Here is a 93,198-nt window from a genome sequence, read left to right on the forward strand (position 1 = left end):
AGCCGATGAGGTAATCGCCGGTGGTGGGCGCGGTCAGCGATCCCGTCCATTGCACACCGACGGACTTCTTGCCTGCGATTTCAGCGGGCGGATTTTGTTGGCTGAGGTCGATATTCTGCTCAACCCGGGAGGTGATGGGCTTGGGTTTCACGCCGGGGCCAAAATCGATGCCGCCCCATGCGGCGTACTCGGCTTGCAGACCGGGCTTGCCGTCTCGAGTTGTGAGCAGGTTGTTCGGCACAGGCTCGCCGTCGTTGCTCAGAAACTGTGTGCCCGGAATGTAGGTGATCGTGGCATTCGGAAATTCCGCTTTGAGGCCCTCGAGCAATGAAACCGTGTGAGTCGGCGTGCCGTTGTAGTTGCCGAGCAAAACCGCTGTCTGGTCGGCAAGCGAGCCAACGACGAGAATGTTTCGAGTGCCCGGTTTGATCGGCAGTATCCCATCATTTTTCAGAAGCACGATCGACTCTTCCGCCAGCTTGCGTGCGAGGATGCGATGTTCGGGGCTATTCAGCTCCTTCTCGTCAATCTTCGCGTAGGGATTGTTATCAGGTGGATCGAACATGCCAAGCTTGATGCGCGCCGTGAACAGACGAACCAGGGCCGTATCCATGGCGGTTTGGCTGAGGTACCCCTGCTGGACTGCTTCAATGTACGGCTTATAGTCGTGGTCATCCTTCACGACCGAGGTGAAGTCGACGCATTCGTTATCCATACCGCGTTCGAGCGAGATGGCGGAGGATTGCGCCTGGGTTGGGCGATAGTGGTGACCGCTGAAGATGTCGCGCACGGCGCCGCAGTCTGAGACCACATATCCCTGAAAGCCCCAGGAGCCGCGCAGCAGATCCTGCAGCAAATATTGACTCGCGCAGGCGGGCTGGCCATTGATGGCGTTGTACGCGCACATAACCGATCCGGCTTTGCCTTCCACAACGGCTGCCCGGAACGCGGGCTCGTAGGTATCGAGCTGATCGTGGCGACTCACATCGACGTCGGCAAAGTGGCGCGTTGGTTCCGGGCCGCTATGCACGGCGAAGTGCTTGGGCGTAGAGATGACGCGGTAGTAGTTTGGGTCGTCGCCCTGCATGCCGGTGACAAACGCGACGCCCATGCGGCCCGTAAGGAATGGATCTTCGCCGTAGGTTTCCTGGCCGCGTCCCCAGCGAGGATCGCGAAAGATGTTGACGTTGGGCGCCCAGAAATCCAGGCCATGGAAGATCGACGAACCGCCGTCATGCAAGGCCTGGGCGTGCACGACTCTGCCTTCAATGCCGATGTCCGTAGCCATGGTGTGAATTGCTGCGACATCAAAGGTCGCCGCAAGCCCGATAGGCTCCGGATACTCCGTCGTGCCGTTCACGGCTACGCCGTGTAAAGATTCACTCCACCAGTCGTAGGCTGGAACCTTTAGGCGCGGGATGGCACGGGATTGATTGACTAACTCCGACGCCTTCTCTTCAAGGGTCATGCGGCCTACCAGGTCACGAGCCCGCACATCAGGCGACAACGCCGTATTGAGGTAGGGAGCTGCCGAAGTGGCCTCCTGCTGTGCTCTCGCCGGCATTATCGCGAGCGTGCCGCAGAGGACAGTCGCGCCGATCGCGAGAAAGGACGACGTGTGGGCTGCGGCGGTAAGCCCGCGGAAAGAGGCGCGAAGAGAATGGGCGATCATGCTACTCCTTTGGCTGAAGCGGCCTGTCGGCAGCTCGTCTGAAAACAAAGATGGTTGCTGAAGAAAGGGATCACGCGCTCGAAGGCTTCGAGTTCGCGGGCGAGCTCTTCATATTTGCGCTCGGCGGCGGCGTCGCGGCGGAAGAGATCGATGGCGCGACCTTTGGCGGTCGCGGTGAGGCGGATAAGGCGTGTGATGCCGCGCGCGGAGTCGATGCGCCAGACGGCTTCGATGCTGCGATGGAAGACCTGATGTGGATCGGTAGCGAACACTGCTACCGATCACACCAGCTTCGATCCATGGATGCAAGTGCGGCTATTTGTTGGCAGTCTGATTTGGCAGCTCAGCTCGTTTCGCAATTTTGTACTGGATCTCCTCTTCGGACAGAAGGGGTGCGAAGTCTTCCATCTCAAAGACCTGACGGATTTCGATTTCAGAGTCGACGTTTTGGGGGGTAGGGCAACGCTTGACCCACTCGATGGCCTCTTCAAGGGACTTGACCTGCCAAAGCCAGAAGCCGGCGACGAGCTCCTTGGCCTCGGTGAAGGGGCCGTCGATGACGGTGCGAGACTTGCCGGAGAATTTGACGCGTGCGCCTTTGGAGCTGGGCTGGAGGCCATCCATGGCGAGCACGATGCCGGCCTTGATAAGTTCTTCGTTGAACTTGCCCATCTCGGCCAAGAGTTGTGGATCGGAGAGGGGGCCTTTCTTTTCTAACTCTGGGGTTGTTTTGACGATGACCATGAATCTCATTGCGAAATCTCCTTTGGGTTGATCGATGGTTCGATGCCTTGAACTCAGATTGAGAGCGCAGTTGGATCGCCTTTGCTCGCGTTCATACCGTCTCTCTGCTGATACGTCGAACGGTGTATAGCCAAATCGACATGAGAACGGAATTTTATTAATTATTTTTCGGGAACACGAAGGATGGTCTAAATTACGGATTTTATTGAGGCCGGTCAAGTATGTGGTTAAGCTCTTCGCGGGTGGGGCCGAGGCGCAGTGAAGTGCGGAAGGCGTGAAAAGGGCAAGAAAAAGCGCGCACCTTGCGGGCACGCGCGAGCTTTTGGTTGCCCCCCAGGGATTCGAACCCCGTGACGGATACCGCATCACAAACATCTCTTGGTTGCCCCCCAGGGATTCGAACCCCGTGACGGATACCGCATCAAAAACATGTCTTGGTTGCCCCCCAGGGATTCGAACCCCGATCGAGCGAGTCAGAGTCGCTAGTCCTACCATTGAACGAGAGGGCAATACAGGTTTTATCGGCAGCTGCAGGCTCGGCGGGAGCCACAATCAGCCGCCTCTGTGAGTGTACGGGGGATGCGCCCACGGGTCAACCTCCTTCGCACCCGCAACCACCCATTGACCGCACTTGCGCTACTCTGAAAGTACAAATTGAAGCGACCTCGAAAACTCTCCCATGTCGAAGACCTCTAGCGCTCCCACCATCGACGAATACCTGCGCCAGCGACTGATGCCCGTAGAAGGTGCGATCCCCCAGATTCCCGGCATCGAGATGTTTGGCGTCTCCGTCCCCGCCGGAACCGTCGGCGGCGACCTCTTCGAGTACATCAACTTTCAGCAGCGTTACGACATCGGCGCACGCATCGAGCGCGCCAAGCGACTCGCCGTTGAATATCTCGAGCCTCTCCCTCCCGGCTCCCCCATCCGCAACTCCGTAGACGATCACGTCGAATGGCTGCAGGCCCGTTCCGACTACAGCCCCGAGATGGAAACCGAGTACCGTTTCGCCCGCAGCTCCGAACAACTGCGCGTCGCCGAAGACCTCAAAGAGCTCTATTCCACTGCAGGTATCCTCATCGTCGACGCCGAGGGCCACGGCATCATCTCAGCCAAGATCGCCTCCACCGTCCACGACACCTTCCAGGCCCTCATGCTCACCGAGCTCGATCGCTACGGAAGAACCACACCCCGGCTGTTCGAGAACCTCAACCTCCGGCTCGCGCAATCCCGCACCGCGCGCAACGCGCTTGGCATGAGCGAGACCGAACAGGCACGTGAGATTGCCACCATGGTGTATGGCGAAGTGCATCCCGATGGAGCCTTCCGCTTCGCCAACTTCGGCCACCCGCCCCCGCTCGTCTTTTCCGCAAAATGCTCCCGCCTGCTTCCCATCCATGACGACCACATGGCGCAATTCCTCTCCCTCGGCCTGCAGCTTCCCGCCGACCATCCCGATCGCCGCCGCTACTTCTCCATGAACCTCCGCAACCGCCGCATCTTCACCGAGGACATCGCCGAAATCACCCTCATCAACCCCGGCGACATCCTCGTCCTTTACACCGACGGCGTGTACGACGGCAGCGATGCCGAAGGCCGCCAGGCCCTCGAAGCCATCCTGCAGAGACACCAGCAGGATTCCGCGCGCACTATCTGCGACGCGATCATGGAGTACGCCCTCCTGCAGGACGAAGGACTCCGCCTCGAAGGCAACGAAGACCTCATCGACGACAAGACCGTCTTCGTCGTCAAGCGCACCTAGTCTTCGTAGGAACCGCTACCAACATCCCCTTTCGAGCGCCTCATCCACTCGGTCTCATCGCCGAGCCGCCTTCGCAACCCTCCAACGAAGCGAAGACCACATCCAATCTGAACTCCCTGCCATCTAACTCCCTGTCGTCCGTTCCACGAGGCCCTCCATCACTTCTGCTACGATTTCTTCAGCCCCTTCTGCAATGTCCACACCCCAGAGCTCACAATCGCGTCCGCAAGCAACGCCCTCCGCGTTGGCCACTTGGCTGATCTTCCTCGCCCTCTTCTTCACCGTCTACTTCGCCTCCCTCTTCACGCCGCCCCTCATGGACGACGTCGACGCCTCCCACGCCCAGACCGCCCAGCACATCATCGACAGCGGCAACTGGATCACCACCCAGACCAATGGCATCCGCTATATCGAGAAGCCGCCGCTACCCTTCTGGCTCGTCACCATCTCCTACAAGCTCTTCGGCGAAAACTCCTTCGCCACCCACCTCCCCAACGCCCTCGCCATCCTCAGCCTCACGTGGCTCGCGTGGCTCTGGGCGCGCCGTGCATGGGACGCGCGCGCCGGCCTCTACGCAGGCCTCGCCGTCCTCACCTCCATCGGCCCCTTCCTCTTCACCCGCTTCATCATCCCCGAATCCATCCTCAGCCTCTTACTCCTCATCGCTCTCTACAGCCTCCTCACCAGCCTCGAAGACAACAAGCCCGCCCGCGTCTACTGGGCGTGGGCGGCCCTCGCGCTCGCCCTCCTCATCAAGGGCCTCATCGCCCCCGTCTTCTTCTTTGGCGGAGTCATCCCCTACCTTTACCTCTCGGGCCAAGCCCGTCGCTGGCGTGACTTAAAACCGCTCACCGGATCACTCCTCTTCCTCGCCATCGCCGCGCCCTGGCACATCCTCGTCGGCCTCGCCAATCGCGGCGAAGGTCATCCCGTCGGCAACATACCCACCCTCGGCAACGTTCACAACTGGTGGTACTTCTACTTCATCAACGAGCACGTCTTCCGTTTCTTCGGCAAGCGCTATCCCCACGACTACAACAAGCTCCCCACCCTCGCCTACTGGCTCCTCCACCTCGTCTGGCTCTTTCCCTGGAGCCTCTTCCTCCCCGCGCTCTTCGCCGTCGCCTGGAAGACCCGTCGCACCTGGCTCCCGCAACTCCGCCACTACGACCAGCCTTTTCCGCTCGACCCTTCCGCTCTCCAGCCGCGCTTCCGCGTCCGCACCATCTGGCTGCTCAGTCTCTTCTCCGCCTTCTCGCTGCTCTTCTTCTCCATCTCCACCAACCAGGAGTACTACACCTTCCCGGTCTGGCCGCCACTCTTCATCCTCATCGCCGGCGTCCTTGCAAACACGGAAGAACACCCCCGCGATCACACCGCCGCTACGATCCCAATCGCCTGGATCACCAACGCGCAAGCCGTCTTCGCCGTCATCGGCATCTTCGTAGCCGCGGCCCTCTCCTGGGGCTTATGGGACAGCCGCGCCCTCCCCTTCGTGCCAGACATCGGCACCCTCCTCGCCCACCGCGCCGTCGGCAACTACACCCTCTCGATGTCGCACTTCTTCGACCTCACCGGCCCCTCCTTCGCCGCGCTGCGCCTCCCCGCCTCGCTCGCCGCCGTCGCCTTCCTCCTCGGCCCTGCTATCGGATGGTGGCTCCGTCGCAAAGGCAAGCACCTCGCCGCGACCATCAGCATCGCGCTCACCTCGGCCGTCTTCCTCATCGCCGCGCACATCGCCTTCGCCCGCTTCTCGCCCATGCTCAGCTCCGAGCGCATGGCCGAAACCATCATGCAGCGTGGCACCCCCGCCGACACCTTCATCATCATGGGCGAGCAATCCGACGCCTCGTCCATCGTCTACTACACCCACAACTTCTTCCACGGCAAACCCGCCGACGTCGTCCTCCCCCGCTGCGGCCAGCATGGCGAAGGCAGCACCCTCCTCTGGGGTTCCTGCTACACCGATGCCCCGGACATCTTCCTCAGCGACCAACAACTCGCGACCACCTGGGGCACCGGCGACCGCAAGTGGCTCTTCGCCCAGGACACCAACCAGCTCAAAGCCCAGCATCTCCTCGCCGGCCGCCTCTACCTGGTCCAAACCGTAGCCGACAAAGATCTCTGGACCGACCGCCCCCTCCCCTAACCTCCAACTCCCCTTGTCGACTTTCCCATTGCTTCCCTTTCCATTCCCCCGAACCCCGTCATCTCGACCGGAGCATCACGCCTTTGTCTTTGTGATGCGGAGCGGAAAGATCCCTGCATTGGCTCTTGCACTTGCCCTCGTTTTTCTGACTGTCATCCCGCAAGGATCTGCTTCTTCCTTTGCTCTCGCCTTTGCTTTTCTTTCTGTCATTCCCTCTGGGAATCTGCTTCTGTCTCTGCTCTTACCGACCTAACACCGCGCGCATAGTCGTCCCAACCCCCGCCATGATATTTTCGTGGAACACCCACCGGCAGCACAGAAGGCGCTTCAAATGACCCGAGCTTTCATCCCCGCAATCCTCCTCACCCTCATCACCTCCGCACCCCAAGCCTTCGCCCAAACACCCGACCTCTCCGCGCCTGCCTTCACCCTCTCCGCCGCCGACCTTCAAACCCTCTCCGCCGCCATCCCCGTCGACAAGCAGTTCCCCGCCCAAATCCTCTATGAGGAGAGCAAATATCAGATCGCCCCCGACGGCACCCTCACCAACACTCACCGCATGGTCTATCGCGTCGACGCCGACGCCGCCGTCAGAGGCTGGGCCGAGGTCTCCGCCCAGTGGGATCCCTGGTACGAGAAGCCCGCCCAAATCCAGGCGCGCGTCCTTCAGCCCGACGGCACCTTCGTCGACCTCGACCAGAAAACCGTCACCGACGCCCCCGTCAAAATCGAAGACGACGTCACCTTCTCCTCCGCCCACATCCGCCGCGCCCCCCTCCCCGGCATGGCCATCGGCTCCATCATCGAAGAGCAGGAGATCACCGAAGAAAAAACTCCCTACTTCTCCGCAGGCGGTCTCTACCGCTTCGCCTTCCGCTCCAACCTACCCGCGGCGCGAACACGCATGATCACCGAAACGCCCGCGTCCCTGCCCTACAAAGACCTCATCCACGATCTCCCCAATCTCTCCGTCACTCGCCAGGAGGCCGACGGCATCCGCCGCGTCATCTACGAGCAGACCAACATCGAAGCCGCCCACAGCTACGACATCGAGCTCGCCACCAACCAGCTAACCCGTCCCTCCGTAGAGTTCGCAACCGGCACATCCTGGTCCTCCGTCGCAAAAGCCTACGCGGCCATGTCCGACCCCCAAACCATCACCGCCGAAGCTCAGGCCATCCTCCCCTCCCCGCTACCCACAGACCGCATGGCCAAAATTCGCGCCATCGTCAAAGAGCTTCACCACCAGGTCCGCTACACCGGCGTAGAATTCGGCGCTGCCCGCCTCACCCCCATGCGCCCCTCCGAGGTCATCCAGCGCCACTACGGCGACTGCAAGGACAAGGCCAACCTGCTCGTCGCCATGCTGCGCGCCGCAGGCATCAAGGCCAACCTCGCCCTGCTCGACGTCGGCCCCGGCCCCGACGTCTCCACCGCCCTCCCCGGCATCAGCCTCTTCGACCATGCCATCGTCTACGTCCCCGCCGACGGTCCCCACACCCAACCCCTCTGGATCGACGCCACCGCCGAGACCTTCGCCGTAGGCTCGCTCCCCTACGAAGACCATGGCCGCATGGCCCTCATCGTCTCTCCGGAAACCACCGCGCTCACCCAGATCCCCGAACCGAAGCCCGAAGACTCCGTCCTCATCGAAACCCGCACCTTCAAGCTCGCCGAGTTTGGACCCTCCCAGGTCGAAGAGCAGTCCGACACCCACGGCACCATCGACGCCACCTACCGCGCCGAGTTCGGTGGCCCCGAAACGCCCAAGGTTCACGAAGGCCTCGAGAGCTACGTCAAGAACGCCTACCTCGCCAAAACCCTCACCAAGTTCGAGCATGGCGATCCCTCCGACTTCGAGCACCCCTTCCTCCTCACCGTCGCCGCCGACAAAGCCACCCGCGGCAACTCCTCCCTCGTCGACGCCATAGTCGTCGTCTTTCCCAACGCCACCATCAACGGCCTCCCGCCGTGGTTCTCCACCCAGCTTCCCGCCGAAGGCCCTGACGTCTCCGCCGATGCCAAACGCGAGCTCGAGCTCGAGCGCCAGTCCCGCCCCGCAACCTTCACCGTCCGCCCCTTCATCTACGAGCAGCGCACCCGCATCCTCATCCCCGACGGCTTCACCGTGCGCTCCCTTCCCGCCAACAAAACCACGCAGCTAGGCCCAGCCACGCTCACCGAAACCTACCTCACCCCTGAACCGAAACCAGGCGAGCCCGGCGTAGTCGAAGTTCGCTTCCGCTTCAACTCCGGCGCCTCCACCATCTCCGCCGATCAAGCCGTCGCCCTGCACGCCGCCGTCCTAGACCTCAACAAGCGCGACTACGTAGGCATCTACTTCGACCAGGCCGGAGCCCGCGAGCTCACCGCCGGCCACATCCGCGAAGCTCTCGCCATCGATCGCAAACTCATCGCCGGCCGCCCCGACGACGCCCTCCACCATCTCCAACTAGCCCGCGCTCTCCTCGACGCCGGCATCGGCAGCGAAGCACAGGCCGAGGCCCTCCGCGCCACCCAACTCGATCCCAAACTCTCCGCCGCCTTCGCCCAATACGCCTGGACCCTCGAGCACAACGCCCTCGGCGAGCGCCTCGGCAAAGGCTTCGACCTCCACGCCGCCATCGCCGCCTACAACCGCGCCATCGAGCTCGATCCCGACGACAACGAGCCCCGCATGGACCTCGCCATCCTCAAAGAATTCGACGCCCGCGGCGAACGCTACGCCGCCGACGCCGACCTCCCCGGCGCCATCGCCGACTACAAGGACCTCATCGCCCGCAACAAGAGCAAGGGCGAGCAGATCCTCGCGCCCTACCGCGAAAACCTGATGTACGCCTACCTCTTCGCGCGCCAATATGCAGAGCTCGACACCATGATCGCGAGCCTTCCCTCCACCAACAGCCATCGCCAGCTCGCCATCGCCTCCATCACCGCGCAGCATGGCGCGCCCGCCGGCATCGCCGAAGCCGAAAGAGGCAATGTCGCACAGAACGAGCGCAACCAGAATCTCCTCGGCGCCGGCAACCTCCTCGCCAACCTCGGCTTCTATCCCGAAGCCGCCGACGTCATGACCGCCGGCATGCAGGGTGCCGCCGACGCAGCCCAGGAAGCTCGCCGCGTCGAGCTCTACAAGAGCCTCAAGAAAGTCTCGCTCACCCCGCTCCCCCCAACCGACCCCGCCCACCCTGTGCAGATCGGCACAGTCGGCATGCTCGCCGGCACCCTCACCCGCCAGCAGGCCATCGACATGACCAGCAAACACGCCTACGTCTCACAGCAATCGCTCGAACGCGACGTCGACAAAGCCCTCGCCAACGTTGGCTTCCTCGCCAAAGTTGCTGAGCGTTCTGAAATGAGCCCCAGCGTTATGCTCGATCTCATCGCCGGCAACATGACCTTCACCACCAAGGGCGACGACGAGCACGGTTACGCGGTCGTCGCCACCATGCCCGGCTCCGAACCCGACCACACTTACGTCGTCAAAGAAGACGGCGCCTACCGCATCGTCGCCGGCGACAAAGATCGCCCCGACGACAACACGCCCCTCGGCATCGAGGTCCTCTACGCCCTCGACCACAACAAGCCCGCCCAGGCCAAGGCAATGCTCGACTGGCGCCGCGACCTCACCCACAAACAAGGTGGCGACGACGCCTTCGGTGGACCGCTCCTCCCGCGCTTCTGGACCATCAACAGTTCCAAGCCCGGCGCCGATTCCCCAGCAGCCATGCGCCTCGCCGCCATCTCGCTCATCGCCGGCTCCATGGAAGCCAAGCCTTACCTCGCCGAAATCTCCGCCGCTCGCGACAAGGCCACCGGCCTCGCCCAAACCGACTTCGACCTCCTCCTCGCGCTAGCCGCCATGTACGCCGAACAGCCCGCCATCGGCATGCCCCCCGCGCAGCGCCTCCTCGACCAGGAGCCCGACTCCGTCACAGCGCTCTCCCTAGTTGGCCAAGGCTACGCGCTGCAGCACAATCCCGCCGCGTGGCAAGCCATGCTCGCTCCCCGATTAGCCCGCAAGCCCGACGACCGCGATCTTCTCGTTCAGCAAGCCCTCGCCTACCAGCTGGCCGGCAACTGGACCTCCGCTCAGGCCACCGAACAAAAAGTTCTCGACACCGGCAAAGCCACGGCGGCCGACTACAACGGGTACGCGTGGATCGGCCTCTTCCACAACGATCTCGGCGACGACATCAGCAAGGCCGCGCAGGAATCCACCCAGCTCTCCAAAAATTCAGGCTTCGCCGAGCTCCACACCCTCGCCTGCATCTACGCCGCGCAAGGCAAGACGACTGAAGCCCGCAAGGTCCTAGAAGAAGCCATGTACGCCAACAACCAGGTCGAACCCAACTCCGCCGTTTGGTACGCCCTCGGCCTCATCTACGAACAGTACGGCGCCAACTCCGCAGCCGTCGACGCCTACAAAAAAGTCCAGGCCCACGAAAACGACAACCACACCTACATCGACCCCGCCGACACCTACAACCTCGCCCAAACCCGCCTCGCCGCGCTATCCCACTAAAGCCTCTCCTCTTCCACCCTCAAAGCAAACAGCCCCACAAACGCGCCTTTCTGTTGCGGTTGCGGTTGCGGTTGCTGTTGCCTTCACTGTTGCTGTTGCCTTCGCTGTTGCTGTTGCCTTTACTGTTGCTGTTGCCTTTACTGTTGCTGTTGCCTTCGCTGTTGCTGTTGCCTTCGCTGTTGCTGTTGCCTCTGCTGTTGCTGTTGCCTTTGCCTTTCTGGCTGTCATTCCGAGCGCAGCGAGGAACCTGCTTCTCGCTTGCGCAGCAAGCGCCCGTTCTAAGATAGGTCCGGGCTTTAGCCCGGACATTCCGAACCCCAAACGCCGCGGGCTTTAGCCCCTGGGACTATCTCCTGCTCTCCCTACTGATTGCCCTCTTCAAACTTGCGCGGTTCCCTGTAATCATTTCGAACTGACCCACCACAGCTACTCCTCGCGCAAAATCTCCAGCGGCTTCTGCCCCAGCACACGATGACTCGCCGCCCATCCCGCCGCCACCGTCAAGCCACCCACCGCCACCCACCCACCAAGATTCAGCCACCACTGAAACGCATACCCGAAGTGCAGCGCATGCAGCAGCAACGTCCGTGCCAGCATATTCGCAAACACCAACCCCACCGCGCCCGCAATCAACCCCAGCACCGCAAACTCAATCGAAAAAATAGACGCAATCCGCACCCGCGTAGCCCCCAGCGTCTTCAACACCACCACCTCGCGAATCCGCCGATACCGCGTCCCCGCAATCGCACTTGCCAAAATCACAATCCCCGCAAAGATACTGAACGCCGCGAGAAATTGAATGACGTAAATCACCTGCAGCATCACCTGCCGAATCACCTCCAGCGTAGCCGCCACATCAATCACGGTCACCGTCGGATAGTGCTCGTACAGCACCCGCCGCAGCGCTGCCGTCTCCTTTGGATCGCAGTGCACGCCGCCATACCAGACCACCGGCAGCCCCGCCAGCGTAGCCTGCGGCATCACAAACTCCGCGCGCGACACCGCATGCTGACTATCCGTCTCGTACACCGCAGCAACCGTAGCCGTAATCGGCTCGTCCTGCGCCGACACCGTCAGTTTGTCGCCGATCTTGATCTTCAGCCGGTCCGCCCGCTCCCGCGCCAGCGCCACCAGCGGATGCTGCGCACCATCGGCCGCCTGCTGCGCCGTCCACCACGTCCCGCGCACCACTGTATCGCCCGGCGGTGGCCCGTCCGTCGACGGCGGCCACGTAAGATTCAGCGTCTGCGCCCCGCGCCCTCCAGGCCCTTGACCAATCTCCTGCCGCCGCTTCTCCAAACTCTCGCCGTTGATCTGCGTCAGCCGCGCACTCACCACCGGAATCATCTCCGGCGTCCCATGCACCATCGGCTGCTGCGACAGCAGCGTGCGTACCCCGCCCACCTCATTCGAACCCATATCCATCAGAAAAATATTCGGCAGATCCCCCGCAGCCGCCACATGCATCTCGTTCACAATCGAGTTCTGCACAAAGTACACCGCCGCAATCTGCATCACGCCCAACCCCAGCGCCGCCAGCAGCGCCGCCGAAGGATTTCCCGGCCGATACAAATTCGCCAGCCCATGCCGCAGAGTCGACGGCAACCGCAATCCCGACCCCCGCAAAAACTTTCGCAACAACCAAAGCGTCAGCGCCGCCATCCCCAGCAACACCAGCAACGACGCAGCCAACCCCAGCGCAAACGTCCACCCCACCCGCGCCGAATCCGATACCCGCGACGCAAGCCCCACCAGCCCCAGCAAAATTAAAACGCTCGCACCAATCTGCGCCACCGACCCCCTCAACTTCCGCACCAGTCGCGCAGTAAACGGATCGTCCGCCGCTTCGACATTCCGCCGCAGAATCAATATCGGTCGCACGTTGCGAATATCCAGCAACGGCGGCAGCGTAAACAGCAGCGTCGTCAGGAGCCCAGCCCCTAGTCCCAATCCAATCGCATGCGGCTCCAGCCGCAGCGTCGGCGTAAGGTGCAAAAGCTTCGCCAGAAAAAACGGAAACGAAAGCTGCACCCCAATCCCCAGCACCACACCCAGCACACCTCCGCCCAATCCCAGCAGCAGAGTCTGCAACAAATAAATCTTCATGATCTGCCGCGACCCCGCGCCCAGCGACTTCATGATGGCAATCGAATCCAGCCGCTGCTGCAGATGCGAACGCATCGCCATCGCGACCCCCACGGCCCCCAGCACCAACGCCACCAGCGACATCAGCGACAGCAATCCCGTAGCTCCATCCAACGCCTTAGTCAGCGCAGGATTCGCCTCGCGATAATCCGAGATCTGCGCCTCCGGCATAAGCGCCTCGAGCTTCGTCTTCAGCTCCGCCACCGCCGCATCCGACAGCGCCTTCCCTCCCGCGGCCGGCGGCAGCTTAAACAAATACCGCCGCGTTACTCGGGACCCCGGCGCCACCAACCCCGTCTTCGCCAACGCGGCTTGCGAGATCAATACCCGAGGCCCCGCCGCAAACGTTCCCGACAACCGATCCGGCTCATCCTCCACCGCCGCCGAAATCCGAAACGTCTCCGTCCCCAGCTTGATCGAATCCCCCACCTTCAAATGCAAACGCAGCAGTAGATCGTCCCCCACCGCCACGGTCGTATCGGTGAGTGCCTCGCTCAAAGGCATCGCCGGCGCCAGCACCACCACCCCATAGAACGGATACTTCCCCGGCTCCACAGCCTTCAACGACACCAGCAGCGGATCCATCGACGTAGCCGCCGAAGCCATCGACAGCATCTCCGTCACCGGCGACATCTGGCTCCCATCCACCTCCAGCGCATCAATCCCCTTCTGCTCCTCAGGTGTCGGAGGCATATACGTCCGCGCCGCAATATCCGCCGCCATAATGCTCCGCGCCCTCAGCAACAGCGTCACCCGGAACGCCGACGAGAACCCCCGCACACCCGTCAGCGCCGCCACCCCAATCGCCACCGACAAAATCACAAACGTAAATCGTCCCCGCGAAGAGTGCAGCTCCCGCGTAGCAATCCGTGCCGCAGTCCCGTAAGAAAGTCCCGCCATCTAAACGCTCACCGAGCTTCCCACCTGGCGTTCATCGCTAACCACCAACCCATCGCTCAATGTAATCCGCCGCCCTGCATGCGCGGCCAGCGACGGATCATGCGTCACCAATACCAGCGTCGTCCCTTCCACGCGATTCAACTGCAGCAGCAGCTCCAAAATGTGTTCCCCGTTCACCGTATCCAGATTCCCCGTAGGCTCGTCCGCCAGCACAATCGGCGGCCGCAAAATAAACGCCCGCGCCAGCGCCACCCGCTGCTGCTCTCCACCCGAAAGCTGCACTGGATAATGATCCACCCGCCCACTCAGCCCAACCGAATCCAGCAGCGCCCGCGCCCGCTCCACGCCCGCCTTCCAACCGCCCGCATCATCATTCAGCTCGTATGGCAGCAGCACATTTTCGAGCGCCGTCAGCGTCGGAATCAGCTGGTAGCTCTGAAACACAAACCCAATCGTCTTCCCCCGCAACTGCGCGAGCTGATCCTCCGGCAAATTGCTGATCACCGTCCCATTCAGCGCCACGCTTCCCGACGTAGGATTATCCAGCCCCGCCAGCAGCCCCAGCAGCGTCGACTTCCCCGACCCCGACGCCCCCATGATCGCCACAAACTCCCCACGCCCCACCGTAAAATCAATGCCCCGCAGAATATCCACCGTCGTCCCGCCGGTCCGCAGCGACTTCCGCAAATCACTCACCACAATCATCCCAGCATCCGTGACCGCAACCGCAGGAGTATTCAAAATCAGCTGACCTCAATTTCAATTGGATTCGCAAACAGGCAAGAAGAATCAATTCGCCGAGCGCGAATGAAAATCAATCCGCAAAGCACGAACTAAAATAGACCGGTGAACCAAACGCGCGTAGCCCCTAGTTTATCCACTATTGCTTTTGTCGCTCTGACCTCCCTCGCCGCCAGCTTCCTCCTCAGCGGCTGCAAGCCTGCCACCACCCACACCGAAACCACAACCTCAACCCTCGCGCCAGCGCCGACCCCGCCCGCGCCCACCACGCAAAGCCCCTCGCCGTCCGCGCAGGACCTCATCATCTGTTTCGGCGACTCCCTCACCGCCGGCTTCGGCACCGACCTCGGCCAGTCCTACCCCGACCACCTCCAGCGCCTCCTCGACGCCCAGGGCTACCACTACCACGTCGTCAACGCCGGTATCAGCGGCAACACCACCAAGGACGGCCTCGACCGCGTCCAGCTCGTCCTCGACCGCCATCCCAAAATCGTCGTCGTAGAGTTCGGTGGCAACGACGGCCTCCGCGGCCTACCCATCGAGCAGACCCAGGCCAACCTCTCCAGCATCCTCGATCAGCTCCAAAAGAGCGGCACCCAGGTAGTCCTCGCCGGCATCACCCTCCCCCCCAGCTACGGCCCCGACTACATCAACAAGTTCAACGCCATGTACCCCGCGCTCGCGAAGCAGCATCACGTCCGCTTCCTACCCTTCCTCCTCAAAGACGTTTACGGCGTTCCCGGCGACATGCAGGAAGACGCCACCCACGCCACCGCGCAAGGCAACAAGCAAGTAGCCCTCAACGTAGAAGACCTCCTCAAACCACTACTCAAAAAATAAACTCAGGCCCATCCGTTCGTGGATAATGGTGCATCCATGAACATCGAGCTCGACAAGAAGCGTACTCATCGAATCCGAGACTACGTCCTCTACTTCGCGATAAGCTTTGCAGTCGTCGGCTTGACCCTATTTGTCGGGTTGTCGCATGGCGACCATGACCATTTCATGAAATGGCTATTATTTTTCTTCTACACGCCTTTCGTATTCGGGTATGTGATTGAACAGAGCCGAGCGCTCTGGAAGGTACGCTCATTCTGGCTACTCTGGGCCTGTTTCTGCTCCTGCATTGCATCGTCCTTGCGGCGATTTTGGCTCACACGCAGCACCTCAAAGCGATTAGCTGGGTTCCTGGTTTTGTCGAGGTAGTGTTCCTACTGCGCTCGACTCAATGGCTACTCCGCCCTACCCCATCACCACCATAGGCTGCACCAGCGTCCCAGCCACCCGCTTCGCCACGCACAACAACTCCCTCGGCCCCGCAAACACCTTCACCAACCCCGCCGCCGAAAACTCCGGCACATTCACCTGCATCCCATTCCGAATCCGCCCCGCCGTCTGCTCATCCACAATGACCGATGGCATCTCGGGCAGCAGCGATCGCGGATGCGGCAACCGCGCCTCCACCTCTGCCGCACTCATCGCCTTCAACTCCGCCACCGTAATCGCCTGCTCCAAACCAAACACTCCCGCCTGCGTCCTCCGCAGCGACGACAAATGCGCCCCGCATCCAGCAAGCCCTCCGAGTTCATGCGCCACCGACCGCACATATCCTCCTGCCGAAACCCTCATCACAAAGGAAGCCGTATCTCCCTCCAACCCCAGCAACTCAAACTTCTGAATCGTAATCCGAGCCGCCTTTACCGGAACATCCTTCCCCGCGCGAGCGAGCTTATGCGCCGGAACCCCACCAATCTTCTTCGCAGAAAACACCGGAGGCATCTGGTCCATCTCGCCATGAAACCGCTTAGCCAGCTCCCTTAAATCATCCAGCGACTTCCCTAACCCAACAGCCTCGCCAACCGCCTCACCCTCCGCATCGAACGTATCGGTAGCAAACCCAAACCGTATCGTCCCGCTATACGACTTCTCCGCCGACCCAAAAAACTGCGCCAGCCGCGTGTACTTCCCCAGCAGCAGCGGCAGCACGCCCGTAGCCATCGGATCCAGCGTCCCCAGGTGCCCCACCGAGCGCTCCCCCGTAGCCCGGCGCACAATCGCCACCACATCATGCGAGGTCATCCCCGCAGGTTTATCGAGTATCAAAAGCCCATTCATGCAACAACCATTGTCGCTCACTTCACCGCGCAGCACGACCCGCCGTTGCACTTGCGTTTGCTCTTGTTGTTCTTTCTGTCATTCCCTCTGGGAATCTGCTTCTGCACTTGCCCTTGCTTCTGAGATAGGTCCGGGCTTTAGCCCGGACATCAACAGGCCGCCACTCATTTGGGCTTTAGCCCCTGGGACATCTCTGCATTCGCTCCCACCCTCGCCTGGCGAAAGCGCACACCCACCACTCGAAACTCCCACCGTCCGCGCAGACCCTCACCTCCGCGCCTGCACCAACTCCAGGAACTCACTCCGCGTCTGCAACTGCGTCTTAAACACCCCGCGCAACGAGCTAGTCACCGTCAGCGAACTCTGCTTCTCCACCCCGCGCATCATCATGCAAAGATGCTGCGCCTCAATCACCACGCCCACGCCCTGCGGTTGGATCGCGTCTTCAACCGCCTCGGCGATCTGCTGCGTCAGCCGCTCCTGCACCTGCAGCCGTCGCGCAAACACATCCACAATCCGAGGCAGCTTGCTCAATCCCACCACCTTGCCATTCGGAACATACGCAATATGCGCCTTGCCAAAGAACGGCAGCAAATGATGCTCGCACAGCGAATAAAACTCAATGTCCCGCACAATCACCATCTCGTCATAATCCACATCGAACAGCGCGCCATGCAGCACACTCTCCACCGTCTGCTGATATCCCTGCGTCAAAAACGCCATGGACTTCTCCATCCGCTTCGGCGTCTCCTGCAGCCCATTCCGCGTCGGATCTTCACCCATCCGCTTCAACAGCTCGGCATAAATCGCCTGCACACTCGCGTCCTGCAAAGTCAGCGCAACATCCGGCGCCGACACCGCGGCGATTCCGTTGCCGTTCTTCGCCGTTCCATTCTTCAACTCTTCGTCGAGCTCAAACTTGGTAGCCATGTCGTCCAGCCTTTCTTCGATTCCCTACCACCAAAACTTCGTCATCTCGACCGAACCCTGAGCATAGTCGAAGGGGTAGTGGAGAGACCCCTGTATTCCGCCTTTGCCTCTGCCTTTGCTCTTGCCCTTCTTTCTGTCATTCCCTCTGGGAATCTGCTTCTTCTCTTGCCGTGGCAGTTACCTTTAGCTAGAAGGTGCTTCACCGCACCGCCGCTCCCTCGCCGAAGTACTCAAAGGAATTATTTCCCGTCTCTTCAATGCGGATACGCTCCAGCCGCACCTGCGGATAATCCTTCGACTCCGCAAAACGCGAGAAGATACTCCACATCTCCACACATACATTCTCCGTCGTCGTCACCCGGTCGCGAAACGCCTCCAGCGTATTCAGATTCGCGTGGTCAAACAAATCCAGTACCTCCCGCTGTGCGAACAAATCCAGGTCGGATAAATTCACAACCATCCCCGTCACCGCATCCACAGGCCCCGAAAGCGTGACTTCCACCACGTAGTTATGCCCATGCCCGAACGGGTTATTGCACTTCCCAAACGTCGCGCGATTCACTTCCTCCGACAACGCCTCCACATGCAGCCGATGCGACGCGCTGAAATGATACCGTCTCGAAAAGTGCGCGATCACCCGGCTCATGCGCCCTCGCCATAGAAATCAGCAAACAGATCCGGCATCTCGTACACCCGCACGCGATGCAGCTTCGCGTGCTCAATCTTTCCCTCCAGCCGCCGCCAGATCGCCACCGCGATATTCTCGGTCGTCGGAATCACATGCTCAAACTCCGGCACCTCGAAATTCAGATGCCGATGGTCATACACCGACACCACCTCGCGCTCAAGAATGTCCTTGAGCTGTTTCAAATCCACAACAAACCCCGACACCGGATCGATCTCGCCCGCCACCGTCACCTCGAGCGTGTAGTTATGCCCATGCCCCTGGCGATTAGCGCACTTGCCAAACACCCGCGCATTCTCCTCCTCGCTCCACGCAGGATTCCAGTAGAAGTGGGCGGCAGAGAAGTCGGCTTTGCGCGTTAGCAGGATCATAGATTTCCGTTTGCAGGATCAGAGATTCTTTCGACCAGGTGAAGACACTTGTTTGGATGCCGTCGACCAGGTGCGGATGCGGGCAGCGTCGCCTGGGCAGGTCCGCGGCCCGGGCAACTTCGCGTGACAATCGCTCCCCAGAATACCCTGTCAAGCTCCCTTGACAAGCCTGTCAAGTATCCTTGACAACCCTGTCAAGCACGCTTGACATTCAGCCCCCTTTTCGTCCATTTGAGACCCCTTTGAACCCCCTTTGCGCTACCCGAAACCGGGCTAAACATGTCGCTGAGTACCCGAAACCGGGCTGTGTCTTACCTGAAACACACGAAATTCACCCTAAATCCGGTAATCCCGCCCCTTCCACGCCACTTCATGCAGCACCCGATGCTTTACCCAGCTCCACACCAGCAACCCAATAAACAACGGCAGCGCGAACACAGAACTTGCACAATCTAAAGGACTAAAGTTCGATCGCCGCACCCGGGTATAGTACCGAAGCAGCGTCCGAGCCCAGATCAGCAGGATCACCCCCTGCTGCCACATAGCCAAATAATGCAATGGAATCAATAAGATAGGCAGCATTAACAATGCGATATCCAGCAGCCGCCAAGCCGCCAGCGTCAACGCATGCGGAAACAGCAGCGCCAGGTTCTTCGTCCACCCCTCCACCATGTCACTGAATCCAAAGTACATACGCGTACTCAAAGCATCGGGCGCATAACGAAACCAAATCCCCTTCCCGGCCCGCTTCACCGCATAAGCCAGATCCACATCCTCCAGCACCGACCGCCCCACCCCCCGATGCCCATCGACAGCAAAATAAGCTTCCCGTTCGACCATCAAGAACTGTCCATTAGCAGCCGCAAGTCGCTTATTTGCATCATTTACGTCGGCCGTTTTGTACACGCTGGCCAGCTCCGAAAACACCAGCGGCATCAACGCCCGCTGCCAGAAGCCCGACACAATCTGCCGCGGCGAATACGACAAAAGCCCCACATTTCGCCCCTGAATCTCCTCCAAAGCCCGCACCAAATCCCCCGGCTGATGCACCGTATCCGCATCCGTAAACAGCAAATACCGCCCCGTCGAAGCCTCCGCGCCGAACCAGCAAGCGTTCGTTTTCCCAGTAAACACGCGGGTTTCCGCGCTCAAATCAAGCGCCGGAGCCTCCAGCACCCGCACCCCGTCAAACCCCGACGCAATCGCCCGCGTCCCATCCACCGACGCGTCATCAACCACGATCAACTCCCAGTCCCGTCCCAGCAGAAACGACCCGTCACTCTGCAAAAGCAACGATTGCAAGCACTTAGGAAGGTTCCGCTCTTCATTCCGGGCCGGCACAATCACCGAAAGCTGAATAACCCCCGAAAAATCAGTCGAACTAGCTGTGTCGTTCACAACTTCGTATTATAGGAACTGATGCGAGGAGTGCGAATTATGCGGCAATTCAAGCGTGCAGGTCTACTGGTCTCAATAATCTGCACTCTCGCGACAGGCTGCGATCGAGGCACTCTTTCCGACCAAATCGGCCGGCAAGCCCCGGTATTTTCCATTAGCGACGGACAGCACGCCGTCGATCTGCAAAGTCTTCAAGGCAAAGTAATCGTGCTCAATTTCTGGGCCAGCTGGTGTGCCCCCTGCGTCGAAGAAATGCCCAGTCTGCAGGCCTTTCAACAGCAAATGCCCCAGGTCCAGGTGGTAGCCATCTCCAGTAACGAGGCCTTCGCAAAGTACCAGCATTACGTCGCCCAGCAGCATCTCACCCTGCTCACCGTCTTCGATGAAAATCAGACGTCCAACAAGCTCTACGGCAGCTTCAAATTCCCTGAAACCTACATCATCGACAAACGCGGCATCATCCGCCGAAAGTTGATTGGTCCGCAGGATTTCACCAGCCCCGGCTTCCTCAAATACATCCAGAAACTGAACTCGTAGGCTGAGCGTTCCAAGCTGTAAAATCAATACCATGACACAGCTTGACGTGATGTATCAGTACGGCGCGGTGCCCAGCGAGGCCGCAATGATGGCGCTGGCACAAGTTCGCAAAGTCTACGGAATACGCCACCTTCAAGTTGACGAAGCGGAGAAAACAATTCGCGTGGAGTATGACGCAACCCGCCTGACCGAGCCCATCGTCCATCAACTCCTGCGCCGCTCCGGTCTGGACATACTTGACCGCGTCTCACTGCTGCCACCACAGCCAGAGCCAGTCGCAGCCGCGCCCGCAGCAAGCTAAACAGCGTCTGCGCAAGCTAAAGTTGATCGCAGCGCTGCCATCGGTTATTCTTACTTAGTTGCATCCTTGCAATGTGCGCCCGTAGCTCAGCTGGATAGAGCGCCTGGCTACGAACCAGTAGGTCGGAGGTTCGAATCCTTCCGGGCGCACCATGACTCTCCCCCCATAATCCCGCTGCCGCCAGTTACACGGCTTGCGAGCCATTAAAGTCCGACGAAAATCCTCTGGATGTCGTATAGTAAAGAGGACCAACTTGGTCGGATATGTGGTTCGATGGATGTTCTGGCTCTGAGTGACGCGAAAGTAGGCAGCGCAGGCGTGGTGGAACGCGTCGATCTGCCAGACGAGGTGAGCCATTACCTTGCCCACCTTGGGTTCCTTCCAGGCACGAGCGTTGAGATTCTGCGGCGCGCTCCGGCAGGCGATCCGCGAGTGTATCGCATTGACGGGGTTGAGGTTGGCCTTCGCAACGAAACCGCCAAGCACATCTTTCTTCGCGTGATTTCAGACACAGCGGATAATCTTCCGACTGAAACAATCGAGGCTGCATGAGCTGCCACGTCACAGCCGTCGCCGAGCCCCTTCAGGAGAAGATCCCTACCCCGCCTGGCGCCACGCCACGCATGCGAACGGTTGCGCTGATTGGCCCACCGAATTGCGGCAAGTCCACCCTGTTCAATCGACTCACTGGCATGCGCCAGAAGGTGGCCAACTATCCGGGCGTCACGGTAGAACATCATTCCGGACGCATGAAGAGCATCGGTCGGAATGACCTGACGCTGATTGATCTCCCGGGAATTTATAGCCTTGCTACATACTCCGAGGACGCTCGCGTTGCCGTTGAAGTCTTGACCGGCAAGATGCCCGGCGTTCCAAAGCCGGATTGCGTGCTGTTGGTGCTCGATGCCACCCATCTGAATCGGCAGCTAATGCTGGCAGCGCCGGTGTTCTCGATTGGGCTTCCTACGCTGGTTTTGCTCAACATGTCGGACCAACTGGAGGCGCGCGGGGGGAAGATCGATACGCTCGCTTTGGCCCGTGAATTGGGGCATCCAGTGGCATTGATCAGTGCCGCACAGGGTAGGGGACTCGAGGCGATTCCTGACTTTCTGCTGCGCGCGGGGAGCAAGCTGGATGATGGTTTACGGCCTGTTCAGCTGCCCGTGTTGCAGAGCGCGGCGTCGTGCCGTAGCTGGGCTACGCAGGTTACTGCGCGCACGAAGTATCAATCGCCAGCGGCTTCGCTTTGGACGCGGCGGCTGGATAGCGTGCTGTTACACCGGGTTTTTGGGCCATTGTTCTTTCTGGTGGTCGTGATTGCGGTGTTTCAGGTGGTGTTTACGCTGGGGCAGCCGCTTAGTGACGGTATGGGGACATTCCTGACAGGTGCTGGCGCCAAGGCTGCTATGTTGTTGCCTGACAACTGGTTGCGAGCTTTGTTGCGCGATGGGTTGTGGAATGGCGTGCAGTCGGTTTTGGTGTTTTTGCCACAGATTTTGTTGCTGTTTCTGTTTATCGGGATCCTGGAAGACTCTGGATATTTGGCTCGCGCGGCGTTGATTGCGGACCGTGTGATGCGGTCGATCGGGTTGAACGGTAAGGCGTTTATTCCTTTGTTATCAGCATATGCGTGCGCTGTGCCGGCAATTATGGCTACCCGGACCATCGAGAATAAGAGGGAGCGGATTGCTACGATTTTGATTGCGCCGTTTATGACTTGTTCGGCGCGTTTGCCGATTTATACGCTGATTATTGCCGCATTTATCCCGAATCAGCGGTTTTTGGGCGGTCTTCTTGGGCTTCGTGCGCTGCTGATGCTGGGGCTTTATGTGATTGGATTCCTGGCGGCGCTGATCACCGCAAAGATGCTTAACTCTTCTGTTATGAAGGCTTCCCACGCACCGTTCATTCTGGAGTTGCCGCAGTATCGGTGGCCTACAGTGACGTCTTTGGGGTTGCGGCTGTATGACCGCGGTAAGTTGTTCTTAAAGAAGGCTGGAACGATCATCCTGGGGGTTACGTTCCTGGTGTGGGTGTTGAGTGTTCTGCCGATCCATGGAGGGCAGTTCTCGGCGCTAAGTACCAGTGTTATTGGGCACTTAGGGCATTGGATTGAGCCGTTGCTTCGGCCGCTGGGATTCAACTGGAAGATTGGGATTGGGTTGTTGAGCTCAATCGTGGCTCGGGAAGTGATCGTGGGGACGCTGGGGACGCTCTATGGGATGGACCCGGCTACGCACTCGCTGGGGCTGCAAGTTGCTCTGCGGCATGACATTACACTCGGTGGGGCGATTGCGCTGGTGGTGTTCTTTGCCTTCGCGATGCAGTGCACGTCGACGCTGATCATTGTGCGGCGCGAGACCAATAGTTGGAAGCTGCCGGCGCTGCAGTTTTGCTACATGACGACGGTGGCGTATGTAGCTGCGCTGGTGGCAAATCAAGTGATTTCCCGATTGTTTTAGTGTTGCTTTAGGTGGGTTTCGTGACCCAAATCGACGTACTCAGCCTGGTCTTGATGAGAAATGCGCGTTGTTTCTTGCACCAAATGGGGTGCAAATGTAAAGGACACTTGACTTCGTTGTCAAGGAAACTTGACTTCGAGTGTCAAGGACGCTTGACTCGTGTTGCGATGGTTTGAAACGGCGCCTCGGCGGGTGGCGTTCCCTAGCCGTGATGGAAGTAGAAGATGTTCCCGTCGAGGTCCTGGACGGTGAACTGGCGGATGCCCCAGGGTTTGAGTTCGAGGGGGTCGACGATGTTGGCGCCGGTCGTCTGGAGGTCCTGGTAGGTGGCATCGATGTCTTCGGCGAAGACCCAGTGGATGGCGGGCTCGAAGGGGGCTTCTCTTCTGCGGAAGAAGATGGTTGCTGTGCCGTTTGTCACGGCGCCGATTTCTTTGCCTGGGGTGAGCCAGGCGATTTCGAAGTTGAAGATGTCGCGGTAGTGTTGTTGGGCGCGTTCGACGTCGGCGACGGGTAGCTCGGGGATGGGTTGACCGGCTATCAGGAGTTTTTGTTGGGTGGGCATGGACGTCTCCTAAGAAAGTCCCAAGGGCTAAAGCCCCAGGCTTTGCGGCCTCGGATTGTCCGGGCTAAAGCCCGGACCTATCTCAGACGCAAAAGCAAAGACAACGACAAGGGCAAAGGAAGAAGCAGATCCCTACGGGATGACAGTCAGAAGAACAACGACAACGGCAATAGCAAAAGAAGAAGCAGATTCCTGCGGGATGACAGCCAGAAGAACAACAGCAAAAGAAGAAGCAGATCCCTACGGGATGACAGCCAGAAAGGCCAGAGCAAACGCAACGGAAAAAGAAGAAGCAGATTCCCAGAGGGAATGACAGAAAGAAAAGCAACGACAAAAGCAACCGCAACTACAGGGGTCCTTCACTACGTTCAGGATGACGGCGTTCGGGGTAAGGACACAGGTTGCGCGTCGTTTGGCAGGAGGTTAGCGCTCGCCCCACTTTAGTTTGCTGCGGAGGACGTTGAAGAAGCCGTTGGGGTGGAGGCGGAGTAGGTGGACGTTGCGGCTGGATTTGCGGCAGAGGATGCGGTCGTTGAGGATCAGCTCGACTGCTTCCTGGCCATCGACGGTTAGGTAGGTTTCGTGGGGGACTACGTCTACGACTACGGCTACTTCCGTGTCTCCGGGGAAGACGATGGGGCGGATGGTGAGTAGGTGGGGACAGATGGCCGTCAGGACCATCGCATCTACGGTCGGCATCAGGATGGGGCCGTTGGCGGCTAGCGTGTAGGCGGTGGAGCCGGTGGGGGTGGAGACGATGACGCCGTCGGCGCGGAAGCGGGCTACGAACTGGCCGTCCATCTCGATGGCGAACTCTCCCATGCGGGCGATGGCGCCTTTGGAGAGGACGACGTCGTTGAGGGCGTCCCATTCGCGGAGGAGTTCGTCGTCGCGGAAGAGACGGGCGTGCATGAAGCTGCGGACGTCGATGACGGCGGTGCCGGCCATCCAGGCGTCGAGGGTGTCGTAGAGCTCGGCGAGGGGAACTTCGGTGAGGAAGCCGAGAGAGCCGAGGTTGACGGCGAGGATTGGGGTGGTGGTGAGGGCGAAGGCGCGCGCGGCGGAGAGCAGGGTGCCATCACCGCCAAGGCAGATGACGAGGACGGGCTCGTGTGCGGCGAGGTCGCATCGGTCAATGGCCTGGTCGGTGAGGCCGATGTAGGCGGCGCTGTCGGGCTCAAGGATGGGGGTTAAGCCGTGGCGGGTAAGCCATTCGAGGAGTTCGGTGAGGATGAACTCCAGTTCAGGCTTCTGCGGCTTGGAGATGATGGCTACCTTGGGCATAGGGCAGAGTGTAGAGCGTAGAGAGTAGAGCGTAGAGGAAGGCCCCGGCTGGGTTGGGGTAGGAGATTCGGGATGGCTGCCTGGGACATGGTGAGATGAGTGTACCGCGAGGGGGTGGTACGGGTGGGCCGGTTAGCCGATTGACCACGGAAGTCCGTGCACAATTCGGGGCAGCTGTTCTAGAGGAAACTTTCTTTTCAAGCCAGATGCGAACGTGGTAACGTTTGGGCACTCCACACGAGGCGGTGTGCATATGAAGGTCAAGCTTTTTGCATTGACTGGATGGGCCCTGTACGTCGGCCTTTCCTCGGGACTTTTGGCGAACGCACAAAGGAAGGCAGCAGTTGTCTCGGAAGTTACCGCGTCCGAATCGGTCACCTTCGAGCTCTATATTCCTCTCGCGCACAAGGCGGCGCTGGAACAACTTCTGGCTGACCAGCAGACGACGGGCTCAGCGCAATACCACCAGTGGCTGACGCCGGCGCAGATCCAGACACGCTTCGGACCTTCCGCAGAGACGGTGGCTGCGGTCACCCAGGAGATGAGCCGCTACGGGCTGACGGTCACGCAGATTTCGCCGCAGCTGCTGCAGGTGAGCGGCTCCGGTGCGTTGGTCACGGAGGCGCTGGGTGCGCCGCTGGTCCACGGAGTTACGGCTAAAGGACGGAGCGTGGTCTTTGCGGCCCGACCTGTTTCACTGCCATCCGTCGCGAGCAGTGCGGGCGCGATGTTGACTGGACTCTCGGGGACGGTGCGGCAGCATACGCATGCGAAGAAGGCAGCGTCGACGGCCAACCGCTACTCGCCCGCAGGTAGCTACTGGTTCGATGATCTGAAGCAGGCGTATACCTTCCCGTCGTACAAAAGCTACTCGGGCAAGGGGAGCAAGATCGGCATTCTTATTCCGAGCGCGATCAATGCGAGCGACATGGCAGCTTACTTCGGCCATGAGGGGCTCGCCGTTCCTAAGATCACCGTCGAGACAGTGCTGGGTGGGGAGCCCTTCGATCCCAACTCCGACTCATCCTTTGAGGCGGAGCTCGACGTGCAGCAGAGTGGCGGCATGGCGCCGGACGCGAAGATCACCGTGTACGACATTCCCGATCTCTCTGACGACTCGATTATTGCCGGGTTGGACAAGATCGTGAGCGACAACAAGGTCGACGTGGTGAGCATATCGTTTGGCGGGCCTGAGCTGGCTTATACGGCGGCTTATAACTCGGGCGAGGACTTCACCTATCTGCTTCGGGCCGAAGACGAGATCATGGCGAAGGGCAATGCGATGGGCATTACGTTCGTGGCGTCGTCGGGCGACCTTGGCGCGCTATCGATACCGTCCGCTGCATGCTTCTCTGAGAATGCGCCTACACCCTGCGGTACCTTTCAGGCGTCGGTCGAGTTCCCTGCTTCCAGCCCACATGTTACCGGCGTTGGCGGCACCAATCTGAAGACGGTCTTCGACGCCAATAATCCCAACGACCTGAACTCCGCGTATGTGTCCGAGGAGGCGTATGCGGACTCGATCTCGGGGGACTATCAGTACGGCACGACGGCGACGGGAGCGTACTTTGGATCGGGCGGCGGCGACAGCGTTGTCTTCGCCAAGCCCTTCTACCAGTTGTTCGTGCCGACGGGTAGAGGGACGCGTACGGTTCCCGATGTCGCGCTGCATATGGGTGGCTGCCCCGGAGTTCCGCCAGGATTTACAGAGACCTGCAGCGCGGATGATAGCTCTGACGTCGAGGCGTTCGCGGGAGGGTTTTACGGCGTGATCGGCACCAGCGCTGCGGCGCCCGCGTTCGCTGGGCTGACAGCGCTGAACATCGAGAAGTCCGGCGGCCGGGTGGGCAATGAAAACGCCTACATCTACACGCTCTCGGCGCTGCAATCGGTTCGGCTGATTAAGAACGTTTATCACTGGGGCATTCCGGGCTTCAATGGCCTGTATAGCTCCGGGAACGAGGGCTATAACCGCGTGCTGGGCAATGGAACGCTGTATGGCAAGGACTTCTTGCTGGCTCCCGAGGTTCCGTCGGCTGGGATCCCGCAGACGCCTAGCAATCCATAGGCTGTTCTGTAGATTGGGCGGCAGATAGTACGCGCAAAAGCCGTTTCCCCCTAAGGAAACGGCTTTCGCGCGTAATGGGCAATTAAGGTCGGCTACTGGGGAGTTGCTGGCGCTGCGGTTGCGGGTGGGGTGGCGGCGGGAGATGCTGCTGCGGTTGGCGCAGGGGATGGTTCTGGCTTGGTTGGTGGTGCGGAGGCTGCGGCGGGGGTTGCTTGCGCGGCGGGCTCGGGCTTGGCGGGTTGGGCGGACTTCTGCAGCGGGGTGGGGAGGGTCACCGTCGCGGTGTTGGTTGGGTCGTCGCGGAGCTTTAGATAGAGGGTGGTGCCGTCGGTGGGGGTGGGGACGTTGAAGGTGGTCTCGGCGAAGCCGGTGGGGACGTCGGTGGGCTTGGCGAAGTCTTTGCCGGCCGCGAAGGATTGCGCGAGGAAGAGGTTGTCGCCGTTGAGGGCGCAGGTGGGGGCGTTGGCGTCGGTGCATTTGATGCCGGTGATCTTCGGCGTGCGGACGAGGGTGCCTAGGCCGATCCATTCACCGGTGGTGCCGTCGGCTTGGACGGGGCGGATGGCCAGGCGGCCGAAGGCGGATTGACCGAAGGCCTTGAGCGGGTCGAGATGGGCTACGGCGGTGTTCGCGTCCTGGAGGACGAGGGTGTTGTCGGCGACTGAAAGCTTGGTGTGGACGGCGTTGTTGGCGGTGGAGACTTCGATGGCTTCGTCGCGGGGAAAGGCGTCCTTGGTCTGGACGACGAAGGTGACGGTGCCGTTGAGGGGGATGTCGGATTTGTTGGTGAGGGTGACGGCGAGGGCGCCGGACTGCTCGGCTGGCGTGGATTTCATGGAGACGAGTTTGAGGCTGGGGCGCGCGGCCGAGGCGGAGATCTTCGCGTTCATGGTGCGGCCGTCTTTTAGCTTCACCACGGCCTCGGAGCCGGCTGCCGGAGAGACGCCGGTCTTGGATTCGAGGTGGAGAATTTCGTCGTTGCTGTCGGCGGCTGGGGTGAAGGTCTGCTTGTCGATTTCGACGGAGGCTACGTTTTTGAGGCCTTCGCCTGAGAGGGTCGCGGTGGTGTCGCCGGCGTGGATTTTTAGGTCGCCTACGGTGATGCCGGCGGTGTAGGCGGTGAGGGGAACCTTGTCGCGGTTAGCGTCGCCGAATTGCTGGATGGCCAGGGCGTAGCCGCCGGGCTCGACGGTCTTGAGCGAGACGGCGAGGGCGAGGGTATCTTTCTTGGATTTGTCGGGGTCGGGCTTGAAGGATACGTCCACATCTTTCGCCTTGTCGCTGGAGAGAGCGATGTGCTGGATGCAGCCAGTGCCCTGGCCGGTGAGGGTCAGCTTGTTGTCCTGTCCGGCGAGGAGTTGCGTGTTGCCGACGATCTTCCAATCTTTGCCGGCGACTTGCTGGACGGTGACGGTGGGGCCTTCGAAGGCATCGAAGCCCCAGTAGCCGCGGACGGTGCCGGTTACGGTGAGGTCGGTTGGATTGCCGGCCTTGGCGGGCGTTTTGCTGGCCGTGGGGGTGGCCTTGAGGGGCTCGTTGGGACGGAGGGGCTCGCGCTTCTTGTCTTTGTCGACGACTAAACCACCTTGGGCGGGGTCGGCGGAGAGAGGGAGCTCGGTGACGCCGCCGGTGCGATTGAGGTGGAGGACGAGGTCGTGGGCGAAGCTGGTGGCGAAGACCAGCGGTGCTCCCTGGAGGGAGAGAACCATTTTGGGCTGCAAGAGGCAGGCTACCTGGTTGGGGTCTGCGGGATGGAGCGGCGGAAGGATTGCCTTCTGGATCGCAGGCAGGCCGATGACGATGACCGAGTCGGGCTTGTGGAAGGAGGGCGGCGCGTTGAGCTTGAGGTTGAGGGTTTGGCCTTCGGGGAAACTGAGGCCGGGGATGTATTGGTATTGCGCGGTGCGCAGGGTGCTGATGAGGTGGACCGCGTCGACGATGGCGCCGACGTAGGCGGAGTAGAGGCCACCACCGGCGGGCGCGGTGTAGGAGGCCTGGTTGATGAAGTCAGAGGCGGGGCCGTTGGAGAGGGCTTCGGCGATGCCGGCACCGTGGCCGTCGTCAAGCAGAATGGGAGCGCTGGACTGGGTGAGGCAGACGACCTGCTGGGCGACGGGCTGCTTGAAGCAGTCGGCGTTGGGCTTGAGGGCGAGGGTCGCGGCTAGCTTGGCGGAGCGCTCCTGGATGGCCTTGGGGTCATCCTGCGGGACGGTCTTCATGGCGGCGAGGTAGCGCTCGATGCGCTGCTGCTGGAAGGAGGCCTCGTTGAGGTCTGCGTCGGCGCGGATGAAGAGGCCGGGGCGGCCTTTGACGGCGGAGCGAAGGGTTTTGAAGTCGCCGCCGACTTGCGGGGCTACGAACATGAGGGCTTGTTCGGCGCCTTCAGGGACAACGACGGTGGTGCCTTCGATGGTCTTCTTGTCCCAGGTGTCGATTTCGGTGAACCAGTTGTCTGGGGGCTCGTTGGTGGTGCCGCGAAGGAAGGCGACGACGATGAGCAGGTGGTTGGATTGGGTGCTGGGAAGGTCGGCCTTGATCCAGATTTTGTCGCCGGCCTGAAGGCTGGGAACCTGGGCGATGGGGAGCGTGGTGCCTCCGCGCGTGATGCGGATGTCGATCTTGGGGCCGACGAGGTCGAAGCGCGCTGCGTCGGCAGCGTGGAGGGCTGGAGTGAGGAATGCCGCTAAGACGAGCGCTGCGACCGAATAAAGTTTCATATCGGCTGGTTTAGACGCCGTGGGGAGCGGGTAGGTTGTGGACCCGACACAGATGGGGGTAAGGGATTGATTTTGATGGGTCTATGAGTGCTTAGCGAGGCCGCTTCATGCTCGAGTTGTGTCCCGGTCAGGCAGCCGTCGATTTCGCGCCCAGATGCTTGGGTCGCCAACTGCCTTCCGAAAAGGCTACAAGAAGCCTCTTGGCGCGACCTGCATCGAGGTCTGTGAAGCAGGAACCGCCGCTGAAAAAGTCGTTGAGCCCAGAGATCTTTCTTAGCTTTTCTGGAGAGACGCTGGCAAACCCCATGGTCCAATCCGCGAATGCACGCTCGGCGATCGGCTCACGGATAAGGATGGTCAAGTGAGAATGGCGCACATCCCGGCTGAGCTTTTGCAGGAGATGGTCGATGGCGGCAGGTTCGCCCTCGAGCACCTGGAAAAAGCTACCGTCGGAGTCGGTGTGCAGGAGCATACCCGTCAGGCCGGCCCGTTCATTCGCGACGCGGGCTTTCTCCAGAAGCTCGGTTAGTTGCGGTGCTCCGAAGTCCTGCGTTGAAACGCTTGCATAGATGACGTGTTCCAGGGATTGCGTTTCCATGACTACCTTCTGATGAGACCTGACTACTGCACCTGTCGAACCTTTACGAACTGTACGAACACTTCATCGGCAGGTTGTGCCGGTTCTTTAGCAGCGCTCGTGGCTGCACCGTTCACGGACAGTCCCCGCCTTCTGCGTGGCGGTGAATCGGAGAGTCGCAGGTTGAAGACGTTGTCAGGCGAAGCGGGCGTGGAGGAGGAACTCGCGATTGCCTTCCATGCCGAGAATGGGCGAGTCGATGAGGGCCAGGGCTTGGCCGCCCAGGGCGCGGACGGCGTCTTCGACGCGGTGGACGGCGAGTTGGTGGGCGGCGGGGTCGCGGACGATGCCGCCTTTGCCTACGTGCTCGCGGCCGGCTTCGAATTGGGGCTTGACGAGGAGGACGGCTTCGCCTTGCCATTTGGTTTCGGGAGGAGCGAGGGCCGCGATGACCGCGGGGAGGACGAGGGTGGCGGAGATGAAGCTGACGTCCATGGCGAAGAAGGTGATCCGGGATGAGAGAGGCAGTGGTTCGTCACCAGCCCAGGTCCGAGAGTCCGGACCCGGGGCACCCGGATTTTGGGTTGGGCCAAGGGTTAGTTGGCCGGGGGTTAGGAGGCGGGCGTTGGTGCGCTCGAGGAGGGTGACGCGGGGGTCGGTGCGGAGCTTGTGGTGGATCTGGCCGTAGCCGGTGTCGACGGCGAGGACGGTGGCGGCGCCGTGTTGGAGCATGCAGTCGGTGAAGCCGCCGGTGGAGGCTCCTATGTCGGCGCAGGCCAGGCCTTCGACGGAGATGTTCCAGGTGGTGAGGGCGGCTTCCAGCTTGAGGCCGCCGCGGGAGACGTAGCGGAGGTCGTCGCCCAGGAGGCGAATGGTCGCGTCGACTGATACGGAGGCGCCGGATTTGTCGACGCGCTGCTCGTTGACGAGGACGCGGCCGGCGATGATCATGGCCTGGGCGCGCTCGCGGGAGGCGGCGAGATTGCGGTCGACGAGGAGTTTGTCTAGACGGAGTTTCATGCGTGCGTGTCAGTGGACAGGATAGCGGAGTGGTGGTGAGGTTTGTGCGGCGGGCAACGGCAAGGGCAAATGCGACTGCAAAAGCAAATGCAAGAGCAAAGGCCAATGCGGGGGTTCTTCCCCTTCGCTACGCTCGGGTCAGGATGACGGCGAAAAACGAGAAACAGCAGGTGCAAATGCAAATGCAGGGATCTCTCCACTGCGCTTCGCTTCGGTCGAGATGACGGAGTTCGCGGTGGATTAGATCGATGCCTTCGGTCGAGATGACGGGGTTTTTGGGCGGGTCGGTTTGATCGAGGTGAGGCGGGAGTTAGTAGAATCGTTTGGGCGTGGGACGGGAGAAGATGCGATGGCACTGGCGGAGTTGAAGGCGGGGATGCGGCATGCGGAGACCATCGTGGTGGAGGATCGGATCACTGTGAATCGCGTGGTGGGAGTGTTTGCGCCGGGGACCGATATGCCGCCGGTGCTGGCTACTGCATACATGATCGGGTTTGTGGAGTGGACGTGTATGCGGCTGCTGGAGCCTTATCTTGAGCCGCAGCATCGGAGCCTGGGGACGCAGGTGAATCTTAGCCATAGCGCGGCGACGCCGGTGGGAATGAAGGTGACGGCGGAGGTCACGCTCGAGAGTGTGGAAAATCGGCGGCTGCGGTTCAGCGTGGTTTGTCGCGATGAGGTGGACGTGATCTCCGAAGGAGAGCATGAGCGGTTCGTGGTGGATATCGACCGGTTCCTGAAGGGCGTGGAGAAGAAGCAAGGGGTGGAGAGGTAGGGGGTATAGATGTCGACACCTCGGTGCGGCGCGTTGGGTGTAAGCCCTGATGCGGGACGTAACGGATGACGTACACTTGGATATCATTGGATATCAATTAGGTCTTCCGTTGGATTATCAGTTGGGTTTTCACGGGCGCGTGACGCTCATCATGATGCTGGAAGGGTGCATGGATTCCAGCCGTAAGCAAAGGTTGCCCGCCTCCACAGCCCCGGCGGCAATCCATTCGACGTGTGAGTGCGTTCTATGAACAGTGGCATGGAAGAGTCGACAGGAGTGGCCCGGCCGTTGCCCGATGAAGACGGCGAGTTGCTCTCACGTGTCCTGCGGGGCGATGAAGGGGCCATGGCTGTATTGTTCGACCGGTACTCGAAGATCGTGTACTCGGTAGCGCTACGTGTGTTACGCGACACGGCATCGGCCGAGGATGTGATGCAAGAGATATTCATGCAGATTTGGAGAAATCCGAGCAGCTTCGTTTCAACCAAGGGAAGTTTGGGGGGATGGCTGGCGGTGGTAGCACGCAATCGGTCGATTGACATGCTGAGAAGGAAGCGGCCGAGCGAACAGGTGGAAGAGATGAACCTGGCGTCGTCGTGCAATCTGGCCGATGAGGCAGAGCGGTCGATCTTGATGGAACGGGCCCGGTCGGCGGTAAAGTTGCTGCCCACCGAACAGCGGAAGACTTTGGAGATGGCATTCTTTGACGGGCTCACGCACTCCGAGATCGCAGAGATGACCGGTGATCCACTGGGGACTGTAAAGACTCGAATTCGCAGCGCGTTGTTGACGCTGAGAAAGGCGTTCCAGGCATGAATACGACGAATCACATCTCGCCCGATGATCTTTATTTATTCGCGATGCAGCTTCTGCCTGACGCCGATATGAAGGATGCTGCGACTCACTTGAAGGATTGCGCGCAGTGCCGCGGCCTGCTGGCGGAGATCCAGGGAGACCTGGCGGCCTATGCGCTGACTGCTGAATTGCATACACCGCCGGCACAGGCGCGCGCGCGGTTGCTGCGGCAGGTTTCGGAAGAGAAGAAAGTTATTCCGGTGGCCGCTCCGGTAGCCGTTCCGGTCGCTGCTCCTGAGGAACAGCCGGAGCATGATGAGCCGCTTCTGCATCCGCGCAATAGCCGGGTGTCCCAGATAGATGCACGGGAAGAGCGGGAGCCGCGGCGGTGGTTTGCACCGACTATGGCCTGGGCTGGGTGGAGCATCGCCGCAGTCATGGCCGTGGTGGCGGGTATGCAGGTGGATCAGCGAAAGCTGGTGGAGCAGGATCTCGCGGTGTCGGAGTCGCAGCTGACACAGAGCGCTGCACAGATCGAACACGCCAAGCAGGTCGCGGATACACTGCGCGATGCGAGCGCCATGCAGGTCGCGCTGCACGTTCCGGTGAATGCGGGTTCGGTGCCGAAGCTCGATCCCGAGGGGCATGCGACGTACGAGCCGAGCACGGGTGCGCTGGTGTTCGTGGCCGATCACCTGGATCCGCTGCAGCCGCAGAAGACCTACCAGCTTTGGCTGCTGCCGGCGACGGCGGGAGAGGCTCCGATCCCGGCAGGGGTGTTCAAGCCGGATGTGAATGGGAATGCGACGGTGGTAATGCCGCCGCTGTCCAAGGGCGTGGCTGCGAGGGGATTCGGCGTGACCGTGGAGAATGAGGGCGGATCAAAGACGCCGACTCTGCCGATCGTCCTGTCGGGAACGTAAGAGCAGGGATTAGGAAGCGCGCTTCGGCGAGCAGAAGGTGCTTGCCAACTTCCTCGGACCGTTAGGCACAAAGTAAAAGGCCAGCCGGCTAAATGATTTCAGCCGGCTGGCCTTTTCTATTTCCTGTGTCCTGCTTTACGGCTGGGTGACGAGTACGCGGAGGCCGTTGCCCTGCAGCGGGATGTGGGTCTGAACGCTGTTGGTGTCGGTGTAGAGGACGCTCAGGTAGGTGCTGTCGGAGGACGTGACGTAGACCTTGCCGGTGGGCTGGGCGCTGGTGGCGGAGACGGAGTTGGGATGGCCGAAGATCACGTTGGAGGTGATGAGGCTGGGAGCGATGGGTGGGGCGCCGGAGACGCCGCAGATGGTGGTGACGACCTGGTTGCTCTGCAGATTGATGACGGTGAGGGTGCCGGAGGTGGGGTCGGCGCAGGTGCCGGTGCTATCCGCCTGGTTGATCACGTAGGCAGCCGGGGGATTGGCGTTCGTACCCTGGAGGACTGAGACCATGGAGGGGTTGATGCCCACGGGGACGGTGGCGAGGATTTGGCCGAAGCCTGCGGCGTCGACTGGGTTCGTGCTGCTGCAGTTGGGATTGGTGGCCTGCGCGGCTGAGTTGCAGAGCGGGATATTGATCACGCTGAGGCTGCCGCCGTGAATGCCATCGCCCTTATTGAGAACCACGAGTCCGGTGTTGACGGTGTTGAGATCAGCCCACACGGGATTGTTATTGGGGCAGGGCGCGTTCCCCGCGACGGGATTGCTGCAGAGCGGAATGGTTCCCGGGCCGGAGCTGGGGGTACCGGTGGGCAGCGTGTCCAGGGCGTTGCTGGGGACGTTGAGGACGGTAATGGTGCCTGAGGCCTGGTTGATGATGAAGGCGCGGCGATCGTCGGTGGTCATGACGCCATAGACGGGGTCGAGGCCGACGGGAATCTGCGCGGAGTCAGAGAGCGAGGTGGAGGAGACGGTCTCGATGGCGTCGACCTGTCCTAACGCGCTGGTGCCGTTCTGGCTGATGGCGTAGACGCGGGGTGTGCCAGTGGATCCGACGACGTAGGCCGGAGTGCCAGTGCCCTGGATTCCCACGGTGTCGTACAGGGCGGCTGTGCCGGCATTAATCGCGGCGACGGTTTTGGTGCCGGCCTGGGGAATGAAGATGGTCAGGAGGGCGCTGGCCGGCGCAAACGAGGAGATGCTCACCGGGTTGGAGCCGACGGGGAGCGTGGTCTGCACGACCTGGCTGGTGAGCAGGCCTACTGGGTTGGAGAGCGGGACAGTGTTGAGGGATCCCTGGGGGTCAATGACAATGCCCTGGGTTCCGTTCGCGTTGAGCTGGAAGTAGCTGGGATTGGCGAGGATCTGCGGCGTGGAGGTCACGGTATCGCCTGAGAAGTCAACGACCGTCATGAGGCCAAGCGAGTTGTCGGCTGTCGGGTTGGAGACGGCGACGGCGAACTTCTCTGGCTGGCCGGCAGGTCCGACGGGACCGATGGCGCTGACCACGGGGCGATACTGGTTACCGCAGCCAACAGTGGAAAGTACGGCGGCGAAGCTGAGCGTGAAAACGGCGATGCCTGCGAGATTGCTACGGCGGAGGCGATTCCCTACTGGCTGGTGCATGTGGCGCAACGTTACGAACAAACAGTACTCCCCGGAAGAGGCCGCTTTGATATGGGATAGACGTACAGTTCCGGCGAAAGAAATCGGAACTGCGAACCAAATCTGCGCTGGACCCTTCGACATCTGATTGTAAACGAATCTGGCCGGTGTATTCCTGAATTGGGCGTCGAGGGCGGGTTATAGCTTTTAGCTGCTGGCTTCTGGTAAAGGCCAATGCAGGGATCTCTCCACTGCGCATCACAAAAGCAAGTGCGTGATGCTCCGGTCGAGATGACGGGGGTTTGGGTTGGAAGGTTTGGCGATAGAGTAGCGATGGGAGGGAACGCGATGAATGAAACGGAGACGATGCTGGAGATGCTGGGCGGACGCGAGCGGGCGCCGCGCACGCTGGCCGTGGTGGGGCTGTCGGATGATCCGGGCAAGGCGAGCTATGGCGTGTCGGCCTACATGCAGGCGCATGGATACAGGATTTTGCCGGTGAATCCGGGGATTGCGAGCGCGTTGGGAGAGAAGAGCTATGCGTCGTTGAGCGAGCTGCCGGTGAAGCCGGACGTGGTGAACGTGTTCCGGCTGCCGAAGTTTATTCCGGCGATTGTGGACGAGATGCTGGCTCTGGGGTTGAAGGATCTGTGGGTGCAGATGGGGATCTGGAACGATGAGGCGGCGGAAAAGGCGGAGGCTGGCGGGATTCGGGTGGTGATGGATCGGTGCATCATGGTGGAGCATCGGCGGCTGGGCATCCGATAGCGGGCTAGCTGGGGATCTTATAGCGGGATAATCGCCGGGCTGGACAAAGGGATGACAATTTTGCGGGGACTGAGCTTCTACAATAGTCGTATGAGGAACGGACGTTTTACGATGGTGGGCGCACGGCTGGCTGTTTTGTCGCTGGCGATGGCCGGGTTGACGTTGTGGGGGACGGGGTCGACGGCGCGGGCGCAGATCCCTGAGGCGGGCGACGGCGGCCCGGGGCCGGTGAAGGCGGAACATCTGACGGCGGAACTGACGACGCTGTCGCCACAGATTGCGGTGGGCGGAACGTTGCAGGCGGGGCTGGTGCTGACGATCGAAGAGCACTGGCATGTGTACTGGATCAATGCGGGCGACTCGGGCGAGCCACCGGCGATTAAATGGACGCTGCCGCCGGGGATCACGGCGGGGCCGATGCAGTTCCCTCCTCCGACGCGGCTGCCGCTGGGGCCGCTGATGGACTTTGGGTATGAGGATGGGGTGGCGTTTCCGGTGACGCTGACGGCTGCGCCGGGAATGAAGCCGGGCAAGGTGCATCTGGATGCGCATGTGACGTGGCTGGTGTGCAGCAGCGTCTGTTTGCCGGGCAAGGCGCACCTGGGCATCGACGTGAATGTGGTGAAGGGACCTGTCGCTGAGCCTCAGCCTGTCGGGGCATTGGGCTCGGCGATGGCTGCGCTGCCGAAGCCGCTGCCAGCGACGATGAGCGCGAGCGCGGTGGGCGATGCGAAGCAGATCCAGGTGACGCTGAAGACCGGGACGCAGGAGACCGATGCGGCGTTTTATCCGTTCGATCAGGAGGTCATCGATAATGCGGCGGAGCAGCCGGTGGCGTCGCAGCCGGATGGAATCAAGATTTGGCTGAAGCGCGCGGCGGATTCGACGGCGTTGCCGAAGACGCTGCATGGGCTGGTGGAGTTGAGCTCGACTGAGGCTTATGACTTTACGGTGCCGGTAACGCAGGGGACGGTGCCGCCGCTGCCGATGACGGCGAATAAAACTCCTGACACGAGCAATGGGCCGGACTTGAATGCGTTTAGCGCGATTGGGCTGGCGTTCCTGGGCGGGCTGCTGCTGAACCTCATGCCTTGCGTGTTTCCCGTGCTGTTTTTGAAGGGGCTGTCGCTGGTGCACTCGTCGAATGAGGAGCGCGGGCGGCAGAGGGCGCATGGGCTGGTGTATACGGCCGGGATTGTCGTCAGCTTCTGGGTGATTGTTGCGGCGCTGCTGATTCTGCGCGCGGGCGGGCGCGAGCTGGGTTGGGGATTCCAGTTGCAGTCGCCGGGATTTGTCGCGGTGCTGGCTTCGCTGGTGTTCTTCCTGGGCTTGAGTTTGGCGGGGCAGTTTGAGATTGGGCTTTCGCTGACGAGCGCGGGCGGCGAACTGGCGCAGAAGCCTGGGCTGACGGGAAGCTTCTTTACGGGCGTTCTGGCGACTGTGGTGGCGACTCCTTGCATGGCTCCGCTGATGGGCGCGGCGGTGGGGTTTGCGCTGGTGCAGGCGGCGTGGGTGACGTTTGTGGTGTTCACCGCGCTGGCGCTGGGGCTGGCGCTTCCCTATCTGCTGCTGACGATGCAGCCGCAGTGGACGAGCATTCTGCCGAAGCCGGGAGCTTGGATGGAGACACTGAAGCAGCTGGTGTCGGTGCCACTGTTTGGGACTGCGATCTGGCTGGTGTGGGTGTACGGGCAGCTGTATTCGCCTGAGGGCGTGGACCGGACCGTGTGGCTGCTGAGCGGATTCCTGGTGCTGGCGATTGCGGGATGGGCGCTGGGTAAGTGGCCTGCGAAGTGGGGGTCGGGGATTGCTGCGGTGGTCTTGATTGTGATTGCGCTGGCGTTGCCGCTGCGTAAGCCGACGGTCGATACGCTGGTGTGGCAGCCGTATACCGAGGCGAATTTCACGGCCGCGCGGGCGACGGGGCAGCCGGTGTTTATCGACTTTACGGCGGCCTGGTGTTTGAGCTGCCAGGTGAATGAACGCGCGGTGCTGAAGTCCAAGGACGTGGAGAAGGCGCTGGAGAAGAACCACGTGCAGCTGCTGAAGGCGGACTGGACGCAGTACGATCCGGTGATTACGCGAGAGCTGGCGGCGGTGGGGCGGAGCGGCGTTCCTACGTATGTGATCTATCCGCCGGGGAAGGTGTCGAATCCGGATGTGCTGCCGGAGTTGCTGACTAAGTCGACTGTGCTGACGGCGATTCAGAAGGATGCGAAGCCGATGGGGCAGTAAGGCAGAGTGTAGAGGATAGAGTGTAGAGCGTAGAGAGTACGGCTTGGCGGCAACATATGCTTCGGGATGGCCGTCTGAATTATGCAGGAGGGTTGCGATGAAGACGATGCGTGGCTTGGCGGTTGCGGCGGGGTTGGCTGTGGTGTGCGCTAGTGCGTTGGCGCTGAAGCCGGGTGAGATGGCTCCGGATTTTAAGGGCACAGATTCAAACGGCAAGGTGCACACGCTGACGCAGTATCGCGGCAAGTATGTGGTGCTGGAGTGGGCGAATAAGGGGTGCCCGTTCGAGCAGAAGCATTACAACAGCGGGAATATGGAGCGTCTGCAGAAGGAGTGGACGGGCAAGGGTGTGGTGTGGCTGAGTGTGTTGTCGTCGGCGCCTGGAGAGCAGGGGAACGTTACGCCGGCCGAGGAGAATGATTATCTGCGCGAGATGAAGGCTGCGCCGACCGCGGCGATTCTTGATCCAAGTGGAACGATTGGGCGGCTGTATAGCGCGAAGACTACGCCGGATATGTTCGTCATCGATCCGCAGGGGAAGATTGTGTATGAGGGCGCGATCGATGACCAGCCTACGCCTGATCCGGCGAGTTTGAAGGATGCGAAGAATTATGTGAGTGCGGCGCTGGAGGCTTCGATGGCGGGGCGGCCGGTGGCGGTGCCGGTGACGCGGAGCTATGGGTGCTCGGTGAAGTATTCCGAGTAAGGGTGTGGGTTGGAAGGAATCAAGCGCATAGGCGTGGAGGGAGCGTCGGGGTCCTTCGGCTGCGCTGCGCTTCGCTCAGGATGACAGAGTTTTCGCTCGGGATGACAGAGTTTGGGTGGGGGTCAGGATTTTGATTCGCGGAGCTTGGTGATTTCGGCCATGCGCTGGGCTAAGAGTTTTTCGCGGCCTTCTTGCGTGGGGTGGTAGTAGCGGCGGTTGGCTAGATTATCGGGGAGGCATTGCATGGCGGCTACTTTGCCTTCTACGTCGTGGGCGTACTGATAATTTTTGCCGTAGTCGAGTTCCTTCATGAACTTGGTGGGGGCGTTGCGGAGGTGGAGGGGGACGGGCTCGGCGGGGTGGGATTCTATGTCTGCGAGGACTTGGCCGTAGGCGGTGTAGACGGCGTTGGATTTTGGCGCTAGGGCCAGGTAGACGACGGCCTGGGCTAGCGCTAGTTCGCCTTCGGGTGAGCCTAGGAAGTGCATCGCGTCGCGGGCGGAGAGGCAGAGGTTGAGGGCTTCGGGGGCGGCGAGGCCTATGTCCTCGACAGCCATGCGGACGATGCGGCGGGCTACGTACATGGCGTCTTCTCCGGCGGCTAGCATGCGGCCTAGCCAGTAGAGGGCGGCATCGGCGTCGGAGTTGCGGACGGATTTGTGCAGCGCCGAAATGATGTCGTAGTGCTGCTCGCCTTTCTTGTCGTAGAGCAGGACGCGCTGCTGGAGGGCTTCGGCGGCGATGGCTGGGGTGATGATTTTTTCGCCGCGGCCTTCGGTTAGTTTCGCCGCGACTTCGAGGGCGTTGAGGGCGTTGCGGGCGTCGCCGGAGGAGTAGCTGGCGATGGTCTCGAGGGTTCCCTCTTCGGCGCTGAGGTTGAGGGCGCCGAGGCCTCGTGCGCTGTCGGTGAGAGCGCGGTTGAGGAGGGCGATGATGTCGGGCTGCTCGAGGGCGCGTAGGGTGTAGACGCGGCAGCGGGAGAGGAGTGCGGCGTTGATTTCGAAGCTGGGGTTTTCGGTGGTGGCGCCGATGAGGCGGATGCTGCCGCGCTCGACGTAGGGGAGGAAGGCGTCCTGCTGGGCCTTGTTGAAGCGATGGATTTCGTCGACGAAAAGGATGGTGCGGGAGCCGTAGGTGGCGGCCTTTTCGGCGTCGACCATGACTTGCTTGATTTCTTTTATGCCGGAGAGGACGGCGGAGAACTCGATGAAGGTCGCCGAGGTGAGGTTGGCGATGATCTTGGCGAGAGTGGTTTTGCCTACGCCGGGAGGTCCCCAGAAGATAAGGCTTGCGGCGTCATCATTTTCGATTTGAAGGCGGAGAGGTTTGCCGGGCGCTAGGAGATGGGACTGGCCGAAGAACTCGTCGAGGGTGCGGGGGCGCATGCGCTCGGCCAGTGGCGCGCGCTGCGCCGAGGGGTTGGTGGCGGGGTCGAGATTGGGGGCGAAGAGGCTCATGGGCGTAGCCCCTGTTTGCGCGCCCAGGCGCGCAGCGTGATCTGTCGCATGGATTCATACATCAGGATCGAACCAGCTACGGCAGCGTTGAGGGATTCAGAGCCGCCGCAGGGGATCTGTACCTGCTCGTCGGCCAGTGAAAGGGCAATCTCCGAGAGGCCAGAACCTTCATTACCGATCAGGATTGCGCAAGGATGCAGGAAATCGGTGTCGTAGGAGAGCGAAGCCGCATAGCCGCCGGTATCCGGGAAGTTGTAACGGTTGCCAGGGGGCGCCTGCGCGTTTGATATACGGCCGGTCAACACTCCGTGTGGTGCGGCCATGTCGGCATTGCCGGTGAAGTGGGCGACGGCTGCAAAGATTCGAACGCCGTCAGCTTTCAATTGAGCGGCAATCTCCTCCAGCGGTGCGCGCAGGACCGGTGTTCGCAGAACCGATCCGGCACCGGAACGAACGACCTTGGGATTCCATTGATTTACCGTACCCGGGGTGACCATGACGCGGGCAAAACCGAAGGCCTCCGCTGATCGCATTAACGTTCCGAGATTGCCGGGATCCTGAAGCTGTTCGAGGATGAGGGCGTTGCGTCCCATCTTCATTCGCGGCGGCAGTTCGGTGATGATCCAGGTTGCGGCAATGCCCTGTGGAGAGTGCGTGGTGACCGCACTGTCGAATACATCGCTGCTCAGGACTACCCAATGTTCACTTCGGACGGTGACGAGTTTATTGGGTAGTGTTGTTCCCTCTCGCAGGTAGATGGTCTCGAAGCTGTAGCCGGCAAGATGGGCTTCCTGGATGAGATTTTCGCCTTCGAGACCCAGCAGGTCTCCGGGCTTGTGGGCTTTGCCGGTTAGGGAGGCCCTGAGCTCCTTTACGCGGGCATTGGCGCGGCTGGTGATGGGTGGTCCGAGTCGCATCCAACCCAGTGTACGCGCAGAGTCGCCGATGATCGCGCGGGGCGGGCTTCGCCTATGGAGGCGGATGAGATAAAGTCATGGCTGGGGAAACTTACGTTGAACGCAGAAGTGCTACGCATTCATCCGGACGAACCCGAACCACACCTGATTGGACAGGTCGTCGAGTCACTGCAGCGCGGTGACGTGGTGGCGCTGCCTACCGATACGTTTTATGGATTGGCGGTGGATCCGGTGAACCTGCGCGCCGTGGAACATATCTACGAATTGAAGACGCGCGCGCGGCACAAGCCGCTGTCGCTGCTGATTGCGGATGTGGCGCAGGCCTATGATCTGGCACGGTCCATCGACAGCACGTTCGACAAGCTGGCGGAGAGGTTTTGGCCGGGACCGTTGACCATCGTCGTGAAGGCTGGGAGCAAGCTGCCGCTGCGCGTTACTGCTAACACGGGCAATGTGGCGCTGCGGGTACCTGAGGCGCAGATTTGCAGGGCCGTGGTGGGCGCGCTGGGGCTGCCGATTACGGCGACGTCGGCGAACCTGAGCGGGCAGCCGGAGTGTACCTATGCCGCGCTGGTGCGAGAACAGTTTGGGGAGAAGATTCCGCTGATTGTGGATGGCGGGCCAACGGCGCGGTCGGTGGCGACGACGATTGTGGATTTAAGTGGCGGCGGCAACTCGTGGATGATTTTGCGCGAGGGAGCGATTCCTACGCACGAGATTGCGCTCGCGCTGCAGCATTAGCGCTCGGCTACAAGCTTCGAGCGAAGAGTTTGCATCAGCGGGCTGGTTTCTGCACGCGGGCTGGATTCTTCACAAGCGATGGCGGCATACTTAGAGCTGGTTCCGAAAACTCATGGCTACAGCACCGACGACAGCGAAAGTTCGCAAGCCGAGGAGCGTCCACTGGATGCGCTGGCTGGTTGCCGTTCTGTTGCTGTTGATCCTGGGATGGTTTGGGTGGGTGTACCGGCAGATTGAGGCTACGGCGGACATCGACAACGCGCAGCCGGCAGACGCGATCGCGGTGTTTGGCGCGGCGGAGTATGCGGGAAGGCCTTCGCCGGTGCTGCACGCGCGGCTGGATAAGGCGGTGTCGTTGTATGACAAGGGGATGGCGCCGGTGATTGTGACGCTGGGCGGCGGTTCGGATAAAGATTCGGGCAAGACCGAGGCGGGCGTGGGGCGGGATTACCTGCTGGCGAACGGTGTGCCGTTTGACAAGATTATTGCCGAGACGAAGTCGTTCGACACGGAAGAACAGGTGAACAGCCTGGCATATATTGCAGGGCGGGAGAACTTCCACCACATCATCGTGGTGAGCGATGGGACGCACCTGTTTCGGATTGCGTTGCTGTGCAGGCGCGCGGGGCTGGATGTTTATACGTCGCCACGAGCGGCGCTGGGGCGGATTGATGATATCGACCGGGTTAAGCGAATGATGCACGAGGTGCTGAGCTACACGGCGCTGCGGATGGATCTGCGCGCGAGCCGGATGCATCTGTGGCTCGAAGGACATCCAGCTGACGATTAACCGGGCTTGCGTGCGATGACGACGCGCAAGGGTGGAAAGGTTGTGAGCCAGTTGGCCCAGCGGAGATCCACGTTGAAACCGAGCTTGCGAAACTCGGCCGCGTACTCGCCGGTGCGCTTGTAGTCCGAGATCAGCGCGATGCCGCCGGGCTTGAGGACACGTGCGATCTGATGGAGGGCCTGGAGGCGCGTGGGCCGGTCATAAATATTGTGCAGGCAAAGGTTGGAGACGATGACATCGAAGCTGGCGTCGGCGAAGGGCATGGCCTGGGCTCCGGCGCTGACGAGGGTGCAGCGAGATTCGATGCCTTCGAGCTTGAGGTTGTGCAGGGTTGCGGCTTCGGAGTTGCTGCCCATGTCGACGTTCGACCAGATGTCGAGGCCTGTGGCGTGGCCCGGTCCATCGAGTGCCGCGATGCGCTTTGCGGCTCCGGCGAGCAGCAGACCGCGGCCGCAGCCTACGTCGAGCACCTGCTCATCGCCGCGCCAGGGGTGCAGCGAGAGCATGAAATCGCGGTGGCGGAACTTGCCGAATTTTACGTAGAGCAAGAAGAGTGCGGCTTCTACGAGAAGGAAGCCACCTGTCCAGGCTAAGGTCTGATGCAGCGTGAAGTCGACATGGCCCAGGTGCCAGACGCGCGGCGTGGCAATGGCGAGCAGCACACAAAGCGCGCCAATGACGAAGAGGTTACGCAGTACGTTGGGAGCGTCGACGCCGTAATCAGGCTTCACGGAAGAAGCGGTTGCCATGAGTTCCCTTTCGAGCGACGTTCGATGCTACGAACGTTGCTGCTACGAGTGTCGGGCAGTTCAATTCATGGAGCCAGTGTTATTTGTCAGGCGGCGACGTGACAGATGTCATGCGATGTCGTCGTCGGTGATGGGAGCGGGGACGCCGCCTTCCCTGCGCATGCGTAAATAGCCGCGGATGAAGGGCTCAAGCGCGCCGTCGAGGACCTTGTCGACGTCGCCGACTTCGACGCGGGTGCGGAGATCTTTGGCCATGCGGTAGGGCTGCAGGACGTAACTGCGAATCTGCGAGCCGAACTTGATGTCGAGCTTGGAGTCTTCGAGCTTGCGGCTAATGGCCTTCTTCTTGTCGAGCTCGTACTCGTAGAGCTTGGAGCGCATCATCTTCATGGCGCGGTCCTTGTTCTTGTGCTGCGAGCGCTCGTTCTGGCAGCCGGTGACGAGGCCGGTGGGAAGATGCGTGATGCGCACGGCGGAGTCGGTGGTGTTGACGTGCTGGCCACCCTTGCCGCCGGAGCGATACGTGTCGATGCGGAGGTCTTCGGGCTTGATGTCGATGACGATGGTGTCGTCGATTTCGGGCGAGACGAAGACGCTGGCGAAGCTGGTGTGGCGGCGCTTGGCGGAGTCGAAGGGGGAGATTCGTACGAGGCGATGAACGCCGGTTTCGCCCGAGAGAAGGCCGAACGCGAAGTCACCGGTGATGGTGAAGGTGGCGGACTTGATGCCAGCCTCGTCACCATCCTGGATCTCGTTGATTTCGACCTTGAAGCGCTGGCGCTCGGCCCAGCGGATATACATGCGCATGAGCATCTCGGCCCAGTCCTGGCTTTCGGTGCCGCCAGCGCCGGGGTGCACGGTGACGATGGCGTTGAGAGGGTCGGTCTCGCCGGAGAGCATGGTCTTGGATTCGAGCGCGTCGGCGAATTCGACGAGCGCGGGGATTTCGCGGGCGATGTCGGGTTCGGTGTTTTCGCCTTCGCGAGCGAGCTCGAAGTAGGCTTCGATGTCGTCGGAGCGGCGAGCCAGTTCGGCGTCGTCGGCGAGGAGGGTTTCGAGGCGCTTGCGCTCGCGCATGAGGGGCTGCGACTTGGCGGCGTCGGCCCAGACGGATGGGTCGGAGATTTGCTGCTCGACCGCGGCTAATTCAGACTTGAGGCGGGAGGAGTCAAAGATACTCCCGCAGCTCGCGCACTTTTTCACGAACCGGGGAGTAGGTAAATTCGAGATCACTCAACATGAATTTAGTTTACTTGGGATTGTGCTGTGGGTGTTTTGCGGGTGAAGCCGAGGAGTAGAAAGAGCGAGGTCACGAGGGCGCAGAGCCAGGCGAACCAGTCGCCGTAGCGGCTGTAGAACGTGAGGTCGGTTTCGTAGCCGAAGGGGACTTGAACGGAGGTGCGGATGTGGCGCGGGATGGTGGCGGTGATGCGGCCTTGGGGATCGATGGCGGCAGTGATGCCGGTGTTGGTGGCGCGGAGGACCCAGCGGTGATTTTCGATGGCGCGCATGCGTGCCATGTCGAGGTGTTCCCAGGGGGCGCTGGTGTCGCCATACCAGCCGTCGTCGGAGATATTGACTAAGACTTGTGCGCCGTTGAGGGCGAAGTGGCGTAACTCGTCTCCGAAGATGGATTCGTAACAGATAAATACACCGTATTTTTTATCGCCAACGGAAAATACGGAGCGGTGGGTGCCGGGAATAAAGAGTAGGTCGTCCAATAGGTCACCTACAAAGAAGAAGAGCGGCTTGTAGGGTGTGTATTCGCCGAAGGGGACGAGGTGCATCTTGTCGTAACGGCCGGCGTAGGTGCCATCGGGTTGAAAAAAGCTGGCGGAATTATAGAGCTTGGGGTGGTTGCCATCGTAGGAAGCCACGGTGACATCGTTGACGATGACAGCGGCGTTGGCCTGGCGGGCGAGGTCGCTGATGGATTGCCGCAAGAGTGGGTCGGTGTCGATGAAGTCGGCAGGGGCTTCGGGCCAAATGATGATTTCGGAGGGCTTGTGGGCGGGGTGGAGTTCGTTGGACGGATGCAGGCTAAGTTGCGAGAAGGCGGCTAGCATGTCTTGCTTGGTTTCTTTGTTGCCGACGGCCTCAGCACCTACGCCTAGATTTTCCTGGAGGAGGGTGGCGACGGCCTCGGTTCCCTCAAGAAAGGCGCGGGGTTGATGCGCTACTGCGACGGTTGCGATGGCGACGAGGAGGGCTGCGAGGACGGGGGGTAGGTACTTCAGGCGCGTGGTTGCTGGACGGATGAGCCAGAGGGCGTTGACTGCGGCGATGACGAAGGAGATTCCCATGACGCCGGTCCAGGGCGCTAGTCGAGTGAGGGTGAGGTTATTGACTTGCGTGTAACCGAGCAGGTCCCAGGGAAAGCCGGTGATGCGGGCTCGAGCTAACTCGACGGCCACCCATAGGAACGGAACGGCAAGCAGAACGAGGTTGCGGGAATATTTCGCATGCAGCGCGGCGACGAGGGTTCCGAAGAGCGCGGGATAAAGACCTAAGTAGAGCGAAAAAAGAATCAGGATGCCAAAGGATGGAATGGAGGGAATATTTCCATAGAGATGCATTGTGCGGTAGATCCAATAACAATTTCCCGCATACCAGAGCACCCCGGAAAAATAGGCGAGAAGCGCTGCATTGCGCACGCGCAATGGTTTGCCTTCGCGATTGAGAGCTAGCAACGCAGATAGAAGTGGGACCAGGCAGAACCAGCAAAATATTCTGCGCCAGAGAGGCAAAGGGCCAGCGATAGAAAACGGAAGGACCTGCAGGATTGCGGATAAAAGAGCTAAAGCCCATAGCCGCAGCGGAATCGATCGCATCGCTACGAGTCTAGCATCGTGATCTCGCCGCGTTGGTTGTCGCGGGCAATAGCCGCGAGAGGAATTCATCTTTATTTCGCATAGGGTTCGAAGGTATCGGGAGAAGCATGCGAAGAAGATAGATTCGATTTATTTGCCGGACACGAAACGCACCTATAGAATTCTCTATGTTGCGGACATATCCTGAGTATTTCCGAGATCTGCAGCGATGGAAAGGAAGTAACCGATGGACGTTCGTAAGATAGTTGCAGAGATTGATGCAAAGATTGCGTCGCTTCAAAAGGCACGCGCGGTGCTGATGGATCTGGATGATAGCGCCGTGGTGGCGAAGCCGCAGCGTGGACGGCCCAAGGGAAGCACCAATGCAGCGAAGGCAGCGGCAGTGAATACCGCAAAGCCTAAGGCTCGTAAGCGCAACCTGAGCCCTGAAGGGCGCAAGCGAATTGCAGACGCGATGAAGCGTCGGTGGGCCGAGCGGCGCAAAGCGGTGAAGAAGGAAGCGGCGCCTAAGAAAGAAGCGCCGGCGAAGAAGTAGCCTTGGGTTCATCGAGTTTGGAGAAAAGAAAAAGGAGCTAGAATCTAGCTCCTTTTTCTCGTTCGCTGGATGGATGCTTTAGCGCACGGCTATGACTTCGCGGACATTATCCTTGCCGAGAAAGAATCGCGTGCTGGTGTAGCCTTCTAGGAAATTTTCTATCTGGCGTGGCTGATAGACCTTGCGAACGGGAAACGACCCACTATCGAGTGCGATCAGTTCGTCGGCGTCAGTCAGCTGAAAACGGGCGAAGGCAGTCTCGGGACCTTCGAGACGTCCGTGGAAGAAGGCCAGGATCATGCCATCGGGGCGAAGCACTTTGCGCAGGCGGTCGAAGAGCGCAGGCACGAACTCGGGTGGAAGAAAGTTCGCCGTATCCCAAAGAAGAATGACGTCGAAGTCACGCCCGGAGAAGTCGAGGTTGGCGGCGATGAATCCCTCGGTGTCGAAGACGGGGTCGGCGTCGGGAGAGTCGGCTGGCGGCTTGATCCACTCGGGGCGGGTCGCATCCTGAACGATGTTGGCCATATAGACGCTATGGCCGCGGGAGGTGAGGTAGTTGATATTCGAGGGTGAAGTGGTACCGAAGTCGAGAACACGGAGCGAGGAAGTCTTGTCGAGATAATTGCGCACCTCGATCCACCCGCGGGAATGACGAGGTGGCCGCACGGAGGGGTGAGCGGAAGAACCGTGCCCTTTCTTCAGAAAGTCAAACATTGCTAAGATCTCCGGCGCAGGGACGCCTCAGGCATTCCCACCGTGTGTTGGGCTGGGCGGGAAGGGTTCGGCAGCGCGGGTGGGATCAACACCGCCGCGCAGGGTGGCTCCGTCTTCGATGGACAGGCTCTTTGCGCAAACATCACCCAGAACGACAGCGCCGTCGCGTAGTTCGACACGGCCGGTAGCGCGGACTTCGCCTTCCACCTTGCCGGCAATGGCGACATCCTGGGCCGAGATGGTGGCCTTGACGCGGCCATCGGGGCGCACGGTGAGCTTGGCGCCAGTGAGCCGGATGGTCCCGTCGACTTCGCCATCGATGATCAGATCAGTAGAGCCCGAAATCTCACCGCGAAATTTGGTTTCGCGGCCAATGACAGTTGCACCTTCGGTTGGAATCATTTGATAAAGGCCTCTCCGCGGCCGAGGGAGCGTGGTTGTGTCGCATCCCGGGTAATAAGCCCGACTATAAACCAAGCAGGGCGCGAGCACACAACTGACGGGGGAGATGAATCTTGCGTCTAACGCCAAAGTGAGGCAGAATCTTGGCTTGGGGCACCCCTTTTGATGGCTCGACCAATGGTTAGTTTGAGGCTCCGCGTTGCGTGGGCGACCGGTGTTTGCGTGCTTGCCGGTGCGGCGGCGGCGAGCGCGCAGACTCCCGCGCAGGTGGAACCGCCGACGATGATGTCAGCCACGGAACTGCCGGCGGGCACGCCGCTATCCTGGGCCCAGGATGCGATCCGCAATGAGATCAAGGTGATTGAGTCGTCGGACAAGCTGCCACTGCGCTATCGACAGCGCAGGGTGGGGGCGAAGGGCGATCTGACGCGCGAGATTATTGCGAGTCGCGACGGGAACGTGGGGCGACTGGTGGAGCGGGACGGCCAGCCGATTACTGCGGCGGAGGACGCGGACGAACGTGAGCGTTTGAATGACCTGATTTCATCGCCGGATGATTTCTACCGGCATCACCGCAAAGATCTGGAGACGCGGGAGTCGGTGATCAAGGTGGTGGGGCTGATGCCGGAGGCGATGCTTTACAGCTATGCGCCGGGCCAGCCGCAGCTCAAGGGTTCACAGGGTGAGGTGGTGCTTGATTTCCGTCCGAATCCGAGCTTTCATCCGCCGACGATGTTTGCTGAATGCCTCACGGGTTTGGAAGGCCGCGTGTGGATTGACCCACGAACTCGTACGCTGTCGCGGATTGAAGCGCGTGTGCTGCGGCCTGTGAACATGGGCTTTGGAATTTTGGCGAAGATCTATCCGGGCGGAACGCTGGCCTTGGATCAGGTAAATGTAGGCGACGACCACTGGGTGTATTCGCACCTGGACGAGCACGTGACGGCGCGGGTGTTGATGGTGAAGAATTATCCGGAGAACACGGTGATCACGTCGTGGGACTTCCGTCCGATGCCGTCGCTGCTCTCGTACCAGGACGGCATACGGATGCTGCTCGCGATGCCGGTGGCTACGAAGTAGTTAGCTCGCGATGGGCTGGCCGCGGTGGAGGGTGCGGCTGCGGACGGTGAGGCGCCCAATGCGATCGGGGCGCACGGTGAATCCATTGCCGGGCGTGGTGGGAACGGTGATGGTGCCAGTGGGGCTGACGGTGACTTCGGGCTCGATGATGTCCTGAGACCAATAGCGTTTGGACGCGGAGACGTCGCCGGGCAGCGAGAAGTTCGGCAGCGACGAGAGAGCAATGTTGTGGGCGCGGCCGATGCCGGTCTCGAGCATACCGCCGCACCAGACGGGGATGCCGAACTCCTGGGCGATGTCGTGGATGGCGAGGGCTTCGGTGAAGCCGCCGACGCGACCTACCTTGATGTTGATGATCTTGCCGCTGCCGAGCTCGAGGGCTGCGTGTGCGTCGCGGCGGTTGCGAATGCACTCGTCGAGACAGATGCGGGTGTTGATGCGGCGCTGGAGTTGAGCGTGGAAGTAGAAATCGTCGTACCAGAGCGGCTGCTCGATCATGAGGAGATTGAACTGATCCCAGCTGGCGATGTGGCCGGCGTCGTCGAGGCGGTAGGCGGAGTTGGCGTCGCAGCTGAGCAGGATGTTCGGCCAGCGCTCGCGGACCATGGCGAAGATCTCTGAATCCCAACCGGGTTTGCACTTTAGCTTGATGCGCTGGTAGCCGGCGGCGACTTCCTTTGCGACGGCGTCCATCAGCTGCTCGGGCGTGGGCTGGATGCCGATGGAGACGCCGCAGGGGATGATGTCGCGGGTGCCCCCGAGGAGCTTTGCGAGGGGGATTCCCTGCTGCTGGGCGTCGAGATCCCAGACGGCGTTTTCGAGCGCGGCCTTGGCCATGCGGTGGCCGCGAACCTGCTCGAAGAGTGCGGGACAGTCGCGACCGGAGGCGATTTCGGCGTTGAGGAGGCGCGGTGCTAGCTCGTGTTCGGTGATGAGCCAGGCGGTGTCGACTTGCTCGTCGGAGAAGTATGGGTGCTCGCCGGCGACGCACTCGCCCCAGGCGGAGAGGCCGTCGGCTTCGATCTCGACGAGCAGGATGCGGCGCCCGGTGGTGACGCCGAAGCTGGTCTCGAAGGGGTGGGCGAGCGGCATCTGGATTTCGCGAAGGTGGATGGCTTCGATCTTCATGAGAGGCTCCGGGGTTTTCAGTTCTTAGTTGTCAGTTCTTAGTTGTCAGTTCTCAGTTTCTAGGTTCTTTGGTGGCTAGTAGGCAAAGGTTTCGTCCCAGCGGCCTAGTTGGAATTGGCCGTCGCCGCGGTCGTTGCGCTGGTAGCCGAGGACGGAGAGGCCGTTGGCGAAGGCGGATTCGAGGGCTTGGGCGTTGCGGGCCTGAAGGTCGCGCGCGGCGGCGCGAGCAGTGGTGTCAGCGGGGGGCGAGGCCTTCCAGGTGTAGATCTCGGAGGGGACGTCGACGCGCTCTACGATGTCGAAGGGTTGGGGCTCACTGCTGAGGGCTCGGGCTACACGGTTGGAGCGCAGCCACCACTCGGCATAGACCCGATCTGTCGGGAGGCCACCCTGCAGCGGCGAGCTGGAGGGACCATAGAAGTTGCGCTGGTATCGGCGAACGATGGCGCCGAGTTTGGCGATGTTAATGTAGGCGTTTTTGATCTCGGTCGGATCGAAGGTCCACTCCATGAGGTCGAAGCCGCGGGCGAGTGCGTCGTCGCGCTGGGCTAGCTTGAGGGCTCGCGCGATGCCCTGATTGCGAACCTCGGGGATGACTCCAACCATGTGCGAATGCAGGTACGCGTGGCCGTTGCGGAAGGCGGGGAGAGCCATGGCGAAGCCGACAGCGGTGGGGCTTTCGCCGAGGAACGCGCCCATGACCTGTCCGCCGATGCGCGAGGCTAGCAGGAACATGCGGCGCGGAATCATGTCGGCGGGATCGTAGCCCCAGACCGCTTCTTCGAGGGCGACGCACTGGTCGAACTGCTCGAGTGAGGTGAAGGACTGGATGCGGATGGGCGCGGAATTTGGGGCTTCGTTCAATCGGTGGTCTCCGCTGGTGGTGCTTCAGATTTGGCTTGCGACCAGAGGCGCTCGAGCTGGTCGGGGGACAGAGCTTTGAGCTGATCGGCGCCCCCACTTGCGCGCTCCATGGAGGCGAAGCGGGCGCGGAATTTGGCGTTGCTGCGGCGCAGTGCAGACTCGGCGTCGACGTTGAGATGGCGCGCGAGGTTCATGGTGGTGAAGAGTAGGTCGCCGAACTCGGCTTCGATCTTGTCGGTGTCAGCTCGGGCGATCTCGGCGTGGAGCTCGGCGGTTTCTTCGGCGAGCTTATCGAAGAGGCCGTCGGCATTGGGCCAATCGAAACCAACCTTCGCGGCGCGGGAGCCTAGCTTGGAGGCTTCGAGGGTCGCGGGCATGGAGCGGGGGATGTCGTCGAGCAGTGAAGTAGCGGCGGGCTTGAATTTTTTCTCTTCGACTTTGATCTGCTCCCAGTTGCGGAGGACTGCGTCGGAGTCCGTGGCGACGGTGCTGGCGAAGATGTGGGGATGGCGGCGAACTAGCTTGGCGCTGAGGTTTTCAGCGACGTCGCGGAGGTCGAAGTAGCCGGCCTCGGCGGCCATTTGCGCGTAAAAGAGGACTTGCAGGAGGAGGTCGCCTAGCTCGTCCTTCAGGTCGGGCCAGGCGCGGCGCTCGATGGCGTCGAAGACCTCGTAAGTCTCTTCGAGGGTGTGGCGCTTGATGGTGTCGAAGGTCTGCTCGCGGTCCCAGGGGCAGCCGCCGGGCGCACGCAGGCGGGCCATGATGGCGGCGGCGCGCTGGAGGGCCTCGGCAGCCGGCGCCTGGGCCTCTTCCCCTTCGATTTTGTGGATGGAATCCATGCACATAAGCTTACCCGAGTCGTGCGGGCGGGGATCAACAGCGAGGATGGCGCGGACGCTCTAAACTGGAAGATGCGGATGGATCTCTCAGAAAAAATCCGGACATTGCCGACCGGCGCGGGTTGCTACCTCTACAAGAATGCAGAGGGCGAGGTGATCTACGTCGGAAAGGCGAAGAACCTGCGCGCTCGGGTCAGATCATACTTTCTGGCCGCGAACCAGCTGGCCAACGCGAAGACGGGATCGTTGATGCGCGAGGCCGTGGACCTGGAATACATTACTGTGGCCAACGAGCGCGAGGCGCTGGCGCTGGAAAATAATCTAATCAAGCAGCGCAAGCCGCGATTCAACATTCTACTGCGCGACGACAAGACCTATCCGTACATCAAGCTGACGCTGGGGGATAAGCATCCAAAGGTGTTTGTGACGCGGCGGCTGCGCAAGGATGGCAGCGCTTATTTCGGGCCTTATTTTCCGGGAAATCTCGCGTGGCGGCTGGTCGATGTGATTCATCGCAGCTTTCTGATTCCGAGCTGCAAGGTGGACTTGAATCGCTATCATCCGCGGGCTTGTTTGCAGTACTACATCAAGCGCTGCCTGGGGCCTTGCGTCGAGGGATTCGTTTCGACTGAGGACTACGCGCAGGCGATTCGGGATGTGCAGTTATTTCTTGAGGGCAAGCCGAGTGAGTTGGAGGCTCGGCTGACTGAGCGCATGGAGCGGGCCGCGGAGAATATGCAGTTTGAGCTGGCGGCAAAGCTGCGGGACCAGCTGATTACGATCAGCCAGGCGCAGGATCGGCAGCGGATTGCCGGGACCGACGATGAGGACGCCGACGTGTTTGGCTTCCACTACGAGAACGACATGCTGGCGGTCAATCTTTTTCATATGCGCGGTGGAAAGATCGTTGATCGGCGCGAGATGTTCTGGGAAGAGTTGCCGGACTTTCGGGCGATGGAGTTTTCCGCGCCGGAGTTGTCGCCTGCAGAGGAGGCGGAAGTTGAGCCGTCGCTGGAGCCGGATCCGCGTGTGGTCGCGCCGCAGATTGATGAGGCCAGCCCAGAGTCGGAGCAGGTTTCGGTGCTGGAGCCGATGGATGAGGTGCAGCCGCCTGTGTTCTCCGCGGCGACGTTTTTCTCTGCCCTGCTGAAGCAGCTGTATCTCGACCAGTCGTATGTGCCGAAACATATTTATGTGCCGGTAGATTTTGCGGATCGGGCGCTGCTCGCGGATGCACTGCGGGAGAAGATTGGGCACAAGATTGAGATTGCGGCACCGCAGCGTGGCGAACGGCGGTCGTTGGTGGATTTGGTTTGTCAGAATGCAAAGCAGTCTTACGACCAGCGGTTCCGCGTGCTGAAGCCGAGCATTCAGAAGATGCAGGAAGCACTGCAGGATGTGTTAATGCTGGCGGAGCCGCCGGAGCGGATTGAGTGCTTCGACATCTCGCATATCCAGGGCGCGGACACGGTGGCGTCGATGGTGGTGTGGGAAAAGGGCGCGATGAAGAAATCGGATTATCGCAAGTTCCAGGTGAAGACGGTGACGGGCGTGGATGACTTTGCGTCGATGCGCGAGATCATTCATCGGCGTTATCTGCGGCTGCAGGAGGACAACAAGCCGATGCCTTCGCTGGTGCTGATCGACGGGGGGATTGGGCAGCTGCATGCTGCTGCGGCGGCGCTGGAGGAGATTGGGCTGATGACGCAGCCGCTGGCTTCGATTGCGAAGCGCGAGGAAATTATTTATGTGCATGGGCAGGAGGATGAGCCGGTTGTGCTCGACCGACGTTCGCCCGTGCTCCATGTGATCCAGAAGATTCGCGATGAGAGTCACCGGTTCGCCGTGACGTATCACCGCAAGCGGCGGCAGATGCGTGATCGGACGAGCGAGCTGGATGAGATTCCGGGAGTGGGCGCTATCACGCGGCAGCGGCTGCTGGAACACTTTGGCAGCGTGCGCGCGTTGAAGCAGACGGCGGAGAAGAATCCTGATGCGCTGACGGCGGTGGTGAATAAGGCGACGGCGGAGAAGATTCGCAAGTTCTTTGCCGAGCAGGATGGGCCGGATTCGCAGGATGATCTGGTCAGGATTACGGTAGCGTAGCTGGAAATTTCGTGCGTGGCAGGAACTTTCCTGTTTTCGGGCGCGTACTCTTAGCGATAACCATGACTACTGCTACCGCACATACCACTGTCATTCGACCTGCGGACTTAACCCTGCGCGATACGCTGCGCCTGGCTGCGATCTTTGCTGCAGCGAAACTCTTGCTGCAGTTTGCGCTGACGCTCTGGACGCTGCATCTTGGCTACGGTTACTTCCGCGACGAGTTCTACTACATTGCGTGCGGGCGACACCTGGCGTGGGGCTACGTGGATCACGGACCGATTGTGGCGCTGCAGGCTCGGCTTGGTGAGTTGCTGTTTGGTGATTCGGTGTTCGGGATTCGAGTGCTGTCGGCAGCCGCGGGTTCGGCGATGGTGTTTCTGACTGGTGTGATTGCCTGGGCGCTGGGTGGGCGGCGGCCAGCACAGGCACTGGCGATGTTTGGCGTGATCGTCTGCCCGCAGTACATCGGCGTGCACGGGTTTCTCTCGATGAACTCGTTCGAGCCGATGTTCTGGATGACCTGCGTGCTTGCGGTCATTCTGATGCTGCGCGGATTTTCGTTGAGGACGTGGTGGGTGGTGTTCGGTGTTGCGGCGGGTGTGGGACTTCTCAACAAGCCGTCGATGACCTTCTTCTTGGTGACGCTTGGATTGGGATTGTTGCTGACGAAGCAGCGGTGGGTGCTGTTCTCGCGATGGACCTTGGTGGCGATTGCACTGATAGGTGCGATTGTCTCGCCGCATGTGCTTTGGCAGATTCACAATCATTGGCCCACGCTGGAGTTTCTCCACAATGGCCAGGTGCGTCACAAGAATATTGTGCTGGGACCGGTGCAGTTTTTTCTGGCGCAGTTTGCGACCATGCAACCGGTGAATGCGCTGATCTGGATTGCGGGCGTGGTGTCGCTGCTGCGTGCGAAGTCGATACGCGATGGGCGCTGGTTGGGGCTGACGTATGTTTTGTTTTATGCGCTGATGTTCGCGATGCACGCGAAGGATTACTACCTTGCGGGGATCTATCCGGCCATGTTTGCCGCTGGTGGGATCGCGTGGGAGCGGCGGTTTGCGGGGTTGCGCTCGGTAAAGGAAAACCGGGTAATTGGGTTTCCTGTGTTCGAGACCGTGTTGCTGGTAACAAGCCTGATCATTCTGCCGATGGCCTCTCCGGTGCTGCGACCGGACGCGTGGGTGCGGTATACGACGGCGCTGCATCTGCATGGCGACAAGATGGAGACTTTCGCGACGGGGCCGCTGCCGCAGTTTTATGCGGACCGTTTTGGCTGGCAGCAGGAGGTTGATATTGTGGCGAGGACGTATCGGTCGCTGACGCCTGAGCAACAGCAGCATGTATGCATCTTCGCAAACAACTATGGTGAGGCCGGGGCGATTGATTTTCTGGGGCAGCGCGAGGGTTTGAATCTGCCGCCGGCTCTGAGTGGACAGAATAATTACTGGCTTTGGGGCACACATGGGTGTGATACGAATGTCGTGATTGCGGTGATCGAGGATACTCCGCAAGAAGTTGCGCAGAAGTATGAGTCGGTTGAGGTCGTGGGTCGAATGGACGAACCGTATGCAATGCCGTTTGAGCATAAGAACATCTATCTCTTGCGCTCGCGAAAGCCGTCGTCGCACTTTGATTGGGCTGATGAGCGGTTTTACTTCTAGGCGGCGACGGCGAAAGCGGTGAGGCTCTGATAGTCTCCCTGCAATGGCCTCCGGGGTTGCACAGGGACGATCGCACGAGGAACTGCCGCGCGTATTGACGGCGACGAACGCGCTGGCGATTGTGGTGGGCATCATTATTGGGTCGGGAATCTTCCTGGTTCCGCGCGAGATGATGGCCGCGGTGGGCAGCTCGCGGATGGTCTACGCGGTGTGGATTACCGGCGGACTGCTTTCGCTGTTTGGTGCGATGAGTTATGCGGAGGTCGCCGCGATGCGGCCGCGGGTGGGCGGCGAATATGCGTTCTTACATGATGCCTACGGTCCGCTGACAGCGTTTCTTTATACGTGGACGTGGACGATGATTGCGAAGCCGGCTTCGATCGCGACGATCGCTGCGGGACTGATGCGGGTGTTGGGAACGTTTCCGGTGTTCGCGTTTCTGGATCGGGCCGCGGTGGGGCACCTGATGTGGAGCCAAGTGATGGCGATTGCTGCGACGTGGCTGATTACCGGGTTGAATATCGTAAGTACGCGGGATTCGGCACAGGTGCAGACACTGCTCACGTGGCTGAAGGTGGTGATGATCGTGGTCATCGCGGGGCTTTGTTTTGCGAGTGTGAAGTATGGCGACTGGCACAACTTTGGTTCGGAGTTTCGTGGCGCGCGGGGAGGGTTTGCGGGGTTCATGATCGCGCTGATTGCCGCGCTGTGGGCCTATGACGGCTGGTCGGATGTGTCGCAGATGGCGGGCGAGGTGCAGAAGCCGCAACGTTCGTTGCCGGTGGCGCTGATTGGCGGCGTGACGATTGTGGGTGCGCTGTACATGTTGACGAACGCGGCGATTCAGTACGTTCTGCCCTCGGCTGCGATTGCTGCGACTGACCGGCCGGCTACCGATGCGTTGCAATTAGTGGCGGGAAATCTTGGGGCGGGATTGGTGGCTGTGGGGATGGCGGTGAGCATCTGCGCAACGTTTGTGGGTAGCTCGCTTTCAGGGGCGAGGGTGCCATTCGCGGCGGCTCGCGACCGACTGTTTCCGTCGGTGCTGGGGCAGATCCATCCACGCTTCAAGACGCCATGGGTGAGCCTGCTGCTGCAGGCGGTGCTCAGTTCCCTGCTGCTGTTGGCGATTGGAAAATTTCAAGCGCTGTTCTCGCTGGCGATCTTTTCGGAATGGTTTTTCTACGCGCTCACGGCGGCGACGGTGTTTGTGTTTCGGGCGCGCGAGCCGGATGCGATCCGGCGTTATCGTGTGACCGGATATCCTGTAGTTCCGGCACTGTTTATTCTGGCGGCGCTGGTGCTGCTGGTGTTCAGCTTCATGGACCGGCCGCGCGAATCGACTGCGGGGGCGCTGGTGATTTTGTGCGGCGTGCCGGTGCATTATCTTTTTCAACGGAGTAAGGCTCCGGGCGATAAGGCTTCTGATTATGTCTTCAAATAAAAAACCGAAGCTGGGACAGAATTTCTTGGTGGACGAGAACGCCTGTTTGCATATCGCCGAGGCGCTTGGAGATGCGAGCGCGCGGACTGTGGTCGAGATCGGGCCTGGGCATGGGGCGATCACGGAGTTGCTTGCGGCGCGTTGCCGGCGGTTGCACTGCATTGAGTTTGATCCAGCGCTGGCGCGGGAGTTGGCGTTCCGGTTTCGCAACGATGACCACGTCACCGTTCACCACGCGGATATTCTGGCGACGGATTTGAAGACAATGCTGGGAGAAGAGGCATCGCTGGACGTGGTGGGAAATCTGCCTTACTACATTACGTCGGATATTTTGCTGCACCTGTTTGGCGCGGCGCGTGAAGGCGTGGTGGGGCGTGCCGTGGTGATGATGCAGCGCGAGGTGGCGGAGAGAATTGCTGCGGGGCCGGGGTCGAGCGAGTACGGGGCGCTGTCGGCGGTGACGCAGATGCACGCGCGGGTGACAAACCTGTTTACGCTGCCGCCGAGCGCGTTTTCGCCGCCGCCGGATGTGTTCTCGACTGTGTTGCGGATGGAGTTTGCGCCACGCTTTGCCGAGCTTGGGGTTGAGTTCGAGGGCTTCAACCGGTTTCTGCGGGCGAGCTTTGCGCAGAAGCGGAAGACGCTGGCGAATAATCTGCGGGCGGCAGGATATTCTCCTGCGGAGCTAACGGCCGCGTGGCCAGAGACGATTGCGCTGCAGGCGCGGTCGGAGGCGGTGTCGCTGGAGGCAATGGCGGGGCTGTATCGAGCGCTGGAAGCGGCCAGGGCGACCGAAGCCCGCTAGCGGCGCATGTGCTCCGCGGTTTGCGCGTGGTGGATGTGGCAGATGGCGATGGCGAGGGCGTCGGCGGCGTCGGCGGGCTTGGGCGCCTCCTCGAGGTCGAGCAGGCGCGCGACCATGAACTGCACCTGCTCCTTGGCGGCGAGGCCATAGCCTACGACGGAGCTTTTGATGGTGAGTGGAGCATATTCGGCAACGAGCAGGCCACAGTTGGCGGCGGCCAGCATGGCGACGCCGCGGACCTGGCCGAGCTTGAGCGCGCTCTTGGCGTTGGCCGAGAAGAAGACTTCTTCGATGGCGACTACCTCAGGCTGCCAGAGTTGGAGTAGGGCGGAGAGTTCGACGTAGACCTGGAGCAGGCGGACGGGGGCGCGGTCCTTCTTGTTCAGGCGAACGGCGCCGGCGCAGAGGGGACGGAGCTTTGGGATACGCGCGGTGTCGTCGACCTCCACCACACCGTAGCCGGTGAACTCCGTTCCGCAGTCGATGCCGAAGACCCGCATGCACACCAGTTTACAGCGTAGAAAGCTTCTCATGACGGCCAGGGCGCGGTGTGGCATCTAACTCGCAAGCTGCTCAGAATATAGAGGCAGGCAATAATGAGATTCGCAACATGACGGCGCGACCGATACAATCGACGCGACGCAGCAAGTAGACAGCGCACGAAGTTTTCCAAAGGCCAAAGACCTCTCTTGAACGTTTTGCGACATATTGCTACTGCCGGCCTGCTCGTCCTGATGACGACGATGGGGCGCGCGCAGGTTGCAGAGCCGGCCGCCGCGCCGCCGGCTCAGAAGTCAGCACCATCACGACCGGCTACAGCGCCATCGAAACCTGCCGCGACACCTGTGCGGCATGCCGCACCGAGTTCCCCGTCCGTTCCGGCGCCCATTCCGATCAACCGCACCGTGATCGTGCTCGATCCGGCGCATGGGGGCGTCGACAGCGGGTCGCAGATCAGCGATACGACGGTGGAGAAGAATGTGACGCTGGCGCTGGCGTTCCGGTTGCGATCGCTACTGACGGCCCGCGGTTTTACCGTGGTCATGACGCGAGAGGCGGACGCGCCGGCGGTTCCAAATGCAGCGGGCTCCGCGATGACGCTGGATGATCGCGCGGGGATCGCGAACCACGCGCATGCGGCGGCATGCCTTGTACTCCACGCAACGCCAAGCGGGAGCGGGGTGCATCTCTACCGGTCGGAGCTGGGGGCGAGCGAGGGCCAGCCTACGGTGGTTCCATGGCTGACCGCGCAGGCGGCGTGGATCCCGCAGAGCCAATTGCTGGCGAATCAGATGGCCGCCGCGTTTTCGCGTTCCGGATTGGCGCTGATCGCGAGCAACGCGTCGGTGCGTCCGATCGATTCGCTGACCTGCCCGGCGCTGGTGGTGGAGCTTGCGCCTTCGGGAGACGACGCCGACAGCATCAATGACACGGACTATCAGCAGCGGGTAGCGCTGACGATTGCCGGGGAGTTGGTGTCCTGGCAGAACCAGGTGCAGCCGCCGGCGCGGCTCGCAGCGGCACCAAGCGCAACCGTTGTACAGGCGACGCCGAGCGACGCTGCGGGGGCACAGCCATGATCCAACGCCATCAACGAATCGTGTTCTGGTGCCTGGTCGTGTGCATTGTGGGCATGGGCGTGCTGCTGGCCGTGGAGCGGCAGCGCGGGCGCCAGCGGATTGCGGCACTCGCTGACGACGATCAGACGCCCCTTGACGCGCCAACCGCGATGGCCGAGACCGTAACGCTGGATCTTGCGAATGATGGGGACGGATCGATCGCGCCGGCCTCACGCCAGATAGCCCTGCCAGAGGATCCCAATGCACGGGCGCGGGCGTTGATCGATCACCTGATCGCGGAGTACGCGCTGCCCGGCTCGGCGCATGCTCTGCCACCGGGCGCGGCGGTCGCGGAAGTGTTCCTGGTACCTTTGCCGTTGGTGGGGTATACGACCGATTCCACGTCGTCGGCGACGAAGGATGGCGGGTTCCGAGCGACCGTACCGGTGGCCCAGAGCGATCCCGATCCGGTGCAGGCGAAGCAGCCGGGCGGAGAACTCGCCGTGATCGATCTGCATAGTACGTTTGTGAATCAGCATCCGTCCGGCGTGGAGGTGGAATCGCTGACGCTGCGCTCAATCCTGGGAACGCTGCATGCCAATCTTCCGCAGATTGAGCAGGTGCGCTTCCTGGTGGACGGGCAGGCTCGCGAGACGCTGGCGGGGCATGCAGACCTGCTGCGGACCTACCCTGCCGTCGATACGACCTCCAGCGGAAGTGCTGCAAGTCAAGGACGATCGAACTGAATGAACCCTGCTGGCGGAAAACAAAATGTTGCGCAGACGACGGCGAATCCAGGTCCGATGGTTGGGGTGTTCGACTCCGGTTTTGGCGGGCTGACGGTGTTGCGCGCGCTGCTGTCGAAGATCCCGTCGGCGAATTACCTCTACCTGGGCGACACGGCGCGGCTGCCCTACGGGGCGAAGTCGCAGGCGACGATTGCGCGCTACGCGGTGGAGAGTGCGCGCTTTCTGGAGCAGCGTGGCTGCGAGTACCTGGTGATCGCCTGCAACACGGCGACGGCGCTAGCGCTCGAAGATATTCGCCGCGCGGTGAGCGTGCCGGTGCTGGGTGTGATTGAGCCTGGAGCCCATGCTGCGAAGAGGGCCGTCGGCGCGGGTGCCGAGGTGCTGGTGCTGGCTACGGCGGCGACCGTGCAATCGCATGCCTACCATGCGGCATGTGAGGCTGTCGGATTGCGGGCGATTGAGGTGGCGTGCCCGCTGCTGGTGCCGTTGGTGGAAGAGGGCTGGACCGATCATGAGGTCACGCGCGAGGTGCTGCGCATCTACTTGTCGGAAGCGTTGGCGAAGTGCAAGCCAGAGGCCGTGCTGCTGGGCTGCACGCATTATCCACTGATCGCGGGAGCCATTGAAACGACGCTGCGGGAGCTGGGATCAGATGCGGTGGTGATTGATTCGGCCGAGGCGACGGCGGAGGCTGCGGCTGCGGCGCTCGACGTGGCTGCCGGGAGGAATTCACCGGAAACCTCTCTCAGTTTTGAATGCTATGCCACGGATTCGGTGGAGAAATTTCAACGACTTGGCAGCTTGTTTCTCCACCAACCGATTGCGCACGTGCATCATCTCGACCTGGGCGGATAGACTGGTTGGAACGATGCACTATCTTCTGAAATCTGAACCCGACAAGTACTCCTTTGACGACCTGCTGCGTGATGGCGAAACGAAGTGGGATGGAATCAAAAACCCGCAGGCGCTGATCACGCTGCGCAACATGAAGCCCGGGGAGCAGTGTGTGATCTACCACTCCAACGTTGGTAAAGCCGCCGTTGGGACAGCGAAGGTTATCTCGGTGACGACCGATCCCGACGACCCCAAGACGCCCATCGTGCGGTTGAAGGCGGGTAAGCGTCTGAAGCGCGAAAAGCCGCTGACCGAAATTCGCCATGCCGGGGTGTTTCTGGGCTCGATATTGTTCCGCCAGTTTCGCTTATCGGTCGTGCCGCTGTCTGAGGAGCAATTCGACTGGCTGGTTCACGGCTGAGAGGGCTCTGCACAGCCAGAGTTCACCTCAAACTGCTATTCTTAGCGTCGGTTGATTTGATTTACCAGCACGGCAGGAGTTTTCAGCATGATCGATATGAAGGGCAAAGTGGCTGTGGTGTTTGGCCTCGCCAACAAGCGCAGCATCGCGTATGCCATCGCAGAAAAGCTGTCCGAGGCGGGGGCCACCCTGGTGCTGTGCTACCAGAGCGAGAGGTTGCGTGAAGAGTCGGAGGAGCTGATTGAAGCTCTTGGACAGAAGGGCACGGCGCGCGCGATTCAGTGCGACGTCTCGGTCGACGAGCAGATTGATGCTGCCTTTGCGCAGATCGCCGAAGCGTTTCCGGTCATCCACACGGTGGTACATTCGGTGGCCTTCGCTCCGCAGGACGCTCTGAAGAACGATTTCCTGATGACCAAGCGCGAAGAGTTCCGCATTGCGCATGATGTCAGCGTTTATTCCCTGATTGCGATCGCGCGCGCGGCCGCTCCGCTGATGACTGAGGGTGGATCGATCATGACGTTGACTTACTACGGCAGCACCAAGGTTTTTCCGAACTACAACGTGATGGGCGTAGCGAAGGCGGCGCTCGAGGCCACGGTGCGATACCTTGCGGCGTCGCTGGGTTCTAAGGGGATTCGCGTGAATGCGATCTCGGCTGGGCCCATCAAGACGCTTGCCGCCCGCGGGGTTAGCGACTTTGCGACCATCCTGGACGCTGTCACAGCGCGCGCCCCACTGCATCGGAATATCGAGCAGCAGGAGGTTGGCAAGGTGGCGCTGTTCCTGGCCAGCGACCTCGCCAGCGGCATGACCGGCGGCGTGACGTTCGTGGATTGCGGGTTCAGCATCACCGGAATTTAATGCATGGATTCAAAGGAGCTCAGAGGTGACCACCGCTGAATTATTGCTCGAAGACTTTGATGTTGAGATCTCTAACACCCGCCGCACGCTGGAGCGTGTGCCCGACGACAAGCCGGACTGGGTGCCGCACGATAAGTCGATGAAGCTGGGCAAGCTGGCCATGCACTGCGCAACTATGCCGTTGTTTGGCTATTACATTCTCGAAGACGAGGGCATGGACATGGCGAACTCCAAGCGCCCGCATGCGCCCCTGGTATTCGAGTCGCGCGAGCTTTGCCTTGAGCGCCTGGATGAGTCTGCGGCCAAATGTCGCGCCGCGGTGGCCGCCGCCAGCGATGAAGACCTGGCGAAGCTTTGGCCCTTCTCCTTTGGTGAGCACATGATCTCCAATGTCTCGCGCTCCAAGACCTACCGGCTGATGTTCTTCAATCACCTGATCCATCACACGGCACAGCTGGGCGTGTATCTGCGGCTCAACGAGATTCCCGTGCCTGCGCTGTATGGGCCGTCGGCGGACGAGCAGTGGGCGCCGAAGTAATGCGTAATCGCTGACCTTCGCGGCGGTTTGCAGTATTCTTCTTGCACCATGAGACTTTCAATTCTGACCGTCGCTCTCGCGGGCTGCACGTTCGCCACGGCGGCGCAGCAGCCTGAAACTCACGTCACTGTTCTACACGCGGCTCGCATTCTCGATGTCGCCGCGGGCAAGGTTCTTTCGCCGGGCGAAGTACTGGTGGAAGGTGAGCGGATTCGCGAGGTAGGTTCCCATGTCACGCGGCCAGTCGGGGCTGTGGTGATCGACCTCGGCGATACGACGCTGATGCCTGGCCTCATCGACGTGCACACTCATCTCTTCCTCCACCCCGGCAACGAAGGTCTGCAGACGGTCGAGGAGTCCGTGCCGCAGCGAACCCTACAGGCTGCGGCTGCCGCGAAGGCCGATGTGATGGCCGGCTTCACCGCGGAGCGCGACATGGGGACAGAGGGAGCTGGGTGCGCCGATGTTGCTGTGCGCGATGCGATCAGCAGCGGCCTGATTCCTGGTCCGCGCATGCGCGTTTCGTGCAACGCGATCGACATCGTGGGCGGGCATGAAGACGCCATTGGATTCAATCCTGCCCAACAAGTGCTCTCGAACGCCGACTATGCGAACTCCGCCGACCAGATTGTTGCGGTGATGCGTGAGCAGCGTAAGGGTGGGGCCGACTTCACCAAAATTTACGAGACGGGGCGAGACCGTCTCGAAGGCGATACCTTCACGACGCCTTATCAATACACTGAAGCGCAGCTTGCCGCGGCGGTCGCAGAGGCCGATCGTACGGGCTCGTTTGTGGGAGTGCATTGCACCGGTGAGCCGGGGGCTTCGTATGCGGCGGAGGCTGGTGTGGCCGCTATCGATCACGCTTACAACCTTTCGCCGGCGACGATGAAGATCATGCGCGAGAAGCAGATTTACGCCGTGCCTACGTTTGCTGTTGTTGAGTATTTCGCTGACCATCCACAGCGCGGGGATGGCTCGGAAGATCGCCGCGAACTTGCTTACCACGCGAAGCAGTTCAAGAAGCAGATGGCGGCGGGCGTGCCGTTTGCGGTGGGATCGGATGTGGGGCCGTTTCCGCATGGAACACAGGCGCGTGAGCTCGAGTTGATGGTGAAGTTTGGCATGCCGCCAGCGGATGTGCTGCGCGCAGACCTGATCAATGGGGCACGACTGCTGCGGTGGGCTGACGAAATTGGGCAGCTAAAGCCGGGCTTTTATGCGGATGTGATCGCAGTTCCCGGCAATCCGCTGGACGATATTGGCGTGTTGAAGAAGGCCGTCTTCGTGATGAAGAACGGCGAGGTGCTGCGCAAGGATTAGGCTAGCCGCGCCTAGCTGCTAGCCAGCCTTCTCCGTCAGTTCGGCCCAGCGCTGGTAGACGGCATCGTGCTCGGCCTGCGCGGCTTCCATTTCGGCGAGTGCCTCGGTGAGCGCGGCAGGGTCGGTGACGACGGCGTTGTCGTCGAGGCGATCGTGCGCGGCGGCCATGCGTGCATCGGCTTTGTCGACGCGTTCTTCGATGCCGTCGAATTCGCGCTGCTCCAGGTAGGAGAGCTTCTTCTTGCCCGGCGTTGGCGGTGCGCTGGATGTAGCCGAGGCGCGCTGCGAGCTGTTGGCTGCAGCCTGCTGGTTCGCCACGTAGCCCTGCTCGACGCCCTTCCACTCTTCCCACTGCGAGTAATCCGCGAAGACGCGCGCGTGGGCGTGGCCGTCGAGGCCAAGCACAATGTTGGAGACACGATCGAGCATATAGCGATCGTGCGTGACTAACACGAGCGCTCCCTTGAACTCGAGCAGCGCCTCTTCGAGGATTTCGAGCGTGGGAATGTCGAGGTCGTTGGTGGGTTCGTCGAGCATGAGGACATCGGCCGGCTGCAACATGAGGCGCGCGATCAGCACACGGCCGCGCTCGCCGCCGCTGAGGCGTTCGACGGGCTGGTTGAGCTGGTCGCCGGTGAAGAGAAACTTTGCGGCATAGCTGGCGACGTGCACTACGCGATCCTGGTAGACGACTGAGTCGGAGTCGGGCGCGAGGGCGCGGCGCAGCGTGAGTGTGGGGTCGATCTCGCGCAGTTGCGAGAAGTACACGATGCGCAGGCCGTTGGCGCGTTTGATCGTGCCCTTGGTCGCAGGGATTTCGCCCGACATGGCGCGCAGAATGGTCGTCTTGCCGCTGCCGTTGGGGCCGACGAGGCCTAGTTTCATGCCGTTGGTGACGTTGAAGCTGACGCCGCCGACGATCTCTCGGCCGCCCAGCGAGATGCTGACATCTTCAAACTCGATGAGCCGCTTGGTCTGGCGCTCGGTTGCGTTGAACTCGATGCCGGCGCTCGATGTACGGGTGCGCGAATCAACATCCGCGAGCTTGCCGATGAGCTCGTGCGCGTTATCAATGCGCGCTTTTGCCTTGGTGGCGCGGGCTTTGGGACCGCGACGCAGCCACTCAATCTCCGTCTTGACGCGGTTGCGCAGGCCTTCCTGCATTTTGCTCTGAGCTTCGACGTAGAGCTCGCGGCCTTCGAGAAATTTTGAGTAGGTTCCGCGCACACGCAGCACGCCCTCGGCGTAAACGCGGCTTAGTTCGACGACCTCGCTGGCGACGTTCTCGAGGAAGTAGCGATCGTGCGAGACCACGACGCAGGCAAACCGTGCGCTGCGGAGTACACCTTCGAGCCATTCAATGCCTTCGAGATCTAGGTGATTGGTCGGCTCGTCGAGCAGGAGCACATCGGGTTCGGTGACCATGGCTTCTGCAATCGCCAGCCGCTTCCTCCAGCCACCCGACAGGCTGGCCGCCTCGGCATCCATACGGATCGAGGTATCGGTTCCGTCATCGGCAAATCCGGCGCGGCCGAGGGTCTCGCGCAGGCGCTGCTCGCGTTCGTTGGCGGGGACGCTGGCGCGCTCGAGGGCGGCTTCCATCACGCTGCGGACGGTCATGCCTGCGGCATACTCGGAGATCTGGCGGACGTAGCCGATGCGCGCGCGGCGGCGCACGGAGACCTCGCCGGAGTCGGGCTCGACTTCGCCGGCCAGCACGGCCAAAAGCGTGGACTTTCCGGCGCCATTGGGGCCGATGAGGCCGATCCGGTCGCCCTCGTTTACTGCAAAGGAAATTTTTTCGAAGAGAGGCGTGGCGCCGAAACGCTTGGACACGCCTTGTGCATTGAGAATTGGTGGCATCACACCCAGTTTACTGGTTTGCGATGGGTGTGCGCTGTGGGGGGTACTGGAGGCTCGGTTTTACGTTCAATCGGAATGTCGGCTTGTTCGTTCGCAGCAATGGCGACTCTACGTTGTAGGCGGCCAGCTTCCACACTCCATCGACATTGTGGAGACAGATGGTTTCGTTCCCTGAACCCTTGTCGAATACGGTGGAATAGTGGAGCGTCAAGAAACTTCCCATCGTCTCGTCCATGGAATCGTCGCTATCGGTCTGGGTTGAAGAGCGAGGGGCACCTAGCCGCGTCCGAACGTTATCAAACATGCCATTGGATGTCTCGGCAGTGATTGTTTCTCTGTAGGTTGCATCGGAGTTGGCGAAGATACCTGCATCGTCCGCGACCATCATCTTTTGATGGAGAGCGGTTACAGCCGCTTCAGCTTTATGCGACTGCGCGTGGGACCATTTAACGAAGGCAACTGACCCTCCAGCCAAGGCCAGGACCAGGATGCTTGCAGCAGCCCACTTCCAGGCTGGGACAGGTTCGAGGACCATGGGTGGAGGAGGAGGAATGAACGGGCGCGGAGGCCAAGCGGGTGCGGCTTCCTTCGGAACGGCTGGTTGCTGCTGCTGCCCGGGATTGATTTCGTTCATTCGCATCCCTCGTGGCACTCAGTCGTCGGATCTCTCAACTCTCGCCGACCGCAAAGGACCTAGTCGAGGTCGAAGTCGCGAATTGGCTTACCTGTGTTCGGCGACTCTTTGGCCTTCTTGACGGCCTCAGCGAACTTCTTGGCCATCACATCGTCCTTGTTTTTTTCCGCCTGGACGGATTGCGCAAAGATGGATTCGCGGCGGGCGTCCTGCTCTTTCAGGGCTTTCGCAGCGGCGCCGAAGTCCTCGAAGGTCTTCTTGCGCGGGGCGGGGGTATGCGCAATCACCGACCGGCTGACCGGGTCCACCTTCAACATCCCGCCACAATCCGGGCACATCACTTCAAATGGCTGGTCGCTCAATCCCATAACAAACCTCGACTAAAACAGCCTCCGGCATTTGCTGGAAACGTCTCTATCGATTGTACGGCGGCGGCGGCACATACCTGTAGACGAAGCGAGGTGTGTCGTTTGCGGCCCATACGAGGGCAAGGACCCAGCCGATCAACGTCCAGCCAAAGAAGAGATTAATCAGGAAGATCCACCAGAAGTTCTCAACGTGGCGGGATCCCGCGACGAAGGTTGGGAGGAAGTGGATGAAGAACGCGACGACGCCGATCAGGACCAACACCAGGATTGGTAATCCCAAAAGAAAGGTCATGCCCGAAAGTATCGCGCACGTAGTTACTTATGTATAGAGGTCAGAGGAATACAACTCGATGCCCCGGGCATTCCTGGGAAGCATGGCTCACCAGGAGCGAGGGCAGCGCGTCGCCGTATCGGGCGAGGAACCATACGCCGCCGAGCAGGCGCTCCTGCAGGTGGCCGTCCGGGTACAGGCTTAGCATGATGGCCGTCGCGTGCTTGTGCAGCGATGCCTGCTTCTGCAGCTCGAAGTTCGCAGCCATGCGGCGCAGGCGGTTCATCTGGTAGCGCATCTTGCTGGCAGAGACGCCGGCAGCGCGGCCGAGGTCGGCGCTCATCGAGGTCATGTATTCGGTGAGCGCAGTGAGCTCGGCGTCCATGGAGCTGCCAACGGCTGCGATTTTGCGCTTGCCTTCGATGGGCATGGCGCGGGCGGCGAGGCGAAGAGCCAGGTTCGCGACCGTCTTCGCCTCGAGCACCTGCGGAAACTGCACCTCGTGCGCGGCCATGGCGGACACGATCGCCGGCTCTACCAGCGTTGCCATCAGCCGTGGCAGCACCGGCGTTACGCGACCGAGGATGCGGCTGTACAGCACCTCCGACTGCGCAAAGTAGGCGATCTCGGCTGGGCCACCGATATAGGCGGCAGTGGGCAGAATGGTGTCCTGGAAGACGGGTCGCAGGAGCGCGTTGGGACTCAGGCGCTCTGGTTCGGCAGCAAGAATCTGCAGCAACTCCGCAGTGGTGTAGCCGTGTGCACCGGCCTTCCACTCACCGTCGGCGGTTCGACGCAACGGCAGGCGTGCGCCGGTCTCGGCATCGATGAGGAAGAGTAGCGAATGGTCGGCGGTGACCAGCACCTGCGCGTGATATCCGGCGGCCTCGAGATCCTGCGAGCGCACAAGCAACGCATCTTCGAGTTCGTCGGCACGCTCGAGCGCGGCTTGCAGAACACTGGAGCCCATGGCGTGGAAGTCGCGTGAGGCAGCGTCCATGACGATCAATCCATACTCGGCAAAAATCTTCGTGAGGAGCCGGCCAAAGGCTGAGGCGAGTGTTGCGCCGGGGGTGTAACACTCGCGCAACACATTGCTGATGGGCGCCCAGGCGAGCAGCTCGCTGGCCTGGTTGAGAGTGGCCTCCAGACGCTTGAGGCCCTCATCGCTGCCGCCATCGACGGGCAGTGTGCCCACCGGAAACGGGCGCGCCGCCTTGAGGCCCAGGCTCAGGGTTTCTACCGCGGTCTTGGAGAGCAGCGCGAGTTGATCGACCTCGGCGAGATCGTGGTCCTCGGTGGCCAGCCAGAAGATGGGAACGTGATCGCGGCCACTGGCTTTCGTTGCATCCTGCGCTTTGCGAATGACGGTGGCGGCCTTGAGAAGCGTTAGCAGCGGGCCTCCAAACAAGACGACCTGCTGGCCAGTGACAACGGCTGCAGCGCCTTGCTTGAGGCGCTCGATATTGGCGAAGACAGCCTCGCCGGCGGAGAAGTTTTCAGCCTGCACACGCAACGCTTCCGCGAGGCGGCTGCGGTGAGAGGTATCAAGGGTGGGTGAAGTGCTGGCCCAGTCCATCGAAAACGGGTTGGACGGATACCAGCGCCGCAGAGCCGCCGGATGCGAAGCGGCGGCGTGATCCGCGAAGTCGCGGAAGAGCGGCGTGGTGCCGGGCAGCGTCGAGATGGGGTAACACTGGGAGTCCATGCAGGTTTTAGTCTCTCATCCTGAGACTCTTTGGATGCTCGAGGCGGGGCTCCGATGCAGCAAATCCTCGCGTGCGCCGGTCCGGGCGCGTCGTGTACTGTACGGTCATGGGAACCAAAAAGACCTCGACTGCTAAAAAGCCTAAGCCCACTTCCCCGTCCCCGGCAAAATCAAGCCCTGCGAAGAAGAGCCCGGCAAAGACGTCTACTACGGTTGTGCCGAAGCCGGTCAAGCTGACGGGCCGTGGCCGAACCGTATCGTCCAAAACCGTGTACCAAGGCAACGTCTTCTGGGTGACGCGGGACGAGGTGGAGGAGCCGGGCGGCGTGAAGGCGACCCGTGATGTGATCCGCCACAACGGTTCCGTGGTTATTCTTGCCGTCGATACGGAGACGAACCCGAAGGACCCGGGCATCCTATTGATCCGGCAGTATCGTCACGCAGCCGGCAAGCTGATGCTGGAGTTGCCGGCTGGCCGGATTGAGCCTGGAGAAAAGCTGGTTCCTGCTGGTAAGCGCGAACTCATCGAGGAGACCGGCTACCGAGCGAAACGCTGGTCACACCATTGCAACTACTACGCGAGCCCGGGCTTCTTGACCGAGACGATGACGATTCTGCTGGCCGAGGGCCTTACCCAGGGCGAAGCCGCGCCCGAGGAAGACGAGAAGATTGAATTGCACATGACGCCGCTGTCCGAGGTTCTACGGCTTATTCGCTCGGGCAAGATCGAGGACGGAAAGACGTTGATCGGCGTGTTGATCTATGACGATCTGTGGCGCTCGAAGTCTGCGCAGCGCTGAGCCTTGCTGTAGCTCCGCCAAAGGCCATTCCCGGTCAAAATATTCATTTTGCCTTTATGTTTGCAAGGCGACATAAGAAAAAAGAGGTCGTACGGTCTGGAATCTGACGATTCCCGAATATCCTCAGGCCGCCTAAGTGCTCGTATTTGCGTCATACCCTGTAACATCTTCCGGCCACGCGGAAGGTATATTTCGAGCACGGTAAGGGACCCATGGCACAGTACAAAGGGACAGTTAAGTGGTTCAACAACGCAAAGGGCTACGGATTTCTGGGGCGTGAGGATGGCCCCGACGTCTTCGTACATTACAGTTCCATCAAGCTGGAGGGCTATAAAACGCTGAAGGAGGGCGACGAGGTGGAGTTCGACGTGATTCAGGGAACGAAAGGTCCGCAAGCGGACCAGGTCACGCGGACGAAGTCGGTTTAGCGCACAAGGCCGCGATTCGCTGGGGAACGGCCAAAACTTTACAATCGAAGCAGATCCGGGCCGCGTTGCACCTTTGGCCCGGACTTCGACTTTTTATGGACAACATTACCCTCGCTCGGCTGCTTGATGAAACAGCGGCACTGCTGGAGATCGACGCGGCTGACACGTTTCGTGTCCGATCGTATCGCCGCGCCGCGGAAGCGGTGGAACAGCAGACCACACAACTTGCCACGCTCGCGACGGAGGATGCAGATCCGAAAGCGTTGCTGGCTATTGCCGGAATCGGCAAAGGGATGGCGGCGAATATCCGTGACCTGGTGGCGACCGGAACGATGCCCCTGCGCGAAGAATTGCTGCAGCGCTACAAGGCGAGCATGCTGGAGTTGTTGCGGCTGCCCGGCATGGGCCCGAAGACGGTGGCGCTCGTCTATTCCGCGCTGGGCGTGAGCGATATCGATGGCCTTGAGGAAGCTGCCAAGCGCGGCGATCTGCTGCCACTGCCGCGCATGGGCCAGAAGTTTACCGACAAGCTGCTCAAGGGGATTGAGGACTATCGCAAGAACTCTTCCCGCTTTCGCATCGACGTGGCGCGCCAACATGCGGAACGTATCAGCGAACTCATTCGACTGTTCCCGGGGATTGAGACGATCACTCCAGCAGGCTCCCTGCGCCGCGGCCGCGAGACGGTCGGCGATCTTGATTTGCTGGTGACCGGCCCAGCGTGCGAACCCGACGTCGTTGCCGCAGCGGTCGAGCATGTGGCGACACTGCCGCTCATTGACAAGCTGTTGGCGCGCGGCCAGAACAAGGTTAGCTTCACCCTGCGCAACAACCTGCAGGTGGACGTGCGACTGCTCCCGCGCGCCAGTTACGGCGCCGCGCTGCAATACTTTACCGGCTCGAAGATGCATAACGTGGCACTGCGTCAGCGGGCGATCAAACGTGGCCTTACCCTGAGTGAATATGCGTTGCTCCGGCTCGAGGACAATGTGGTCGTGGCGGCAGCTACCGAGCAGGAGATTTATAACGCGCTGGATCTCGATTACATTCCTCCTGAGCTGCGCGAGAACTGCGGTGAACTTGAGGCCGCGGCGAAACATACGCTGCCGCAGTTGATCGTCCGCGGCGACATACGCGGCGATCTGCACATGCACACCACTGAGTCCGATGGCAGCAACTCGATCCGCGAGATGGCCGAGGCCGCGATCGATCGCGGGCTGGAATACATTGCGATCACCGACCACTCCAAGAACCTGGCGATGACCAATGGCATGGACGACACACGCGCGCTTGCCCATGCACGCCGCATTCGCGAGGCCTCCGCCGAGCTCGCTGCAGAGTTTGCCGCAGGACGCGGGCCGCAGTGGGAACGCTACGAAGCTCGGTTGAAGAACAACGAAACCGATGTAATCAAGCCGGCGATTCCCTTCCGTATTCTCGCCGGTGTCGAAGTCGACATCCTGCTCGATGGCTCGCTGGATTTAGCCGACGAGACGCTTTCGCAGCTCGACATCGTGGTCGCGAGCGTTCATTCCGGCTTCAACCAGACTGCGGAAGAAGTGACGGCGCGCGTGTTGCGGGCTGCTGAAAACAAGCACGTGCATATCCTCGGCCATCCCACTGGCCGCAAGGTGCTGCAGCGCGAGGGGTACAAGATCGACCTTGCCCAATTGCTACCGGCTGCGGCGCGCCTGGGAGTCGCCGTCGAACACAATGCAGCGCCGGCGCGTGCAGATCTGAACGACTTGAATCTGCGCCTTGCCAAAGAACATGGATGCAAGATCGTGGTGAACACCGACGCGCACGTGACCGACGAGCTCGATCAGATCGACCACGGAATTGTGCAACTGCGTCAGGCGTGGCTGAGTCCGGGCGATGTCCTCAACACGCGTCCTGTTGAGGAGCTGCTGGCAGCGCTGCGAAGAACCTGAGCCAGCGCCGCGAGCTATCCTGAGCTACCGCCGCGCGCTATCCTGTGGAAGATGCCTGAACCCGATCTCACACTCGCACCCCCGCCCGACAATCATCGCCTGATCCCTATGCTCGTCATCGCCGGCATTGTGATGACCGCGGTCGGCGTGGCGGTCTACATGCTAAATCCCCGCAAGACAGCGGAGATTACCGTGCAGAAGACCGAGGTCTTCGCGCCGCACACAGAGTTCAAGCAAACACCCAGCAGCAGTCAGATCGTCGGCGCGGCTGCGGCGTCTGAGGACGATGTCTATGTGGTTGCTACGCTGAGAATTCAGGACAAGCTGCGCCTGCCGATCTTCCTGACCAACACCTCCTCCACGATGACCAACGAGGATGGTTCGACGCTGGAAGCGACGGTGGTCCCGCCGCTCGATCTGCCGCGGTTGGAACAGACGTTTCCACAGATCGTTCCGCTGGTCAGCGCGCCTGCCCCGCCGCCGCTTGAGTTTGAGGATGCGATCGCAGCAGGAACCACCCGCGCCGGCACCGTCGTTCTGCTGTTCCCACAGACAACGGAGAAGCAATGGCGTGCAAAGAAGTCGGCGACGCTGACCGTGCATCTCGCGCACGACGCCGCGCCGATCAACGTCCCTCTGCCGTAACCATCAAAAATAGGGGCTGCACAGTGTCTGTGCAGCCCCTTCAAAGCAAACGTGGTTTGTAAGGTGATTACTGACCAGCGCTGGGAGCGGCCATCGGCTCAGGCGCATTCTTCGGCGTGCTGAGATAACCCGAAACCGTCTTCTTGCCGATGTTGTTTACGACGATCTCAAAGAGAGCCGGCGTCTTTCCAGAGTAGAACTGGATGGGCTCGTCGAGTGTCCGGTCCTTCTTTTCGATGCTCCGGTCATCCGAGCTAACCACCAGCGTGAACTTGGAGCGCTTCACATCAATCTTCTTCAGATCGATCTTGATGGTCCCGACGTTCTTGGCACCCGCACCCTTGTCGAGGGTGAACTCGTAGTAGTTGCGGTCCCCCTTATGCTTCAGTTCCTCCAGCTCAGTGTGATTGGTAGCAATCAGGCCGCTCATCACGCCGGCGTCGCCCATCACACGGTTAAGCTGGGTCTTGGTTGCGTCGAGATCTGCCTTCGTGCTGGCAACATCTGTTTTTACGCCACCAACATCCGTCTTCACGCTCGAAACATCAGTCTGAACCGCGCCAACCTGCTGCGCGGTCGCCTTCTGCTCGCGTGCTAAGCGCTGCGTCTGGATCGCCTCTTTCTGCTCGGCGGCTACGAGTTCATCTGACTTGTCCTGGAGCTGCTTCTGAGTCAGACCAACGCTTTGAGCCAGCGCCTGGCCCTGGGCCTTCATGCGCTCATTCGTGTCGTCTATCTTTTCCGAAAGCGCTGCGTTTTGCGCGGTCGCGGCAGAAAGCTTGGACTCCGCATCCGTCAGATGGCTCTGCAGCCCGAAACTCCAGGCCAGGCCACCCAAGGCGACGATCAACGCCGCAACCGCAACACCTACCAGCCATGTTGCCGGCTTGTGCTCCACGTAGGTGTCATGAGTTGTGCTTCCATTGTCATCTAACAGGCTCATTCGTTGACTTCCTCCTTGCAGGTGCGCTCTTTCAGCGTGAATTCGCTCAGAGTTAACCTGAACGATAAGATGCAGATTCCGCTCGGATGAGGACGTTAAAAGCGGCCAAAACCGAGGGTGACCTTGATTGTACGTTCGCGTCTAACCAATCCCGGTGGATCGTATGACGAGGTATCAATTGACGCAACCTCTGACGACCGGAGGAAGCGATGGATAATGAGAGCAGATGAGCCTCCGTTTCGATTCAACCCGGACTCCCGACATCGTCGTGATTGGCGCCGGATTGATTGGGTTGGCGATTGCGCTGGAACTGATTGATCGCGGCGCACAGGTGACGGTCGTCGATCGCGGACAGAGCCTGGGGGGCGCCTCCACGGCCGCGGCTGGGATGCTCGCCGCCGCCGATCCGGGCAATCCTCCTGAACTTCAAGAACTCTCTCGGCTGAGCGCCGAACGCTATCCCGCGTTTCTTGGCCGGCTGGAAGCGCTTTCCGGTATTGCGGTTCCCTTCCAGACAAACACCACGGTGCAATACCTCGAGGATGGGTCGACGGTACGGCTGGCGGAACACTCGCTCGACCCTCGGCAACTGGCCGCAGCCCTGCGCGCTGCGGTGAATGCGACGTCGATTCGGCTGCTCGAACATACGCAGATTGCCGCCGCGGATCAGAACTCCGGCGGCGCCACAATTCGACTGAACGGCGGCACGGCAATCAATGCTCAGGCGGTCGTCTACGCGGCCGGTGCGTGGACCTCTGAAGTAATGGCGGCGCTGGATAACGACCCAATCTCCGTGACGCCATGCAAGGGACAGATGCTGCGCGTGCGCCTGCCGTTTCCGCTCGACGAGGTTCATCGCAGCGAGCGAATCTATATCTGCCCACGCACCCGCGGTCCGCAGGCAGGCACCGCGCTGATCGGCGCGACGGTGGAAAATGCCGGCTTCGATATGTCGGTACACGGCGTCGATCTGGACGCCCTGCGGGCGCTCGCGGCGAAGCTCATCCCGGAGCTGGCGTCGGAAGCCGAAGCTCCCATGGTTGAGTCGTGGGCAGGGCTGCGTCCCGCCACTCCGGATAAGCTGCCCATATTGGGAGCATGTTCCCGTCCCGGGCAATTCATCGCGACCGGGCACTATCGTAACGGCATCCTGCAGGCGCCGGGCACGGCCCTGGTGATGGCCGACGTGCTCGAAGGCAAGGCCCCATGCATCGATATTTCGGCGCTTTCGCCGCTGCGCTTTGCCTGCTCCGTCACCGGCTAGAGAGCTAATCGATTGCCCAAATCGATATTCGGCCAGACTCTCGTGACAACCACTTCTAAGCTGCCCGATAATCGCAGGGTACTGCGTAAGCATGAGGTTTTCAGGAGAGCTGCACCTATGTCCACCGTCGCACCCAAGGGTTTGCAAGACGTCATTGCCAATGATTCCTCGATTTGTTTCATCGACGGAGGCAAAGGAATTCTGTCGTATCGTGGCATCGACATCCACGAGCTCGCGCAAAAGTCGTCCTTCGAAGAGACGACTTTTTTACTTTGGAATGGAAGCCTGCCGACCGCTGCGGAGCTCAATGATTTTTCGCACCAGCTAGCGGCCGCGCGGCAACTGCCCGACGACGTGATTGACTTCCTCACCCGGCTGCCCAAGACCGCGAGCCCGATGGAGGTTTTGCGTACTGCCGTCTCGCTGCTCTCTATTTATGACCCTGACGAAAAGTCGGTGCTGCATACCGCCAACATCCGCAAGAGCTTCCGCCTCACCGCGCAGATCGCCATGATCATCGCGTTCTTCGACCGCATCCGCAAGGGCAAAGAGATTGTGAAGCCGGACACCTCGCTCTCACACGCGGCAAACTTCCTCTGGATGCTCAACGGTGAAAAGCCCTCGGAGACTGCGACCAAGGCGCTCGACGTCGCGCTGGTGTTGCATGCCGACCACGAGCTCAACGCCAGCACCTTTGCGGCGCGCGTGATCGCGGCAACGCTCTCGGATCTGCACTCGGCCATCACGGGAGCGATCGGCGCACTGAAGGGGCCGCTGCACGGCGGGGCGAACGAGGCCGTTATGCACCTGCTCTACGCCATCGACCAGGCCGGTGAAGATCCCGTCGAGCACGTGCGCACGATGATCGAGAACAAGGAAAAGATCTCTGGCTTCGGCCATCGCGTGTACACCACCGAAGACCCGCGCGCCACGCACCTGCGTCGCATGTCCGAGGACCTCGGCAAGGACGCTAATCCCAAGTGGTATGAGATGTCGCGCAAGATCGAGCTGTTCGTGAAAGAGGAGAAGAAGCTCAACGCCAACGTCGATTTCTACTCGGCCAGCACCTACACGACTTTGGGCATCGACATCGATCTGTTTACGCCGATCTTCGCGCTAAGCCGCATCTCGGGCTGGTGCGCGCATGTGATCGAGCAGCACGACGACAATCGCCTGATCCGCCCGCGCGCCAATTACACCGGCCCAGCGTACCCCGCTCCGTATGTTCCTATCGAGCAGCGCACGTCCGAGGCCCACAAGCTCGCGGAGAAGCCCAGCGCGTAGGCATTAGGTCCGCGCCCGTCGCCGCCGGTCATCTCCAAAGCCATCGCGCTCACCCCCGCCACGCGAAGCCTCTCGCCGTCCGCGCAGGACCTACATTTGCGTGCGTCGCGCTGGCCACTTCCAGTCATTGATCTCTGGACGGTCGATGCCGTTCTCGTTCGCGTAGCAGATCGAGTCAATGATCTGGTCCTTCAGCCACTCCTTGGTGTGCGCCGCCGTCACTTGCAGCGCGGGCACACGATCGATCACGTCGATGGCCAGGTTGAAGCGATCAATCTGGTTGAGGATCGCGAGCTCCAGCGGCGTGTTGATGTTCCCCTTTTCCTTGTAGCCGCGCACGTGGAAGTTATCGTGATTCGTCCGGTTGTACGTGAACTTGTGAATCAGCGCAGCATAGGCATGGAAGTTGAAGATCACCGGTTTGTCCTTGGTAAACAAGCCGTCGAACTCACGCTCCGATAGACCGTGCGGATGTTCCGTGTCGGGCATCAAGCGGAACAGATCCACCACATTGACAAACCGTATTTTCAGCTCCGGGCAACGTTCGCGCAGAATGGCCACCGCAGCCAACGCTTCCGCCGTTGGAATGTCCCCCGCACATGCCATCACGACGTCCGGCTCAACGCCCTGGTCGTTGCTGGCGAAATCCCAGATGCCGATGCCCTTGGTGCAGTGGTCGGAAGCCTTATCCATCGGTAGATATTGCAGGTGCAGCGCCTTGTCCGCGACAATCACATTCACATAATTCGTGCTGCGCAGACAGTGGTCGGCCACGCTGAGCAGGCAGTTCGCATCCGGCGGCAGATAGATCCGCGTGACCGCCGGGCTCTTGTTCGTCACGAGGTCGAGGAAGCCTGGATCCTGGTGAGTAAATCCGTTGTGATCCTGACGCCATACCAGCGACGTGATCAGCAGGTTAAGCGACGAGATCGGTGCCCGCCAACGCAGCTCCAGCTTGCTCTTCTCCAGCCACTTCGCATGCTGGTTGAACATTGAGTCGATCACATGCACAAAGGACTCATACGTCGCGAATAATCCATGCCGTCCCGTCAGCAAGTAGCCTTCGAACCAACCTTCGAGGGTGTGTTCACTGAGCATCTCCATCACGCGGCCATCGGTGGACAAAAATCCACCGTCATCATCCGAGGGCAATCTTTGTTCAAGCCACGTCTTTTCGCTCGCCGCATAAATTCCGTCTAATTTGTTCGAAGCCGTCTCGTCCGGCCCAAACACCCGAAAGCTCGTCATGTTTTTTCGCATCACCTCAGCGAGAAACGTGCCGAGAACACTAGTCGACGACGCCTGAATCTTGGCCGGGTCTTCCACCTTAACGGCATACGCGCGAAAATCAGGAAGGTCCAGCGGCTTGCGCAGCACGCCACCATTTGCGTGCGGATTTCCGGAGATGCGTCGCGTACCCTTGGGCGGAAGTTCGCGCAGCTCGGCTATCAGCGCACCGGTATCATCAAACAACTCTTCGGGACGATAGCTCTGCAGCCATTCTTCCACCAGCCGCAGGTGCTCCGGATTGCTCTTCGGATCGAGGATCGGCATCTGGTGTGCGCGCCATGAGCCCTCCAGCTTGTGTCCGTCGACCTCCTTCGGACAAGTCCAGCCCTTGGGCGAACGCAGCACAATCATCGGCCACCGTTGCCGTTCCACGGCCGTTCCCGCCGGCGCCGACCGCGCCTTCTGCTGGATCGCTCGAATCTCGAGCACACATTGCTCCATGACGTGCGCCATGTTCGGATGCATGATTGCCGGATCTTCGCCCTCAACGTAATACGGCTTCCAGCCATAGCCAATCAGCAGGCTGTTCAGCTCCTCATGCGGAATGCGCGCGAGGATCGTGGGGTTTGCGATCTTGTATCCGTTCAGGTGAAGTATCGGAAGCACCGCGCCGTCAGTGATCGGATTGAGAAATTTATTGGAGTGCCACGAGGTCGCAAGTGGTCCCGTCTCGGACTCGCCATCTCCGACCATCACCGCCACAATCAGGTCAGGATTATCGAACGCCGCGCCGAATCCATGCGAGAGGCTGTATCCCAACTCACCGCCCTCGTGAATCGATCCCGGCGTCTCCGGCGTGCAATGGCTGCCGATTCCACCGGGAAACGAAAACTGCTTCATGAACTTCTGCAGGCCTTCAAGATCCTGGCTGATCGCCGGATAGATCTCCGAATAGACACCCTCGAGGTAGCTGTTCGACAAGGTTGCAGGCGCCCCATGCCCCGGCCCCGAAATGTAAATCGTATCGAGATCGTACTTCGTGATCAGCCGGTTCAAATGCACCCACGTAAAGGTCTGGCCGGGATCGCTGCCCCAGTGGCCGAGCAGTCGATTCTTGATGTGCTCGGGCTTTAGAGGCTCGCGCAGCAGAGGATTCTTCATGAGGTACAGCATGCCCGCGCACAGGTAGTTGCAGGCGCGCCAGTAAGCATCCATTCTGCGCAGTTCATCCGCGCTCAACGGTTCGACCTGAGATTCCATTGGCTCCGCTACTGCGTGGACAGAATTATCTGTGTTCATAAGTTCCCCGTTCTCACGATGTTTGTAGGTTGGACGTTGATACCTTCGCTGGTTGACAGTGCTTGCCTTCGAACATCGCAGCTATCTGTGTGCGGCTTGCCGCGCCATCTGTTCCACATGCACGGCGATCATTTGGTCTTCGCGGGCAGGAACGACAAGGACCGCGGTGGGAGAATCTTGTGAACTGATACGTTGGATGCCGCCCGCGGCCGCCTGGTTGAGCTTTGGGTCGATATTCACGCCAAGCGCCGCCAAACCACCCAGAATTTCAGCTCGCGAATTTGGATCGTGCTCGCCGATACCGCCCGTGAACACGATCGCGTCCAGCCCTCCGAGCAGCCAACTGAACCCACCGAACGCCTTTGTCACGCTGCGGGTAAAGATCTTCAGCGCCAGCGTGGCGCGCATATTTCCGTTCGCCGACGCCTCGCGCATCGCCTTTACATCGTTCTCCATTCCACTCACCGCTACCATGCCCGACGCGTGATTCAATAGCGCTTCCACCTGCCCCGCTCGGTCACCCGGAGGCGCCTCGCGCAGCAGATAGAGCACCAGGCCCGGGTCAAGATCGCCTGGCCGTGTCCCCATCACCACGCCGCCGGTCGGCGTCAGTCCCATCGTCGTGTCCACGGAAGATCCATCGAGCAACGCGGTGACGCTGCAGCCGCTGCCCAGGTGCGCAATCACCATCCGCCGAGGGATATCGCCGGCGCGCTTCAACTGGCGCACGATCGACTCGCAACTCAGACCATGAAACCCATACCGCCGCACGCCGCGCGCAGCATACTCGGGCGGCAGCGCATAGGTGCTCGCCTCTGCCGGCATCGTCTGGTGAAACACCGTATCGAAGCAGGCGTAATGCGGCAGCGTCGGAAATTTCTTTATGAAGGCGCGAATCATCAACACCGCCTCAGGATCATGCAGCGGCGCAAACTCGCTTGCCGCCTCTAGATCAGCCAACACCTCCGGCGTGATCCGCACATGTTCGCGCAGCTTCGGTCCTGGGTGCACCACCCGATAGCCAACCGCCTCAAACGTTGGCAGGCAGCTGCCCGATACCACGTCGAGCACTTCGGCGATCGCTTGCTCCACGCCGTGGATCCCAACCTTTTTCGTCGCCGACTTCTCCGCGCTTCCGCCGACTGCATGAATCGCCAGCGTGCTTTCGGCTTCTCCGATATCGCTGAGTTCTCCCTCGAACAACGAGCGTGGGGTAATCGTCGGCGCGTCTCCGCCCACGGGGGTCTGCACCTCAAAGATCGAAAACTTGATCGACGACGATCCGCTGTTGATCACCAGTATTTGCATCGTGCGTACCTGCCTGCCCGCGCGTTGACTTGAACTTGCTGCCGCAAACCGCCGGCTTCGTGTCGGCGTTCACATTCCCATCACAACATACGAGGATTACATCACGATGACGGACGATCCAGCTTCCGTCTCATCCTTCACCGCCACGAGCGCCTTATTGGCTTCGTCCAGCGAGAAAGTTACCACCTTTGGCTGGATCGCCAGCTCCTGCGCAATCTTGAGAAAGTCTCGCGCGTCATCTCGCGTCATATTCGCGACGCTGCGAATCTGCCGTTCGCCCCAAAGCAGCTTGTCGTAGTCGAAGGCCGGCATGGAATCCAGGTGGATCGCGTTGATCGCCACTACTCCGCCTTTGCGCAAACTGGACAACGCATCCACGACGACCTTGCCGGCAGGCGCAAATGTGATCGCGCGATCCAACTCCACCGGCGGTTTCTTGTCCTCGGCGCCGACCCACCTCGCTCCCAAAGATTCCGCTGTCTTGCGATGACTCTCGCCACGCGTTACCACATACACTTCGCAACTCCACGACTGCAGCACGCGGATTGCCAGCGCCGCCGAACTACCGAACCCGAAGAGCCCAACGCGCTCGCCCGGCTGAACACCCGCGACGCGCAGACTGCGAAATCCGATGATGCCCGCACATAGCAACGGCGCCACATGCACCGGATCGAGTCCCGGCGGCAGCGGATACGCAAAGTCCGAACGCACCAACACGTACTCTGCGTACCCTCCGTCAATCGTGTAGCCCGTGAAGGTCGGATGATCGCAGAGGTTTTCCATCGCGTGTTTGCAGAACCAGCAGTCGCCATCTACGCCGCCCATCCACGACACGCCAACGCGCTTTCCCACCGGCATCTCCACGGTTGCTCCCTCGACCACCTCTCCCACAATCTGATGCCCCGGAATCAAACGATTTTTCAGCTGCGGCAGATCGCTTTCGACGATGTGCAGATCGGTGCGGCACACGCCACACGCCAGCACGCGCAGCAACAGGTGTCCCGGCTGCATCTCAGGGCGCGGCACATCCTCGATGCGCACAAACTCTCCCGGCGAACGGACGGCTCCATCGAAGACGGCGGCTTTCATCAGAACGAATCTCCTGGGAAGCGAAGGATTGCCCGCGAGATCTCACGCGGCTTTACTCACTCCGTTGGATGCCGATGGACGCTGTACGGCGCGACGCTCCCATCACAAGTCGCCGTTATCCGTTCGTCTCCGCCCACACATCGACACCACCATCACCCTTCGGAGACAAGCCAATCCTCGGAACCAGCAGCTGGAAGATCAGCAACGAGACTACATAGGCCCCACTCGCCATCGCAAAGATCACTAGCGGATGGAGCGAGAGCATGTGCGAGACCAACACCGTAAAGAGTGCTCCGCCGAGAGACCCTACCGCTCCGCCGATACCCACCACGGTCGACACCGAGGTCGACGGAAACATGTCCGTAGGTGTCGCGAATAACGTCGCCGACCAGCCTTGGTGCGCTGCGGCCGCCAGCGCAAACAGCGCCACCGCCGGCCACGCATTGTGTGCAAACACCTTGTGCATGTGCGGAACCAGCATCAGCGGCAGCACGCATAGGGAGGTGACCAGCATCGCAAACTTGCGCCCGCTGTTCACGGTGTGGCCGCGCTTCATGCGCAGCCCCGAAAGGCCTCCGCCCAAAAACGATCCCACCGACGAAACCGCATACACCACAACAATCGGCCAGTACGCCTGCTTCAAACTCAAACCGTAGTTGTCGTTCAAATACATCGGCAGATAAAAAAGATAGAACCACCACACCGGATCGGTAAGCCCTTTTGCAATGGAGAACGCATACAGCCCGCGGTTGCGCAGGAGAATCCCATAGAGCTTCTTACCCGTAACGTTCGGCACCACGCGCCGCAGATCCGCCTGGGTCGTGGTCAAGCCGCGACGTAACCGGTTGTATGGAAACGCCAGCCACAGGACCAGCCAGCAAAGTCCCATGCCGCCAGTGGCGAGGAACGCGGCGCGCCAGCCGCCAAAGTGCAGCGTCACGAGAGGCACAATCGCCGGCGCAATAAAGAATGCCGCGTTCGCGCCGGAGTTGAACAGCCCGATAGCCAGCGCGCGATCTTCGCTGGCAAACCATTCGCTGGTCGCCTTGATCGCCGCAGGAAAATTGCCCGACTCGCCCAGCCCCAAACACGCGCGCGCGATGCAGAAGCCAAGGACCGAATGCACCAGCGAATGGCTGATCGACGACAGCGCCCACACGCCGATCGCCACCGCGTAGCCGACCTTTGTGCCGAGCCTGTCGATGAACGGCGCTGCGACCAGAAAACCCACCGCGTACGCAATCTGGAAGCACTCGACGATGTGCCCATAGTTGAGGTGATACCCCGACTGATACGCGGCGCTCACGCCCGGAAGCCAGCCCATGAACGGCAAGTGAAGCAGCGGCTCGATCAGCGAGAGGACCGATCGGTCCATGTAGTTGATCGTCGTCGCCAAAAATAGCAGCAGGCATACAAACCAGCGAATGTTCGACTCAGCGGGACGCGAGGTGAATTGCTGGTCGTCTGATCTAGAAACTACAAGGGACATTTTGTTCGAACTCCACGGAATGCAATGAAGTATATCGAAGGCACACTACGATTGGCTGCAAGCATCCGCGCGCCACTTCTTGCGTCCGAAATTTCCGCAGTCGCTACTGATTCACGCCGCTTGCAAGATATCCGCCATCCACCGTAAGAATCTCGCCGGTCACAAACGATGCTGCGTCAGACGCAAGAAACACCGCCGCGCCCGCCACCTCTTCCAGACGGCCGAAGCGGGCCATCGGTGTGCGAAGAATCTCTTCGCGGCCGCGCGCCGTCGTGAACAGCAGCTCGCGATTGAGGTCGGTAGGAAAGATTCCCGGCGCGATCCCATTCACGCGCACGTTCTTCGCCGCAAACTCTACCGCCAGCGACCTCGTCAGTGCGGCAACGCCAGCCTTGCTTGCGCCGTACGCTGCCACTTCGTGAAACGCGACGAAGCTTGAAAGTGAAGCGATGTTGATGATGCTGCCGCGTCCCTGCTCCAGCATCGTTCGGCCAAAGATCTGGCAGGCCCGCAGCGTGCCAGTTAAATTCGTATCGAAGATGCGCTGCCAGGTCTCTTCCGGACAATCGATCGTCGGCAGGCGCGCTGTAATGCCGGCGGCGTTCACCAGGATCTCCACGCTCCCAAACTCCTGCAGGACGCCAGCATGCAGCGCCTCCAGGCTATCCCGCTGCAAGACATCCGAGCACAAACGCAACGTGCGCCGGCCCTCCGCTTCAATGGCCGCAGCGACCTCCTCTACCTGCTCGCTGCGTCGTGAGCTCGCCACCACATTCGCACCGGCGCGCGCCAGACCCAACGCAATCTCGCGCCCTAGCCCGGACGTTCCACCCACCACCACGGCACATCGTCCGGACAGATCGAAGGTGCTGGTCGATCGATCATTCCTAGGGGTCTCCAACGAATTCAGCTCCTACAATCTCGCGATAGTGCGCGACCGTTGTGCCCCATCATAGCCGATCTCTCAGCGCCAGAGAATCGCGCGATCCTCGACGGCCGGCACTGCCCGGGTCGTGCATAGTTTGGCTGCCGCACGAATATCGCGCCGCTGATTGAGCATTGGATAACCCAACCCACCGCTCATTCGACTACTATCAATTCGTTGCACTGACGTCGACCAATCTGTGAGGGAAACATGAAGTTAGGAGCAAGGATTCTTTGCCTGTTGCTGGCGTCGAGCGGAGCCATCGCCCAGCACCCGGCGCGCTGGTCTGCCGAAAAGGCAAACGCGTGGTACGCACAACAACCCTGGTTGGTCGGCGCAAACTATGTTCCCTCCGACGCGATCAACCAGCTCGAAATGTTTCAGGCCGCGACCTGGAACCCGCAGCTCAACGACAAAGAACTTGGCATGGCGCAGGGCATCGGCATGAACACCATGCGCGTCTTCCTGCAGGATCAGCTCTGGCAGCAGGATCCCGAAGGCTTCAAGCAGCGCCTTGACGCCTTCCTCACGATCGCCTCGAAGCACGGCATCAAGCCCATCCTCGTGCTATTCGACTCCTGCTGGGATCCGAACCCAAAGCTCGGCCCGCAGCATCCGCCCATTCCCGGCGTGCATAACTCCGGCTGGGTGCAGAGCCCCGGCATGGCAGAGCTTACCGATTCGGCCGCCGAGCCGAAGCTCGAAGCTTACGTGAAGGGCGTCGTCGGAGCGTTCGCCAACGATCCCCGCATTCTCGCGTGGGATGTGTGGAACGAGCCCGATAATGGCGCCGATCAATATGGCCCTCAGCCGCACAAGACCGAGCGCGTCGACCATCTTCTCCCCCTCGCCTTCGCCTGGGCGCGCGAAGAGCATCCTACCCAGCCCCTCACCAGCGGCGTGTGGATAGGTGACTGGTCGCACCCCGACCGTGAGAGCGCGACCACAAAAATTCAGCTCGCCGAATCCGACGTCATCAGCTTCCACAACTACGGCTGGCCCGAAGAGTTTGAAGCGCGCATCAAGGAACTCCAACCCCTCGGCCGCCCCATCATCTGCACCGAGTACATGGCGCGCGGCGCTGGCAGCACCTTCGACAACAGCCTGCCCATCGCCAAGCAGTATCATGTGGCGGCGATCAATTGGGGCCTCGTCGCCGGCAAGACCCAGACCTACTATCCGTGGGACTCGTGGCAGCACCCCTACGTCCTATCCCAACCCACCGTCTGGTTCCACGAGGTCTTTCGCCAGGACGACACGCCCTACCGTCAGCATGAGGTCGACCTGATCCGCCAACTCACCGGCCGCGGAACACCCTAGCCGCAGCGCACCTGGAGATAGCAAACTGCCATGAACGAAGCGCTCAACCAGCTGCCCGCACCCTACGGTCTCGCACTCCGTCCGGCCTCCGCTTGCCGCTGGGACCTGGTTTCTCTCGGCGAAGTAATGCTGCGCTTCGATCCCGGCGAAGGCCGCATCGTTGGCGCGCGCAGCTTTCGCGTGTGGGAGGGTGGCGGCGAGTACAACGTAGCCCGCGGTCTTCGCCGCTGCTTTGGCCTGCGCACCTCCATTGCCACCGCGCTGGTCGACAACCCCGTCGGCCGCCTGGTCGAAGACCTCATCCTGCAAGGTGGCGTCGACACCTCGCACATCCAATGGTCGCCCTTCGACGGCGTTGGCCGCGATGCGCGCAACGGCATTTACTTCCTCGAGCGCGGCTTCGGCGTCCGCGCGGGCCTCGGCATGATGGACCGCGGCCACACGGCTATATCGCAGCTAAAGCCCGGCACCATCGATTGGGACGCACTCTTCGGCACGGAAGGTGTGCGAGTGTTCCACACCGGCGGCATCATGGCCGCGCTCTCGGAAGACGCGACCGAGGTTGTGCGCGAAGCCATCGCCGCCGCTCGCCGCCACGGCACGATCGTCAGCTACGACGGCAACTATCGCGCCTCGCTGTGGAAGTCTCGCGGAGGGCGTGAGCGCTCCGTCGAGGTCAACCGCTCCATCCTTCCCCAGGTCGACGTATTCTTCGGCCACGAAGGCGACGTAGCTGCAGCGCTCGGCGAGGATGCCCACCGCCCTGCCTGGCACACGCTCGACACCTTCGCGCCTATGGCGGAACGCGTTGTCGCCGAGTACCCGAACATCAAGGTCCTTGCCACCACCATCCGCCGCCCTCACACCGCGAATCGCAATAGCTGGAGCGCCTTTGCTTTCGCCGACAACAAAGCCATTGCCGGCGTTGCCTTCGAAGATCTCGACATCCTCGACCGCGTCGGCGGCGGTGACTCCTTCGCGGCCGGCTTGATCTATGGCCTCCTCAGCGGCAAGGATCTCGCCTGGTCGCTCAACTGCGGCATCGCTCACGGGGCGCTCGCCATGACCACCCCCGGGGACGCCTCCATGGCCACTCTCCCCGAGGTCGAGCGCCTCATGAGCGGCAGCCTTCCCGGCACGCTTCGCTGAATTCCCTCTGTCGCCAACCCACCCTGTACAATCGCAGGTACCACGACAAACGATTGTCTATCTCTTTGGTCTGATAAGCCTTGTATACTCAAGCGATTGTGAAGGACATTCCCAGACCGAACGTGAGATGGTTCGAGACCGAGCCACGGAGCGACGCATGAGAACGAAGCCGCCGAGTCCGCCAGACCCCGTTCTGCCTCCCAAGAAACGGACCAGCCTCAAGGACCTCGCCACGTATCTTGGCGTCTCGCAGACCACCGTCTCCTTCGTTCTGAACGATGCCCCCCTGGCCAAGAACCTGACCGAGGAAACGCGCCGCCGGGTCCATGAAGCGGCACGCAAGTTCAACTACCGGCCGAGCTACTTCGCTCTGAATCTTCATAAAACCGGCAGCGATTCGGTCGGCGTCATCGTCCCCGAACATAGCGAAGGTTACTTCACCGTCGTCATGGATGGAGTCGAGCGCTATCTCCTGCAGAAGCACTTCCTCTACTTCACCGCCTGCCATTACGGCAAGCAGAAGCTTGTCAAGGAGTACTCGGAGCTGCTGATGAATCGCGGTGCCGAGGGCTTGCTGCTGCTCAACACCAACGCCGACTTCGACACTCCGCTGCCCGTCGTCACCATCTCCGGCCACAAGGAGAAGGAGGGCGTCACCAACGTCTTCATCGACCACCGCGCCGCCGCTCGCCTGGCCATCCGCCACCTCTACGACCTCGGCCACCGCAAGATCGCCTTCATGAAGGGCCACCGCTCCGTCATGGACACCGACTTCCGCTGGGAGGCCATGATGCAGGTTGCCCGCGAATTCGGCGTCGAGCCCACCCCGGAGCGCACCGTGCAACTCGTGGTCGGCGGATGGACCCCGCAGATCGGCTACGAGCCCACCCAACGCCTGCTCTCCGCCACCCGCGACTTCACCGCCCTCATCTGCTTCAACGATACCGCCGCCATCGGCGCCATGCGCGTACTGCACGAGTCCGGCATGCGCGTGCCCAACGACGTCTCCGTCATCGGCTTCGACGACATCGTTTCAGCTGAATTTCATGTGCCGAGTCTGACAACCATCCGTCAGCCGCTCAAGCACATGGGCAAGCTCGCCGCCAGCATCCTGCTGGACCGCATCGCCAACCCCGCCGCGCAATACGCCTCCAGCATCCCCGTCAAGCCAGCACTCATCGTCCGCGAATCCACCGCACCGGTAGCACGCTAGAACCTCCCCTCCCGCTGGTACAATTTCCGGGCAGGTCAGGGTCGCCGCGCGCCGCAAGTTCACCAGCGAAGCACAAGTTTTGTATGCAGAGGAGTAAAGCAAAATGGTAATGACGCGCCGGGAATTCGCCCTGTCGATTGCAGCTGCAAGCAGCATGGGTTCTTCCTTATTCGACCCTGCGCTTTCCCCAATGGGTGTTCCCCGCGGCGTAGTTCCCGGTCGAGTCACCTGGGCACACGATCCGGCGGCTGTGAGCTGGGACGGAACAGGTTCCTGGTGGGCCGACGCCAACAACAACCAGGCTGCGATTGACCGCATGGTCTCCCGTTCCATCCGCGGTCTCACCAATCAAAAGAGCGACGCCCAGGCATGGAACGCCATCTTCCGCTATTTCAATCGCACTCACGATCGCGGCAACGTCGGATACAAGGCGGGCGAGAAAGTCGCAATCAAACCGAACCTGAACAACACTACGGATCATGGCACGATCGACCGTCTCAACTCGTCGCCCCATCTCATTCTTGCGCTCGTCCGCCAGTTGACCGGTCCGGGAAAAGTACCGCAAGCGTCGATCACCGTCTTCGACACCAGCCGGTTTATCCCAGGCAATCTCTACGACAAGATTCACGGTGAGTTTCCCGGCGTCGTGTTCGTAGACCATATTGGCGGCGACGGGCGACAGAAGGCCGAGTTCAAGGCCAACGCGATCCCCTTCTCGGTTCCCAGCCGCAATGCTTCGGGACTCGATACCACGGTCGTCGAGGCAACTTACCTAATCGATGCGGCACTGCTCAAAGGCCATGTGAGTTCAGGCATCACACTTTGCGCCAAGAACCTCTTCGGCGCCACCAGCATCAACCCGGACTGGCGCAAAAACGCGCACGACGGCTTCCCGCCTAACCACGACGGCTCGCCCAGTTACTCGGCATTCGTGGATTTTCTCGGTCACAAGGATCTTGGCGAGAAGACAATGCTCTTCATCGTCGACGCCCTCTATGGAAGCCAGAACGCGGATGGACCACCCATGCGCAAATGGAAGATGGCCCCGTTCAACGATGCCTGGCCAAGCAGCATCTTCATGTCGCTGGACGGCGTCGCAGTCGATTCAGTCGGCTTCGATTTTCTGACCTCGGAATGGCCTGAGCTTGTGGACATTAAGAATGCCGACAATTATCTGCGCGAAGCTGCTCTGGCGAATGATCCGCCTTCGAAGACGTTTTACGATCCTGAACGCGACGGCATCCGCTGCCGCAGTCTTGGCGTTCACGAGCATTGGAACAATGGAACAGACAAGAAGTACTCGGGCAATTTAGGAAAGGCGCATGGGATCGAGCTCTTCCAGGTAGGCTGATTGCGGAGCTGAGGGGAGCTACAGGGCTTCGCTGACCAGGAAAACGTTTGGCGTCCCCGACGGGATTCGAACCACGTGTTTACACCATGAGTGTGGTGTCGTCCTGGGCCACTAGACGACGGGGACATTCGCTTAAGGCATTCCTGATTGCTGCCTAAGCCGTTGCTGATTATAAGGGGTGGACATCCCCAACGGGCCTCGAAGCGCCCGTCCACCACGAAGGCGGGAAACAACCTGCTCTCCCTAGTCTCGCGGACGCAGGAGCATTTTGCAACTCACGCCACGCGGTGCTGAAGCGGATCCCAACACTGCCGCGAGGAGTGCATCGGCAAATTATCGCAGCAACCGCACATTCATCTTCAGCTGATACGCCACGGGTCTTCCGTCTTCCGTAGCAGGGATAAACTTCCAGTCCCTTGCCGCTTGCACTAACTCCGGATCGCTTCCCGGTGCCAGCATCCTCGCCGCTTCCACCTTGCCGGCAGCATCAATCGTTAGCAGAACGGTCTCCACTCCCTGTGCTAACGACTGCTCCGATTCCGTCGGTGGCGGCCTCCACATCAGAATTGCCTTTGGCTCCTTATCCGCGGCATAAAGCCCCGTCGATCGCTCGTCCTTTACGAGCACCGGGCCCTCGTGCCCACTCACTCCCAGAGCACCGTACATCATCCGGCCACCGTTCTGCTGCGACGGATCTGACTTCAGATACTCGTACACCGCAGGCCTCTCCATCCACTTAGGCGGCAGCGCCGCAGACGCCACCTTCGCCACCTGTGTCTCGATTCCGCGCGCACGTGCCGCCATCATCGCTGCCTTCACTCGCGCCACGTCGCCAGCCGGCCACGCACGCTCCAATTCTGCCCACGCCCGTTCCTGCCTGCCGCTGTACAGGTAAGCCCACGCGATTTCCAGCACCGCCGCCTTTGTCTTCCGCAGCCGAACCTCGTCCTCAGTCCGAACCGAGCCGGAGTTGAGCTGCCCGTCGCTGCTTCGAAACTCCTCCAACTCCTTCGCCGTCACGCCGTCACGCAGCGCTGCAATCTGATGGTCATACAGCGCGCGGTACCACGCACTCACGTCGAGCAGCCGTCCGTGCTCAAACCGCAGCGCCAGCACCGGAGGAGACGTGAAGTCTGCACGTTCCAGCCCGTCAAAACCCTCCACCGCCCCCGCATCCGTCGTCCAGATCGCCACCTGCCCATTGAACTCCGCATCGACCGCTCGATACGACTGTCCGCCCGTGAGCGTCAGCAGGTGCCGCGGCTTCCTCTCCATCGACCAGATCTCATAGTGCGCGTTCCAGTCATCCTGCGCGGGCCGCACCACAAAGGCAGCCACCGGCACGCCTAACCCCAGGTCGGCTCCAAGCACGTCGATATCCACCTGCGCTGCCGTCTGCACCACCACCGCCCTCTCGTTGCCCCAGCGCAGCACCGCTTCGCAGGCTCGAGTGGCAAATCCTCCGTTCCTGACCGCACCTACGCGCAATGTCACGGCAGTCGGAAAACTCGCCTCGAAGTGCCCGGTTCCCCGGTCGCACACCACTTGCCGCGACTGCGCCCATCCCCCGCTCCATGCCACACAGATCAGCAGCACCACCCACTGCTTTGTCGGTCTCATCTTCCGTCTTGCCTCCCGCGGGCGTGGACACACGCTCCACCGGCCCGCTTCCGAGCGCGATCGAAATGCAGATCCACTGAAGCATAATCGAATCATTCAGGAAACGCTTTGCGCAGGGTGGTGGCAGAAACCTGTCAAGCCCCCGAGGCCTCCCAATAACGCCAAAACCCGCATGAACACTAGCGATAAATCTTTCCCAAACTTGGCATAGTTACCCCCTCCAACTAGCTACAATTGAAGTAGTGCCTCTTCCAATCCGTCCCCAATCAGCAGTCGCGTGCACACCTCCGCGCGCTAAATTGCGGAACACTCGCTCGAATGCGCGGCTAAAGTCTTTAGAAGGGTACTTTTACCCTTAAAGTCTCTGATTGGCCTACTTTAGGAGCCATTCCAAGCGTACCCAAGTCATACTTTTGCCACCTAACTCGTTTGCAGAGACTACTTTGGGGACAAAGTATGGGGGAGGGGGTGGGGGGGGGTGCCTCCAACGCTCAACCTTCGCGTGCAACAAAAAACCCCGCTTGCGCGAGGCTTTGCTGCTTCAACAAATTTTCAGCGACTCAATGCTTCCCTTGCGCGCTCGCGATCTTCTCTTCGGCGACGCGCGTCACGGCATTGGCCTCGTCATACTTGGCCTGATCGTCGCCAGCTTGGTCCCAAAGCTCCTGACCATGCTGGAGCTCAGCCTGAGCCTCGGCGGGATCAATCTCATCAGGATGCAACGCGGTCTCCGCCAGGATGGTCACCCGCTCCGGCAGCACCTCCGCAAAGCCCCAGGCCACGAAGAAGGTCTGCTCGCCAGCCGAGCCGCCATGCAGACGCACCTCGCCCGCACCCAGCTCCGCCAGCAGCGGCGCCGCGCCGTACAGCGTCTCCATGTAGCCCGACATCGACGGTAACTCGACCGCCGTCGCCGTAGCATCCAGCAGCACCCGGTCCGGCGTTACCAGCCGTACCGTCAGCAGCCCCGAATTGTTTCCAGCCTCAGCCATGGTTAAGCCGTCGCCTTCAGCTTCTCGGCTGCCGCGAGTACATCCTCGATGCCGCCCTTGAGATAGAACGCCTGCTCCGGAATATCATCGTGCTTGCCTTCGATGATCTCCTTGAAGCTGCGCACGGTGTCTTCGACCTTCACATACGCTCCAGGAATGCCGGTAAAGATTTCGGCGACATGGAACGGCTGCGAGAGGAAGCGCTGCACCTTGCGGGCGCGCGACACGGTGAGCTTGTCCTCTTCCGAAAGCTCGTCGATACCCAAGATCGCGATGATGTCCTGCAGATCCTTGTAGCGCTGCAGGATCTTCTTCACGCCCTGCGCAACATCGTAGTGCTCCTGACCAACAATACGTGCGGACAGGATGCGCGAGGTCGAGGTCAGCGGATCGACAGCCGGATAGATGCCCAGCTCCGACAGCGGACGCGACAGAAGCATCGTTGCGTCGAGGTGGGCGAAGGTGGTTGCCGGCGCCGGATCGGTAATGTCGTCGGCAGGTACGTACACAGCCTGTACCGAAGTGATGGAGCCCTTCTTCGTCGAGGTAATGCGCTCCTGCAGCTCACCCATTTCGGTGGCAAGGTTCGGCTGGTAGCCGACGGCCGAAGGCATACGCCCAAGCAGCGTCGAGACCTCGGAACCCGCCTGCGTGAAGCGGAAGATATTGTCGATGAACAGCAGCGTGTCCGCACCCTCTTCGTCGCGGAAGTATTCAGCGACGGTCAGGCCGGTCAGTGCGACGCGGAGACGCGCGCCCGGCGGCTCGGTCATCTGGCCATAGATCAGCGCTGCTTTGCTCTTATTGAAGTCGTTGATGTCGATAACACCCGACTCCTGGAACTCATGCCAGAGATCGTTGCCCTCGCGGGTACGCTCGCCGACGCCGGCGAACACCGAGAAGCCACCATGCTGCTGGGCAACGTTGTTGATCAGCTCCTGAATGACAACGGTCTTGCCCACGCCAGCGCCGCCGAACAGACCAATCTTGCCGCCCTTCAAGAACGGCAGGATCAGGTCAACAACCTTGATGCCGGTCTCGAACATCTCCTCCGAGGTCGACTGCTCGTCGAACGCCGGCGCTTGCCGATGAATAGGCATCCGCACCTTGGTGTTCACGGGACCAAGCTCGTCCACAGGCTCGCCAAGGACGTTGAGCACGCGGCCCAGTGTCTCGCGGCCTACCGGCACCGTGATCATCCCGCCGGTGTCGATGGCCTTCATGCCGCGCACCAGGCCC

83 protein-coding genes and 3 tRNA genes are annotated in these 93,198 nt (G+C 60.9%); 42 read left to right on the forward strand and 44 right to left on the reverse strand.

The window, feature by feature from the left end:
- The 4 genes from GSQ80_RS00895 to GSQ80_RS00910 form a co-directional block, all read right to left on the reverse strand.
- Positions 1-1,672 (reverse strand): glycoside hydrolase family 3 protein (locus tag GSQ80_RS00895; RefSeq protein ID WP_254059376.1); only part of this gene is annotated, 1,672 nt, incomplete at its 3' end.
- Positions 1,669-1,944, reverse strand: coding sequence for a hypothetical protein (locus tag GSQ80_RS00900; RefSeq protein ID WP_158785640.1), 276 nt, complete (start codon positions 1,942-1,944; stop codon positions 1,669-1,671). The genes GSQ80_RS00895 and GSQ80_RS00900, both read right to left, overlap by 4 nt.
- A 43-nt stretch (positions 1,945-1,987) precedes the next feature.
- Positions 1,988-2,425 carry a YciI family protein gene (locus tag GSQ80_RS00905; protein WP_158785641.1) on the reverse strand — a complete coding sequence of 146 codons (438 nt, stop codon included), beginning with the start codon at positions 2,423-2,425 and terminating at the stop codon, positions 1,988-1,990.
- Between the two features lie 426 nt (positions 2,426-2,851).
- A tRNA-Gln gene (locus GSQ80_RS00910) sits at positions 2,852-2,925 on the reverse strand.
- Positions 2,926-3,095: 170 nt separating this feature from the next.
- On the opposite strand from GSQ80_RS00910, the gene GSQ80_RS00915 reads away from it, so the two are divergent.
- From GSQ80_RS00915 to GSQ80_RS00925, 3 genes are all read left to right on the forward strand, one after another.
- Positions 3,096-4,178: a PP2C family protein-serine/threonine phosphatase gene (locus tag GSQ80_RS00915; RefSeq protein ID WP_158785642.1), complete on the forward strand. Its 1,083-nt coding sequence runs from the start codon at positions 3,096-3,098 to the stop codon at positions 4,176-4,178.
- Between the two features lie 244 nt (positions 4,179-4,422).
- A complete protein-coding gene (locus tag GSQ80_RS00920; protein ID WP_254059377.1) occupies positions 4,423-6,327 on the forward strand; it encodes a glycosyltransferase family 39 protein in 1,905 nt (634 codons plus the stop codon).
- A 331-nt stretch (positions 6,328-6,658) separates the two neighbouring features.
- Entirely contained in the window at positions 6,659-10,852 is a 4,194-nt protein-coding gene (locus tag GSQ80_RS00925; RefSeq protein WP_158785644.1) for a DUF3857 and transglutaminase domain-containing protein, read from the forward strand.
- Here GSQ80_RS00925 and GSQ80_RS00930 read toward each other — a convergent pair.
- The 3 genes from GSQ80_RS00930 to GSQ80_RS00940 all read right to left on the reverse strand — a co-directional run bounded on the left by GSQ80_RS00930 (position 10,841) and on the right by GSQ80_RS00940 (position 14,602).
- Complete coding sequence (locus tag GSQ80_RS00930; RefSeq protein WP_158785645.1) at positions 10,841-11,080, reverse strand: hypothetical protein; 240 nt, start codon at positions 11,078-11,080, stop codon at positions 10,841-10,843. The two genes, GSQ80_RS00925 and GSQ80_RS00930, sit on opposite strands and share 12 nt — an antisense overlap.
- 198 nt (positions 11,081-11,278) lie before the next feature.
- Positions 11,279-13,897 carry an ABC transporter permease gene (locus GSQ80_RS00935; RefSeq protein ID WP_158785646.1) on the reverse strand — a complete coding sequence of 873 codons (2,619 nt, stop codon included), beginning with the start codon at positions 13,895-13,897 and terminating at the stop codon, positions 11,279-11,281.
- Positions 13,898-14,602, reverse strand: a complete 705-nt coding sequence (locus tag GSQ80_RS00940) for an ABC transporter ATP-binding protein (protein WP_158786189.1) — start codon at positions 14,600-14,602, stop codon at positions 13,898-13,900.
- A 141-nt stretch (positions 14,603-14,743) separates the two neighbouring features.
- On the opposite strand from GSQ80_RS00940, the gene GSQ80_RS00945 reads away from it, so the two are divergent.
- The gene (locus tag GSQ80_RS00945) at positions 14,744-15,478 is read left to right on the forward strand and encodes an arylesterase (protein WP_254059378.1); all 735 of its coding nucleotides are present in this window, start codon (positions 14,744-14,746) and stop codon (positions 15,476-15,478) included.
- Between the two features lie 402 nt (positions 15,479-15,880).
- Here the strand turns inward: GSQ80_RS00945 and truB are convergent, their stop codons facing one another.
- The 5 genes from truB to GSQ80_RS00970 all read right to left on the reverse strand — a co-directional run bounded on the left by truB (position 15,881) and on the right by GSQ80_RS00970 (position 20,137).
- Complete coding sequence (truB, locus tag GSQ80_RS00950) at positions 15,881-16,753, reverse strand: tRNA pseudouridine(55) synthase TruB (protein WP_158785647.1); 873 nt, start codon at positions 16,751-16,753, stop codon at positions 15,881-15,883.
- Between the two features lie 267 nt (positions 16,754-17,020).
- Positions 17,021-17,683 (reverse strand): GTP cyclohydrolase I FolE, encoded by a 663-nt coding sequence (gene folE, locus GSQ80_RS00955; protein ID WP_158785648.1) that lies wholly within the window; start codon positions 17,681-17,683, stop codon positions 17,021-17,023.
- Between the two features lie 199 nt (positions 17,684-17,882).
- Positions 17,883-18,329 carry a 6-carboxytetrahydropterin synthase gene (locus GSQ80_RS00960; protein WP_158785649.1) on the reverse strand — a complete coding sequence of 149 codons (447 nt, stop codon included), beginning with the start codon at positions 18,327-18,329 and terminating at the stop codon, positions 17,883-17,885.
- A complete protein-coding gene (locus GSQ80_RS00965) occupies positions 18,326-18,739 on the reverse strand; it encodes a 6-carboxytetrahydropterin synthase (RefSeq protein WP_158785650.1) in 414 nt (137 codons plus the stop codon). The genes GSQ80_RS00960 and GSQ80_RS00965 overlap by 4 nt, the downstream gene beginning before the upstream one ends.
- 336 nt (positions 18,740-19,075) lie before the next feature.
- Positions 19,076-20,137: a glycosyltransferase gene (locus GSQ80_RS00970; RefSeq protein WP_158785651.1), complete on the reverse strand. Its 1,062-nt coding sequence runs from the start codon at positions 20,135-20,137 to the stop codon at positions 19,076-19,078.
- Between the two features lie 39 nt (positions 20,138-20,176).
- On the opposite strand from GSQ80_RS00970, the gene GSQ80_RS00975 reads away from it, so the two are divergent.
- The 5 genes from GSQ80_RS00975 (at position 20,177) to feoB (ending at position 23,437) form a co-directional block, all read left to right on the forward strand.
- Entirely contained in the window at positions 20,177-20,674 is a 498-nt protein-coding gene (locus GSQ80_RS00975; protein WP_158785652.1) for a TlpA disulfide reductase family protein, read from the forward strand.
- A gap of 31 nt (positions 20,675-20,705) precedes the next feature.
- On the forward strand, positions 20,706-20,975 hold the full coding sequence (locus GSQ80_RS00980; protein WP_158785653.1) for a hypothetical protein: 270 nt from the start codon (positions 20,706-20,708) through the stop codon (positions 20,973-20,975).
- Positions 20,976-21,050: 75 nt separating this feature from the next.
- Positions 21,051-21,127 (forward strand) — tRNA-Arg (locus GSQ80_RS00985).
- Between the two features lie 121 nt (positions 21,128-21,248).
- Positions 21,249-21,527: a FeoA family protein gene (locus tag GSQ80_RS00990; RefSeq protein WP_254059380.1), complete on the forward strand. Its 279-nt coding sequence runs from the start codon at positions 21,249-21,251 to the stop codon at positions 21,525-21,527.
- Entirely contained in the window at positions 21,524-23,437 is a 1,914-nt protein-coding gene (gene feoB / locus GSQ80_RS00995) for a ferrous iron transport protein B (protein WP_158785655.1), read from the forward strand. The genes GSQ80_RS00990 and feoB overlap by 4 nt, the downstream gene beginning before the upstream one ends.
- Before the next feature lie 202 nt (positions 23,438-23,639).
- Here the strand turns inward: feoB and GSQ80_RS01000 are convergent, their stop codons facing one another.
- Positions 23,640-24,002 (reverse strand): glyoxalase/bleomycin resistance/extradiol dioxygenase family protein, encoded by a 363-nt coding sequence (locus GSQ80_RS01000; RefSeq protein ID WP_158785656.1) that lies wholly within the window; start codon positions 24,000-24,002, stop codon positions 23,640-23,642.
- A gap of 55 nt (positions 24,003-24,057) precedes the next feature.
- Here GSQ80_RS01000 and GSQ80_RS01005 point away from each other — a divergent pair, with 55 nt between their 5' ends.
- On the forward strand, positions 24,058-24,315 hold the full coding sequence (locus GSQ80_RS01005; protein ID WP_158785657.1) for a hypothetical protein: 258 nt from the start codon (positions 24,058-24,060) through the stop codon (positions 24,313-24,315).
- Positions 24,316-24,425: 110 nt separating this feature from the next.
- Here the strand turns inward: GSQ80_RS01005 and GSQ80_RS01010 are convergent, their stop codons facing one another.
- A complete protein-coding gene (locus GSQ80_RS01010; RefSeq protein ID WP_158785658.1) occupies positions 24,426-25,286 on the reverse strand; it encodes an NAD(+)/NADH kinase in 861 nt (286 codons plus the stop codon).
- A 253-nt stretch (positions 25,287-25,539) separates the two neighbouring features.
- On the opposite strand from GSQ80_RS01010, the gene GSQ80_RS01015 reads away from it, so the two are divergent.
- Complete coding sequence (locus GSQ80_RS01015; protein ID WP_158785659.1) at positions 25,540-27,354, forward strand: protease pro-enzyme activation domain-containing protein; 1,815 nt, start codon at positions 25,540-25,542, stop codon at positions 27,352-27,354.
- Positions 27,355-27,446: 92 nt separating this feature from the next.
- Here GSQ80_RS01015 and GSQ80_RS01020 read toward each other — a convergent pair whose 3' ends face one another.
- The 3 genes from GSQ80_RS01020 to GSQ80_RS01030 form a co-directional block, all read right to left on the reverse strand.
- A complete protein-coding gene (locus GSQ80_RS01020) occupies positions 27,447-30,071 on the reverse strand; it encodes a hypothetical protein (RefSeq protein WP_174241289.1) in 2,625 nt (874 codons plus the stop codon).
- Between the two features lie 127 nt (positions 30,072-30,198).
- Positions 30,199-30,669, reverse strand: coding sequence for a BLUF domain-containing protein (locus GSQ80_RS01025; RefSeq protein WP_158785660.1), 471 nt, complete (start codon positions 30,667-30,669; stop codon positions 30,199-30,201).
- Between the two features lie 174 nt (positions 30,670-30,843).
- Positions 30,844-31,668: a TlyA family RNA methyltransferase gene (locus GSQ80_RS01030; protein WP_158785661.1), complete on the reverse strand. Its 825-nt coding sequence runs from the start codon at positions 31,666-31,668 to the stop codon at positions 30,844-30,846.
- A gap of 349 nt (positions 31,669-32,017) precedes the next feature.
- Here GSQ80_RS01030 and GSQ80_RS01035 point away from each other — a divergent pair, with 349 nt between their 5' ends.
- From GSQ80_RS01035 to GSQ80_RS01045, 3 genes are all read left to right on the forward strand, one after another.
- Entirely contained in the window at positions 32,018-32,443 is a 426-nt protein-coding gene (locus tag GSQ80_RS01035) for a thioesterase family protein (RefSeq protein ID WP_158785662.1), read from the forward strand.
- A gap of 246 nt (positions 32,444-32,689) precedes the next feature.
- Positions 32,690-33,259 carry a sigma-70 family RNA polymerase sigma factor gene (locus tag GSQ80_RS01040; protein WP_371315668.1) on the forward strand — a complete coding sequence of 190 codons (570 nt, stop codon included), beginning with the start codon at positions 32,690-32,692 and terminating at the stop codon, positions 33,257-33,259.
- Entirely contained in the window at positions 33,256-34,161 is a 906-nt protein-coding gene (locus GSQ80_RS01045; RefSeq protein WP_158785663.1) for an anti-sigma factor domain-containing protein, read from the forward strand. Before GSQ80_RS01040 ends, GSQ80_RS01045 begins: the two co-directional genes overlap by 4 nt.
- Before the next feature lie 135 nt (positions 34,162-34,296).
- Here GSQ80_RS01045 and GSQ80_RS01050 read toward each other — a convergent pair whose 3' ends face one another.
- On the reverse strand, positions 34,297-35,805 hold the full coding sequence (locus GSQ80_RS01050; protein WP_158785664.1) for a YncE family protein: 1,509 nt from the start codon (positions 35,803-35,805) through the stop codon (positions 34,297-34,299).
- Positions 35,806-36,111: 306 nt separating this feature from the next.
- Here GSQ80_RS01050 and GSQ80_RS01055 point away from each other — a divergent pair, with 306 nt between their 5' ends.
- From GSQ80_RS01055 to GSQ80_RS01065, 3 genes are all read left to right on the forward strand, one after another.
- On the forward strand, positions 36,112-36,531 hold the full coding sequence (locus GSQ80_RS01055; RefSeq protein WP_158785665.1) for a CoA-binding protein: 420 nt from the start codon (positions 36,112-36,114) through the stop codon (positions 36,529-36,531).
- Between the two features lie 90 nt (positions 36,532-36,621).
- On the forward strand, positions 36,622-38,766 hold the full coding sequence (locus GSQ80_RS01060) for a protein-disulfide reductase DsbD (protein WP_158785666.1): 2,145 nt from the start codon (positions 36,622-36,624) through the stop codon (positions 38,764-38,766).
- Positions 38,767-38,863: 97 nt separating this feature from the next.
- Positions 38,864-39,472, forward strand: a complete 609-nt coding sequence (locus GSQ80_RS01065; RefSeq protein WP_158785667.1) for a thioredoxin family protein — start codon at positions 38,864-38,866, stop codon at positions 39,470-39,472.
- A 122-nt stretch (positions 39,473-39,594) separates the two neighbouring features.
- Here the strand turns inward: GSQ80_RS01065 and GSQ80_RS01070 are convergent, their stop codons facing one another.
- Positions 39,595-40,929 carry a replication-associated recombination protein A gene (locus GSQ80_RS01070; RefSeq protein WP_158785668.1) on the reverse strand — a complete coding sequence of 445 codons (1,335 nt, stop codon included), beginning with the start codon at positions 40,927-40,929 and terminating at the stop codon, positions 39,595-39,597.
- The gene (locus tag GSQ80_RS01075) at positions 40,926-41,846 is read right to left on the reverse strand and encodes an RNA methyltransferase (protein WP_158785669.1); all 921 of its coding nucleotides are present in this window, start codon (positions 41,844-41,846) and stop codon (positions 40,926-40,928) included. Before GSQ80_RS01075 ends, GSQ80_RS01070 begins: the two co-directional genes overlap by 4 nt.
- A 96-nt stretch (positions 41,847-41,942) precedes the next feature.
- Here GSQ80_RS01075 and GSQ80_RS01080 point away from each other — a divergent pair, with 96 nt between their 5' ends.
- Together GSQ80_RS01080 and GSQ80_RS01085 are read left to right on the forward strand one after the other, a co-directional pair.
- Positions 41,943-42,587 carry an L-threonylcarbamoyladenylate synthase gene (locus tag GSQ80_RS01080; protein ID WP_158785670.1) on the forward strand — a complete coding sequence of 215 codons (645 nt, stop codon included), beginning with the start codon at positions 41,943-41,945 and terminating at the stop codon, positions 42,585-42,587.
- 112 nt (positions 42,588-42,699) lie between these two features.
- On the forward strand, positions 42,700-43,377 hold the full coding sequence (locus GSQ80_RS01085) for a YdcF family protein (protein WP_158785671.1): 678 nt from the start codon (positions 42,700-42,702) through the stop codon (positions 43,375-43,377).
- On the opposite strand, the gene GSQ80_RS01090 is transcribed toward GSQ80_RS01085, so the two are convergent.
- From GSQ80_RS01090 to lnt, 3 genes are all read right to left on the reverse strand, one after another.
- Positions 43,374-44,126: a class I SAM-dependent methyltransferase gene (locus GSQ80_RS01090; RefSeq protein WP_158785672.1), complete on the reverse strand. Its 753-nt coding sequence runs from the start codon at positions 44,124-44,126 to the stop codon at positions 43,374-43,376. The two genes, GSQ80_RS01085 and GSQ80_RS01090, sit on opposite strands and share 4 nt — an antisense overlap.
- Before the next feature lie 108 nt (positions 44,127-44,234).
- Positions 44,235-45,366, reverse strand: a protein-coding gene (prfB, locus tag GSQ80_RS01095) for a peptide chain release factor 2 (protein ID WP_158785673.1) whose coding sequence is annotated in 2 segments (ribosomal slippage) — positions 44,235-45,296 and positions 45,298-45,366 — 1,131 coding nt in all. Because the reading frame shifts where the segments join, the coding sequence is not laid out codon by codon here.
- Positions 45,367-45,370: 4 nt separating this feature from the next.
- The gene (gene lnt / locus GSQ80_RS01100) at positions 45,371-46,957 is read right to left on the reverse strand and encodes an apolipoprotein N-acyltransferase (RefSeq protein ID WP_371315669.1); all 1,587 of its coding nucleotides are present in this window, start codon (positions 46,955-46,957) and stop codon (positions 45,371-45,373) included.
- 226 nt (positions 46,958-47,183) lie between these two features.
- On the opposite strand from lnt, the gene GSQ80_RS01105 reads away from it, so the two are divergent.
- Positions 47,184-47,492, forward strand: a complete 309-nt coding sequence (locus tag GSQ80_RS01105; protein WP_158785675.1) for a hypothetical protein — start codon at positions 47,184-47,186, stop codon at positions 47,490-47,492.
- Between the two features lie 78 nt (positions 47,493-47,570).
- Here GSQ80_RS01105 and GSQ80_RS01110 read toward each other — a convergent pair whose 3' ends face one another.
- On the reverse strand, positions 47,571-48,209 hold the full coding sequence (locus GSQ80_RS01110; RefSeq protein ID WP_216850076.1) for a class I SAM-dependent methyltransferase: 639 nt from the start codon (positions 48,207-48,209) through the stop codon (positions 47,571-47,573).
- Positions 48,210-48,236: 27 nt separating this feature from the next.
- Positions 48,237-48,611, reverse strand: a complete 375-nt coding sequence (locus GSQ80_RS01115) for a polymer-forming cytoskeletal protein (protein ID WP_158785676.1) — start codon at positions 48,609-48,611, stop codon at positions 48,237-48,239.
- A gap of 177 nt (positions 48,612-48,788) precedes the next feature.
- Between GSQ80_RS01115 and GSQ80_RS01120 the strand changes: the two genes are divergently transcribed.
- On the forward strand, positions 48,789-49,691 hold the full coding sequence (locus tag GSQ80_RS01120; RefSeq protein ID WP_158785677.1) for a hypothetical protein: 903 nt from the start codon (positions 48,789-48,791) through the stop codon (positions 49,689-49,691).
- Here the strand turns inward: GSQ80_RS01120 and menC are convergent, their stop codons facing one another.
- The 3 genes from menC to mazG form a co-directional block, all read right to left on the reverse strand.
- On the reverse strand, positions 49,692-50,819 hold the full coding sequence (gene menC / locus GSQ80_RS01125; RefSeq protein ID WP_158785678.1) for an o-succinylbenzoate synthase: 1,128 nt from the start codon (positions 50,817-50,819) through the stop codon (positions 49,692-49,694).
- A gap of 75 nt (positions 50,820-50,894) precedes the next feature.
- Positions 50,895-51,683 carry a GNAT family N-acetyltransferase gene (locus tag GSQ80_RS01130; RefSeq protein ID WP_158785679.1) on the reverse strand — a complete coding sequence of 263 codons (789 nt, stop codon included), beginning with the start codon at positions 51,681-51,683 and terminating at the stop codon, positions 50,895-50,897.
- The gene (gene mazG / locus GSQ80_RS01135) at positions 51,680-52,522 is read right to left on the reverse strand and encodes a nucleoside triphosphate pyrophosphohydrolase (protein ID WP_158785680.1); all 843 of its coding nucleotides are present in this window, start codon (positions 52,520-52,522) and stop codon (positions 51,680-51,682) included. The genes GSQ80_RS01130 and mazG overlap by 4 nt, the downstream gene beginning before the upstream one ends.
- 78 nt (positions 52,523-52,600) lie before the next feature.
- On the opposite strand from mazG, the gene uvrC reads away from it, so the two are divergent.
- The 4 genes from uvrC (at position 52,601) to rsmA (ending at position 58,547) form a co-directional block, all read left to right on the forward strand.
- Positions 52,601-54,628: an excinuclease ABC subunit UvrC gene (gene uvrC, locus GSQ80_RS01140; RefSeq protein WP_158785681.1), complete on the forward strand. Its 2,028-nt coding sequence runs from the start codon at positions 52,601-52,603 to the stop codon at positions 54,626-54,628.
- Positions 54,629-54,690: 62 nt separating this feature from the next.
- Entirely contained in the window at positions 54,691-56,298 is a 1,608-nt protein-coding gene (locus tag GSQ80_RS01145) for a glycosyltransferase family 39 protein (protein ID WP_158785682.1), read from the forward strand.
- 43 nt (positions 56,299-56,341) lie between these two features.
- Positions 56,342-57,742, forward strand: a complete 1,401-nt coding sequence (locus tag GSQ80_RS01150; RefSeq protein WP_158785683.1) for an APC family permease — start codon at positions 56,342-56,344, stop codon at positions 57,740-57,742.
- Positions 57,729-58,547: a 16S rRNA (adenine(1518)-N(6)/adenine(1519)-N(6))-dimethyltransferase RsmA gene (gene rsmA, locus GSQ80_RS01155; protein WP_158785684.1), complete on the forward strand. Its 819-nt coding sequence runs from the start codon at positions 57,729-57,731 to the stop codon at positions 58,545-58,547. Before GSQ80_RS01150 ends, rsmA begins: the two co-directional genes overlap by 14 nt.
- On the opposite strand, the gene ruvC is transcribed toward rsmA, so the two are convergent.
- Positions 58,544-59,047, reverse strand: coding sequence for a crossover junction endodeoxyribonuclease RuvC (gene ruvC, locus GSQ80_RS01160; protein WP_158786192.1), 504 nt, complete (start codon positions 59,045-59,047; stop codon positions 58,544-58,546). The genes rsmA and ruvC overlap by 4 nt on opposite strands.
- Positions 59,048-59,236: 189 nt before the next feature.
- On the opposite strand from ruvC, the gene GSQ80_RS01165 reads away from it, so the two are divergent.
- From GSQ80_RS01165 to GSQ80_RS01195, 7 genes are all read left to right on the forward strand, one after another.
- On the forward strand, positions 59,237-60,127 hold the full coding sequence (locus GSQ80_RS01165; RefSeq protein WP_158785685.1) for an N-acetylmuramoyl-L-alanine amidase: 891 nt from the start codon (positions 59,237-59,239) through the stop codon (positions 60,125-60,127).
- Entirely contained in the window at positions 60,124-60,852 is a 729-nt protein-coding gene (locus tag GSQ80_RS01170; RefSeq protein ID WP_158785686.1) for a GerMN domain-containing protein, read from the forward strand. The genes GSQ80_RS01165 and GSQ80_RS01170 overlap by 4 nt, the downstream gene beginning before the upstream one ends.
- Positions 60,853-61,710, forward strand: coding sequence for a glutamate racemase (gene murI / locus GSQ80_RS01175; RefSeq protein WP_158785687.1), 858 nt, complete (start codon positions 60,853-60,855; stop codon positions 61,708-61,710).
- A 13-nt stretch (positions 61,711-61,723) separates the two neighbouring features.
- Positions 61,724-62,110 (forward strand): EVE domain-containing protein, encoded by a 387-nt coding sequence (locus GSQ80_RS01180; RefSeq protein ID WP_158785688.1) that lies wholly within the window; start codon positions 61,724-61,726, stop codon positions 62,108-62,110.
- A gap of 87 nt (positions 62,111-62,197) precedes the next feature.
- Entirely contained in the window at positions 62,198-62,974 is a 777-nt protein-coding gene (locus GSQ80_RS01185; protein WP_158785689.1) for an enoyl-ACP reductase, read from the forward strand.
- 25 nt (positions 62,975-62,999) lie between these two features.
- Complete coding sequence (locus GSQ80_RS01190; RefSeq protein WP_158785690.1) at positions 63,000-63,512, forward strand: DinB family protein; 513 nt, start codon at positions 63,000-63,002, stop codon at positions 63,510-63,512.
- Positions 63,513-63,560: 48 nt separating this feature from the next.
- Positions 63,561-64,835, forward strand: coding sequence for an amidohydrolase family protein (locus GSQ80_RS01195; RefSeq protein ID WP_158785691.1), 1,275 nt, complete (start codon positions 63,561-63,563; stop codon positions 64,833-64,835).
- Between the two features lie 18 nt (positions 64,836-64,853).
- On the opposite strand, the gene GSQ80_RS01200 is transcribed toward GSQ80_RS01195, so the two are convergent.
- The 5 genes from GSQ80_RS01200 to bshC are packed head-to-tail and all read right to left on the reverse strand — an operon-like array spanning position 64,854 to position 69,679.
- Positions 64,854-66,698 (reverse strand): ABC-F family ATP-binding cassette domain-containing protein, encoded by a 1,845-nt coding sequence (locus tag GSQ80_RS01200; protein ID WP_158785692.1) that lies wholly within the window; start codon positions 66,696-66,698, stop codon positions 64,854-64,856.
- 10 nt (positions 66,699-66,708) lie between these two features.
- A complete protein-coding gene (locus GSQ80_RS01205) occupies positions 66,709-67,332 on the reverse strand; it encodes a DUF4019 domain-containing protein (protein WP_158785693.1) in 624 nt (207 codons plus the stop codon).
- A 59-nt stretch (positions 67,333-67,391) separates the two neighbouring features.
- A complete protein-coding gene (locus tag GSQ80_RS01210) occupies positions 67,392-67,700 on the reverse strand; it encodes a hypothetical protein (RefSeq protein ID WP_158785694.1) in 309 nt (102 codons plus the stop codon).
- A gap of 46 nt (positions 67,701-67,746) precedes the next feature.
- Positions 67,747-67,992 carry a superinfection immunity protein gene (locus tag GSQ80_RS01215; RefSeq protein WP_158785695.1) on the reverse strand — a complete coding sequence of 82 codons (246 nt, stop codon included), beginning with the start codon at positions 67,990-67,992 and terminating at the stop codon, positions 67,747-67,749.
- A gap of 40 nt (positions 67,993-68,032) precedes the next feature.
- Positions 68,033-69,679 (reverse strand): bacillithiol biosynthesis cysteine-adding enzyme BshC, encoded by a 1,647-nt coding sequence (bshC, locus tag GSQ80_RS01220; protein WP_158785696.1) that lies wholly within the window; start codon positions 69,677-69,679, stop codon positions 68,033-68,035.
- A gap of 215 nt (positions 69,680-69,894) precedes the next feature.
- Here bshC and GSQ80_RS01225 point away from each other — a divergent pair, with 215 nt between their 5' ends.
- From GSQ80_RS01225 to GSQ80_RS01240, 4 genes are all read left to right on the forward strand, one after another.
- Entirely contained in the window at positions 69,895-70,479 is a 585-nt protein-coding gene (locus GSQ80_RS01225; protein ID WP_254059381.1) for an NUDIX hydrolase, read from the forward strand.
- A 212-nt stretch (positions 70,480-70,691) separates the two neighbouring features.
- Positions 70,692-70,907: a cold shock domain-containing protein gene (locus GSQ80_RS01230; RefSeq protein ID WP_158785698.1), complete on the forward strand. Its 216-nt coding sequence runs from the start codon at positions 70,692-70,694 to the stop codon at positions 70,905-70,907.
- Between the two features lie 95 nt (positions 70,908-71,002).
- The gene (locus GSQ80_RS01235; RefSeq protein ID WP_158785699.1) at positions 71,003-72,838 is read left to right on the forward strand and encodes a PHP domain-containing protein; all 1,836 of its coding nucleotides are present in this window, start codon (positions 71,003-71,005) and stop codon (positions 72,836-72,838) included.
- Between the two features lie 51 nt (positions 72,839-72,889).
- Positions 72,890-73,483, forward strand: a complete 594-nt coding sequence (locus GSQ80_RS01240; protein WP_158785700.1) for a hypothetical protein — start codon at positions 72,890-72,892, stop codon at positions 73,481-73,483.
- A gap of 67 nt (positions 73,484-73,550) precedes the next feature.
- On the opposite strand, the gene GSQ80_RS01245 is transcribed toward GSQ80_RS01240, so the two are convergent.
- Positions 73,551-74,426 carry a hypothetical protein gene (locus GSQ80_RS01245; protein WP_254059382.1) on the reverse strand — a complete coding sequence of 292 codons (876 nt, stop codon included), beginning with the start codon at positions 74,424-74,426 and terminating at the stop codon, positions 73,551-73,553.
- A 226-nt stretch (positions 74,427-74,652) separates the two neighbouring features.
- Here GSQ80_RS01245 and GSQ80_RS01250 point away from each other — a divergent pair, with 226 nt between their 5' ends.
- Together GSQ80_RS01250 and GSQ80_RS01255 are read left to right on the forward strand one after the other, a co-directional pair.
- The gene (locus GSQ80_RS01250) at positions 74,653-75,690 is read left to right on the forward strand and encodes an FAD-binding oxidoreductase (protein ID WP_158785701.1); all 1,038 of its coding nucleotides are present in this window, start codon (positions 74,653-74,655) and stop codon (positions 75,688-75,690) included.
- Between the two features lie 117 nt (positions 75,691-75,807).
- Positions 75,808-76,974: a citrate synthase gene (locus tag GSQ80_RS01255; RefSeq protein WP_158785702.1), complete on the forward strand. Its 1,167-nt coding sequence runs from the start codon at positions 75,808-75,810 to the stop codon at positions 76,972-76,974.
- A 90-nt stretch (positions 76,975-77,064) separates the two neighbouring features.
- Here the strand turns inward: GSQ80_RS01255 and GSQ80_RS01260 are convergent, their stop codons facing one another.
- The 5 genes from GSQ80_RS01260 to GSQ80_RS01280 all read right to left on the reverse strand — a co-directional run bounded on the left by GSQ80_RS01260 (position 77,065) and on the right by GSQ80_RS01280 (position 84,299).
- Entirely contained in the window at positions 77,065-79,464 is a 2,400-nt protein-coding gene (locus GSQ80_RS01260; protein WP_254059383.1) for a phosphoketolase, read from the reverse strand.
- A gap of 120 nt (positions 79,465-79,584) precedes the next feature.
- Positions 79,585-80,811 carry an acetate/propionate family kinase gene (locus tag GSQ80_RS01265; RefSeq protein WP_158785704.1) on the reverse strand — a complete coding sequence of 409 codons (1,227 nt, stop codon included), beginning with the start codon at positions 80,809-80,811 and terminating at the stop codon, positions 79,585-79,587.
- 96 nt (positions 80,812-80,907) lie between these two features.
- Positions 80,908-81,900 carry a zinc-dependent alcohol dehydrogenase family protein gene (locus GSQ80_RS01270; protein ID WP_158785705.1) on the reverse strand — a complete coding sequence of 331 codons (993 nt, stop codon included), beginning with the start codon at positions 81,898-81,900 and terminating at the stop codon, positions 80,908-80,910.
- 115 nt (positions 81,901-82,015) lie between these two features.
- Positions 82,016-83,389 (reverse strand): MFS transporter, encoded by a 1,374-nt coding sequence (locus GSQ80_RS01275; RefSeq protein ID WP_158785706.1) that lies wholly within the window; start codon positions 83,387-83,389, stop codon positions 82,016-82,018.
- A 103-nt stretch (positions 83,390-83,492) separates the two neighbouring features.
- On the reverse strand, positions 83,493-84,299 hold the full coding sequence (locus tag GSQ80_RS01280) for an SDR family NAD(P)-dependent oxidoreductase (protein ID WP_371315678.1): 807 nt from the start codon (positions 84,297-84,299) through the stop codon (positions 83,493-83,495).
- Between the two features lie 225 nt (positions 84,300-84,524).
- On the opposite strand from GSQ80_RS01280, the gene GSQ80_RS01285 reads away from it, so the two are divergent.
- The 4 genes from GSQ80_RS01285 (at position 84,525) to GSQ80_RS01300 (ending at position 89,347) form a co-directional block, all read left to right on the forward strand.
- Entirely contained in the window at positions 84,525-85,634 is a 1,110-nt protein-coding gene (locus tag GSQ80_RS01285; RefSeq protein WP_158785708.1) for a cellulase family glycosylhydrolase, read from the forward strand.
- Between the two features lie 30 nt (positions 85,635-85,664).
- Positions 85,665-86,783: a sugar kinase gene (locus tag GSQ80_RS01290; RefSeq protein ID WP_158785709.1), complete on the forward strand. Its 1,119-nt coding sequence runs from the start codon at positions 85,665-85,667 to the stop codon at positions 86,781-86,783.
- Between the two features lie 157 nt (positions 86,784-86,940).
- Positions 86,941-87,996 carry a LacI family DNA-binding transcriptional regulator gene (locus GSQ80_RS01295; RefSeq protein ID WP_158785710.1) on the forward strand — a complete coding sequence of 352 codons (1,056 nt, stop codon included), beginning with the start codon at positions 86,941-86,943 and terminating at the stop codon, positions 87,994-87,996.
- Between the two features lie 103 nt (positions 87,997-88,099).
- Entirely contained in the window at positions 88,100-89,347 is a 1,248-nt protein-coding gene (locus GSQ80_RS01300) for a DUF362 domain-containing protein (RefSeq protein ID WP_158785711.1), read from the forward strand.
- Between the two features lie 48 nt (positions 89,348-89,395).
- Here GSQ80_RS01300 and GSQ80_RS01305 read toward each other — a convergent pair.
- The 4 genes from GSQ80_RS01305 to atpD all read right to left on the reverse strand — a co-directional run.
- Positions 89,396-89,473, reverse strand: a tRNA-OTHER gene (locus tag GSQ80_RS01305).
- Positions 89,474-89,680: 207 nt separating this feature from the next.
- Positions 89,681-90,967 carry a hypothetical protein gene (locus GSQ80_RS01310; protein WP_158785712.1) on the reverse strand — a complete coding sequence of 429 codons (1,287 nt, stop codon included), beginning with the start codon at positions 90,965-90,967 and terminating at the stop codon, positions 89,681-89,683.
- A 560-nt stretch (positions 90,968-91,527) separates the two neighbouring features.
- Complete coding sequence (gene atpC / locus GSQ80_RS01315) at positions 91,528-91,959, reverse strand: ATP synthase F1 subunit epsilon (RefSeq protein WP_158785713.1); 432 nt, start codon at positions 91,957-91,959, stop codon at positions 91,528-91,530.
- 2 nt (positions 91,960-91,961) lie between these two features.
- Positions 91,962-93,198 (reverse strand): F0F1 ATP synthase subunit beta (gene atpD, locus GSQ80_RS01320; RefSeq protein WP_158785714.1); only part of this gene is annotated, 1,237 nt, incomplete at its 5' end.

This window comes from Granulicella sp. L46 (assembly GCF_009765785.1).
GTDB lineage: Bacteria > Acidobacteriota > Terriglobia > Terriglobales > Acidobacteriaceae > Granulicella.

What these genes read in the sequence shown, in the direction of transcription:
- GSQ80_RS00905 (WP_158785641.1), bottom strand. Translation starts at nt 2,425, where the DNA reads ATGAGATTCATGGTCATCGTCAAAACAACCCCAGAGTTAGAAAAGAAA.
- GSQ80_RS00915 (WP_158785642.1), top strand. Translation starts at nt 3,096, where the DNA reads ATGTCGAAGACCTCTAGCGCTCCCACCATCGACGAATACCTGCGCCAG.
- GSQ80_RS00925 (WP_158785644.1), top strand. Translation starts at nt 6,659, where the DNA reads ATGACCCGAGCTTTCATCCCCGCAATCCTCCTCACCCTCATCACCTCC.
- GSQ80_RS00930 (WP_158785645.1), bottom strand. Translation starts at nt 11,080, where the DNA reads ATGACAGCCAGAAAGGCAAAGGCAACAGCAACAGCAGAGGCAACAGCA.
- GSQ80_RS00935 (WP_158785646.1), bottom strand. Translation starts at nt 13,897, where the DNA reads ATGGCGGGACTTTCTTACGGGACTGCGGCACGGATTGCTACGCGGGAG.
- GSQ80_RS00940 (WP_158786189.1), bottom strand. Translation starts at nt 14,602, where the DNA reads ATGATTGTGGTGAGTGATTTGCGGAAGTCGCTGCGGACCGGCGGGACG.
- truB (WP_158785647.1), bottom strand. Translation starts at nt 16,753, where the DNA reads ATGAATGGGCTTTTGATACTCGATAAACCTGCGGGGATGACCTCGCAT.
- folE (WP_158785648.1), bottom strand. Translation starts at nt 17,683, where the DNA reads ATGGCTACCAAGTTTGAGCTCGACGAAGAGTTGAAGAATGGAACGGCG.
- GSQ80_RS00960 (WP_158785649.1), bottom strand. Translation starts at nt 18,329, where the DNA reads ATGAGCCGGGTGATCGCGCACTTTTCGAGACGGTATCATTTCAGCGCG.
- GSQ80_RS00965 (WP_158785650.1), bottom strand. Translation starts at nt 18,739, where the DNA reads ATGATCCTGCTAACGCGCAAAGCCGACTTCTCTGCCGCCCACTTCTAC.
- GSQ80_RS00975 (WP_158785652.1), top strand. Translation starts at nt 20,177, where the DNA reads ATGCGGCAATTCAAGCGTGCAGGTCTACTGGTCTCAATAATCTGCACT.
- GSQ80_RS00980 (WP_158785653.1), top strand. Translation starts at nt 20,706, where the DNA reads ATGACACAGCTTGACGTGATGTATCAGTACGGCGCGGTGCCCAGCGAG.
- GSQ80_RS00990 (WP_254059380.1), top strand. Translation starts at nt 21,249, where the DNA reads ATGGATGTTCTGGCTCTGAGTGACGCGAAAGTAGGCAGCGCAGGCGTG.
- feoB (WP_158785655.1), top strand. Translation starts at nt 21,524, where the DNA reads ATGAGCTGCCACGTCACAGCCGTCGCCGAGCCCCTTCAGGAGAAGATC.
- GSQ80_RS01000 (WP_158785656.1), bottom strand. Translation starts at nt 24,002, where the DNA reads ATGCCCACCCAACAAAAACTCCTGATAGCCGGTCAACCCATCCCCGAG.
- GSQ80_RS01010 (WP_158785658.1), bottom strand. Translation starts at nt 25,286, where the DNA reads ATGCCCAAGGTAGCCATCATCTCCAAGCCGCAGAAGCCTGAACTGGAG.
- GSQ80_RS01015 (WP_158785659.1), top strand. Translation starts at nt 25,540, where the DNA reads ATGAAGGTCAAGCTTTTTGCATTGACTGGATGGGCCCTGTACGTCGGC.
- GSQ80_RS01020 (WP_174241289.1), bottom strand. Translation starts at nt 30,071, where the DNA reads ATGAAACTTTATTCGGTCGCAGCGCTCGTCTTAGCGGCATTCCTCACT.
- GSQ80_RS01025 (WP_158785660.1), bottom strand. Translation starts at nt 30,669, where the DNA reads ATGGAAACGCAATCCCTGGAACACGTCATCTATGCAAGCGTTTCAACG.
- GSQ80_RS01030 (WP_158785661.1), bottom strand. Translation starts at nt 31,668, where the DNA reads ATGAAACTCCGTCTAGACAAACTCCTCGTCGACCGCAATCTCGCCGCC.
- GSQ80_RS01035 (WP_158785662.1), top strand. Translation starts at nt 32,018, where the DNA reads ATGGCACTGGCGGAGTTGAAGGCGGGGATGCGGCATGCGGAGACCATC.
- GSQ80_RS01040 (WP_371315668.1), top strand. Translation starts at nt 32,690, where the DNA reads ATGAACAGTGGCATGGAAGAGTCGACAGGAGTGGCCCGGCCGTTGCCC.
- GSQ80_RS01045 (WP_158785663.1), top strand. Translation starts at nt 33,256, where the DNA reads ATGAATACGACGAATCACATCTCGCCCGATGATCTTTATTTATTCGCG.
- GSQ80_RS01055 (WP_158785665.1), top strand. Translation starts at nt 36,112, where the DNA reads ATGAATGAAACGGAGACGATGCTGGAGATGCTGGGCGGACGCGAGCGG.
- GSQ80_RS01060 (WP_158785666.1), top strand. Translation starts at nt 36,622, where the DNA reads ATGAGGAACGGACGTTTTACGATGGTGGGCGCACGGCTGGCTGTTTTG.
- GSQ80_RS01065 (WP_158785667.1), top strand. Translation starts at nt 38,864, where the DNA reads ATGAAGACGATGCGTGGCTTGGCGGTTGCGGCGGGGTTGGCTGTGGTG.
- GSQ80_RS01070 (WP_158785668.1), bottom strand. Translation starts at nt 40,929, where the DNA reads ATGAGCCTCTTCGCCCCCAATCTCGACCCCGCCACCAACCCCTCGGCG.
- GSQ80_RS01075 (WP_158785669.1), bottom strand. Translation starts at nt 41,846, where the DNA reads ATGCGACTCGGACCACCCATCACCAGCCGCGCCAATGCCCGCGTAAAG.
- GSQ80_RS01085 (WP_158785671.1), top strand. Translation starts at nt 42,700, where the DNA reads ATGGCTACAGCACCGACGACAGCGAAAGTTCGCAAGCCGAGGAGCGTC.
- GSQ80_RS01090 (WP_158785672.1), bottom strand. Translation starts at nt 44,126, where the DNA reads ATGGCAACCGCTTCTTCCGTGAAGCCTGATTACGGCGTCGACGCTCCC.
- lnt (WP_371315669.1), bottom strand. Translation starts at nt 46,957, where the DNA reads ATGCGATCGATTCCGCTGCGGCTATGGGCTTTAGCTCTTTTATCCGCA.
- GSQ80_RS01105 (WP_158785675.1), top strand. Translation starts at nt 47,184, where the DNA reads ATGGACGTTCGTAAGATAGTTGCAGAGATTGATGCAAAGATTGCGTCG.
- GSQ80_RS01110 (WP_216850076.1), bottom strand. Translation starts at nt 48,209, where the DNA reads ATGTTTGACTTTCTGAAGAAAGGGCACGGTTCTTCCGCTCACCCCTCC.
- GSQ80_RS01115 (WP_158785676.1), bottom strand. Translation starts at nt 48,611, where the DNA reads ATGATTCCAACCGAAGGTGCAACTGTCATTGGCCGCGAAACCAAATTT.
- GSQ80_RS01120 (WP_158785677.1), top strand. Translation starts at nt 48,789, where the DNA reads ATGGTTAGTTTGAGGCTCCGCGTTGCGTGGGCGACCGGTGTTTGCGTG.
- menC (WP_158785678.1), bottom strand. Translation starts at nt 50,819, where the DNA reads ATGAAGATCGAAGCCATCCACCTTCGCGAAATCCAGATGCCGCTCGCC.
- mazG (WP_158785680.1), bottom strand. Translation starts at nt 52,522, where the DNA reads ATGGATTCCATCCACAAAATCGAAGGGGAAGAGGCCCAGGCGCCGGCT.
- uvrC (WP_158785681.1), top strand. Translation starts at nt 52,601, where the DNA reads ATGGATCTCTCAGAAAAAATCCGGACATTGCCGACCGGCGCGGGTTGC.
- GSQ80_RS01145 (WP_158785682.1), top strand. Translation starts at nt 54,691, where the DNA reads ATGACTACTGCTACCGCACATACCACTGTCATTCGACCTGCGGACTTA.
- GSQ80_RS01150 (WP_158785683.1), top strand. Translation starts at nt 56,342, where the DNA reads ATGGCCTCCGGGGTTGCACAGGGACGATCGCACGAGGAACTGCCGCGC.
- rsmA (WP_158785684.1), top strand. Translation starts at nt 57,729, where the DNA reads ATGTCTTCAAATAAAAAACCGAAGCTGGGACAGAATTTCTTGGTGGAC.
- ruvC (WP_158786192.1), bottom strand. Translation starts at nt 59,047, where the DNA reads ATGCGGGTCTTCGGCATCGACTGCGGAACGGAGTTCACCGGCTACGGT.
- GSQ80_RS01170 (WP_158785686.1), top strand. Translation starts at nt 60,124, where the DNA reads ATGATCCAACGCCATCAACGAATCGTGTTCTGGTGCCTGGTCGTGTGC.
- murI (WP_158785687.1), top strand. Translation starts at nt 60,853, where the DNA reads ATGAACCCTGCTGGCGGAAAACAAAATGTTGCGCAGACGACGGCGAAT.
- GSQ80_RS01180 (WP_158785688.1), top strand. Translation starts at nt 61,724, where the DNA reads ATGCACTATCTTCTGAAATCTGAACCCGACAAGTACTCCTTTGACGAC.
- GSQ80_RS01185 (WP_158785689.1), top strand. Translation starts at nt 62,198, where the DNA reads ATGATCGATATGAAGGGCAAAGTGGCTGTGGTGTTTGGCCTCGCCAAC.
- GSQ80_RS01195 (WP_158785691.1), top strand. Translation starts at nt 63,561, where the DNA reads ATGAGACTTTCAATTCTGACCGTCGCTCTCGCGGGCTGCACGTTCGCC.
- GSQ80_RS01200 (WP_158785692.1), bottom strand. Translation starts at nt 66,698, where the DNA reads ATGCCACCAATTCTCAATGCACAAGGCGTGTCCAAGCGTTTCGGCGCC.
- GSQ80_RS01205 (WP_158785693.1), bottom strand. Translation starts at nt 67,332, where the DNA reads ATGAACGAAATCAATCCCGGGCAGCAGCAGCAACCAGCCGTTCCGAAG.
- GSQ80_RS01210 (WP_158785694.1), bottom strand. Translation starts at nt 67,700, where the DNA reads ATGGGATTGAGCGACCAGCCATTTGAAGTGATGTGCCCGGATTGTGGC.
- GSQ80_RS01215 (WP_158785695.1), bottom strand. Translation starts at nt 67,992, where the DNA reads ATGACCTTTCTTTTGGGATTACCAATCCTGGTGTTGGTCCTGATCGGC.
- bshC (WP_158785696.1), bottom strand. Translation starts at nt 69,679, where the DNA reads ATGGACTCCCAGTGTTACCCCATCTCGACGCTGCCCGGCACCACGCCG.
- GSQ80_RS01230 (WP_158785698.1), top strand. Translation starts at nt 70,692, where the DNA reads ATGGCACAGTACAAAGGGACAGTTAAGTGGTTCAACAACGCAAAGGGC.
- GSQ80_RS01235 (WP_158785699.1), top strand. Translation starts at nt 71,003, where the DNA reads ATGGACAACATTACCCTCGCTCGGCTGCTTGATGAAACAGCGGCACTG.
- GSQ80_RS01240 (WP_158785700.1), top strand. Translation starts at nt 72,890, where the DNA reads ATGCCTGAACCCGATCTCACACTCGCACCCCCGCCCGACAATCATCGC.
- GSQ80_RS01245 (WP_254059382.1), bottom strand. Translation starts at nt 74,426, where the DNA reads ATGAGCCTGTTAGATGACAATGGAAGCACAACTCATGACACCTACGTG.
- GSQ80_RS01250 (WP_158785701.1), top strand. Translation starts at nt 74,653, where the DNA reads ATGAGCCTCCGTTTCGATTCAACCCGGACTCCCGACATCGTCGTGATT.
- GSQ80_RS01255 (WP_158785702.1), top strand. Translation starts at nt 75,808, where the DNA reads ATGTCCACCGTCGCACCCAAGGGTTTGCAAGACGTCATTGCCAATGAT.
- GSQ80_RS01260 (WP_254059383.1), bottom strand. Translation starts at nt 79,464, where the DNA reads ATGGAATCTCAGGTCGAACCGTTGAGCGCGGATGAACTGCGCAGAATG.
- GSQ80_RS01265 (WP_158785704.1), bottom strand. Translation starts at nt 80,811, where the DNA reads ATGCAAATACTGGTGATCAACAGCGGATCGTCGTCGATCAAGTTTTCG.
- GSQ80_RS01270 (WP_158785705.1), bottom strand. Translation starts at nt 81,900, where the DNA reads ATGAAAGCCGCCGTCTTCGATGGAGCCGTCCGTTCGCCGGGAGAGTTT.
- GSQ80_RS01275 (WP_158785706.1), bottom strand. Translation starts at nt 83,389, where the DNA reads ATGTCCCTTGTAGTTTCTAGATCAGACGACCAGCAATTCACCTCGCGT.
- GSQ80_RS01285 (WP_158785708.1), top strand. Translation starts at nt 84,525, where the DNA reads ATGAAGTTAGGAGCAAGGATTCTTTGCCTGTTGCTGGCGTCGAGCGGA.
- GSQ80_RS01290 (WP_158785709.1), top strand. Translation starts at nt 85,665, where the DNA reads ATGAACGAAGCGCTCAACCAGCTGCCCGCACCCTACGGTCTCGCACTC.
- GSQ80_RS01295 (WP_158785710.1), top strand. Translation starts at nt 86,941, where the DNA reads ATGAGAACGAAGCCGCCGAGTCCGCCAGACCCCGTTCTGCCTCCCAAG.
- GSQ80_RS01300 (WP_158785711.1), top strand. Translation starts at nt 88,100, where the DNA reads ATGGTAATGACGCGCCGGGAATTCGCCCTGTCGATTGCAGCTGCAAGC.
- GSQ80_RS01310 (WP_158785712.1), bottom strand. Translation starts at nt 90,967, where the DNA reads ATGAGACCGACAAAGCAGTGGGTGGTGCTGCTGATCTGTGTGGCATGG.
- atpC (WP_158785713.1), bottom strand. Translation starts at nt 91,959, where the DNA reads ATGGCTGAGGCTGGAAACAATTCGGGGCTGCTGACGGTACGGCTGGTA.